The organism is Alistipes sp. HGB5 (genome assembly GCF_000183485.2).
GTDB classification, from domain to species: Bacteria; Bacteroidota; Bacteroidia; order Bacteroidales; family Rikenellaceae; genus Alistipes; species Alistipes finegoldii.
Genome location: NZ_AENZ01000009.1, coordinates 113,771 through 220,068, shown reverse-complemented (window position 1 = coordinate 220,068; position 106,298 = coordinate 113,771). Strand labels below are relative to the sequence as shown.

The following is a 106,298-nucleotide window of genomic DNA, read 5'->3' as shown; positions in this document are numbered from 1 at the left end:
AAAACCGTTCGCCGATTCTTCGGGGCGGGACGAAGCCGCTGTTTTTTATTTCTTACATCTTTTATGAAATCCGCACCGGCTGCATGTCAACTCGTAGGTATTCTTGTGGACGGAGAGCAGGTGCAATGAAATGTGATGGCATTTGGAGCAGCGCAGTGTCGATAATAACAGTTCATAGTGCCTGAACAGGGGGATATTTATGCTGCTTACCGCGATGCATGACAATCCGAACCACGGGTTTTGGCAGGCAAATGCAAGGAGTAACCCGCCTGCCATTATCAGAGAAAGTAGGGCCAGTCCGGATAAGCGGATGATTCTGTTCTGCATGTGTTTCGAGAACCAGAGCGGCAGTGTGGCGCAAATACTGACTGTAGCCGGGACGAAACTGATGCAGATTAGCAGTAGATAGCTATTCATAATATCAGTCAGCCGGTCCCTCGGCGTATGTAAGTGGGATTGTAGCATAAAAAACGTGGGACAAAACTCGTATATCTGCTTTTCGAGGTCTTAGGAAACCATGTAGTACAAATATAGAATGAAGCCCACGTTGGAAACGTGAGCGTCAAACTTCATTCCTCGTACTACTTCAGAAAGTTCCTAAGTTTCGAAAAGCAAGGTATAAAGCTAACGCTTTTTATATGTGTGCCCTGTTATTTTTGAATGCGAGGGCGTAATAATCTGAATTGGAGATCTTCTGTTGTTAATTCATAGGCAGCGGTATTTAATATTCGTCTCTGCAAATATATATAAAAAATCGGAATTGCCGAAATGGAGGCCGATCACCGGCATCGTATGGAAATTTGATTATCTTTGTTGCAACACCTGAAATTGAAAAAATGCTCGAAATTCCCGAATCTTACTCGTTTGCACGGCAAGCTGCCGATATGCTCTCCGGCCGCACGGTCACGGATGTATTCAATGCCACCCATCCCCACAAATTTACTTGGTACTTGGGTGATCCGGCCGATTACCGGGCACGACTCGTCGGTAAAACGGTTCGTGCTGCTGAAGGGCACGGAGCATTCATCGACCTGCTTCTGGACGATGAGGCGCATATCGCTCTTTCTGACGGCGTCAATCTGCGTTATCATGCGCCCGGAGCGGAGGTTCCGCCGAAATATCAGCTTCTGATCGCTTTCGACGACGATAGTTTTCTGGTTTTTACGGTCGCCATGTACGGCGGGATCATCGCATTCCGGAAGAATTTCGACAATCCGTATTATCTCGGCGCACTCTCGAAGCCCTCTCCGCTGGACGACGCTTTCGATGAAGCCTGTTTCGGCCGGCTTCTCTCCGATGCCAAGTCCAATTTGTCGGCAAAAGCGTTCTTGGCGACGGAACAGCGTATTCCCGGACTCGGAAACGGTGTTTTGCAGGATATTTTGTTCAAGTCGCATATTCACCCCAAGCGCAAGCTGGCGACGCTGGGTGATGCAGAACTGGGGCGGATGTATTCATCGGTGAAATCGACCCTGAGGGATATGGCGGATCGCGGCGGACGCGATACGGAGAAAGATTTGCTGGGCAAGCCCGGCGGGTACAAGACCCTGCTCTCTAAAAACACCTTCGCGGAGCCTTGTCCGGGCTGCGGCGGTGTGATTGTCAAGGAGGCTTATCTGGGCGGAGCCGTCTATTACTGTCCTGTCTGTCAGCCGCTGATAAAATAGCGAGACATGCAAAAAAGCCGCCCAAAAAGGGGCGGCTTTTCCGTTGCATGAGTGTGCCAATGCGAAGGCTGGCGTGCTGCGGCGGGTTTTATTCCGGACAACCGGTTTTATTCCGAGTATGCTGGTTGCCGGACTTTTCGGCCGTTGAACGCGGGGTATCCGCTGCGGCTTGACGGCCTACTGCTGGTGTGCGGCTACGTAGGCGTCGGCTTTCTCTTTCATGCGCGCAGCGCGTTTTTCGCTGTCGGGATGCGAAGAGAACATTTTCTGTACCGTCGAGGACTTCGCGCCCTTGGAAAGCTCGACCAGCTTGTTCAGCGAATTGCCCATGCCGTAGGGGCTGAAACCGTTCTTTACGGAGAATTCGAATCCGTATTCGTCGGCTTCGTATTCCTGCTTCTGCGAGAACTGGGCGCCGGTGAATGCCGTCACGACCTCGCCGAGCTACGAGTCGCTCAGCTTGGCCAGCGTGCTGCCCTCGGCGGCTCCTGCGGCATTGCGCGCCGCCGATGAGAGGTAGGCGTTTTTCATCGCGTGTTTTACGTCGGCATGTACCACATGGCCGATCTCATGGCCGATGATCGCCATCAGTTCGTCGTCGTCCATCAGGTCCATCAGGGCGCTGAATACGCGGATCGAACCGTCGCCGCAGGCGAAGGCATTGACGTCCACGACATGGTAGACCTTGAAGTTGAGCGGCAGTCCGTTGATCTCGGTGATCCCCTCGGTCAGCCGCTTGAGACGTGCGCCGTATTCGGTCGTTTCGTCGGCGATGGGGTTGTTGGCATCCATCCATTCGACCGCTTCGCGGCTCAGCTGGGCAATGTCCTTGTCGCTCAATGTCACGGCTTTGGCCACGTCCTTTCCCGCTTCGAGCAGTTTTCCGGTGTTGAGTTTCCTGCCGCCGATTTTCAGCTGGGCTGCGGCGTCGGCGGGCCACATGGCGCACAGAAGCAGGGCAAAGCCCATAAAGAAAAGTTTTTTCATTTCAAGTATGTTTTAATTAGCGTTTGTGGTTTTTTCGGGACAAATATAACGCAATTCTGCTGCGGATACAAAAACGGACCGGAATTTCCGGTCCGCTTTCGTTATTTGCTCCAGCGCTTGAGCGTCGGAAAATACTCCCGCATCAGCCTGACAGCCTCTTCACGGGTATAGCTTTTGCCGTTCTCGTCGCGGAATTCTTCGTGGAACTCGGCGCAGTGCCGGATCATCTCTTCCATCGTGTACGCTTCGGTAAAGGCGCCGTTTTTGTAGCAATAGACGCAGTAGTCCGCGCTCGCGCCGCCGTCGGCTTCCGTGCCGAAGTCGCCCGCCGTCTGCATCGGCATGCCGCAGCTCTGACAGAATTTCATCTCTTCGTTCATCGTTCAAAGGTTTTATATCCTGCCGGAACCGATGAGACGCGGTTCAGAGAGGATCGGTTTAGTCTGTTCCGGGAATAGGATCGAATCGCGCCGGCTGCCCCCCCCCGGAGAAATTATCGCCCGAACGGTTTTTTCGCGCTATCCGATTTTTTCATCGTGGACGAAATCCAGTATCGCCTGAGCCGCCGCTTCCGGCTCTTCGAGGAATCCCATGTGTCCCGAATTTTCCAGCCATACGACCTGCGCCTGCGGGTGCTCCGCAACCATCTTTTCGGCTGCTTCGGGCGGTATGTAACCGTCTTTTCGGCCGAGTATGAAAAGCTGCGGGACCTTCGACGTGCGCAGCATTTCGTTCTGGTCCCTGCGGGCTATCATGCCGCCCAGCAGGGCTACGATTCCCTCGTCTTCGGTGACGAAAACCTGCTCGGTAAGGTCTTCGATTTCGTCCCGCATGCGTGCGCGGTTCTCTTCGGCGAATCCTGCGGCGGGAGCTACCCGCGCCAGCATCTCTTTCTTCCCGGCCTCGACGAGCGCGATCTCCCGGCGGCGGTTCTCGGCCTTCTCCGGCGTGTCGGGATTGGGCGTGGAGCTGAGCAGCACCACGCCGTCGAGCATTTCGGGGTGGCGTTCGCAGAAAGCCAGCGCTACGTATCCGCCCATCGAATGTCCTACGAGCGTGCAGCGTCCGATGCCGAGGGCTTTGAGCGCGTCGGCGACCGTGTCGGCCAGAAAATCCATTGTATGGACCGCGCCCGTCACCACCGAAATGCCGTGGCCCGGCAGATCGAGTGTCACCACGCGCACCTCCTTATATATATAAGGTACGAAATCCTCCCAGACGAGCAGCGATTCGAGATAGCCGTGCAGCAGCACGACGCATTTGTCTCCGGCCTGCGAATCGCAGACGTGCAGGGCCGTGGAGCCGGCCATAATGAATTTTTCAGTCATGATTACAAGGGTTGCTCCTCGTCCTGATCGTCGAGGTAGTCGAGTACGGATTCGCGCCGGGGCATGAGTTCTTCCTCCTCCTCTTCGTCGATCGAACGGTAGAGCGAATGGCGCTCCTTGCCGCTTTTGCGCATCGGTTCGAGACGTTTGGCTTTCCGAAGTTCGTCCGCTTCATGTTCGCGAATTCCCTTTTGTGTTTTCATGGATGGGAAAAGATGAGTGGTTTAGAAATTGTCGGTTTCGAATACCCCTTTGAAGACGCGCCGCGCAGGGCCCGTAAGCCGGATATCCGTATAGGTCTGCGTGCCGGGTTCATGCGAGAAGCGTACGTGCAGTTCGCCTCCGGGCACCGTGATTCGGTATTTGGTCGTTTCGTGCTGCAAAGCGTAATTGGTTATGATCGCCGCGGCGGTAGCTCCCGTGCCGCAGGCCAGCGTTTCGTTTTCGACGCCCCGTTCGTAGGTCCGCATCCGGATTTCGCCCTCGCCTGCGATCTCTGCGAAATTGACATTCGTCCCCTGCGGAAAACGCGCCGTGTCGTGACGGATCATCCGTCCCAGACCCTTTACGTCCACGCCGTCCAGCTCCTCCGTGAATTCCACATAGTGGGGAACGCCCGTATTGAGGAACCACCAGCCTTTGCCGCTGCGGATTTCCGATACATTTATCATGCCCAGCTCGATCTCGCCCGTCCGGTTCTTCGCGCGGCATATGCGCGCGGTGTGCATGCCGTCCGTGGCGTCGAAATACTTGGTTTCGCCGCCGATGCCCAGATGCTCGGCGAAAAGCGCGAAACACCGTGCGCCGTTGCCGCACATTTCGCCCGGCGAACCGTCGGCGTTGTAGTAGCGCATCGAGCAGTCCATCTCGACGCTGCGCCGCAGGGTCATCAGCCCGTCGGCTCCGATGCCGAAGTGGCGGTCGCACAAGGCCGCGATCAGCCGTGCGTCGGCGCTGAACAGCTCTTCGCGGTCGTCGATGAGGATGAAATCGTTGCCTGCGCCCTCGTATTTTACGAATGATACCAGCATTTCGGATAGTGGTTATATCATCGCAAAAATAATAAAACTTCTAAAAGTTTTACTATTTTTGTGGAAAATAAGCGCATTCGCCCGGACCGGCGGACGCTTGTATTGTTTTTATACAGAACCGATAAAAGAAAAAATCCATGAAAAGTGTGCTTTTCAAGCATCGTTCGATACGTAAATTCTGTTCCACACCCGTTCCCGAAGAGCTGCTGCAGGAGATACTGGCAGCGGCTTCGCGGGCTTCGACCTGCGGCAACATGCAGCTCTATTCGCTGGTCGTGACGCGCGATGCGGCCCTGCGCGCGAAACTCGCCCCGTGCCATTTCAACCAGCCGATGGTGACGCAGGCGCCTTGCGTGGTGACGGTCTGCGCCGACGTGCACCGCTTCTCGATGTGGTGCGAGCAGCGCGACGCCGATCCCGCATACGACAACTTCGCATGGTTCCTGAACGCTTCGACGGACGCCCTGCTTGCGGCCCAGAACCTCTGCGTCGAGGCCGAAATGAACGGGCTGGGCATCTGTTACCTCGGTACGACGATCTATACGGCCGGGATGATCGCCGAGATACTCGAACTTCCGAAGGGGGTGATTCCCGTGACGACCATCGTGCTGGGCTATCCCGACGAATCGCCCGAACTGACCGACCGTCTGCCGCTGGAAGCCGTCGTGCATTACGAGAAATACACCGACTATACGGCCGCCGAGATCGACGAATTGTGGGCCGAGCGCGAAGAGTCGGAGCTGACCAAGCGTCTGCTGGAGGAGAACGGGCTGCCTAATCTGGCGCAGATTTTCACGCAGCGCCGTTATGTGCGTGAGGACAACCTCTCCATCTCGAATTCCTACTTCGCTCTGCTGAAAGAGAAGGGGTTCTTTAACAACTGATCGGGGGCGTGCGGGGCTTGAGTCGTATATTAGCTGTCGCCGTGCTGGGCTTTTTGTGCTCCGCGTGCAGCGTTACGCGCAAGATTCCCGAAGGGCAGTACCTGCTGCAGAAGGTGACGATCGAGTCCGACAAATCGACGCCCCGCAAGGAGCGCATCACGGCTGCCGACCTCGAAAAATACGTGCGCCAGACCCCCAACAAGCGTTTTCTGGGGACGAATTTCTATGTCTGGCTCTACGAGCAGGCCAATCCGGGCAAGCAGAACTGGTGGAACAACTGGAAACGCAAGATCGGGCAGGAACCCGTGCTGCTCGACATGAGCCTGACCGAGCGGAGCGCGCAGAACCTGAAGGTCTATATGGACACGCGCGGGTTCTTCTCTTCCCAAGCGACGTTCGAAGTCGATACCACCTCGCGCCGCAGGCGCGCCAAGGTCGTCTACCGCACCCGGCAGGGCGAGCCTTACCGCATCGACAGCATTTCGTACGATTTTCAGGACAAGTTCCTCGAACAGATCATCCTGCCCGACACCGCCAATACGCTGATCCGTCCGGGGCGGGTTTTCGACATCGCGGTGCTCGACCGCGAGCGGGAGCGCGTCACGGCTTTCCTCAAGGAGCGCGGCTACTACAACTTTACGGTCAACAACATCGACTATGTCGCCGACACGCTCGGCGGAAACCATCAGGTCGATGTGCAGGTCAATATCAAGCAGTATCTTACGGGTTACAACGAACGCGGACAGGCCGTGATGGACAACAACATGGTCTACCGCATCGACCGGATCAACGTCTTTCCGGCGTACGATCCGACCGTCGCGCGGACCGATTCGACCTTTCTTTCGCGGCTCGATACGCTCTATTACCGCGGTCTGAATATCATCTACGAGAAGCGTCCGAACCTGCGTCCGGCCATTCTGCGTCAGTCGGTGCCGCTCTATCCCAACTACGTCTACAATTCGGCGCAGGTGAACCGCGCCTATACCGACCTGATGTCGCTCGGCTATTTCAAGAGCGCCAAGATCGCCTTCGTCGAGCAGCCCCGGAGCGTCGATGTCACCAATTACGTCTCCTTCATCGGCGCCTCGGCGGATTCCACGCAGACCCGCTTTACGAAGGAGGGCTATCTGGAGTGCAATATTTTGTGCACCCCGGCGCTCAAGCAGAGTTTCAAGGTCGATCTCGAAGGCAGTACGACGTCGAGTTTCTACGGACTGAAGGCTACCGTCGGTTACCAGAACCGCAACATCTTCCGGGGAGCGGAGGCGCTGGACGTTTCGTTTACGGCGGGATACGAGTTTATGAAGGCGCCCGACGCCAAGAAAAAGCGCGCCACGGAATTCGGCGTTACCACCGGACTCACCTTCCCGCGTTTTCTGGTGCCGTGGCGTACGCGGCGGTTCCGTTCGGTGAACCAGCCGAAGACCAAGGTGGAGCTTTCGGTCAATTTTCAGGACCGCCCCTATTATCGGCGTACGCTTTCGAGTGCGGGAATCACCTACCAGTGGACCAACAACCGTTACTCTTCGTTCTCGCTGCGGCCCGTCGATATCAATGTCGTCGATGTGAATCGGCTGGACTCGACCTTCCTCGGCAAGACGACGAATAAATACCTGAAAAACAGTTTCCGCACCCAGTTTATCGGCGGCCTTTCGTTCGGCTACAGCTATAACAACCAGCGTAAGAATCTGGGCGGCAACGCCACCAATATCCGCTTCAATCTGGAGACGGCGGGCAACCTGATCGACGCGGTGGACCGGCTGTTCTATGCGCGGCCGAAGGAGGGCGAGCCCGCCAAAATCTTCGGCATCGAATATTCGCAGTATTTCCGTACAGACCTGAGCGTCAGCCGCAAGATAATGCTTGGCGAGGTATCGGCTCTCGTGGGGCGTCTCTACGGTGGCGTGGCGATGGCCTACGGCAACTCGTCGGCCGTGCCCTTCGACCGGCAGTTCTATGCCGGCGGCAGCAACGGCATGCGCGGCTGGACGCCCCGCACGCTCGGTCAGGGGTCGGTGCCCAATCCGCACGACTCTTTCCCGATACAGACGGGCGACGTCAAGCTGGAGGCCAACCTCGAACTGCGCTTTCCGATCTGGGGTATGGTGCACGGCGCGACTTTCTTCGATCTGGGCAATATCTGGTATATCCGGCGGAATCCTTCGGAGTACTCCGACGACGCCGTCTTCTTTTTCGACAAGTTTTATAAGCAGTTGGGATTCAACACCGGACTGGGTCTGCGTTTCGACATCAAGTTCGCCGTGCTCCGGCTCGACTGGGGTGTGCAGCTCCACAATCCCAACAATCCGGCGGGCGAACGGTGGATCCACAACCTCCGCTGGAAGAATACCGCGCTCAACTTCGGCGTCGGATATCCCTTCTGACGAGGCTTCGCGACGACAAACCCCGGCGCAGTGCTGCGGCCGGGGTTTCGTATGCAGGAGGGTGTGCATACTGCCGGATATGCGCTGTCAGACGTGCTCCGTCGGATATTCACTGCCGGATATGCCTCTCCTCGACATGCACCGCCGGATGCGTATTGCCGGACGTGTTCCGCCGGATGCTGGCCCTTGTCAGTTCTGCGCCTTGTACTGCGAGGGCGACATGCCCGTGTTGCGCTTGAAGTAGCTGCCGAAGAACGACTGGTTCGGGAAGTTCAGGTAGTAGGCGATCTCCTGTATGCTCATCGTCGAGTATTTGAGCAGGGTTTTGGCCTCCAGAATCACATAGTTGTCGATCCACTCCGAAACCGACTGCCCGCTGATGCGCTTGATGAGCGTGGTGAGGTATTTGGGCGTGATGCAGAGCTGGCGGGCGTAGAACCCGACGCTGCGCTCTTCGCGGAAGTGTTCGCCCAGCAGGTGGGTGAATTGCTTGAAGTACTCTTCGGCGCGGTTGTGCGAATTGTTCTGCCCTTCGGGATGCTCCGCGAGGTAGTGGTACATGATATCCCCGACCTTGTAAATCGTTGCGGCGATCAGTCCGCTGACGATATCGAACGAGAAATGGGTCTCCGGCCCGCGGGTTTCGCGTTCGATCTGGGCGATCATGCCGCGCATGGAGCGGCTCTCTTCGGGTGTCAGCGCCAATGTGGGATTTTCGACGAATTTGAGGAACAGCGGCATCATGTTTTTGATGTCGATGTTGATGCGGCGCATGAAGTCGGGCGATATGGCGATGACGTCGGCCTTGAAATACTGCTGCGAATTTACCTGCAGGATATTTTTCGGGGTGAAGATGAACATCGAATCCTTCTTCAGCCGGAATTCATGCAGGTTGAACGATACGGAGGTCTCCCCTTCGGTGCCGACTCCGATTATGAAGGCGTCGATGCGGCACGGGAACCGGAAGACCTGCATCTGGGAGTCGCTGCTGGCCGTAATGCATTCGCGCATCAGGCCCTGACGTTGTTCGCCGGCCAAGTCTATAAGTTCGGCCAGCGTAAATGAGTTGATCGGTGTTTGGCTCTCTGTATTGTTCATTTCGTCTCTGGATTTTGGATGAAATATAGCGATAAAAACTCATATTCAGTTCATATAGTTTTATATTCGGACCAAATGAACAGCTTTGTGCCTCTTTTGATCGCCGCTTGCGGCAGGGGCATGAAAAAGGCGCCGGAATCGCCGGCGCCTTTTTCATGCCCCATCGGGAAATCCCGGAGTGACTTATTTCGAAGCAGCGGGTGCGGCCGCAGCGGCGGGAGCATCCGTAATGCCGAGTTCTTTCTTCACTGCGGGGGCGATGTCGGTGAGGGAAGCCTCGTCGAAATAGGCGAGCGAACCCGTCGAAGTGTCGAATACTGCCAGATAGCCGCCTGCGGCAGCCACTTTGTCGATCGCGTTCTTGGCCTTCTCGATAATCGGGGCCAGCAACTCGTTCTGACGCTTCTGGAAGTCCTGCTGGGCTGCCTGCTCGAACTCGTTGCGGCGCTGAATCAGGGCGTTGAGATCGTTCTCCTTGAGCTGGCGTACCGATTCCGAAAGGGTGTTGAAATTCTTCTGGAACTCCTGCAGTTTCTGGTTGTATTCGACGGTCATGGACTCCAGATTGTCCTGAAGATCCTTGGCATAAGCCTCCATGTTGGTCTGCATCTCCTTCGTTTCGGGCATCCCCACGATGATCTCCTGCGTGTTGATGCGTCCGAATTTCTGTTGTGCGAAGAGCGATGTCGCGCCCATCACGAATACAACCGCAAGGGTTAGTTTGATTGCTTTTTTCATAAAAGATTATTAGTTAATTGTTTGATGTTTCTACTTCTTCAGTATGTCGATCAACTGCTGCGTGCGCTCCACACTGGGATTCGTATAGAGCAGCGTGGGATTGTTCGCCGAGTCGAGCACCACGTCGGCGCCGGCCTGCTTGGCGTAGGCTTCGATGGCCGCGAAGACCTTCTTCTGGATCGGCTCGATCATTTCGATCCGCTTTTTCATCAGCGCGCCGTCGTTGCCGAAGAGGCTCTCCTGAAAGGTCTGCGCCTCTTTTTCGCGGGCGAGAATGGCGTTTTCGCGGGTCTGGCGGGTTGTCGCCGAGAGCGAAGCCTTCTGATTCATATAGGCGTTGTAAAGCGCTTCCACTTCAGCGAATTTGGCGTCCACCTGTTCCTGATATTGCTTGGCGAGTTCGTCCAGATCGGAGATCGCCTTGTTGTAGGCCGCGACGGATTTGAAAACCTTTTCGCTGTTGACGATTATGTAATTCTGCGCTGCCAGCGTGCCGGCCGTGAGAATGAATGCCGCGATTAAAATCAGACGTTTCATAATCTTATGTTTTTAAGTTAATATTCAGCCGGTTTCCCGGAACCATACCATAAATATAACTATTTTCTTTCAAATTTATTGCCAGCCTCTCTTTTTTTGCAAACGCCTCCGCCGGAATTCCGGGTCCCCCTTTTCAAAGGGAGATTCGAATACGTGGGGATTGTCCGCGGAATCGTGCGCCGGTTAGAACTGCTGGCCCATTACGAAGTGGAACTGGCTTCCGCTCTTGCCGCTCTGACCTGCCGGCGAGTCGAAGCCGTAACCCCAGTCGATACCCAGCATACCCACCACGGGCAGGTAGAGACGTACGCCGAAACCGGCCGAACGCTTGATCTTGAAGGGCGAGAACTTCTTCCACGAATCGAATGCGTTACCGCCTTCGAGGAATCCCAGCACATAGATCTGCGACGAAGGTTTCAGGATGACGGGGTAGCGGATCTCGGCGGTGTATTTGTTGTATGCCACCGAATAGTCGTTCGTGGGATCGAGGGCGCCGTCTTCGTAACCGCGCATCGAGATGATGTCGATACCGTAGATGTTGTATCCCGACATGCCGTCGCCGCCGACTTCGAAGCGTTCGAAAGGCGAAACCTTATATTTGTTGTAGTTGCCGAGGTAACCCATTTCGGCCTTGAGCATCAGCACGAGATTCGAGTTCTTGGTCAGCGCTTGGAACCACTGCGCCTTGAACTGCCACTTGTGGAACTCGACCCAGCGGTAACGCTCCTGATTTGCTTTGTCCGCCACCTTGCTGTCCGTGCTGTTGGCAAGCTCCGCCAGCTTCTTGTAGTCTTTGCCGTCCCAGAGCGAGTAGGGGGGCGTGAACTGCACCGATGCGCTGAACTCCGAACCGCGGCGCGGATAGATCGGCTGGTCCACCGAGTTGCGTGCGAAGACGAATTTGAGCGAGAGCAGGTTGGCGGCGCCGTTGGTCATGCCGAACGTATTCCAGTTTTTGAGCGAGAAGCGTTCGTAGCTCGCCTCGCCGTAAAGCGTGAAGTAGGGGTCGGGCCAGTTGAGACGCTTGCCCAGACCTGCCGCCAGACCGTACGTGCGGAAGTACTGCGTACTCTTCTGCCATACGTAATAGGCGTTGTTCTGCTCGGAGAAGTGGGCCGATATGGTGAACGAATTGGGCTTCTTGCCGCCCAGCCACGGGTCGGTGAAACTCAGGGCGAACGCCTTGTAGTAGGTGCCGTTGGTCTGCGCCGACAGCGACAGCCGCTGGTTCTGGCCCATCGGGTAGGGGCGCCATGCGCCCTTCTTGAAGAAGTTCTTGATCGAAAGGTTGTTGAGCGTGATGCCCACCGAACCGACGAACGTTCCCGAACCCCAGCCGCCGGCGATGTTGAACTGGTCGGAGGCCTGCTCTTCGAGCGGCCAGTTGACGTTCACCAGCTCGTTCGAAACGGGTTTGATGTCGGGCATGATCGCTTCGGGGTTGAAGTGTCCCAGCGAGCCGAGCGTGCGGATGGTCTGCATGAGCAGCGAACGGTCGTAAAGCTCACCCGGACGGGTGTAAAGCTCGCGGCGGATCACCTCGTCGTCCACGCGCTGGTTGCCCGTGATGCCGACTTCGTTGATGGTGAACTGCTTGCCTTCGAATACCTTGACCTCGATGTCGATCGAATCCGGCCCGATGATGGTTTCGGCGGGTTCGATCTGCGACATCAGGTAGCCCTTGTTCTGGTAGAGCGACGATACGGACATCGCTTCGGGATCGGTCTCCTTGCCGATGCCCAGACGCTTGTGCATCGACTTCTTGTCGTACGTGTCGCCCTTGTTGACGCCGAACATGCGCTGCAGGTCGTCGGTTTCGTACACCGAGTTGCCGACCCACGACACGTTGCGGATGTAGTATTTGTTGCCTTCCGAAATGTCGAGGTCGATGGCCAGCCGCTTGTCGCTGATCGGATAGATCGAGTCGCTGACGATCGTGGCGTTGCGGTAGCCTTTCGAGTTGTAGAAGTCGATCAGCAGGTCCTTGTCGTTCTCGTAGTCGCTCTCGTTGAGTTTGGTGCCGCGGAAGAAGTTGATGCTCTTCTGGTGCGTCTTCTTGAAGGTCCGGCGCAGGCGCTTGTCCTTGAACTGCTCGTTGCCCGTGAAGTTGATCTTGCCGATCTTGACTTTGTGTTTGCGGTCGATCAGGAAGGTTACGTTGACCATCTGCGGGCGCAGCGTGTCGTTGGTAATGCGCGTCGAGACCTCCGTGTTGCGGAAGCCCTTCTCGGACCAGTAGGCCTTGATGAGTTTCTGGTTCTTGTCGATGACGTAATCCGAAAGCTCGCTGCCCCGTTTGAGCTTGAGCTTTTCGAGCAGGTCTTTCTTCTTGCCCTTCGAGATGCCTTCGAAGTCCCAGTTGTTGACGCGCGGCCGCTCTTTGAGGAACACCGCCAGATCGAGGCTGTCGCCCTCGATCTCGGCTCCGATCTTCACGTCCGAGAAAAACCGCTGGCTCCACAGACGCGAAATGGCGTTTGCGATGAAGTTGCTCGGCAGGTAAATCGAATCGCCGGGGATCAGCCCGGCCGAAGACTTGAGAATGTCGGGGTTGAGGTACTGCACGCCGTGAATGTTGACGTCGCGGATGTAATAGAGTTTCTGCGCGCCGTCCTGCCGCAATATGGGTGCGTCTACCGGGAATGCGGGCTTGGCCGAAGCCGCGGTGTCAGCAGGATTCTGCTCTTGGGCGAATATATTCGTGCAGCACAGCACGAGGGCAGCGGCTGCCGTGAATATCTTACCGAAATAATTCATCTATTTAAATCTAATCTTAACTTCATCTATTTTACCAGCCCGAAACGGCGGTCGCGCCGGGCGTATTCCTCCATTGCACGGTCGAACTCCTCCTCGGTGAAATCGGGCCACAGCACCTCCGGGAAGTAGAGTTCGGCGTAGGATGCCTGCCAGAGCAGGAAGTTGCTGAGCCGGTGTTCGCCGCTCGTGCGGACGATCAGGTCCGGGTTGGGGTAGGGCGCCGTGTCGAGCGCCGCGCTGATCGTGCCTTCCGAAATCTCCTCCGGCGCCAGCTCTCCCGATGCGGCCCGTGCGGCGATTTGGCGTACGGCGCGGGTGATCTCGCTGCGCGAGGAGTAGTTGAGCGCCAGTATCAGCGTCAGGGTCTTGCCCCCGGCGGTCCGCTGCTCGGCTTCGGCCAGATAACGCTGCACCTTTTCCGAAAAACGCGTGCGGTCGCCGATCATCCGGATCTCCACCCCCTGACGGATCAGTTCGGGCGTTTCGTTGACCACGCTTTTGCAGAAAAGTTCCATCAGCGCATCGACCTCCTGCGCGGGACGTCCCCAGTTTTCGGTCGAGAAGGCATAGAGCGTCAGGTACTTCACACCCCAGCGCGCGGCGGCGCGCAGCGACGCCCGTACGGGTTCGACGCCGGCGACATGGCCTTCGTAACGCTCTTTGCCGCGCAACTCGGCCCAGCGGCCGTTGCCGTCCATGATGATGGCGACGTGTTGCGGTATGCGATTCTGCTCGCTCATATTAGGGCACAAATATAGGGAATAAAAATGAAAAATACCTATTAAATGAACAACTTTACACCGTTTTTGTGCGGGGCCTTAACTGCGGATGTCGATGCCCCACATCATTTTATTCCGTAACGTGTCGTAAAATGATATATTGTGCGGTACGGCCAAAAAAATCTTCTGTTCGGCGCGTTTGACGGTGAATGTCGCCTCCTGCCCGACGGCATAGACGCGGTTGTCCAGAGTGACGAATGCGTCCGAGCGGCGCGTGTGTACGTGAAGCGTGATGACGGCGGTGTCGGGAATGACCACGGGACGCATCGTCAGGTTGTGCGGCGCCAGCGGCGAGATCACCAGACAGGCGCACGTCGGGGCTACGACCGGGCCGCCCGCGCTGAGCGAGTAGGCCGTCGAGCCGGTCGGCGTCGAGAAGATGACGCCGTCGCCGTGGTAGGTGGCGACCATCTGGTCGTCCACGTAGGTTTCGACCGAGATCATGCCTGCGCCGTGGCGCTGAACGGTGAATTCGTTGAGCGCCAGCGTGGTGTCGGGCTGCTCGGCGTAATCGCCCGTGACTTCGATCATCGAGCGGGCCTCGGTGGTGAGACGCCCCTCCGCGATCTCCTTGAAGATCAGGTTCAGGCCGGCGGACGGGGCGCTGGTCAGGAAGCCCAGATGCCCGGCGTTGATGCCCATGACGGGAATCGGTGCGCCGCAGAGACGGTGCACGCCTTCGAGCAGCGTGCCGTCGCCGCCGTAGCAGACCATCACCGAATTGGCAGGCTGTTTGCCCGTGCATTGTCCGTAGATCTTTTCCGGCGGAATGCGGATGCCCGTAAGCTCTTCGGCCAGAGGCGCGAACTCCTCGTTGACGGCGTAGTCGAATCCGAAAATGCGGAAGGCTTCGAACAGCTGGCAGATCTCCCCGGCGGTGTGAGGCAGCTGGCGGCGGGAAAAAAGTATGATTTTCATCGGCGGAGTTTCGAAAAAATAAGTAACTTTACCACGCCAAGACGATACAGGAAGCCGGTTCGTGCCTCGTCCGGATCGCCCGGCGCAACTTGGTTCAACATCGGGGACGGCGCAGTCCGCATTCCGGCTTCGGCCGGCAGCGGCCGCAGGCGGCTCCCGAATGCAAATATAGCGAATTTTATGACAAAGTTGAGTGTAAACATCAATAAGATTGCCGTGGTGCGCAATTCGCGCGGCGGAAATCTTCCCGACGTGGTCCGTGCGGCCCTCGATATCGAGCGTTTCGGCGCGGAAGGCATCACGGTCCATCCGCGTCCCGACGCCCGCCACATCCGCTACGACGACGTGCGGAACCTGAAACGGGTCCTCGCCACCGAATTCAATATCGAGGGCAATCCGATTCCGAGTTTCGTCGATCTGGTGCTGGAGGTCGTGCCGACGCAGGTGACCCTCGTGCCCGACGCCCACGACGCCATTACGTCGAACGCCGGGTGGGACACGCTCGCCAACCGCGGATTCCTGACCGAAGTCACGGCGCGGTTCCATGAGAAAGGCATCCGGGTCTCGGTTTTCGTCGATCCCGATCCGGCGATGGTCGCCGGGGCGAAGGCGTGCGGCGCCGACCGGGTGGAGCTTTATACCGAGGCCTACGCCCGCGAATACCCCGCCGGCGCCGAAGCCGCGCTGGCGCCCTATCTCGCGGCGGCCGAGGAGGCCCGCCGTCAGGGACTCGGCCTGAATGCCGGACACGACCTCAATCTCGAAAACCTGCGCTTTTTCGTCAGCCGCATCCCGTGGACCGACGAAGTCTCGATCGGCCACGCGCTGATCTGCGACGCGCTCTATTACGGGCTGGAAAACACGGTCCAGCTTTACAAACGCGAACTCCGATAAATAGAAAATGATAAAAAGAAGCCGACCATGAAAAAAATCGTTCTCCTTGCCGCGGCGCTTCTCCTTGCTGCCGCATCGTTCGCCCAGAGCGAATACAACTACCAGAAACGCAGTCTTTTCGAGCAGTTGCCGATTCGCGGCAACGACATCGTTTTCCTCGGCAACAGCATCACCGACGGCGGCGAGTGGGCCGAGTTGTTCAACAACCGCCATGTCAAGAACCGCGGCATCAGCGCCGACCGTTCCGGCTGGCTGCTCGACCGGCTCGATCCGATCATCAACGGCCATCCCAAAAAGCTGTTCCTGATGATCGGCACCAACGATCTGGCCGTCGGCATCACGCCCGAAGAGGTCGCCGCCAATGTCGAAAAACTGCTCGACCGTTTCGCCGAGGAGTCGCCGTGGACGAAGATCTACGTGCAGAGCATCCTTCCCGTAAACGGCGTGGATACGAAGGCCAAGCCGAAGAACCACTGGAAGAAGGGCGCCGAGATCATCGAGACCAACAAGCTGCTCGAAACGCTTTGCGAAGGGCGCAAGAACGTGATGTATGTCGACGTCTATTCCGCGTTGGTCGATGAGAAGGGCATGCTCGACAAGCAGTACACCAACGACGGCCTGCACCTGATGGGCGAGGGCTATCTGGCGTGGAAGACGGTGATCGAAAAATTCGTGAGGTAGCCGCGTGCCGCTGACGAATCCCATATTCCGGCGAATCTCGCGTCTGGCCGAAGAGCAGGGCGTGAGGGCTTTCGTCGTAGGCGGTTACGTGCGCGACCATTTCCTGCGCCGTCCCTCGACCGACATTGACGTGGTGGTCGTGGGCAGCGGTATCGCGCTGGCCGAAGCGCTGGGCCGCGAACTGCACGCCAAGGTCTCGGTATTCAAGACCTTCGGCACGGCCATGCTCCGCCACAAGGGCGTCGAGGTCGAGTTCGTGGGCGCCCGCCGTGAGTCCTATACGCAGGATTCGCGCAAACCGCAGGTCGAGGCGGGCACGCTCGAAGACGACCAGCGCCGCCGCGACTTCACGATCAACGCCATGGCGTGGTCGCTCAACGCCGGTTCGTTCGGCGAGCTGGTAGACCCGTTCGACGGCATGGACGACCTCGAAGAGTGCGTCATCCGCACGCCGTGCGATCCCGACGTTACCTTCTCGGACGACCCGCTGCGCATGATGCGGGCCGTGCGCTTCGCGTCGCAGTTGGGGTTCACGATCGAAGGCGAGACCTTCGACGCCATCCGCCGCAATGCGCACCGCATCCGGATCGTGTCGCGCGAACGCATCGCTGCGGAACTCAACAAGATCGTCCTTTCGCCCGTACCCTCGATGGGCTTCGAACTGCTGGAGCTGACGGGGCTTCTGGAGCTGATTTTCCCGGAGATGCACAACCTCAAGGGCGTCGAGAAGCGGGGCGCGCATGCCCATAAGGACAATTTTATCCATACGCTCAAGGTGCTGGACAACGTCGCCCGCCGCAGCGGCGATCTGTGGCTGCGCTGGGCCGCCGTGCTGCACGACATCGCCAAGCCGCTGACGAAGGCTTACGATCCCAAGGTCGGCTGGACGTTCCACGGCCACGAGGTGCTCGGCTCGAAGATGGTGCCGGCGATCTTCCGGCAGTTGAAGCTGCCGCTCAACGAGCATATGAAATTCGTGCAGAAGCTGGTTTTCCTCCACCTGCGGCCGATCATCCTCTCCGAAGATCTGGTCACGGACTCGGCCGTGCGGCGTCTGCTGTTCGAGGCGGGCGACGACGTGGAGCAGCTGATGATCCTGTGCGAAGCCGACATCACTTCGGGCATCGACGCCAAGGTCAAACGCTATCTGGCCAATTTCGAGCTGGTGCGCCGCAAGATGAAGGATTTGGAGGAGCGTGACCGCATACGCAACTTCCAGCCTCCGATCACGGGCGAGATCATCATGCAGACCTACGGCATCGGCCCCTGCCGTGCTATCGGCGACATCAAGGAGGTGATCAAGAACGCCATTCTCGACGGCGAAATCCCCAACGATTACGACGCGGCCTACGCCCTGATGGAGCGGCTGGCGGCGGAGAAGGGGCTGACGAAGGCCGGGGGGCAGAACCCGTAGAATGGGGCCCGGCCGTCCGGGGCGTATTCGTGAATCGAAAGGTTGGGCCGCTGCGGCTCAACCTTTTTTCATGCCCGCTTCCGCCTCCACCTGCGCCCGCGATTTGGATTTGGTCACCAGCCAGACCCCGGCGAAGACGCACAGGGCCGCCGCGGCCTTGGTGAACCCGAAGGAGTCGAGACCGATTGCAACCGAGAAAAGCACCGCCACGACGGGTTGTACGTAGTTGTACATCGACACCACCGTGGGCCGCAGGTAACGCTGTCCGATCGGCACCATGAAGTAGGAGAGGAAGGTCGAGCAGACGACCACGTAGCCTATTCCGGCCCATGTCCGGGGCGCGAGCGCGGCGTAGTCCACGGCCGCGAGCGGCCGGTAATAGACCGCGGCAGCGACGACGGCCGCGAAGAGGAACATCCACTTCATGGTCGTTACGGGCGAATATTTGACGATTACGTTGCGGAAAGCGGTGAGGAAGGTGGCGTAGCTGACCGCGCTGACGAGACACAATACGTCGCCCTTGACGCTGCTCGTGTGCCCCGTCCCGTGCCGGCTGACCAGAATCAGCAGCAGCGCCCCGGCGCAGCCGAGGAACACGCCGCCCGCCTTGAGCCATGTGATCGGCTCGCGCAGGAACAGCGTCGCCAGCACCATCGTCAGTACGGGGACCACCGTGGCGATGATCGACGAGTCGATGGGCGAGGTGAGCGACAGCCCCCAGAGGAAAAGCATCTGGTTGAGCTGGATGCCGAACACCGACGCGAAGAGCAGCAGCACGATGTCGCGCCGTGCGACTCTCTCGCGGGGCAGGAAAAGCGAGACGCTCCAGAACAGCAGGCAGGCTCCCAGCATGCGGTAGACGCTCAGCGCGAACGGACTGACCCCGCCGGGGTTGTGCTCCGACCAGAGCACGCTCTTGCCGATGGGCGCGTTGAGGCCCCAGACGAGATTTGCGACCCAGAGGGCCGCGTGGCCTTTCAGTTTTCCTTTGTCCATGTCATTGCGGGATTGACGCGGCAAATATAGGTAAAATTTGGTGTAATAATTGCCCCTCGGAATTCCCGTGAGCAAAACGCGTTACAATATCGATCTGGTATTTGCCAACCTCTTTTTCGGAGCGAACTTTTCGTTCTATGTCTCCCTTACGCGCAATTATCTGGACTTCCAGCAGATATTCATGCTTCAGGTCCTTTCGGCGGCGGTGTTCTTCATTCCCTTCGCGCTCTTCTCGAAGCAGTCGTTCCGCATCCGCTGGCGCGACGCGGGCAATATCCTGATCGTCACGATGCTGATTGTCTACGGCTGGATGTACATGCTGTTGTGGGGATCGTCCTACACCTCGCCCATCGACGCTTCGATCATCTCGACCCTCGGTCCCGCCGTGACGCTGATCACGGACCACCTGATGCACCCGCACAAATACATCAGGGCGCGGGTCGTGGGCGTCGTCTGCGCCCTGATCGGCGCCGCCGTCCTGCTCTTCGACCACGGGTTCGTGCTCACCCACGGCAGCCGCGCCTACGGCAACGCACTGGTGCTGGTGGCCGTGGTGGCGATCGCCATCAATACGGTGATTATCAAACCCCAGCTCGAACGGCTGGGAACGCTGGTGGTGATGGGGTGGTACTACATCATCGGACTGGCCGTGACGGCGCCATTCTTCTGGAAATACATCGCCCATACGCAGTTCCTGAAACTGCCCCTTCAGGCGCAGGCCGAACTGGCCTATATCCTGATTCTGGGCACGGTCCTGCCCATGTACCTGCTGTACCGGGGTACGGAGAAACTCACCTCGGTACATACGGCCCTCTACCGCTATATCCAGCCGGTGACCGCCGGAATTCTGGCCGTCGTCCGCGGGCAGGCCGTCTTCGACACGGCCAACGTCGTGGCCCTTGTCTTCATCTTCGCAGGCGTGGTGCTGGTGGTGATCGGCTATAAGTATTACGTCCGCCACGGACTGCCGCCCGTGGGCAGCGACGGGAAGCTGCGGGCCTAGTCCGCCAGCAGGCGTTCGCGCCACGCGTCGGGCACGGGCATGCTTTGCTGCCGCGAGAAGTCGAATGCGACCATCACCGAGCGGCTCTCGCTGCACACCCGGTCGCCGGCGAGCAGCCGCTGGAAGAGCGTGAGGCTTTTGTTGCCGATCTTCTCGCAGGTGGTCGTGACACGCACCCTGTCGTGCAGGCGGATCTGATCCATGTACGAGGTCGAAGTGGAGACGGTGACGATGCGCAGATCGCCGAGCAGCACCTCGTCGCCGAGTATCTTTTCGTAATACTCCATTTTTCCCACGTCGAAATACATCTGCTGCGAGACGTTGTTCACATGCTGGAACGGATCGACGTCCGAGAAGCGCTTCTGGATGGAGGTTTCCAACGTTTTTGCCATGTGTGTTATTCGCGTATGATTTTCACTTCGCCGCCCTCGCCGAAGGCGATGATCGACGACGCCTTTTTCGTGGGCTTGCCCTCGAAGCGGGGATTGACGACGAAATCGACGCCGTCGATGATCTCGCGCGACACTTCGGCGAGTCCTGCGGGCGTCGCCTCGCCCGAAATGTTGGCCGAGGTCGAGACCACGGGCCGCCCCAGCCCCCGCAGTATCCGGCGGCAGAATTCGTGGTCGGGAATCCGCACGCCGAGCGTCCGCTCTTCGGGAATCAGGTTCTCGGCGACGCCGGCCGCTCCCGGAAGGATCGCCGTCAGCGGGCTGGTCGCCAGCTCCATGACCTCGAACGCGATGCCGGGAGCCTTGTTTACGTAGCGCACGACCATGTCGGCCGACGCGCACAGCACGAGCATCGACTTCTTGTTTTCGCTCCGTTTGAGTTTGTAGATGCGCTCCACGGCTTCGGCGTTGGTCGCGTCGCAGCCCAGCCCCCAGACCGTGTCGGTGGGGTAGAGGATGATGCCTCCCGCTTTCATCACGCGGACCGCCTCGTCGGCCTCCCGCTGCAATTCGGTGTTGTTTTGCATAGGTGTTTGTTTTGACGCGCCGCCGCCTTTCGGGCCGCATGCGCCGCGGTTTTGCGCCGTTTCGCACGCCGCAGCTTCGGCCGGCGGCGCGGAATGACGCCGTATGGGTATTCCGCTTATTTTACGGGCAGCACCTCGATCCAGTAGTCGTCGGGATCGCTGATGAAATAAAGCCCCATGTCGTGATTCTCGTAACAGATGCAGCCCATGGCGCGGTGGTATTCGCGGACGGCGTCGTAGTCGCCCGCCACGCGCATGCAGAGATGGCTCTCGTTTTCGCCCAGTTCATAGGCTCCGGCGTGGTCGCGCAGCCATGTCAGTTCGAGGCGGAATCCCGTCTGCCCGTCGCCCAGATAAACCAGTATGAAGCTTCCGTCGCCCGCTTCCTTGCGGTCTGTTTCTTTCAGGCCCAGCGCCTTGTCGTAAAATTCGAGACTGCGTCCGAGGTCGGTGACGTTGATGTTGAAATGGTCGAATCTGCTTTTGATTTCCATAATTACCGGATTTAGTGCTGCGCAAAATTACACAAATATCCCAAAATCCGCATACGCGCCGCGCATAATAAATTTTGGCCGTAATTCTTAATTTTTAATTCTTAATTTTATACCTTTGCACCACGAACGAAAAATAATAACGAAAAATTCATATGGGAAGAGCTTTTGAGTATCGCAAAGCGCGTAAAATGAAGCGTTGGGGACATATGGCCCGCACGTTCACCAAACTGGGAAAAGAGATCGAGATCGCGGTCAAGGCCGCCGGACCCGATCCTTCGGGCAACACCCGTCTGCGTATTCTGATGCAGAATGCCAAGGCCGAGAACATGCCCAAGGAGAACGTCGAACGCGCCATCAAGCGCGCCACCGAGAAAGATGCCGCCGATTACAAAGAGGTCATCTACGAAGGATACGGCTCGCACGGCATCGCATTCCTCGTGGAGACCGCGACCGACAACACCAACCGCACCGTGGCCAACGTGCGCATGTATTTCAACAAATGCGGCGGTACGCTGGGCAACAGCGGCAGCGTGGCGTTCATGTTCGACCACAAGTGCGTCTTCAAGTTCCGCCCGGCCGAAGGCGTCGATATGGAGGAGCTCGAACTGGAGATGATCGATCTGGGTGTGGACGAGTTCTATCCCGAAGAGGACGGCGTTACGGTTTACGCCCCCTACGAGTCGTTCGGCGCCATTCAGAAATGGCTTGACGACAAGGGGTACGAGATCGTGTCGGGAGAGTCGGTTTACCTGCCCACCGATACGAAGGAACTGGACGCCGAAGGCCGCGAGTCGATCGAGAAACTCGTCGAGAAACTCGAAGAGGACGACGACGTGACCAACGTTTACCACAACATGAAGGAGGTCGAGGAGGAGTAGTTTCCCGCCTCAGGACGATACGCTCCGCCCCGAACGGCAAGCCCGTCCGGGGCGGATTTTGTTTTGCGGCCGTTTGTCCTTATCTTTATATTCCTGAAAGGGGCGCCCGTAATAATTGTAGCTTATGATTCGTGCCGATTTACATATTCATTCGCAATACAGCAGCGACGGAGAGTTCCGTCCCGCCGACATCGTCGGCAAATGCGCCGCCGGGGGCGTTGACCTCTTCGCCTTGACGGACCATAACACCGTGCGGGGGCTGGACGAAGCCTGCGACGGGGCTTTGCAGGCCGGATTGGAGTTCGTGCCGGGTATCGAGATCGATTGCAGCTTCGAGGGTACGGACCTGCATCTGCTGGGCTATGGCATCGACTGGAAGTCTCCCGATTTCCGTGCGCTGGAAGAGACCGTCGCCGCCAAGGTCATGGCGTCGTTCGGCGAGACGGTCGGGAAGCTCCGTCGGCTGGGCTTCGCCGTCGATGAGCAGGCCGTGCTGGCCGCCGCGGCGGGCAAACTGCCGACGATGGAGCTGATCGCCGAAGTGATGCTCTCCGACGCCGCGTGCGATACGCCGCTGCTGGCTCCCTACCGGGAGGGCGGCGTGCGCGGAGATATGCCCTATATCAACTTTTACCTCGACTTCGGCGCGCAGGGCAGGCCCGCTTTCGTCCCGATGGAATATATGAACTTCCGCGACGCCGTCGAGCTGGTTCGCGACAACGGGGGCGTGCCGGTGGTCGCGCATCCCGGACTCAATCTGCGGGGCCGGGAGCGTATCGTCGAGAAGTTGCTGGAGCGCGGGGCCGAGGGATTGGAAGTTTTCAATAATTACCACGATGATCGGCAGATCGCCTATTTCGCGCCGCTGGTCCGGCGCCGTGGGGCCTTGATGACCTGCGGCAGCGATTTCCACGGCAAAACCAAGCCCCTGATCCATGTCGGGCGGTTCGGATGCGACGCGCGCTGGGAATCCTCTCTTGCCGATTCGGTCGCGCGGCTCGCGAAAGGCGTGTGAAAATCCGGATTCGGTGGCGCGTCAATCTTCGAACGCGACGAACCTCCGCCCGTCGGTCAGGCAGCAGGGGCAGTAGGAATCGCTGCACCCCGCCGGATAGATGTTGCCGCAGGTCGGACAGACCAGATAGCCTTTCGGGGCGTTGTCTGCCGTAGCGTCCGGCCGACTGTTTTCCGAACCTTCTGCTGTTCCGCGTCCTGAAGCGCGGGCCGTCCCGTTCGCCGGGGCGCCTGCCGTGCCATTATTTGCCCTCCTGCCGGCGATGTTGCCCTGTGTGCCCGCAGGTCTGTTGGCCGCCAGCCGGCGGCGGCAGGTCTCCATCAGCGCCAGATGCCGCATGTCCCCGGACCTCGCCCAGATCAGCACGCGGGCCGCATAGCGGTTGCCGCTTTGCAGGGCGCGCTCGATGTCGTCTGCATGCAGCCCCTCCGGCGGACGGCGTGCGAAGTCGATGCTCCGGCGCAGGTTGTCGTCGGTCGTGCCGTGGAAGACGGTGACTCGCTCCGGCGGTGCGTAGCGGCCGCCGAGCCGGACGATGGCGTTGGCGCAGTTGTACTCCTGAAGTCGCTCGGCGTGGGCCATGGCCCGGAACAGCCGTTCGGCGTCGTGCTCCCGCTCTTGCCGGGCGATGCCCGCGAAATGGTCGTACTGTGCCGATTTGACGTGCTTGCGGCGGCTGCATGCGTCGAGGTCCGACAGCACGCCGGCCCATTTGTCCTGCCGTGTCGTCGTTCCCTCGCGCGTCGCGGCGTAGTACATCCCTGCGAGGATGACTGCCGATGCCGCGAACAGCAGCAGAACCAATAACGGACGTCCTTTCATAATCATATCGACGGTGGAATAAATTTCCGGAAGCATTTTTTGTGCCAACGGGAAGCTGTTTTTCATGGACGGCCCCGGTAGATTCGGGCAAAATAAAAAGGCGGAGTCCGGAGACTCCGCCTTCTTGCCTTATGTGCGACTGTTACAGCCGTGCCTTGATGGCTTTCGAAGCCTCTTCGTAGCCGGGTTTGTCCAGCAGGGCGAACATATTCTTCTTGTACGCCTCCACGCCGGGCTGGTCGAACGGATTGACGCCGAGGATGTAGCCGCTGATGCCGCAGGCGCGCTCGAAGAAGTAGAGCAGCGAGCCGACGGCATGCGCGTCGATCTGCGGAATCTCGATGCGGATGTTCGGGACGCCGCCGTCCACGTGGGCCAGCTGCACGCCCAGCTCGGCCATGCGGTTTATCTCCGAAATGCGCTTGCCTGCGAGGAAGTTGAGGCCATCGAGATTCTCTCCGTCGGCTTCGACGACTACCTTGCCGGCGGGTTCGGCGACCGAAATGATCGTCTCGAACAGCGTGCGTTCGCCGTCCTGAATATACTGTCCCATCGAGTGCAGGTCGGCCGTCAGCGTCACGCTGGCCGGGAAGATGCCCTTGCCGTCCTTGCCTTCGCTCTCGCCGTAGAGCTGTTTCCACCACTCGTTGATGTATTGGAGCTTGGGCTCGTAGGAGCCGAGAATCTCGATCTTCTTGCCGCCTTCGTACAGCTCGTTGCGCACGGCTGCGTAAACTGCCGCCGGGTTCTTTTCGAACGGCGTGCCGTCGGCCGTCGCGCGCTCCATCTCCTGCGCGCCGCGCACCAGTGCGGCGATGTCCACGCCGGCGGCCGCCAGCGGCAGCAGGCCCACGGGAGTCAGCACCGAGAAGCGTCCGCCCACGTCGTCGGGAATGACGAACGTCGGGTAGCCCTCGTTGTCGGCGAGCGTCTTCAGCGCGCCGCGCGCCTTGTCGGTGATGGCCACGATGCGCTCGGCGGCTTCCTGCTTGCCGTAACGCTTTTCGATCTCGGCTTTGATCAGGCGGAAGGCGATGGCCGGTTCGGTCGTGGTTCCCGACTTGGAGATGACGATCGTGGCGATCGAGTACTCCTTCACGGCTTCGAGCAGTTCGTGGGTGTAATCCTCCGAGATGTTCTGGCCTGCGAACACCACGACGGGTTCCGTCCGCTTCTTGTGCAGGAACTTGAACGAATCGCTCATGGCTTCGAGCACGGCCTTGGCGCCCAGATACGAGCCGCCGATGCCGATGCAGATGATCACTTCGGCCTTCTCGCGGAGCTTCGCGGCCTGCTTCTCGATGGCTTCGATCCGGTCGGGCGTGATCGACGAGGGCAGGTGCACCCAGCCGAGGAAGTCGCTGCCGGCGCCCTTGCCCGATTCGAGCAGGGCGTTGGCCGCCTGCGCCTTGGCCTGCATTGCGGCCGAAACCGCAACGCCCGTTTTGGAGATGTCTAATTTCAGAGTTTCCATGTTATTGTCAAATTAATTTGGATGTCAGTTCTTTCATGCACTTGCGCGCCGAAGCCCCTTGGTAGAGCACGTTGTAAACCATTTCGGCGATCGGCATTTCGATCTTGTGGCGGGCGTTGATGTGACGGATGCAGTCGGCGGCGAAGTAGCCTTCGGCGACCATCGTCATTTCGTTGAGGGCGCTTTTGACCGTGCAGCCGTGGCCGATGAGCAGTCCCAGCCGCCGGTTGCGGCTGTAGACCGAGTAGCAGGTCACCAGCAGGTCGCCCAGATAGCCCGACACCAGCGTGTCGCGCTCGGCCGGGTAGCTCTCTTCCAGAAAACGGCGCATCTCTCCGGCGCTGTTGGCGATCAGCACCGCGAGGAAGTTGTCGCCGTAACCCAGCCCGACGGCGATGCCGACCGAGAGGGCGTAGATGTTTTTCAGGATGGCGGCGTACTCGATGCCGTACAGGTCGGTCGAGTAGCTCAGGTGAATGTAGTCCGTGGCGAATTTCTCGCCCAGCATCTGGGCGTTCTCCGGGTCGGTGCAGACCACCGTGAGGTAGGAGAGCTTGCCGCGCGAGACCTCCTCGGCGTGCGACGGGCCGGTGATGATGCCGATCTGTTTGTACGACAGGTCGTAGCGGTCGTGAACGTATTCGACGATGGTCTTGTAGTCGCCGGGAACGATGCCCTTGATGGCCGAGACGACGAATTTGTCCTGCAGCGAGACCGTCAGCGGTTCGAGGAACGTCTTGAGGTAGGCCGACGGAGTGGCCAGAATGACGATGTCGGCTTCGCGGACCACCTCGTCGAGGTCGTCGGAGGGGGCGATGCGCCGGCGGTCGAACTCCACGTCGCTCAGATAGCGGGGGTTGCGGCCTTCGGCGAGCAGTCCTTCTAGCACTTCGGGATTGCGGACGTACCAGCCTACGCGGGCTTCGTTCGCGGCGAGCAGCCCCACGATAGCCGTCGCCCAGCTGCCGTAGCCGATCACGGCGCAGCGGGCCTCTTTTCCGATTTTGTATTCCATGTAAGGATCGATTGTTTCGGTCTACAAATGTAATCAAAAAAAATAATAAAAAAATGTAAAAATATCCCTCGCTTTTTGTTACCTTTGTCCGGATATGTCGCCTTACGGCGGCGGCCCCGGCGGGAGGTTAGGCCGGGCGAGATACAGAACGTTGATTATAAAATAATTAAGGAAATATAACAGTTGGGTGTAGCACTATGGGAATTTTTTCACTGACACAGGAGCTGGCCATCGACCTCGGTACGGCCAACACGCTGATAATCTACAACGGCAAGGTCGTGGTCGATGAACCGTCGATCGTGGCGCTCGACGTGCATACGGGCAAGGTCGTGGCCATCGGCCATCAGGCGCGCCAGATGCACGAGAAGACCAACCCTAACATCAAGACGATCCGGCCGCTGAAGGACGGCGTGATCGCCGATTTCAACGCCACGGAGCTGATGCTGCGCGGCATGATCAAGAAAGTCAAGACTTCGGGCAGTCTCTTCGCCCCCTCGCTGCGTATGGTGATCTGCATTCCGTCGGGTTCGACCAACGTCGAAATCCGCGCCGTGCGCGACTCCGCCGAGCATGCCGGCGGCCGCGAGGTCTACATGATCTACGAGCCGATGGCCGCGGCGCTGGGCGCCGGTCTCGACGTCGAGGCTCCGGAAGGCAACATGGTCATCGACATCGGCGGCGGCACGTCGGAGATCGCCTGCATCTCGCTGGGCGGCATCGTCTGCTCCGAGTCGATCAACACCGCCGGCGACGTCTTCACCAACGACATTCAGAGTTACGTGCGCCAGCAGCACAATATCCGTATCGGCGAACGTACGGCCGAAGCCATCAAGTGTTCGATCGGTGCGGCCGTCTCCGATCTGGACGAGGAGCCCGAAGACTTCGTGGTGACGGGTCCCAACATGCTGACGGCCCTGCCCCAGACCGTGTCGCTCAGCTACAGCGAGATCGCCTATGCGCTCGAAAAGTCGCTCACGAAGATCGATGCCGCGCTGATGAAGGTGCTCGAATCGATGCCGCCCGAACTGTATGCCGACATCGTGAAGAACGGCATCTATCTGGCCGGCGGCGGCGCCCTGATCAAGGGGCTGGACCGGCGTCTGAACGAGAAAACCGGCATTCCGTTCCACATCGCCGAAGACCCCCTGCGCGCCATTGCGCGCGGTACGGGCATCGCGCTGAAGAACATCAACCGCTTCTCGTTCTTAATGAAATAGTTGTAACGCACTCCGGCCGGACCGGAGGTGAGAGGTGAATAAATGAATACGGATTGCGGGCATAGTGTCCGCAATCTTAAATTAACGAGAAACCGTGCGCAAGCTCTTAGAGTTTATCCGAAGCATCTATGTCATGGTGCTGTTCGTCGTGCTCGAAGTGATAGCCGTCAGCTATTACGCCCACTCGACCTACTACACGCAGGCCCGGCTGCTGGCGCGTTCGAATCAGGTGGTCGGCGGCGTGCACGGCATGTTCGCGGACATCCGGCATTACTTTTCGCTCGGACGCGAGAACCGCGACCTGCTCGCGCACATGGCCGAGATGAAAGAGCGGCTGGCCGTGTACGAGGAGGCCGAGACCGCCGCGCGGCTGGACAGCTACATGCAGGACGTCGGAATCTCGAAATACCGCGTCATCACCGCCTCGGTGGCTTCGAATACGGTCAACCGTGCGCAGAACCTCGTCGTTCTCAACCGCGGCCGCCGCGACGGAGTGGCCGAGGAGATGGCGCTGCTGGCGTCCGACGGCTCGATGGCGGGCTATGTGGTCGACTGCACGGAGCGCTATTCGGTGGCGATGTCGGTGCTCAACACTTCGTTCCGCGCCAGCGGCAAGTTGGTGGGCTCCGATTATTTCGGTTCGATCTACTGGGACGGCGCCGACCCTCACACCGTGGTGCTGGACGAACTGTCGAAGTACGCCGATCCGCAGCCCGGACAAGAGGTCGTGACCACGGGCTTCTCGCAGTATTTTCCCGCCGACGTGCTGATCGGCTGGGTTGAAAGCGCCGAGCTGAACGAAACCCGCACGGCTTTCAAGGTGCGCGTGCGGCTGGCGGCCGAAATGTCGCGCCTGACGGATGTGATTCTGGTCGAGAACCGCGACCTGACCGAAATCCGCGATTTGCAGAACAGTGAAAAAGTAGAACAACATACCCGGCTGAACTAAATGCACAGAACGCTTCCATACATTTCGCTCTTCGTCGTGACGGTGCTTTTGCAGGTCTTTCTGTTCGACAACCTGTCGATCAGCATCTACCTCAATCCGCTCGTCTACGTGGCGTTCGTCGCCCTGCTGCCGCTGGATACGCCGCCCGTGGTGCTGCTCGCATCGGGACTGGCCATGGGCGTGACGATGGATTTCGCCATGGGAGCCGCGGGCGTGAACACCATTGCCACGCTGCTTGTCGCCTTCGTGCGTCCGGCGCTCCTGCGGACGCTGTATACCCGTGACGATCTCCGCGAAGGCGGCGTCCCCTGCGCCGGGCGGCTCGGACGGCGCGTATTCCTGAATTACCTGATCGTGCTGGTGCTCCTGCACCATGCCGTATTCTTCTCGCTTGAGGCCCTTTCGTGGATGCACCTCGTGCGTACATTGGTGCGTATCGTCGTCAGCGGCGCCGTGTCGGTGGCCTTTATCTGGATTATCGCCCGTATTTTCACCGCAAAACTTCCCGTGCGCGTATGAGAGACTCCGAAGGATTCGTCCGGATGCGCACCCTGCAGTGCGTGGTGCTCTTCGTCTTCCTGCTGATCGGCGGCCGTCTGGCCTATATCCAGCTTGTCGACTCGCGCTACAACGAACTGGCCAAAGCCAACGTGCTGCGCCATGTGGTGCAGTATCCGCCGCGCGGCGAAGTCTTCGACCGCAACGGGGAGTATCTGGTCCAGAGCCGCGAGTGCTATGACCTGATGGTGATCTACAGCGAGATCGACAAGAAGGGCTTCGACACCCTGCGCATGTGCGAGGTGCTGGGCCTTTCGCGCGAAAAGCTCGAAAAGGAGCTTGCCAATGCCCGGATGCGCCCCCGTGCGCCCCGCGTGGTGACGAGCTATATCTCCAAGGAAGACAAGCTGCGTTTCGACGAATGCAACTTCCGGGGATTCTATGCCGTCTACCGTACGGTCCGCCGTTATCCCCGCAAGGTGGGCGGCAACCTGCTGGGATTCGTGGGCGAGGTGAACGCCGATTTCCTGAAGCGCCACCCGGACTACAAGTCCGGCGATTATGTGGGTATGAGCGGCGTGGAGTCGGCTTACGAACCCCTGCTGAAAGGCCGGAAAGGCGTGAAGATTCAGGAGATCGACACCCACGGGGCGATCAAGGGTTCCTATATGAACGGCGTTTACGACTCGCTGCCCGAACCGGGGCGCTACCTCGTCAGCACGATCGACGCCCGCCTGCAGCTGCTGGGCGAGGAGCTGATGCGCGGCAAGGTCGGGGCGGCCGTGGCGATCGAACCTTCGACGGGCGAGATACTGATGATGGTCTCCTCGCCGACGTACGATCCCGACGAACTGGTCGGCCGGGAGCGCGGCAACAACTACATGAAGATGATCTACAACAAGCGGCATCCGCTTTTCAGCCGTGCCGTGAAGGCCAAATACCCGCCGGGATCGACCTTCAAGCTCGTGCAGGGCCTGATCGGGCTGCAGGAGGGCGTGCTCAGGCCCTCGGACCTGCACGTCTGCCACGAAGGCTATCAGGTCGGCCGCCGGCGCATGAAATGCCACGCCCACGCTTCGCCGCTGGACCTGCGCTTCGCCGTGGCGACCTCGTGCAACGCCTATTTCTGCTATGTCTTCCGCGACATTCTCGACAACCGCAAATACGAGAGCGTGAAAGACGGCTACGACGTCTGGAAAGAGTATGTCGAGAGTTTCGGTTTCGGCCGCAAACTCGGCTCCGACTTCCTCGACGAGGGCAACGGCTACGTGCCCGACCGCTCGTACTACGACCGCCAGTACAGGGGTTCGTGGAATTCGCTGACGGTCATTTCGCTGGCCATCGGTCAGGATGCGCTGGGCTGTACGCCCTTGCAGCTGGCCAATCTCGCGGCCATCGTCGCCAACCGGGGCTACTACTACATTCCGCATATCGTCAAGAAGATCGAGGGGCAGGATTCGCTCGACCGCCGTTTTTACGAACGCCACTATACCAAGGTCGATCCCAAGCACTTCGAACCGATCGTCGACGGCATGTGGCGGGGCGTCAACGTCGGCGGCACCTCCACGGCGGCGCGTCTGGAAGGACTCGACGTCTGCGGCAAGACCGGTACGGCCGAGAATCCCCGCGGCCGCGACCACTCGACCTTCCTCTCGTTCGCGCCCAAGGACAATCCGAAGATCGCCATTTCGGTCTATGTCGAAAACGGCGGTTTCGGCGCTTCGGCGGCCCTGCCGATCGCCAGTCTGCTGGAGGAGTACTACCTGACCGACACGATCCGCCGTCCGGCCCTGCTGGAGCATATCAAGAATATGAACATCTATTACCCTTCGTATGACCGCTAACCGCCATAGTATCTTTTACGGAGTGGACCTCTGGACGGTCCTGCTGTACGTGCTGATCGTGCTGGCGGGGTGGGTGTCGATCACCTCGGCGTCGTACGACGAGGGCACGGCCGATATCTTCTCCTTCTCGCACTTCTACATGAAGCAGCTGATGTGGATCGGCGTGGCGTGGACCACGGCGCTCGTGGTGCTGCTGCTCGACGAACGGTTCTACCATATGTTCGCCTATCCGGCCTATTTCGCGGGATTGGCGCTGTTGCTGGGCGCGCTGTTGTTCGGCCGCGAGGTGAATGGCGCCAAGGCGTGGTTCGAATTCGGTTCGTTCCGCCTGCAGCCCGTCGAATTCGTGAAGATCGCCACGGCTCTCGCGCTGGCCCGCGTGATGAGCGCCTACTCCTTCTCGATCAACCGTCCGGGCGACCTCTTCAAGGTGGGCGTGGTGATCTGCATCCCGCTTTTCATCATCATCCTGCAGAACGACACCGGTTCGGGCATCGTGCTCGGCTCGTTCCTCTTCGTGCTTTACCGCGAGGGACTCAACAAGTGGCTCTGCATTCCGGTGCTGCTGATCGCCGCGCTGTTCATCGTGTCGTTCCTGCTTTCGCCCATGACGCTGCTCGTGTCGATCATTCTGGTCTGCACGCTCTCCGAAGCGATGATGACCGGGGAGTGGTGCTCGCGCCTGATCTATCTGGCGTCGCTGGCGCTGGCGAGCATCCTGCTCTGCATGACGATGGCGCTCGTCGCGCCCGGCGTGATGGACCTGCACGCCTGCCTGCTGACCGTGACGCTGCTGTCGCTGGTCGGCGTGCTCGTCTATGCCTTCCGCATGAACCTGAGCAGCACCCTGATTACCGTGGGGCTTTTTCTCTGCACGATGATCTTCCTCCCCACCACCGACTATATCTTCAATTCGATTCTCAAACAGCACCAGCGCGACCGCATCCTGAGTTTTCTGGGCATCATCAGCGATCCCCTCGGCACGGACTACAACGTCAATCAGTCGAAAATCGCCATCGGTTCGGGCGGGTTCTGGGGCAAGGGATTCCTCGAAGGCACGCAGATCAAGTACGGCTTCGTGCCCGAACGGCATACCGACTTCATCTTCTGTACGGTCGGCGAAGAGTGGGGCTTTCTGGGGACGATGGTCGTGCTGGCCCTGCTCTGCATGCTGATCCTGCGCCTGATGCGCATGGGCGAACGGCAGCAGGAGCCTTTCGGCCGGATTTACTGCTACTGCGTGGCCGCGATCCTGTTGTTCCACGTGCTGGTGAACGTGGGCATGACCATCGGCCTGATGCCCGTGATGGGCATTCCGTTGCCGTTCATGAGCTATGGCGGTTCGTCGCTTATTGCGTTTACCATTTTGTTGTTCATCGCCGTGCGGCTCGACGCTTCGACGCGGCAGTTTTCCCTGAATTAAATACTGCATACCAATGATCCGTTACAATCCCAAAGGTTTATCCTCGCAAGAGGCCGCAGACAGCCGGCGGACGCATGGCGACAACGTCATCACGCCGCCCAAAGACGATTCGGCATGGAAGCTTTTCGTCGAGAAGTTCAAGGACCCGATCATCCGCATTCTGCTGCTGGCCGCGGTGCTGTCGCTTGCCATCGGGTCCGTTCACAAGGATTTCACCGAGTCGATCGGCATCATATGCGCCATTATTCTGGCGACCTGCGTCGGGTTCTGGTTCGAGTGGGACGCCATGCGGCGTTTCCGCCGGCTGAATCAGGTCAACGACGATATTCCGGTCAAGGTGATGCGCGACGGCTCGATCCGCGAGATTCCCCGCCGCGACGTGGTCGTGGGCGACGTGGTCTATATCGAAAGCGGCGAAACCGTGCCCGCGGACGGCGAGCTGGTCGAAGCTGTGTCGCTGCGCATCAACGAATCGACCCTCACGGGCGAACTGGAGGTGGATAAAACCGTCGACGAGGCGCATTTCGATTCCGAAGCGACCTATCCTTCGAACGTCGCACTGCGCGGTACGACCGTGGCGGACGGTTACGGCGTTCTGGTTGCTACGGCCGTGGGCGATGCGACCGAAGCGGGCCGCGTCACGGAGCAGGCGACCGTCCAGAGCGACGAGCAGACGCCGCTCAACCGCCAGTTGACGCGCCTCTCGAAACTCATCGGCCGGGCCGGCATTGCGCTTGCGGTCGCTATTTTCTGCGTCATGCTCGGCAAGGCGGTCTTCGTCGGTGGGTTGTTCGAGCGCGACTGGCTCGAAATATCGCAGCAGGTGCTGCACATTTTCATGGTCTCGGTGGCCATCATCGTGATGGCCGTTCCCGAAGGACTTCCGATGAGCATTACGCTGTCGCTGGCGATGTCCATGCGGCGCATGCTCAAGACCAACAACCTCGTGCGGCGCATGCACGCCTGCGAAACGATGGGCGCCGTGACGGTCATCTGCACCGACAAGACCGGCACGTTGACCCAGAACCGGATGCACGTGCAGGAACTGGTGCGTTACGATGCGCTTCCGGCGCATGATTTCGCCGAGATCGTGGCCGCCAACTCCACGGCTTTCCTCGACGCTTCGGGCGCCGTTATAGGCAACCCGACCGAGGGCGCCCTGCTGGAGTGGATGCGCTCGCAGGGCGAGGATTACGAACCCCTGCGCTCGGAGGCGAAGATCGTCGACCGGCTTACCTTCTCGACCGAACGCAAATATATGGCGACGATCATCGAAAGCGGCGTTTCGGGCCGCCGGATCGTCTGCGTCAAGGGTGCGCCCGAAATCGTGCGCGCCATGTGCGCCCCCGACGGCAAGGATACGCAGGTCGCCGAGCAGCTGGCCGGGTTTCAGGGCCGCGCGATGCGTACGCTCGCCGTGGCGTGGGCCGAAACCGCCGAGGACGACTGTCTGCGTGCCGTAGCGGCGTCGCAGCTGCATTTTTCGGGTGTGGCGGCTATCTCCGATCCGGTGCGCGAGGATGTCCCCGACGCCGTGCGGCGCTGCTTGAACGCCGGGATAGACGTCAAGATCGTCACGGGCGACACTCCCGCTACGGCGCGCGAGATCGCCCGCCAGATCGGCTTGTGGGACGACGCCCGCGACAACGACCGCAACTACATGACCGGTACGGAGTTCGCGGCGATGAGCGACGATGAGCTGCTCGGACGCGTGCGGGAACTGAAGATCATGTCGCGCGCCCGGCCGCTCGACAAACAGCGGCTCGTGCGTCTGTTGCAGCAGTGCGGCGAGGTGGTGGCCGTGACGGGCGACGGTACGAACGACGCCCCGGCGCTCAACTTCGCCAACGTGGGGCTTTCGATGGGATCGGGCACCTCCGTTGCCAAGGACGCCAGCGACATCACGCTGCTCGACGATTCGTTCGCTTCGATCGCGACGGCCGTCATGTGGGGCCGCTCGCTTTACCGCAACATCCAGCGTTTCGTACTTTTCCAGCTGACGATCAACTTCGCGGCGATCGTGATCTGCTTCGTCGGCGCGGTTTTCGGCACCGACATGCCGCTGACGGTGGTGCAGATTCTCTGGGTCAATATCATCATGGACACCTTTGCGGCGATGGCGATGGCCTCGCTGCCGCCCAATCCCGAAGTGATGCTCGAAAAACCCCGTCCGCGCGACGAGTTCATCATTACGCCCGGCATGGCCCGCACGCTCTTCATCTGCGGCGGCATCATGGTCGCCGTCCTGCTGGGCATGCTCTTCTGGTGGACGATCACCGCAGGCGGACTCACCGTGCGCCAGCTGACGCTTTTCTTCTCGACGTTCGTTTTCCTGCAGTTCTGGAACATGTTCAACGCCAAAGGCTTCGAGACGTGCCATTCGGTCTTTACCTGCCTGCGCGGGTGCCGTGAGTTTTTCCTCATCCTGCTGGCCATCGCCGCGGGACAGGTGCTCATCGTCGAGTTCGGCGGCGAGGTGTTCCGCACCGAGCCGCTTGCGTGGCGCGAATGGGCGGCCGTCATCGGCTGCACCTCGCTGCTGGCTATCGGCGGCGAAGCGATTCGTGCCCTGCGGCGAAAACGTTGAACGACTGGCTCTGGATGAAGAGATCTTTTTTGCTTTGTCTGTCGGCGGTGTTCCTGATTTCCGGTCCTGTCTCGGCGCAGATTAAAGACAGTCTGGGCAACGAGTGTCTGATCCCTGCGGCGGAAAGTTCTTTCTCGCAGTATGTGGACCGCCGGACTTCGACCAAAGGTTACCGCATGACCTTCGTCGCCGTGCCGCTGATTCTGGGCGGAGCCGTGGTGTCGCTTTACGATACCGACTTCCGCCGTCTGCGCAACGGTTACGTCAGGTCGTTCCACCACGATTACGACGATTACCTGCAATATGCGCCCGCAGCCCTGCTGGTCGGGATGAAGGTCTGCGGCGTCGAAAGCCGCAGCTCGTGGGGACGCATGCTGGTCTCCGACGCTTTCTCCGCCGGGCTGATGGCCGCGGCGGTCAATTCGCTGAAGTACTCCTTCCGCGTGATGCGTCCCGATGGCTCCACGCGCAATTCGTTCCCTTCCGGCCATACGGCGACCGCCTTTATGACGGCGACGATGCTGCATAAGGAATACGGGCACCGCAGTCCGTGGTACAGCATCGGCGGCTATACGCTGGCGACCCTCACGGGCGTTACGCGGCAACTGAACAACCGCCACTGGATGAGCGACGTCATGGTAGGCGCGGGTATCGGCATCCTCGCCACCGAATTCGGCTATTTCCTCGCCGATCTGATATTCAAGGAGAAGGGGCTTAAGGTCCGCGAAACATACGTCGTTTTCGACCGCTACCGGCATCCGTCGTTCGTCGGGTTTTCCGTCGGGCTGACGGTCATTCCCGGCTCCTATACGCCTTATGCGGGGATGCACACCGATTTCAAAGTCGGACCGACGGTCGGCGTGCAGGGTGCATGGTTCGCCTCGCCCTATGTCGGCGTGGGTGGGCGGTTTGCGGTGACGAATCTGGAAATGAACGTAAACGGCGTCCCGCAGAACGATGAATTCGAGTGCTGTTCCGTGACGGCAGGTCCCTATTTTTCCTATCCGCTCTCGACGCGCTGGCGCATCGGCTCGAAGCTTCTCTGCGGTTATGAGCATTATAAACCTTACACTACTTCCGGCTACAGGATCGAAGGCCGGGGCGGATTTACGGTCGGAACGGGCTTTTCGTCCACCTATCTGGTCAATCGCAATCTGAGCGTGCGCTTTACAGCCGACTACGACGTCGCTCCGCCGCTCGTTTCCTCTTCCTGCGTAGCGATGCACAAACTGACGCTGGGCATGGCCGTAAGTGCGATGTTCTGAGATCTTGAATCCCCTAAAATATGGACGCGAATCACGGCTGGGGATTCGCTTTTGTGTTCCGGATATTTTTGCGTTTCGCCGAAAAAACAGCCCTGTAATCCGTCAGGATTGTATATGACATACCCCTTTCTCCCGGGCCAGTGTGATAAGGGGTATATTTCATGGACATTGACCGGGGCGAAAACCGGGCTTGAATGTGAAAACTGCGGTGCGGAATATTTGGGAGGCAGGAGCGTGAAGTGACGGGAGGGGGAAAATAAAGAGACCGAAAATGATTTTCATTTTCGGTCTCTTTTATTAGGCAGTTAATTTACAGCACACCCTGCTCGACCATCGACTTGGCGACTTTCATGAAGCCCGCGATGTTGGCGCCCTTCATGTAGTTGATGAAGCCGTCCTTCTCGGTGCCGTATTCCAGACATGCGTGGTGGATCGACGACATGATCTGATGCAGCTTGGCATCGACCTCCTCGGCCGTCCAGTTGTATTTCTGCGAGTTCTGGCTCATTTCGAGTCCCGACGTCGCTACGCCGCCCGCATTGACGGCCTTGCCCGGTCCGTAGGGGATTTTCGCCGCGATGAAGGCGTCGATCGCTTCGGGGCGGCAGCCCATGTTCGAGACTTCGGCCACGATCTTCACGCCGTTGGCCAGCAGTTTCTTGGCGTCCTCGCCGTCCAGCTCGTTCTGCGTGGCGCAGGGCATGGCGATGTCCACCTTGACCTCCCACGGTTTCTTGCCGGCGAAGAATTGCGCGTTCGGGAACTTATGGACGTAAGGCTCGACCACGTCGTTGTTCGAAGCGCGCAGTTCGAGCATGTAGGCGATCTTTTCGGCGTCGAGACCTTCGGGATCGTAGATGTAGCCGTCCGGACCGGAAATCGTCACGACCTTGGCGCCCAGCTCGGTCGCCTTCGTCGCCGCACCCCACGCCACGTTGCCGAAGCCCGATATGGCGATGGTCTGGCCCTTGATGTCCATGCCGGCCTTTTCGAGCATCTGGCGCAGGAAGTACACCGCGCCGAATCCCGTGGCTTCGGGACGTATCAGCGAACCGCCGTAGGTCATGCCCTTGCCGGTCAGCACGCCCGTGTTCTCGCGCGCCAGCTTGCGGTACATGCCGTACAGATAGCCGATTTCGCGGCCGCCCACGCCGATGTCACCGGCCGGAACGTCGGTTTCGGGACCGATATGACGCCACAGTTCGACCATGAAGGCTTGGCAGAAGCGCATCACCTCGCGGTCCGACTTGCCTTTGGGGTTGAAGTCCGAGCCGCCCTTGGCGCCGCCCATCGGAAGCGTCGTCAGCGCATTCTTGAAAATCTGCTCGAAACCGAGGAATTTCAGGATCGAAGGATTCACCGAGGGGTGGAAACGCAGACCGCCCTTGTAGGGACCGATCGCGTTGTTGAACTGCATGCGGTAACCGGTATTGACCTGCACCTCGCCCTTGTCGTCTACCCAGACCACCTTGAAGGTAAAACTGCGGTCAGGCTCCACGATGCGCTCTGCGATACGGTTGGCCTCGAATTCCGGATGCTGGTTGTAGGTTTCCTCTACCGTCATGAGAACTTCGCGCACGGCCTGCAGGTATTCGCTTTCGCCGGGATGCTTGCGCTCAAGTTCCGCCATTAATTTGTTTACGTTCATATTGCCTGAAGTTTTAAAGGTTGTTTCTTTATTACAAATATAAAACTATTTCTTATAAATTGTAACTGCAACATGATTTTTTCCGAAAATTCGTTATTTATTTCTCCTTTTCTCCGGAAAATGTCGTATCGGTGCGCTGCGGGCTATTCCTCCCGCGCTTCGTCCGGCGTCTCTTTGACGATGCCTTTGTTCGAGCGGCCGTCGATGCAGACCCACAGCGGACGCTCGAAACGCACCTGCCGCAGGAAGCTGCCTTCGTAGATCGCGGCGCATTTGTCGAGCGTCTCTTCGCGGAATACGCCGTCGCCGCGGAAGGGGCTGATCGTCAGGTAACCCACGCCCAGCGAGGTGACGTTCTGGAAGAAGTGCGTGCCCTGCGACGGCTCGACGTCGAATTTCTCGATGCCGCATTCGACGATCACCTTGGCTTCGGAGATGTGGTTCCACTTGACGGGCACGCCGAGGAACGGGTCCGACGAACCCCAGCGGCCGGGACCGACGAGGATGTAGGAGCGTTTTTCGTCGCGCATGCGGCGGTTCAGCTCCAGCAGTTCGTCGGCGATCTTCTCGGTCGAAAGCGAACTGAACGTGCCGCTTTTGATGTAGATGACGTCCGAGATGTCGCTCATCATGCCGATGCCGAGGGCGTTCTCGCCGTAGACCAGCGCATCGGAGGTGTCCACTTCGCTCCAGTCGATCGGCCGGTTGTCCTGATTGTCGATGATCGGGCGGATCTGCAGCAGGTTGAAAATCTGCTGTTCCCCCGGCGCCACGTCCATATTGACGGCGAATTCGACCTCCACGGGGCAGCGCATCTCCTCGGCGCCCATGTGTAGGATGTCGGTGACGATCTCCGCCAGCGGGAAGGTGTTGTATTTCAGTATGTTGTTGAATGTTATGACTTTGCGGCCCCGGTCGAAGGGGCTGTCCGAGATGCGCTCGTTCTCGCGGTCCCACACCGAGCAGACGAAGCGCGAATTGCGCAGCTCGGCGATCTGGGCGATGTCGAGCCGCCGCAGGTTCACCGCGTCGTCGATCGACGTGCGGAACTCTTCGGGCTGCAGGCTCAGGGCCAGCACTTCGTTCTGCGTGTCGCGCAGCGCCAGTTCGGGCATCGAGGTCTGGAGCACCTTCTGCGGATAGCGGGGCGAGAAGCGCAGCGTGCGCCCTCCGTCCACGACCAGCTTGCCCAGTCCCATGGCGACGTTGCACACGCCGTCTTCGGGGGCTTCGTCGCCGATGGGGTAGTAGTTGATCGAACGCGCCACGCCCGAAAAGGTCGGGAAGAAAAGTCCGTTCTGCTCCGTGCCGCACACCTCCTGTATGATGACGGCCATTTTCTCCTCCGAGATCAGGTTCTGCGACGAAGAGAGATAGGCCCTCGACGATGCGAAGTAGACCGAGGCGTATACGCTCTTGACCGCCTTGAGCAGCAGACGCAGCATCTGGTCCTCGTTGTCCACATAGGGGATCATGTAGGTCGAGTAGATGCCGGCGAACGGCTGGTAATGCGAATCCTCCAGCTTCGACGACGACCGCACGGCCAGCGGCGTACTGACGGTCTTGATGTAGGCTTTCAGCTCGCGCTGCAGTTTGACGGGAATCGTCGAACTGACGAACTCCGAGAGAATCTCCTCGTCCGAAAACTCCTGCGAAATGATGTATTTGAGTCCGTTGTTGCGGATGAATTCGTCGAAATAGTCCGTTGCGATCACCACCGAGCGGGGAATCATGATGCGCAGGTTGTCGTGCTTGTCGTACTGGCGGTGCTTGAGCAGCATCGAGTTCATGAACGCCAGACCGCGGGCCTTGCCGCCGAGCGACCCTTCGCCGATGCGGGCGAAAGCCACCGCGTCGCTGTAGGTCTCGGTGTCGAAGCGCGCCACCACGCCCTGTCCGAGCAGGATGCGGTAGTCCTTGATGAGGTTCACGATGCGCTGGCGGTGCTCTTCGGTGGTGGCGAACTGGCTCTTGTTGCCCCGGCGGATGGCCGCGGCCAGCGGGAAGAGGCCCCGCGAGTAGAGCCATTTCGAGAGGTGGTTCTGCGAGGTGTGGTATTCGAACGCCTTGTCGGGAATCGTGGCGATCATCTCCTGCATCTGCGCCAGATCCTTGGCGCGGCCGATGACGGCTCCCGTATCGGGGTCCTTGAAGAGGAAGTCGCCGAATGCGAACTCCTTGGCGATATACTCGTGCAGCTGCGAGAGCAGCGTTTTCGAATTCTTGGCGATGAATCCGGCTCCCAGCCCGCGGGCCTGAGCCTCGAATTCGGTCTGCGACGACTGCAGCAGTACGGGCATCAGCGGGTTGTCCTCCTTGATGCGGCGGCAGAGGTCGATGCCGGCGTCGCGCTTCTCGCTTTCGGGCGGGTCGTTGCGGTGGAGTACGAACCCCACGTCGGAAATCACGCCCAGCATGTTCTTCTTGTAACGGTCGTAAAGCTCCACAGCCTCCTCGTAGTTGGTGGCGAGCAGGATCTTGGGGCGTGCGCGTTTGCGCAGGATCTGCTGCTGTTCGTTGAGGGCGTCCTTCAGGAATTCGGTGTTCTGCAGCAGGATCAGCTTGTAGAGTTCGGGCAGGTAGGTCGAGTAGAAGCGGATCGAGTCCTCGACCAGCAGAATGGCCTGCACGCCGCCCTCGACGATATCCTCCTCGGCGTTCATCTTGTCCTCGACCAGCTTGATGATCGCCATGATCAGGTCGGTGTTGCCGTGCCAGCCGAAGATGTAGTCGAGTCCCGAACGGTCCTGCTCCTCGATGCGGCGGTAGATGTCCTTCGAGAAGGAGGTGAGCAGCGCCACGGGAATCTGCGGATGGCGCTCCTTGACGATCTTGGCGAACGTGAAGACGTCCAGTTCCCCCACGTTGTACATCGTCAGGATGAAGTCGAACGAATCGTCGCGTCCGAGCAGGTCCAGCGCCTCGCGCGTCGAGCTGACGCGCGTGAACGACGGCGGGTTCGACATGTTCAGGTCGAGGTACTCCTGATTGATCTGCGACTCGATATGTCCGTCTTCTTCGAGAATGTACCCGTCGTAGCTGCAGCAGACCAGCAGGATTTTGTGGATGCGGTATTTCATGAAGCGGTACTGGGGCCTGTTCCCGTCCGAAAGGGATTGTTCGAGATTCTTGTTCATCGTGTCGCCTGATTTGTTTTAACAAAAATAGAAAAAAATCCGCGAAATGAGAAACCGTGCGTTTTTACCTCCGTGCCGCCGCCCTGCCGTCTCCGTGCCGCCGCCCTGCCGTCTCCGTGCCGCCGCTCTGCCGTCTCCGTGCCGTACCCCGTGCTGCTTCCGTGCCGTACCCCGTACTGCTTCCGCACCATACCCTGTGCTGCCTCTGTGCCGTTTCCGTACCGTCTCCGCGCTGTTTCGGCGGCATCTGTTTCCATACGGCTCCGCCGGCCGGAACGGCGGCGGGGTTTTCACGGTTCCGCAGCCGGGTCGCAGGCCCGGACTTCCGCGGCCGCCGGCGTTTCGGCGCTGAACACCATGTGCCGCCACAGGTACGGGATGCGCCCCGCGCCGGTGAAGGCCATGTTGCGGAACCCGGCTTCCCGCAGCAGGATGGCGAGCGTCCTGCGGGACCAGAATTTGATATGGCCGCCCTCCCACAATGCGCTGTAGTGGCGGTCCGCTTTGCCGGCGAGGGCTATCGAGAGGTTTTTCAGGTACCCGTGGTAAGGCGTGGTGAGTATGAAACGTCCGCCGCCGTTGGCTTCGAGGATGCTGCGGACGAAGGCGGCGAATGTCCGCGGGCTGTAAAGGTGCTCGATGACCTCCATCGAGATCACGGTCCTGAAGGGGATTTTCCGCAGTTCGGGCGGCAGCTCGCCCGTCGTCACGTCGCAGACGAAGAAACGGCCGGGATTCCCCCCCCCGTCCGATTGGCGATGGCTATGCCCTGCCGCGATGCGTCGATGCCGTAAACGTCGTAGCCCTTGCCGGCCAGATAATTTGCAGTGAAGCCGTTGCCGCAGCCCACGTCCAGAATCGGGGAGCCGTCGGCCGGAAGCAGCCGCTCGATGTATTTGCAGAGAAGTTCGTGGTAGAATGCGGGCTGAGCATCGCTCCAGCCGAATTCGCTGTAGTCTGTTGTCATGGGGATCGGGGGATTGTGCGGACGCAGTTTCCACAAAGATAAACAATTTTTCCTTGCGGACAAGCGAACCGGCCGCCGCGTACGGGGCTGCGGCTTTGCGACTTTCCCGCCCGTTTCATTCCATTTTCGTTTTTTATTTCTATCTTTGTTCTGGTCTATAAAAAACATGCATGAATGAACAGTGACAAATACGTGCTTCAGGAGGTCGTCACGCCCGCGCTCGAACGCGAGTGGCTCGACCTCCCCAAGAAGATTTACAAGGGCAACCGCAACTGGGTCTGCCCGCTGGATACCGATATCCGCAAGGTTTTCGATCCGGCCCGCAACGAGCAGTTCGCCGACGGCGAAGCCGTCCGCTGGGTGGTGCGCAACCGTGCCGGCGAGGTTGTGGGGCGCATCGCGGCGTTCTACAACCGCGAGAAGGCCGCACTCGAAGAGCAGCCCACGGGCGGCTGCGGATTTTTCGAGTCGATCGACGATCAGCAGGTCGCCGACCTGATGTTCGACGCTTCGCGCATGTGGCTGGCCAGCCGCGGCATGGAGGCGATGGACGGCCCGATCAATTTCGGACAGCGCGACGCGTGGTGGGGCCTGCTGGTCGAGGGCTACGAGTTCCAGCCGCTGTACGAGAACCCCTACAACCCGCCTTATTACAAGGAGCTGTTCGAGAACTACGGATTCCGGAACTACTTCAACCAGAACACCTACATCTGGAAAATCTACGACGACGACGTGAACGCCATGGTCCACGACCGGGCCAAGCGTCTCTTCTCGACGCCGGGCTACGGTTTCCGCCAGATCGACATGTCGCGCATCGAGGAGGAGGCCGAGAACTTCCGCATCATATATAATAAGGCGTGGTCGCTCTTTTCGGGCGTGAAGCCCATGACGCAGGAGGAGGCGATGAAGATCATGGAGACGATGAAGCCGATCATCGACCCGGAGATCATCTTCTTCGCCTATTTCAACGACGAGCCGATCGGTTTCTTCATCATGGTTCCCGACCTGAACCGCATCATCGGCAAGTTCAACGGCAAATTCGGACTCATTCAGAAGCTGCGGATGCTTTGGGACCTGAAGGTCCGCAAGGCCAGCGACCGCATTTTCGGCATCATCTTCGGCATCGCCCCCGAATTCCACGGCAAGGGCGTCGAATCGGGCATGATGCGCTTCATCCTCGAAAAATACATGCGCACGCCGCGCAACCACTACAAGACCATCGAATTCGCATGGGTGGGCGACTTCAATCCGGTGATGAACCGCATGATCGAAAGCTACGTCTGCGCCACGCGCCACAAGATGCACACCACCTACCGCTACCTGTTCGACCGGACGAAGGAGTTCCATCGCTGTCCGCGTCTGGGTGTCAAACGCCGCGAATAAAACCTTAAAATCCTGATATGAAAACCACTGCATTCACCAAGTACCACATTGCCGCGGGGGCTAAAATGGCCGAATTCGCGGGATACAATATGCCCATCGAGTTCTCGGGCATCAACGACGAGCACATGGCCGTCCGCGGCGGCGCCGGCGTCTTCGACGTGAGCCACATGGGCGAAATCTGGGTCAAGGGACCTAAGGCCCTCGGCCTGCTGCAGCGCATCACGACCAACGACGTGTCGAAACTCTACGACGGCAAGGTGCAGTATACCTGCATGCCCAACGGCCGGGGCGGTATCGTGGACGACATCCTCGTCTACCGGGTCGATGCCGAGACCTACATGCTCTGCGTCAATGCCGCCAACATCGAAAAGGACTGGAACCACATCTGCGAACAGGGCCGGGCGTTCGGCATGGAGGCAGGCCACGGCAAGGAGCTTTACAACGCTTCGGACGAAATCTGCCAGCTCGCCGTGCAGGGACCTCTGGCCATGAAGATCGTGCAGAAGATGTGCGACGAGCCGGTCGAGGAGATGGAGTACTATACCTTCAAAAAGATGAAGGTCGCAGGCTGCGACGCCATCCTTTCGATCACGGGCTATACGGGATCGGGCGGCTGCGAGATTTACGCGGCCAATGAAGACGGCGACAAACTCTGGAAAGCGCTCTGGGAGGCCGGCGAAGAGTTCGGACTCAAGAATATCGGTCTGGGCGCGCGCGATACGCTGCGTCTGGAGAAGGGCTTCTGCCTCTACGGCAACGACATCGACGACACCACCTCGCCGCTCGAAGGCGGACTGGGCTGGATCACCAAATTCGCCGAGGGCAAGGAGTTCATCGACCGCCCCCTGCTGGAGAAGCAGAAGGCCGAGGGCGTGACCCGCAGGCTGGTGGGATTCAAGATGATCGACCGCGGCATTCCGCGCCACGGCTACGAGATCGCCGCGCCCGACGGCACGCGGATCGGCCATGTCACTTCGGGTACGATGTCGCCCTGCATGAAGGTCGGTTTCGGACTGGGCTACGTGACGCCCGAATACGCCAAGGCGGGTACGGAAATCGCCGTCGTCGTGCGCGAGAAACCCCTCCGCGCCGAAGTGGTGAAGATTCCGTTCGTTTAATCCGCTGCGGCGGGGCTGTGCCGAACAGCCGCCTGAGCCGGGCCATTCCCGGCCGTGAAAGCGATTAGTAACTATAAAAAGCTCGTTTTATGAAAGCAAAATACCTCGGACTCGACCTTTCGAGTCCCGTCGTGGTCAGCAGTTCGCCCTATACGGCCACGGTGTCCAACATCGAACAGTGCGTGCGCAACGGTGCGGGCGCCGTGGTCCTCAAGTCGATCTTCGAGGAGCAGATCATCCGCCATGCCGCGGCCCTCGACTATGCGTCGCAGCAGGGCATGGGCGATTCGGGCGAGTACCTCGAACGTTATATCGGCGATGCCTACAAGGGTGAATTCCTCAAACTCGTCGCCGATGCGCGCACGACGGGCGTGCCCGTCATCGCCAGCATCAACTGCATCGCTTCGGCCGAAGCGTGGACCGACTATGCCGTCTCGATGGAGCAGGCCGGCGCCGCGGCGCTGGAGCTGAACATCTTCCTGCAGCCGACCGACCGTCACCGTTCGGCGCAGGAGCTGGAACAGGAGTACGCCGACGTCGTCCGCCGCGTGGCCGAGGCCGTGAAGATTCCCGTGTCGGTGAAGCTTCCCATGCGCCTGACCAACGTGCTGGCCGTGGCCGATTCGCTGCTGGCGCGCGGCGCCCGCGGCGTGGTGATGTTCAACCGCTTCTTCGAACCCGATATCGACGTGGAGCGCATGACCTTCGTGAACGGCGATCCGTTCAGCGAGCCGGCCGAACTGCGCAACGTACTGCGCAGCGTGGCGCTCTGCACGACGGCCGTGCCGCAGCTCGACGTCTCCGTATCGACGGGCGTGCACGACGGCGAAGCGGCCGTGAAGGCGCTGTTGTGCGGCGCGAACGCCGTGCAGATCTGCTCGGCGATCCACGAGAAGGGCTACGGCGTGATCGTGGACATCAACCGCTTCATCGACCTGTGGGCCGAACGCCACGGCTTCGGGTCGCTGGCCGAGTTCCGCGGGAAGATGAATTACGGCAATGCCGAAAGCGACGTCTACCAGCGCGTTCAATACATGAAATATTTCCCGCACGACGCCGAATAGCGGCGCGCGGAACCGATCTGAGGAGGTGCGTCCCGGAGACCGTTGCGGTCTCCGGGACGTCTCTTTTCGGGCCGTTCCCGCCGCCGGGGCATGCGGAGCGGATTTTTTCATTCGTCAGGCAAAAACATCTTTTGCGGGTTACGTATTCGGAGCCGGATATGTGTTCTTAATATAGGCGTCGTTACGGCGGCGCCTCTGAACCGACCGAAACTCAACAAACCTTAAAATTAAAACGAATGAAAAGAATCTTGACTCTGATGTTCGCCGCTGCGACCGTTTTCGCTTACGGATGCAGCGACAACTTCGACGATTCGGCCCTGTGGAAGGACATCGACGGGATGTACAAGAGCCTCAACGAACTCAAGGCTCAGGTCACGACGATGCAGCAGCAGCTCGACGCGCTGGCCGCAGTCGTCAGCGGCGGTGCCGTCACCTCGATCACGCAGGATGCCGACGGGCACTATGTCCTCAGCTACAAGGATGCCGACAACGTGGAGCACACGATCGACATCGCGACCATGGACGACGCCAATACCCAGCCGATCATCGGCATGAAGGCCGACGGCGAAATCTACTATTGGACCGTCACCACGGGCGGCAAGACCTCGTGGCTGCTCGATACCGACGGCGCCAAAATTCCCGTTACGGGCCGTACGCCCGAAATCGGCGTAGACGATCAGGGCTACTGGACGCTCTTCGGCAAGCGGATAACCGATGCGTCGGGCAATCCGGTGAAGGCCGAGGGCAAGAGCGCTTCGGTGATCACCAAGGTCGAAATGAAGGACGACGGCACGGTGGTCTTCACGCTGGGCGACGGCGTGCAGGTCACGGCGCAGGTGCAGAACGGCTTCAACGTGCTGCTGAGCGTCGAACCCCGGACCGTAGTGCCCGACGTCGCGCAGCCGCTCGTGATCACCTATACGCTCGTGGGCGAGACCGAAACTTCGGTGCTGACCGTCGAGAAGGCCGAAGGACTCGCGGCCAAACTCGATGAGCAGGCCAAAACCATTACCGTGACCTTCCCCGACGGCTTCGAGGAGGGCCGTTTGGTCGTGATGTTCTACGACGGCGCGGACAACGTGATTATCAAGCCGCTGATTTTTACGACGATGGAAGGCGCGCCGACGGGCATCCGCAACGCCGACGATCTCAAGGCTTTCGCCTCGGCGGTCAATGCCGGCAAGAGTCTGGCCAAATATACGATCGACGGCGAAGTCTGCCTGATGAACGACATCGACATGGCAGGCACGGACTGGAGCGATTATGTGATCGGCGGAGTCGTAACTCCCAGCACCGCCGATGCGAACAAGGCAGTCACCTATGCAATGGGTGAAAATGTCTTCGATAAAGTGTTCAACGGCAAGAATTTCGCGCTGAAGAACGTCGATTGGACCTTCGACCTTGCGGACGGCAACGTCGCCCACGGCCTCTTCTCGGCCCTCGGCGCCGAAGGCGAAATCAAGAACCTCACCATCGAAGGCGTCATCCGTCTGACTGGCGCGGCTCCGCAGGGTGCGGCGATCGGCGCTTTCGCCGGCTATGCCGAAGGCAAAATCACCTCCTGCACCAATAAGGCCGCGATCGCATTCGCGGGCAGCGACGCCGCCAACATCTCGGTATGTCTGGGCGGCATCGCCGGATATCTCCAGAACGCGACGCTGACGCAGTGCGTCAACGACGGCGCGCTGACCTGCGGCACGATCGCCAACACGGGCAACGGCTCCAATTCGGGATTCCATCAGGGCGGTATCGTCGGTTACATGAAGACTTCGTCGCTGACCGAATGCACCAATAACGGCGCTCTGAGCGCTCCGTCGGGACGCAGCGGCGGCATCGTGGCCGTGGCTACCAGCGGTCAAGTGACCGCATGCGTCAACAACGGGAAGGTGCAGGACGACGTGAACGGTATTTTCGGCGCCAATCCGGGCTATAAGCGCATGGGCGGACTCGCCGGCGGCGCTTCGGCCGACGCCGCGTTCACTTCGTGCGTCAACAACGGCGACGTCTTCTCGCAGCTGGGCTGCCGCACGGGCGGCTTCGTCGGCCATAACGAGGCCAAGATCACCAAGTGCGAGAACAAGGGCGTCATCCTTTCGGACCACACGCTGTCGGGGACCAATTACCACGGTTCGGGTTGGGCGGCAGGCTACAACAAGAGCGCCGACCTGATTACCGAATGTGTGGTCGGCGGCCGCGTGGGCGACTATACCGCATACAAGGACAATCCGCAGTCGGCTCCCGAAGCGACCTATGCCATGGCGATCGTACACGGAAAATTCGATCCGACGCTCAACGGCCTGAGCGACCAGTACGAGGAGTTCTACGACTGGGAGGTGAAGGCGGAGACGCAGCTGGCCGAGGGTGTGAAGTTCTACCACTACGCGATGAAGAATTTCGCCCAGAACGTCTACGTCGTCGAGGCCGACCTGACCAATCCCAACGTGGTGCTCGAAACGGTCATGGCCGACGAACTCTGTCTCAACCCCAATGCCAACAACAACTCGAACAACGGCAAGAAACTGCGCGAAACGCTCTCCGAGACCTGTACGCGCCGCCGCGCCGAGGGCCGCAACATCGTTGCCGGCATCAACACGGGCTTCTTCAATTCGCACGACGGTTTCCCGCGCGGATTCCACATCGAATACGGCGAACCGGTCTTCATCAACAACCCGACCGTGCGCCAGTCGCTTTCGAACCACCGTCCCGGCTTCACCTTCTTCGAGGACCGTACCGTCAGCTTCGACAACCGCAGCTTCACGGGCTATCTCAAGGTGAACGATACGGACTACGAATACTACTCGGTGAACGATACGATCGTCCGGCTCAATAATACCGACGGTTACGACGCCAATCTCTATACTTCGCGCTTCCGAAAGGAGCCGCATCCGGGCATCTACAATCCGGTGGGCAGCGATGCGCTCTTCGTCGTGGGCCGCTGCTCGCAGCAGATGACCGTCAACGACGGCTGGTTCGACGCGACGGTCACGGCGATCGTGGACGGCCGCAACGGAGCCTCGGTCGAGGTGCCGTTCGTGAGCGAAAAGACCGACTGGGTGCTTCAGGTGACGGGCGAAAAGGCTGCGGCGCTGGCTGCGGCACTCAAGGTGGGCGACGCTGTCCGGATCAACGCCAACGTGTCTATCGGCAGCGTCTCCAAACAGATTATCATGCACAACTCCAGCATGTACCGCTTCCTGAACGGCGGCAACTGGAATGCGGTGAACGACGCGACGCTCATGCCGGCCACCTGCATCGGAGCCGATCAGGCCGGCACGACCGTCAAGCTGGTCTGCGTGGACGGCCGCACGAGCATCGACACCGGCATGAACTACTGGCAGCTTTACATGACCATGAAGAAACTGGGGCTTCACAATGCGATCCGTTTCGACGGCGGCGGCTCCACGACGTTGTGGAAATGGGAGAACGGCGCCGGCGCGATCGCCAACAGGCCCTGCGACTCGAAGGGCGAGCGCAGCTGCATGAACTACATGCATGTCAGGATCAAGTAGCAAGGAACCCATAAACGACTAAATGAACAGAACGATGAAAAAGATATTGAATACGATCTTCCTCGCTACATTCCTGTTTGCAGCGGCATGCAGCGACGGATACGACGATACCCGTATCAAGAAGGACCTCGACGACGTGGGACAGATTCTCGATGAACTGGAACAGGCCGTGGACGGACTCCGTACGCAGATGGACGCGCTCACGCAGCTGATAAACAGCTCGTTCGTGTCGCTCATCTCGACCGATGCCGAAGGCAACTACGTCATCACCTACATCGACCGCGGCGGGGAGAGCCGCACGCTTACCCTCGCCACCCAGAAAGAGGTCGTCACCCTGCCGATCGTCGGCATCGCCAAGGACGAGGACGGCGTGTGGTACTGGCGCCAGACCTCCGACAACGGCGAGACCTACGAATGGATACTCGTGGATGGCGAGAAGGTTCCCGCAGGCGGTGAGAAACCCGAAGTGGGCATTGACGCCGAGGGCTTCTGGACGGTGAACGGCAAGCCGATCACCGACGCCAAGGGCAACAAGGTGCTGGCCGACGACGTCAGCAACATCCTCTTCAAAGAGGCTTACGTGGACGAAAAGACCGGCGAAGCCGTCTTCATTCTCGCCGACGGCACCGAACTGCGCCTGCAGATGTTCGAGGCGCTGTCCGTTTCGTTCGACTCGCCGACCTACACGGCCGTTCCGGACTATGCCTCGAAAGTGAAGATCAGATACACCGTCGGCGGTTCGCAGGCGGAAGGCGCGCTGGTGGATATCTTCACCGCCTACAACGTCGACGCCGAGATCGACGAATCCATATCGACGATCACCGTCTCGCTCAAGGAGGGCGCCCAAGAGGGCAATATCCTCGTCATGGCGCACGCCGGGGGCAATACGATTCTCAAACCGCTTTTCTTCACCTACGGCACGGCCGAGATTCAGGACCCGGTTTACAACGGTTCGACGGCCGATATCGTGCTCGAAGGCGACATGACGCAGTTCGAAGTCAAGGTTTCGGCCAGCATCGACTATGAAGTGACGGTCGAGGAGTCGGCGTCCAAGTGGCTCATATACAACTCGACCCGCGCGATGACGATCCTTACGCACGTCTTCACGGCCGATTACTACGAGGATGCGAGCGGCGCGCTCCGCACGGGCGAAATCCGCTTCTCGAATGCGCTTTACGACATCTCGGCGGCAATCGTCGTCAAGCAGTCGCCCAAGATTCCCGAAGGCGGCGGAGGCGGCATCTCGACCGCGGCCGACCTCATGGGCTTCGCCGCGGCGGTCAATGCCGGAGCCAGCACCGCACGCTGGGAGAACGAGGCGGGCGAAGTCGTGCTGCTGAACGATATCGACATGGCGGCCGTCGAGTCGTGGACGCCGATCGGCGGCGTGGATGCCAGCGAGTACAATACGACGACTCCCTACAAGACGGTCAATCCCTTCAAGGGCATCTTCGACGGTCAGGGCTTCGCCGTCAAGAACCTGAACTATACGGCCGACATGTCCACCGGCAAGTGGGGCTACGCGTTCTTCGGCTCGCTCGACGGGGCTACGGTCCGCAACCTGACGCTGGGCGATCCCGACACCGACATCACGTGGACCTTCACGGGCGACGCCCCGAAGGCGACGAGCGTCGCGTCGCTGGCCGTCTATGCGGTCAACTCGACGATCGAATCGTGCACCAACTACTACAACATCGACTTCGCCGGAGACAGCGGTTCCGAAGTGCTCTGCGTGGCTTCGGGTCTGGTCGGCGTGATGAAGAACTCGACCATCGGCGGCCGCGCCAAGTCGCTGGGATGCGCGAATTACGGGTTCGTACGCACGGGCAAGATCACCAACAACGGCAACGGCGGCAACGGCATGCAGACGGCCGGTATCTGCGGCTTCATGGCCAAGGACCAAGGCAACCTGATTCAGTTCTGCGTCAATTACGGACACATCAGCTGCCCGACGGGCCGCACGGGCGGTCTGGTCGCTACGCTGATGAACGGCAACGTGAAGAATTCGGACAACCGCGGTACGGTCGAGGACGACATCGTCGGCAAGTTCGAGGGAGCGGCTGCGCAGAATTCCTACAACAGCAAGCGTATGGGCGGCCTGATCGGCGGTACGGACGACCTGAAGAAGGTGCTGACGGCGACCGTGGAGAGCTGTACCAACTACGGCAACGTGTTCACCCATATCGGATGCCGCACGGGCGGATTCATCGGCCACTCCAACATCCGGATCATCGGCTGCGCGAATCAGGGCGCCATTCTGGGCGACGTCTACAATTCCGACCACGGTCCGGCATGGGCCTGCGGATATTCGGGCCAGTCGAGCGGCGAGTGGGTCAACGTCAGCAGCTGTACGATGGGCGGATACGTGGGCAGTTACACCACCTACAAGGACAATCCGACTTCGGCGCCTGCCGCGACCGTTCACAATGCGTTCTCGTACAAGAACGACGAGTACTACGATCCGACGATAAACAACTAAAAGGCTGTAATCCAGAAAAACGGAACGACAATGAAAAAGATACTGAATATCATCATACTATTTGCGGCCGTGGTCTTCTGCGGTTGCAGCGACTTCGACGATTCGGAGCTGCGCGGCCGGATCGACGGCTACAAAAACCGGATCGAAGCCCTGAAAGCCAAGGCCGAGACGCTCGGCAAGCAGCTCGCGGACCTGAGCTATCTGACCAACGGCAACGTCATCACCACCGTGTCGCAGGACGCCGACGGGAAATACGTCGTCACCTACAAGGACAACAAGGACGTCGAACATACGGTCGTGCTGGCGACGATGGACGACATCGTCGACGTGCCGATCATCGGCGTGAAGCTCGACGAGAACGGCGTCTATTACTGGACCAAGTGCATCGACGGCGAAATCACGTGGCTGACCGACGACGACGGGGAGAAGTTCCCCGTGAGCGGCTACACGCCGACGATTTCGGTCGATGCCGACGGCTGCTGGACCGTGGACGGCGTGCAGATACTCGACGCTTCGGGCAACCCGATCAAGGCCACGACCGACGCCACGTCGGTATTCCGCTCTGCGGAGCTGGACGGCGACGGCAATTTCAGCCTGACGCTCGGCGACGGAAGCACGATCACCCTGCGGGTTTTCAACTCGCTCAACCTCAAGCTGGACGCGATGCCGGTTACCACCGTCGCAGACCCTTCGAAGAGCATTACGGTATCCTACGAGCTTTCGGGCGAGGCTAAGGAGACGGCCATCGTGGCCGTCGCCAAGGCCGAGGGGCTTGACGCCGTGATAGACCGCGACGCGAAGACGGTGACGGTTTCGTTCGACGCTTCGTTCTCGCGCGGTACGGTTATCGTCATGGCCTACGATCTGGCCGACAACGTGATCGTGAAGCCGCTCTTCTACAAGGCCGCGACGCTCGGTACGGTCGCCATTTCGACGCCCGACCAGCTGGTCGCTTTCGCCGCGGCGGTCAATGCCGGCGGCGAGGAGGCGGCCGCCAAAGCCGTGCTGACGCAGGATATCGACATGAAGGACGTGGCGTGGACCCCGATCGGAAACGGCGCCTATACGACGGCCAACGCGATGATGGGACCGGCGTTTCAGGGCACCTTCGACGGACAGGGCCATGCGGTCAGGAATCTGAAGATCGTCGTTCCGGCCGACGCTGCGGCGGGTTCGGCTTGGGGACTCTTCGGCGTGCTGAAGGGCGCCACGGTCAGGAACCTTGCCATCGGCGAAGGCTCGTCGGTCGTTTCGACCGCGGCCGCGATGACGGCCGTGGGAGCCGTGGCCGGATATGCCTATGAAGCCACGATCGAGAATTGCGAGAACCGTGCGGCGATCGACATTCAGGGCGGCGGGGACAATGTACGCGAATCGGCTGGCGGCATCGTCGGCGCGATCTGCGCCAACGAAAATGACAGTCATATCCTCTCCTGCACCAATTACGGCAAGATTACGTCGAAGAACAGTGTGAACACCAAGAACGGAGCCACGGGCTTCTCGATCGGCGGCATCGTCGGTTTCGCCGACGCTTCGACGACCACCGAACGCTACAACAACGTCGTGGGGTGTGTCAACGAAGGGGCGATAGATGCGCAGGCGACCCGTACGGCGGGTGTCGTCGCCACGATGAACAAATACACGAAGCTCGAAAACTGCGCGAACAATGCGGCGGTGACCTGCAGCGACGTGACGGCTTCGAACAGCCGCGTGGCAGGCATCGTGTCGGCCATGGGCGGCCACACCTACCTCACATCGTGCGTCAATAACGGCACGGTCGCTTTTGCCGTTGCGGGCGATACGACGCACGGCTATGCCGCGGGCATCGCCGGCCAGACCAACGACAACAATACGGCCATCGACGGCTGCGAGAACTACGGCGCCGTACTCTCCGACATCATCAATGCCGCGGCGAACAAGTACATCGGCATCGTCTGCGCCAACACCAACAAGAAGACCATCGCGATCCGCAACTGCAAGATCGGCGGCCGGATAGGTCCCTTCTCGGACGGCCAGCAGGGCGCGACGGAGATTACGGAGCAGAATTTCGAACAGTATATCTATTTCACGCTCACGGGCGGCGGCGTGCCGACGCTGGAGAACAACAGCTTTTCGGGCGGACCCGCCAAGCCGGGCATTGCGACGGTCGAGGACCTGACGGCTTTCCGCGACGCGGTCAATGCGGGCGAAAGTACGGCGCAGTGGGAGGATGCCGGCGGCGTGGTGTCGCTGCTCGGCGATATCGACATGAAGGACGTCGCCGGCTGGACGCCGATCGGCAACGCCTCCTATAAATGGGAAAAGAACCTGCTGACTATCGAGGGCAACGCCTTCAAGGGCACCTTCGACGGGCAGGGATATGCGCTGAAAAACCTGAAACTCGCCTACGGGGGCAGTGCGGCCAATACGGCTTACGGACTGTTCGGCGTGCTGGACGGCGCGACGGTGCGCAACCTGACGGTCGGCGCGGCCTTGGGCGATGCGAGCGCATTGAAAGTCACCGCTTCGGGCGGCACGGCCGAGGTGGGCGTGATCGCCGGCGTATGCCGCGATGCGAACGTCTCCGACTGCGTCAATTATGCGAAGATCGAATACGACGGCACCAGCGCCGCGCGTGTTTCGGCGGCGATGGTGGGCTTCATCTTCAGCGAAACGGAGGGCACGAAGCTCGAACGCCTGCAGAATTACGGCGCGGTGGAGGCCGATACCCACGGCAATTCGGCCAACGGAGCCGGCGCGGCGATCCACATGGCGGGCATCTGCGGCTTTGCGACGGGCAACGCGACCAACAAGATCTGCAACGACATCGCTTACTGCGACAATTACGGCAATATCACCTCTAACTCGGCGCGCTCTTCGGGCATCGTCGCCGCGGCGAATAACTACACGCGGATCAACTCCTGCGTGAACCACGGCAACCAGCTCAATTCGTGCGGTACGACGGGCCGTCTGGGCAACATCACCTGCATCACGGGTACGGGATGCTCGATGACCGACTGCATCAACAACGGCAATCTCGTCTCGACGGGCGGCGCCCGCTGCGGCGGTCTGCTCAGTCTGGCCAACCATGCGACCAACTCGTTCAGCGGGTGCGCCAATTACGGCGAGATCCTCACCGACGACGCCAACCGCGGCGTGTTCTTCGGCTACAGCGCCTATGCGACCAGCTGGATCAACTGCATCGCGGGCGGCAAGGTCGGGGTTTACAACGGCGGAACTGCGGTTTACGATTCGTACGGCGAAAACGAGCAGGTGCGTTATCTGGGCGTGCAGAAATCTACCGATCCGATCAACGCGGACAACATTACCTACATGATCGGTTCGAGTTCGGGCGGTTCGGGCGGCGGCGACGATGTAGAGCCGACGCTGCGCATCCTCTTCATCGGCAACAGCTTTACCAAGGACGCCGTCGAACACCTCCCGAAGATGGTCTCAGCCGCCGACATCCCGACGCTGAAGATGGTCCATCTCTATTACGGCGGTCGTACGATTCCCGAATATGCCGACGGCTATGCGACCAAGTCCGACTATACCTGCTACAAGTACAACCCCGGCACTTCGCTCTGGCTCTCCTACACCGGATACAACATTCAGCAGATCGTCAAGTCGGATACGTGGGACATCGTCTGCCTGCAGGAACATACGGGCAACAGCTGCGGCTGGATATGGAACGATACCGAGAAAAACGCCATTCAGGGGTTGATCGCCGACATCAGGGCCGACCAGAACGGACATACGCCCAAGTTCGTCTATATCATGTCGCAGGCCTATTTCAACATGGACAAGATCGGTACAGCGCAGCGGCCCTACAAGAATTTCACGACGCAGGACGAGATGTTCGACGTGATCGTGGCGCAGGCCCGCAAGGTGCTCGACCAGACCGACGTGGAGCAGATCATACCCACCGGAACGGTGCTGCAGAACCTGCGCACCTCGTCGCTCAACAACGACATGGACCTCACGCGCGACGGCTATCACATGGATTACGGCCTGAGCCGCTATGCCGCGGCCTGCGCCGTCTTCGAGTCGATCATCTCGCCTTCGTTCGGCGGCAAGAAACTCGACGGCAACAGCTTCCGCTACAACGTGTCGAGTACGACGGACGGCACTTATACGACGCCCGTGACCGACGACAATCAGCCGGTTGCGCTGCAGGCGGCGCGCTACGCCCTTGCAACGCCCTTTGCCGTGACCGACATGTCGTCCGGCACCCAGACGCCCGGCAACGGGATCGAGGACACCGATTTTGAAAACGATTCGAACAAAGAGTAAAGCAGTAATCCAATGAAACAGATATTTGCATGGTTATTCGCCGCGATTTTCTTCGCGGCGGGGTGCGCGCACTCTCCCGAACTGGCGGAGCCGGTGCGTGGAACCGGGTATGAGGATGCCGACGGGTTGGTCATCGTGGCCGCCTGCCCGCCCGCGACCCGCACGGACATCGAAGAGGGTAAATCGACTTGGGAGGCGGGCGACCGCATCACGGTCGTTTACGACGGCGCGGCCTATGAATACACGGCCGCGGAAGCGGGACCGACGACCGCTTTCACGAGCGAAGCCGGCATCGCCGACTACGACGCTTCGAAGCCTTTGACGGCCTACTATCCCGCAACGACTGCCGAAGGGGTGGTCGCCGTGGAGGCCGAGCGGACGATTGCGCTCGATGCGGAGTCGCAGAGCAATCCGGCGCGGGCGCCGCTCGTGGGGCTGCCCACTTCGGGGAATCTTGCCGAAGGCGCGCTGGAGGTGACTTTCCGCAATATCTTCTCGGTCATCGAACTGCGTATCGACGCAGGGGAGCTGGCGAGCGCGGCGCAGTCGCTGACCGTCGAGCCGGCCGATGAGGGGGCTTTCGAAGGGTTTCTGTCGTTCGAAGGGACGGTAGACCCCGAAACGCTGGCGCTGACACCCGCCGAGAACGGTACGGGCAACAGCTTGATTTTCAACTTCGCCGAGGGCGTGGATCTGACCAAGCCCCAGACGATCAAATTCCCCGTCGGGCGTTTCAAGTCCGAAGCGGGGCTGCGGCTTACGCTCAATACGGCCGACGGGAAGAGCTATTCGAAGAATATCTACAAGACCGGCATCACCTCCTATGCCGAGCAGGGCGGCGTATTCCGCGCCAAGCATATGGCCAAGGCGCTTTACGCCTTCGCGCCGCAGGGCGGCATCAGCACGGCCGACGACCTGATCGAGTTCGCGGCGGCCGTGAATGCGGGCGGGACGCTCGCTCCGTGGCAGGATGACAAGGGCGTCGTGGTGCTGCTGGACGACATTGATCTGGCCGAGGTGACGGAGTGGACGCCGATCGGCGCGGCTACGTCCAAGCTGGCGAGCAATGCGCTTTCGATCACTTCGGGAAGACCTTTTACGGGTTATTTCGACGGACAGGGCCATACGATCCGCAACCTGAAGATGGTCTGCAAGGCCGCGCAGGCGACCTCGGCATGGGGATTCTTCGGGGCCGTGGCCAACGGGGCCGTGGTGGAGAACCTAATTTTCGACGCGAGCTGCTCGCTCGAAGACAAGGCGACGGCGGGCACCGACTGCGGTGTGGTGGCCGGTCTGGTTTACGAAGCAACCGTGCGCAACGTAGTCAATAAGGCTTCGATCGCCTTCGACGGGGCGGCTCCCGACGAAACTCGCATGACCATCGGCATGGTGGGACTCGCCTTTGCCGACAAAAACGGGGCGCGGCTCGAAAAACTGGTCAACCACGGCGCTCTGACGGCCACGTCGGGCGGCAACACCAAGAACGGCGCGACGGGCATTCACGTGGGCGGTATCGTCGGCTTCAGCTCGAACAAGAGCAACACGACGGCCGTGGTGACGATCGCCGAGTGCGCCAATTACGGAGACCTCGACACGCAGGTAGCCCGCGCTTCGGGTATCGTGGCCGCTGCGAACCGCTACACCGAGATCGAGAACTGCGTGAACGAAGGCGACAACGTCAATGCCTTTGCCACGGTAAATAGCGCCCGCATCGGCAACATTACCTGCATTACGGCAGTCGGGAGCAAGATCACCAATACCGTCAATCGCGGCAATGTGATCTGCAAGACGAGCGGCGCGGCGGGCGGCATCATCTGTCTGGTCAATGACGACGGCAACGCATTCGTCGGCTGCGAGAATTACGGACTGGTGATCACCGACCGCGCCAATTACAAGGGCACGCTCTTCGGACAGTGCAACAAGGCGGCCAGATTCAGCGATTGCATCGCGCAGGGCGATCTGGGCGCTTACGAGGACGGCTCCTATGCGCTGGTCGGCGTGAACTACACGAATTACATGTCCTACATCGGCGACCACAATGCGACGGCCGTGCATGTGAACAGCCAGAACATCCTCTATTATCCCAACGGTTCGCAGGTGCCCGCCGAGCCGGAATTCGGCGTGAACCTTTCGTCGGTCGAGCTGAATGCTCAGGGCAGCAATGCCGCCGTGGTACAGCTTTCGTCGGTCGATTACGACTGGACGGTGAGCGCCGACGGGGATTGGGCGCATATTACGGACCTCTCGGACGTACCCGTCGTTTCGGGCGTCAGGGACTCCGGCGTGCAGTATATCAAGATCGGGGCCGGCGCCAACACGAAGACCGCGCCGCGGTCGGCGGTCGTCACGTTCGCTTCGACCGACGGCTCGAAAAGCGCGACGGTGAGGGTCGATCAGCAGGCGCGGGGCGAAGCGTTCCCCAGCAAGTGGGTGTTCCAAGCTTCGACGCTGCCGCTTTACGGCTCGTCGTGGACCGACGACAACGTCATTCCTGCGACATCGGGCGCGGCGGGCTTCATTTCGGTCGTGCGCGGCGATGCGAATGCTTCGGCCGCTTTCAAGCGGAGCGTCGTTACGAACCGTCCTGCGGTTTCGACGATGGTCGAAGGCGACTACTGGCTCTATACCTTCCCGGTGGAGAATCTCGCCGCCGGATCGGTCGTCGATTTCAACGCCACGATGGCGGGCGAAGCCAATTCGCCCAAATACTTCATCGTCGAATACCTCGACGGCGGAGTCTGGAAGAGCGTCGAGGCCGATCTGCTCACGGCTCCGGAAAACCCGGCTGTCCGCTATACCTACAAGTGTTCGGGCACTGCCACCGGGTCCTCGTATCAGCACGCGACCGTCATGCAGACGATGCGCTTCGAAAACGCCGTGACCGACGGCGAAGTGAAAATCCGCTGCCGCGCCGTGGGACCCTATACCTGCGCGGGCGGTACGCAGAACATCACGGCGACCAACGCCGCCAGTTCCATTCCTCCCTACGGATTTACGGGCAGCTACGTGCAGAACTTCGGCACGGCGACGCCCCGTGACACCAAGAAAGTGCTGTGTCTGGGCAACTCGTTCTCCTACTACAGCAACCCTGCGTGGATGCTCAAGGAGATCGCATGGCGCGAAGGGCATGCTCTCAACATCAAGGCTCACTTCAAAGGGTCGCAGACGCTGACCCAGCATCTGTCGCTGGGGTTCTCGACCGACGTCATCGAACAGGGCGGTTACGATTTCGCTTTCCTGCAGGACCAGAGCCAGAATCCCGCCAACTATGGCCGCGACGCCACGGCGTCGATCCTCACGGGCCTTACGACCTTGGCCGACAAGGTGCGCGCCGCGTCGCCTTCGTGCAAGGTGATTCTGGAGGAGACGTGGACCTTCTCGTCGGCGTCCTACGGCGGCTTTACCGATTTCCCGACCTTCGAGACCTATAACGACGCCGGAGCCAAAGCCATGGCAAAGGCCGCCGGGACTTGGGTGTCGCCGATCGGCCCCGCCTTCAGGCAGGTGCGCGAGGGCGGTTCGGGCATCAACCTCTACTACTCGGACAGCAAGCATCAGTCGGAGTACGGCGCATACCTGAAGGCCTGCGTCAATTATCTGGTGCTTTTCGGCGAGCGGTTCGGCGCAGATCCGGCCGACTGCGGATTGAATCCCGACAAGGCGGCCTACCTGCGTTCGGTGGCCGAGCAGATCGTGCTGGGTAACGAGGGCGACTATTTTATCGAACGATAAACCAAATTGCATAAACTTTTATGAAGAGACTTGTCAGCTGTATTCTGGCCATCCCCGCATTGTTGTGGGGATGCGCCGGACCTAAAACCGCCGCTCCGGAATACCCGACGCATGCGGCGAAAATCGTGGCCGAGATTCACGATCCCGCGTCGAAATACGTCGTGGTGGCTTCGCACCGCGGAGACTGGCGCAACTATCCGGAGAATTCGATTCCCGCCATCGAGTCGGTGATCCGCATGGGCGTCGATATCATGGAGCTGGACCTCAAACTGACGAAGGACAGCGTGTTGGTGCTCTGCCACGACCATACCATCGACCGGACCACTACCGGGCGGGGACGTGTGTGCGACATCACCTATGATTCGATTCAGCGCTGCTTCCTGCGTACGGCGCACGGCGTGCGTACGCCCCGGAAGATGCCGACCCTGCGCGAAGCGCTGGAGGTCTGCAAGGACCGTATCGTGGTGAATATCGACCAAGGATATGAGTTTTACGACATGGCGCTGAAGATCAGCGAGGAGCTTGGCGTGACGGAGCAGATGCTCATCAAGGGCAAGCGTCCGGCGGAGGCCGTCGCCGCCAAATTCGGCGAATACGAGCACAACATGATGTATATGCCGATCATCGACATCCTCAAACCGCAGGGACAGAAGCTTTTCGGTGAATACATGTCGAAGGGTATCGTGCCGCTGGCCTACGAGGTGTGCTGGGACGAGTATACGCCCGAAGTGAAGGATTGCATGGAAAAGGTGGTGGAGAGCGGCTCGAAACTCTGGGTCAATTCGTTGTGGGAGTCGCTCTGCGGCGGCTTGTGCGACGATGCGGCGTGGGAGAGCGGCGATCCCGGTTCGGTTTACGGCAAGCTGCTCGACATGGGCGCGACGATGATTCAGACCGACCGTCCGGAGCTGCTGATCTCCTACCTGCGTTCGCAGGGGCGGCACGACTGACGCCGCACCGGCGAGGGGTCTCGGAAGAGGGATCGCCCCGTTATGAAAAGAGCCGTCACTCGCTGCGAGTGACGGCTCTTTTATTCGCTGCTCCGGCCGCGTCAGTCGAAAAGCTCGTTCAGGACGGCCGCCAGCCGGTAACCGGCGTTGCGGATCTGGTGTTCGACCAGCGGCAGGGCCTTGTTCAGGAAGTCCTGTCCCAGCCGCTCGTCGGGCTTGGCCCACTCGAACTGCACTTCGCAGGTCACGGCGCTGTCGTGCAGCCAGTCGCGCGGCGTGCCGGCCTGCACGGCGGCCTTCTCCCGCTTCGATGCGCGGTCCAGCTCGCCGGCCCACTCGGTGACGGACCAGATACGGGTCGTGGTGATGATCTCGTTGTCCCAGACATGGTGGACGTAATACTTGTGCGGCTTGTGGTACTTGTCTTCGAACAGCACGTCGTACTTGGTGTTGTGAGTCGTGTATTTGATATGCGCAGGGCAGTGCATGTCGCCGACCAGATGGATGACGTATTTCAGATTGACCGCTACGGCCGAGTCGGTCAGGTTGCGGTAATCCCTGAGGTTGCGGATCGCCAGCTCAAGCCCGTAAACGGCGTTGCCCTTTCCCGGCTTGAGCAGTTCGTCGCCGTAGCGCAGGTCCGCGCCCACGGGCGCCGTGTGCCAGTCGTTGGTGAAGGCGTATTCGGGCGTCTGGCGGTATTCGTCCATCCATTTGGCGTAGTAGACGACGGAGTGCCCGCCGAGATACTTCTCGATCCGTTTCTTGGCCCGTTTGGTGAGGTTGCGTTCGGCGATCTTGGCGATCGTTTCGTGGCCTTCGCGGCCCCACGCCCGCGCAGGTTCGGAAGCGGAGAGGGAGAGAGCCGCCGCAAAGAGCAGCAAAAGCAGTTTTTTCATGGTCTTGATGGTTTTGGTGAGTCTGTTTTTTCGAAGAAGAGGTATCCCGGTCACCGGAATACCTCTTCTTTGTGTCGCGGAGCAAAGGGGCGTCAGAAGCTCAGTCCGTCTTCGTAGCCCGGATTCTGGCTCAGTGCGCCGCCCGTGGCCACGCGCTGGTCGGTCGGGATCGGCCACAGATAGTCGCGGCCCTCCTCCCATTTGTAGGTGCGGCCCCGGAAGCAGACGATATAGCCGCTCGTGCCTTCGGTCAGCTGGGCGTCCTTGCCTTCGCCGATTTCGAGCATCGCGTCGCAGGTCGTGGCGGGCTTGGTGCCGCTCCAGAGGCAGAGGTCCATCTTGCCGTCGCCGTTCATGTCGTATTCGCCCAGCGAGGGGAAGTAGCAGCCGAGGAAGCCGTCGAGTCCGTTCGACGAGGGAACCAGCTGGGCGCCCTCCTTCCAGCGGAGCATATCCCACTGGCGCAGGCCTTCGCAGGGAAGTTCGACGGTGCGTTCGCGGCGTATTTCGAGGATCACGCCTTTGTTCGCTCCGGAATTGACGTTGGGGTAGTAGCTGGCCATCAGGGGATCGGGATTGTTGTTGGCGGCCGTCATGTCGAGGGCCGGCATGCCCACGCGGTCGCGGACGACGTCCACGGTCAGGGCGATGTCTTCCGGGGTCAGCGTACCCAGCTCGGCCTTGGCCTCGGCGTAGGTGAGCAGGATTTCCGGATAACGGAATACCGGCCAGTCGGTAGTCGAGGTGGTGGCGCCGTTATGCGTGTCGTCACTCACGAACTTGATGAAGCGGTAACCCGTCATGTCGTAGCTCTTGCAGTCTTCGATCACCTCGTCGATGCCGTTCAGATCGACATATCCCGGAGCCATGAGCGTCTGCGCCATGCGCGGGTCGCGGTTCTGGAACTGCTGGTTGTAGGTCATGGTCTCGTATCCGGGCTGGTCCTGAATCTTCGAGCCGTCGGCCATCAGGTAGTGGTTCACCAGCCGCTGGGTGGCGCTGTGGCGCATGTTGCGGAACGTGAACTGGATGCCGTGGCGCACGAGGATGTCGGCGTTGAAGCGCATCGAGAGGATTGTCTCCTTGGCGTCGCCGTCTTCGAGGATGAAATATTCGCGGTAGGGGGCGTCGAGTTTGAGCGTATTGCCTTTGTAGAGCGAATATTTGTTTTGCTCCATGACGGCCCATGCGGCGTCGGCGGCCAGTTGGAGGAAATAGTCGGCCGAGATGGTCACCCCGTCGATCGTCTCGTCGGCGATGCCGTGGTATTTGCGGAAGGTGCCTTCGTAGAGCGCGGCGCGGGCCTTCATGGCGCGGGCGGCGTTTTTGCTCAGGCGGTAGAGCGCGTCGCTCGGCCAGTTGTCGGGCAGGTCCGTGATGGCGCGGTCGAGGTCCTCCATGACCTTCTTCATCACGAATCCGCGGCTGTCGCGCGGCCGTTTGAGCGAAGCCCAGTCGTTCGACGGAATCACGAAGTCGTAATAGGGGATGTCGCCGTATTTGCGCACCTTTTCGAAGTAGAACAGCGCGCGGAAGAAATAGGCCACGCCGTCGTAGCGCTGGCGGACAGTCTCGTCAGAGCAGTTGCCCGAACGTTCGAGGTAGTAGTTGATGTAACGCAGGTAGGCCCATGCGCTTGTGCCCCAGTTTTCGGTGGCCGGGGAGCGCGTGCCCTGCTGTACGGAGCTGAGGTTCTTGGCGATCTGGATGTCGGAGACCTGAATGGCATCGGTGTCGGGACCTGCGAATAGACTGTAGAAGCGGTTGGTCCAAAGCTCCAGCTCCGCTTCGCTCGAAAAGAACGTATTGGGCGAAAGGTTCGTTTCCGGCTCCTTGGTCAGGAAGTCGTCGCAGCCCGACAGCGCCAGACTCATCGAAACGAATATCAATATTTTGCTGATAGTTTTCATGGTTGATCGAAATAATGCTTTCCGGTTAGTTTAGAAGGTGATGTCCACGCCTACGGAGAAGGTCCGCGAATAGGGATACAGACAGTCGTTGGTGGCGCTGGTCGTGGCTACTTCGGGATCGACCGTCTTGCTGTAGCGCTTCAGGGGCGACCAGTAGGCGAGGTTCTCGCCCGATACGTATACGCGGACCTTTTCGAGGATGCGCTTGTTGATCGGGATGGTGTAACCCAGCGTGATGTTCTTCAGGCGGATGTACGAGGCGTCCTGCAGGTAGCGGTCGGTTTTGACGTTCATCGAACCTGCGCTCGAAGTCTGGTAGCTGCGCCGGCGGGGGAAGTAGGTGTTGCGGTTGTCCTCGCTCCACGCCAGCCGCTCGAAGTCCTTGGCGATGAACGTGGTGGTCGGGAAGCTGTAGGGTCCCCAGAAGTAGTAGCAGTTGGCGCTGGGCATCCAGTCGATCTTGCCGACGCCTTGGAAGAAGACCGCGAAGTCGAAGCCGTTCCAGTTCAAGTCGCCGCGGATCGAGTAGGTGTAACGCGGCAGGCTGTTGCCGATGACGCGCATGTCGCCCGGATTCTTGACCGTACCGTCGCCGTTGTTGATGATGTTGTTGCCGTCGAGGTCGCGGAAACGGACGTCGCCCGCCATGAGGTGCGCCGCCGAAGCGTCGGAGCTGGTGTAGACGCGGTTGTTGACCGCCTTGTCGTTGATCTGCGCCTGATAGCGTGCCGCCTCCTCGTCGGTCTTGAACAGTCCGTCGGTGCGGTAGCCCCAGAGTTCGCCGAGCGTCTCGCCCACGTAATGGTCGGTGAGCAGCATGTCGTCGTTCTTATACTTGGTGATCTTGGACTTGTAGTCGCCCAGCGATGCCGAAATGCCGTAGGAGAAGGGTTTGCCGGCCACCATGTGGCGGTCGCGCCAGCTGACGGTGATTTCGTAGCCCTTGGTGCGCAGGTCGGCGCAGTTCTCCTTGGGCGAGGGCGCTCCGAAGACGTCGGGCAGCGTGAGCGACGTGGTGAGCATGTCCTTGGTGTCGCGGATGTAGAGGTCGGCCGTGACGTTGAGGCGGTTTTTGAGGAAGCCCAGATCGAAACCGAGGTTGTAGGTTACGACCGTCTCCCACGTAAGTCCGTCGCTGATGGGGTTCGACGCCGAGGCGTAATTGGCCTTTTCCGTGCCGTTGAAGGTGTAGCCCAGCTGGCCGGTCGAGATCGTTTCGATGTAGTAGTAGTTCGACACCTGCTGGTTGCCGAGCGAGCCGTACGAGAAGCGCACCTTGGCGTTGTCCCACCAGTTGCGCATCGGCTCCCAGAATTTCTCCTCCGAGATGCGCCATCCGGCCGATGCCGAGGGGAAGAAGCCCCAGCGGTCGTTGGCGGCGAAGCGCGACGAACCGTCGTAGCGTGCCGACACTTCGAAAAGGTACTTGCCGGCGTAGTCGTAGTTCGCACGGGCGAAATAACCCAGCGTCCGGTAGGCCGTATTCGACTCGACGCAGCGTTCGATCTCGCCCTGCGCCATGTTGATGAAGCTCAGCTTCTCGCTCAGCGACCCTTTCTGGCGGACGCTCAGTTTCGACGAGCGGAAGTCCTCGAAGTTGCCGCCGGCTACGGCCGAGAAGTTGTGCTTGCCCCACGAGTGGCCGTAATCGAGGTAGGCGTTGACCACATGGCCGTTATAGTAGTAGCGGTCCTCCTGATAGAAGTCGTAGATCGAACCGTTGGTGAAATCGACCACGGCGGTCTGCGTCGCGTTCCATGTGTTGGCCGTCGGATAGGAGCGGTAGGCTCCGAGGTTGTCGCGGCGGCGGTAGGTGTAGTCGGCGTTGAGTTTCAGATCCTTGTTGCGCGTGAGGTCGAACGTCACCCGGTTGGTGATGATGTAGTAGTTGTTCTTGCGCGAGTTCTTGTTGCGTCCGTCGGCGAATACGCCGCCGCGTCCGCTGGCGATCGGCGAGTTGGCGAACTGGATGCCGTTGGAATAAACGAACGTGGTGCCGTCGGGGTTGACCGGAACGAACGTCGGGCTGATGTTGTTGGCCACGTTGAAGAGGATGCCGTTGGAGTTGAGCTCTTCGGAACCGTCCTGCTCCCAGTAACCGCCGTATTTGTAGTCGGTCACCTCCATGCTGATGTTGTTCGAGTAGTGCATCCACGGCGTTACTTCGGCGGCGATCTTCGTGCGGAACGAGTAGCCGTTGTAGATATCCTCGGCGCCATGGTTGAACAGGCCTTCACGGTAGAGGTAGCGGCCGCTGACGTAGTAGTTGATCTTGTCGTTGCCGCCCGTGAGCGAAATGTTGTGCTCGGTTTCGGGACGGCTGCGCTTGAACATGTAGTCGTACCAGTCGAAGTTGCCCAGATAGCGGTATTTGCCGTTGCTGTCGGTGATGACCCACGGGCGGTCGGGATGCTCGGTCTTGTCGTTGCGGCGGTCGTAGAGCATCTGCATCTCCTCGTCCGTGTAGTTCCAGCCCACATAGCCTTTCGATGGGTAGCAGAATTCGTTGGTGAGTTTCACGTAGTCGTATCCCGACGTGATGAAGTCGGTCGAGGTGGTGTTCCACGACACGCCGTAGCGGCCGTTGTAATTGACTTTCAGCGTGCCGGCCTTACCGCTCTTGGTGGTGATGAGCACCACGCCGGCCGAAGCCTTGGCGCCGTAGATCGAGCAGGCCGAAGCGTCCTTGAGCACCGATACCGATTCGATGTCGTTGGGGTTGACCTGCGCCAGCGACGCTTCGATGCCGTCGACGAGCACCAGCGGGCTGCCACTGTTGAGCGATACTGCGCCGCGGATCTTGACGTCGTAGTTCTTGCCTTCGATCGAGCCGCTGCCGAGCGTCAGCAGCAGCGACGGATCGGCGCCCTGCAGGGCTGCGGCCGTATTGGTCACGGGACGGTTGTTGAGGTCCTTGCCGCTGATGGTGCCCACGGCGCCCGTGACGTTCACGCGCTTCTGCTGGCCGTAGCCGACCACGACCACCTCGTCGATGGCCGCCGAGCTTTCCACGAGGGTAATGTCGATGGCGGCGTAGGAGTTGACTTCGACCGTCCGGGGCTGGTAGCCGATGAACGAGATGACGAGCTTCGCCGGAAGCTTGACGTTCTCCAGCGAGAAGTCGCCGTTGCTCATCGTGGTGGTGCCGTTGTTGGTGCCGTCCACGATGATCGTGGCACCCGGAACGGGCAGCCCCAGATTGTCTTTCACCACGCCTTTGAGCTGGTTCTTATCCGCGGCGAGGCTCTTCGGAGCTGCCTTGGTTACGGAGATGCTTTTGCCCGTAATCGTGTAGGTGATGTCCTGATCGGCGAAGATCTGGGCCAGAACCTCGTCGATCGACGCGTTCTGCGCCGAGATGCTGACGCGGCGCTGCATGTCGACGCCGGCCGATTTGATGGCCACGGAGTAGTTCTCCCGCTGATTGAGGGCTTCGATGGCCTCCTTGACCGTTACATTCGTGAGTTTGAGGTCGATCGCCTGCGCCAGAGCCGGGCTGGGAAGCGCCAGCAGGCAGAGTGCGAACAAACCCACGATCGCACGCGCATGGAAAAGTGCGGTTCGATTGTAAAGTTTTTTCATAGGTTGAAGTTTTAATGTTGTAGTTTTTTGTTGCTGTTTCGCGGTTATTTCTTTCGGGATATGTAGATCACGTCGTTGCGTTCGCGGATGGACATCGATTTGTCGGTGTTGAGCGTGCCGAGGATCTTGAGCAGCGACTCGTTGTTGGTGAAGAAGGCGTAGAAGCGCACGCCGGCCAGTTCGGGATCGGTGATGATGATTTTCTGGTCGAAGCAGCGGGCCAGCTGTGCGGTGATGCCGTCGAGCGACTCGTTGAAGAAGTAGAAGCCGCCGCCCGTGGCGCGCGATTTATAGTTTTCGCTCTGGAAAGAGGTCATTTCCAGCGCTCCCGTCAGGCGGTCGTACTGCGCGACGTCGTTGCGGACCATGACGACCTCGTCGTCGCATTTGTCGCTGTTCACGTCGAAACGCACGCTGCCCTCGACCAGCGCCACTTCGACCAGCTGGTCGCTGTTGTAGGCCCGCATGTTGAATTTGGTGCCGAGGACTTCGACCTCGACGTCGCCGGCCGAGATGACGAAGGGATGCCGCTTGTCGTGCATGACTTCGGCGTAGACCTCGCCGTCCACGAAGATTTTGCGCTGGCGGCCGTTGAAGTGGGTCGGATAGGTTACGCGGGTGCCCGAATTGAGCCACAGGAGCGTTCCGTCGGCAAGGCGCAGCTCGCTGCGCTGGCCCGCCGGCACGAGCACCTCCTCCCATTCGGGAGTGTGCGCGGTCTTGGTGTAGAGGAGCGAGACGGCGATCAGCAGCGGGACGATCAGCACGGCGGCGATCCGCTGCGTCCACCGGACGACGGTCGTCAGACGGCGCGGTGCGGTGCGCGCCGGAACGGAATGGCCGATGCGGCGGCAGAACTCTTCGAACGCAGCCTGCGCCAGCGCGGGGTTTTCGCTCCGCACCTCGTCGAGCAGGGCGCCGAGCAGCCGGTCGGCTTCGGACGAATTGCCGTTGTCGGCGAACCATTGCTGGATGCGGACCTCCTCGCCGTCGTTGCAGCGGCCGTAGAAGTAGTCCCGGACTTTATCTAATGTCGGTTTGTTCATCTCTTCATGCGTTTTATCGGCAGCCCGATGCTGCCGGTTACTACATAAAGAACAAACGAAAGCCCCGCACTACGTAACGGGGCCGGAAGATTTTATCGGGGAAAATTTCAGGGCAGGATGTCCAGAAAGACGATGATGGCCGGAATGATGTTGAGGTATTTGCGCAGCTCCTTCAGCGCCAGCTCAAGATGCTTGTCCACGGTGCGTACCGACAGGTTCAGTTGTTCGGCGATCTCCCTGCTCGGCATGTGCTCGAAACGCGACATGCGGAAAATCTGCTGCCGCTGCGGGGGCATCTTTCCGACGATGGTCTCGACCTGCTCGGCAGTCTCCGCCAGATCGAGCTTCTCCTCGATCTCGTTCCGCGAAGGCAGGTTTCCCCCCCCCTTGCTTTCGGTCTGCGCGATAGCCTCCTTTAGGGTCGTGAACGTGCGGCTCTTGGTGCGGAAGTAGTTGTATATCTCGTGTTTGGCCAGCACGAAAAGGTAGTTGCGGATGGATTTGGCCGCATCCAGCTTTTCGCGGTTCAGCCAAACTTTCATGAAGATATTCTGCGCGATGTCCTCCGCAACGGCGGTCTCTTTGGTCATGCCCTTGATGAAGGCGAAGAACGTCGGGTAGTATTTGTGGAACAGCACCTCGTAACCCGCGATGTCGCCGCGGATGAGCTGCCTGAGCAGGTCCTGCTCTTGCGGATCGCAATTGACGAAGGTGTTATAAACGGATTCTTTCATTATCGGGACTACGTTCCGGAAACAGCATGCCTTTCCCTGCAGCACTCGGATCTGCTCTGAAAAAAGAGGGTGGGTGCGGAAGATGCTATGACGAAGATAAGCATAATCTTGCGAAAAACAAGCGGCAATCCGGGGAATTAACACCCCGGTCGCCGAATTTTAACGGGGTTGCAACAATTCCCCGAAGATACCTATTTTTATAATAAAAGGGCCGCGGGAGTGCGCAGTGCGGGGCGGTTTATCGGGCGGTCTCTTGGTCGAAGACCGCATCGAAGGCCGCGCGCAGACGGGCTTCGTCGCGGATCAGCGCCCGCAGCTCCTCCTGTTTGCGGGCGTTGTCCGATTCGGGAATCCAGAGCCGGAGGTAACCGCCTTCGGCGTACTTTTTCCGCAGGTGCGCAAGACAGCGTTCGAAGTGTCCCTCGCGGTCGAGTGCGGGGCAGTGGGACAGACCGTACTGCACCGTACGGCGGAGCACGGTCGCGGGGTCGATGCAGCGGTCGGCCTCGGCGACGATGCGTCCGTAGATCGTGCGGGGTGCATGGTCGGACGAGGCCCGGTGGTCCTCGACGGCGTCGCGCATGACGGCCAGCTGCTCTGCGGTGAACCAGCGCCGCAGCTCCGTGTCGGCGAGCAGGATTTCGCCCGAATGGATGTGGTGCAACTTCCGGCCGCGGGCCAGCCCCGTGTCGTGATAGGCGGCGACGGCGTAGATCATGTCCGCATCGACGTCGTAATGCCGCGCCAGATCGAGACTCTGGGCGATGACCGTGCGGACGTGGTCCGTGCCGTGCGCCGCGTCGAAGGATTCGTAACGGGGGATGATCTCCGTTTCGATATAGATTCTCAGCTCTTCGGATGGTTGCATGGTGCAAAAATAAGCATTTGGCGGGAAGTGCGGCATCGGAAAGATATTAAAAATTTTTAGTTTTGTTCGGGCTTTTCACTATCTTTGCACCGGTAAAGTTAGGGAAAATGAAGTCGGAAGCGGAATTGAAGGCTGTCACGCAGTTCGTTGCGGAGTATGCCACCCGGCTGATGGGGTCCGGAGTGCATACCTCGCGCGTGGTGCGCAATACGAAACGTCTGGGCGAGGCGCTCGGCGTGCGCGTCATGGTGTCGGCCTTTCAGAAAGTGGTTACTTTCTCGGTTTATGACGACGAGAGCGGACGGGTTTACAGCGAGGTGGCGGACATTCCGCCGCTGCCGATCAGCTTCGAGCTGAACTCGGAGCTAAGCGCCCTGAGCTGGGACGCCTGCGACCTCAGCCTGCCCCTTGCCGAGATTCGGCGCCGCTATGACGAGATCGTCGCCCGGCCTCGTCTGGACCCGATTTTCACACTGATTCTCGTCGGACTGGCCAACGCATCCTTCTGCCGGCTTTTCGGCGGGGAGTGGTGTGCGGTAGGCATCGTCTTTACCGCCACGCTGCTCGGATTCTACCTCAAGCAGCGGATGCAGGCCAAGGGATTCAATCACTATGTCATCTTTATCGCGTCGGCCTTCGCGGCTTCGATGTACGCTTCGGTGGCGATGATTTTCGATACGACTTCGGAGGTCGCCATCGCCACGAGCGTGCTTTACCTGATTCCGGGGGTGCCGCTTATCAACGGCGTGATCGACATCGTCGAGGGGCATGTGCTGAACGGTATCGCCCGCCTGACGTCGGCGCTGATGCTGATCGTATGCATCGCCGTCGGATTGTCATGTACCCTGATGATCGTTAAAAACGGATTGCTATGACGCTGCTCGCCATTCTTTCGGACGGATTTTTCGCCGCGGTGGCGGCTGTCGGATTCGGAGCCGTGTCCGATCCTCCGATGCGGGCCTTTCCGGCGATCGCCCTGCTGGCCGCCATGGGGCACGCCTTGCGTTTCTGCCTGATGGACACAGGCGTGGATATCGCTTCGGCGTCGCTGTGCGCTTCGGTGGCGATCGGTATCGGAAGCCTGCTGCTGGGAGGCCGCATCCACTGCCCAATGACGGTGCTGTTCATCCCCGCGCTGCTGCCGATGATCCCCGGCATGTATGCCTACAAGACGGTCTTTTCGATGATTATGTTCATGCAGAATCTCGACGATCCCTCTGCCGCGGGGTATCTGGCGGCCATCGTCCGCAACGGATTCGTTACTTTCAGCGTGATTTTCATGCTGGCTGCGGGAGCCGCCGCGCCGATTTTCCTCTTCAACAAACGCGCACATTCGCTGACACGCAATAAAAAACAGATTCACAGCTGATTATGGAACTCTTTTGGCAAACTATCGCAGACTACAATACGATGACTTGGCCCGTGCAGGCGCTCATCGTGCTGGCGGCCGTCGTCCTGACGGCGCGTCTCTATCTGCGCCCGACTCTCCGGGTGAAAACCGCAATGAAATGTTTTCTGGCGTTTCTCAATGCGTGGATCACCGTCGCCTATTACCTCGTGTCGTGCGATGCGCGGGCTTACAGCGGAGTCATGGCGTTTTTCTGGGGCGTCATGGCCGCCGTGTGGATTTATGACGCGGTCGTCGGTTACACGACGTTCGAACGGACGTACAAACACGACAAATTCGCTTTTGCGCTCTACCTGATGCCGTTCCTCTATCCGCTGATATCCCATCTGCGGGGACTGGATTTCCCGATGACCACCTCGCCCGTCATGCCCTGCACGGTGGCGATCTTCACCATCGGACTGATGCTCTCGTTCTCGAAGCGGATCAATCTGTTCGTCGTGCTGTTTCTGTGCCATTGGTCGCTGATCGGCTTTTCGAAGGTTTACTTTTTCGGCATTCCCGAAGACCTGCTTTTGGCGAGCGCGCTGGTGCCGGCGCTCTATCTCTTTTTCAAGGAGTATATCGACGTCAATTTCCGCCGCAACACCAAACCCGATCTGCGGGTGATGAATATGCTGCTTCTGGCGATGTGTTCGGGACTCGGCGTCTTTTTCGCCGCGATCATCTGGCAGCAGCTCGTCGGAATGGCCGGATAATGCCGGCCGCCCGGACGTCTTCACCGGACCGGGGATAAAAAAATCCCTCCTTTGGTAAGGAGGGATTTGGGGAGGAGTGTCGGAATGGCCGGTAGGAGCTGTCCCGCCGACATCCGGTTATTTCGCGTACGAGACGGCGCGGGTTTCGCGGATGACGGTGATCTTCACCTGACCGGGATAGGTCATTTCGTCCTGAATCTTCTTGGCGATATCGTGCGAGAGCCCTTCCGATTCCTGATCCGAAAGCTTGTCGGCGCCGACGATCACGCGCAGTTCGCGGCCGGCCTGAATGGCATAGGTCTTGACGACGCCGGGGTACGACAGGGCGATGTCCTCCATCTCTTTCAGACGCTTGATGTAGCTCTCGACTACCTCGCGGCGTGCGCCGGGGCGTGCGCCCGAAATGGCGTCGCAGACCTGAATGATCGGTGCGATCAGCGAGGTCATCTCCACCTCGTCGTGGTGGGCGCCGATGGCGTTGCAGACTTCGGGTTTCTCCTTGTATTTCTCGGCGAGTTTCATGCCGATGATTGCGTGCGGCAGTTCCGGTTCGTCGTCGGGCACCTTGCCGATGTCGTGCAGCAGACCTGCGCGGCGCGCCGTCTTGGGATTCAGACCCAGCTCGGCGGCCATGATGCCTGCGAGGTTCGCCGTTTCGCGGGCGTGCTGCAGCAGGTTCTGGCCGTAGGACGAGCGGTATTTCATTTTGCCGATCATGCGGATCAGTTCGGGATGCAGGCCGTGGATGCCCAAGTCGATCGTGGTGCGTTTGCCGACTTCGACGATCTCCTCCTCGATCTGTTTCTGGACTTTGGCCACCACCTCTTCGATACGGGCAGGGTGGATGCGACCGTCGGTCACCAGCTGATGGAGCGCCAGACGTGCGATTTCGCGGCGCACGGGGTCGAAACCGCTCAGGATAATGGCTTCGGGCGTGTCGTCCACGATGATTTCGATGCCGGTTGCGGCTTCCAGCGCACGGATGTTGCGCCCTTCGCGGCCGATGATGCGGCCCTTGACCTCGTCGCTTTCGATGTTGAATACCGTCACGGCGTTTTCGATCGCCGTCTCGGTCGCCACGCGCTGGATCGACGCTACGATGATGCGCTTGGCCTCTTTGGTGGCGGTCATCTTCGCCTCTTCGATGGTCTCGTTTATGTAGCCGGCGGCTTCGGTCTTGGCCTCGGCCTTCATGTTTTCGATCAGGATGTTCTTGGCCTCCTCCGAGCTCAGGCCCGAAATCTGCTCCAGACGGACGTTCTGCTCGCGCATCATCTGATCGACCTCCTCTTTCTTGTGTTCGAGGATTTGCAGCTGGTTCTGCATCTGCTCCTTCAGCCGGTCGTTTTCGCGGAGTTTGTTCTCCAGATCGCGCTGCTGGTTCTGCAGGTTGTTCTCGATCTGCTTGGCCCGCTGTTCGCTCTGCGCGATTTTCTGGTTGCGTTCGTTGACCTGCCGGTCGTATTCGCTCTTAAGCTGTATGAACTTCTCTTTTGCCTGCAGGATCCGCTCCTTCTTGATCATCTCGCCTTCGGCCTCAGCCTCCTTCAGGGCGGCTTCGCGGCGCTTGCGGATCGAGTTCTTGGTCACGAGGTTCGTAACGGCCATGTAGATCCCGATCGCCGCAATGGCTGAGATGCAGGCAACTAAAATAGTGGTATACATGATTTTGTTGCTGTTTTGAGTTGTTATTATAAAGGGTTTGTTGTTGCATAAAAAAACCGCATAGGATTCCTTAGTCTTGTTTGACGAATCTGCAAGATAAGTCACGTGTGGGGGCTCCGACAATCGCAATCGTCCAACGGTACGCCGCAGCATACACCCCGAAGGGTCAAGGCCTGATTTTGAAGCGCCGTGAGTTGCCCCAATTTAAAAAGTGTTCAGTTTCGCAAAGCTGTAAGGAATCTATGCGGGTAGATTTTTTCCTTCGTATGTTAAAGAACGCTGTTCCGGTTTCAGGGCGCCGTTACGCGCTCCTGCATGTCGTTTATCCTTTCAGGGCGTTGAGGTAGGCGTCTATCTCTTCCCCTAAGTGTCCCAGCCGTTTCAGGTCTTCGTCGCCCAGTTCGCGGCTCTGCCGCATATCGACGTTCGCAATGGCGAATTTCAGCGCCGTCATAGACAGATAGTCCTGATCCGTCCAGTTCTTGAAGTTGTTTTGCTTTATCGCGGCGAGGTAACTGTTCACCTCCCGTTCGGCCAGACGGTACATCTCCTCTTTTTCGCTGTCGATATTGAGCGAATAGCTTTTGCCTGCCAGTTTGAGTGTTATCGCCTGTTGTGCCATTGTTCTCGTTTCGTTTTTCTTGCTGCCTCCTGTGCGTCCTGCGGCCTTCCGTAGCTACTGCCGTAACGGTGGTGTTTCTTCCGCTGCGGCCTTTGCCTATTCGGGCCTTCCGAGCAGCGCGATGCACTTGTCCACCTCCCGCATAAGACGGTTGACGCGGGCCCGCGCTTTGTCCCGGTTACGGCTTCCGCCCGCCAGCCCTTCTGTCAGTTGCATGCGTGACAATTCTCCGTCGAGTTCGCGGATCCGCTCCTGCAGGGTGCGGTTTTCGGCTTTCAGGCTGTCGCGCTGCGCCGTCAGTTCCGCACATTGATCCGACAACCGTTTGTGGTCGTCCATGAGCTGCCGGATGCGGTTCTCGATATTTGTTATCACACTTTTTTCGGCCATCGGGTCACGGGTAAAGTCCGTTTTACATCTCAAAGGTATGAAAAGGAACGCTAAAAAGCAAATTTTATTTCCCGGCGGCCCGGCCGTAGAGGTCGTAGTCGGCGGCGGAATCGATGCGAACGTCGTAGAAACGACCGCGCAGAAGCCGCTTTTCCGATGCCGGAATCAGGATCTCCTGATCCACTTCGGGCGAGTCGTACTGCGTGCGTCCCACGTAGTAATCGCCCTGCCGCGAGTCGATCAGTACCCGCTCGGTCCGGCCGACGCGACGCAGGTTGTTTTCGAGCGATATTTCGTTCTGAAGCGCCATGATCCGTTCGACGCGCTGCTGTTTGACCTCTTCCGGAACGTTGTCTTGCAATTTCTGTGCCGAATAGGTGCCTTCCTCCTCCGAATAGGCGAAGACCCCCAGCCGCTCGAAGCGTACGTCGCGCACGAACTCTTCCAGCTCGGCGAAATCGGCCTGCGTCTCGCCGGGATAGCCGACCAAGAGCGTGGTGCGCAGCGCCAGATCGGGGATGGCTTCGCGCAGGCGTCCGATCAGCGCATAGGCGTCGGCTTTGGTGTGGCGCCGCTGCATGGCCGAAAGCTGGGCGTCGGAGATGTGCTGGAACGGAATGTCGAGGTACTTGCAGATTTTGGGTTCCGAGGCCATGACTTCGATCACCTCGTCGGGGAATGCCGTGGGATAGGCGTAGTGCAGGCGTATCCACTCGATGCCTCCGATGCGGCAGAGCCGGCGAAGCAGTTCGGCCAGCATCCGCCGGCCGTAGAGGTCGAGTCCGTAGTAGGTCGTATCCTGCGCGATCACGATCAGCTCCTTCACGCCGCCGGCCGCGAGTTTGCGGGCCTCCTCTTCGAGCCTCTCCATCGGGACGGAGACATGTCCTCCGCGGATGAGCGGAATGGCGCAGTAGCCGCATTTCCAGTTGCAGCCCTCGGAGATTTTCAGGTAGGCGTAATGCTTCGGCGTGGTCAGGTGCCGCTCGGTCTCCAGCGCCGGGTCTTCGGCCGCGCCCAGCGCCCGGACGATGCCGTCCCACGTGCGGGCGCCGAAGAATTCGTCCACTTCGGGCAGTTCGGCACGCAGCTCGTCGGCATAGCGTTCCGAGAGACAGCCGACGACGAACAGCCGTTCGATCTTTCCGGCGTTTTTGGCCGCGGCCGCCCGCAGGATCATGTCGATCGACTCCTGCTTGGCGTCGCCGATGAAACCGCAGGTGTTGATCACGACGACCTTGGCGTCGGTGCGGTCGCTGTCGAAGAGCACCTCGTAACCCGCCGCGGCGAGCCGGGCCATCAGGTGCTCGCTGTCCACGGTGTTTTTCGAACAGCCCAGCGTTATGACGTTGATTTTTTTCATGCGTTTCGTGTTTCCTCCGCAAAGGTATGGATTATTCCCGGATTTATCGCAAAAACAGCGGCGCACTTTCGGTGCGCCGCTGCTGCAGGGAGTCGGTGGGGTACTACCACATCACATGGATGCCGTAGGCTTCGATGCCGTTGCCGAGCGAGGTCGAAGCGACGTCGACATAGCCCCAGAAGCGCGAGTCGGCCAGCATGAAGATCGTATAGGCCGGGCCTTTCACGATTTCGCGGACCTGAATCGCCTCGTTCGTATTCGCGGCTGCGGACTGCAGCGCGCCGAGCAGGTCGTTTTTCACGGTGCCGATCATCAGCAGGTTCTGCTTCTTGTAGTGCAGTCCGCTCAGTACGCCGTTCTTGCCGCCGAAAGCGTTGATCTGGTCGGCATTTTCGAAACGCGCCGTGTTGAAGCTGATGGCGAACGATACGTTGGTCGTGCCCGTGACGTTGCCGTCCTCGTCCTTGTCGGTGCGGGTGCCGTTGAGTGTCGGTGCGAAACCGGTGACGTAGCATCCCGAACCGGAGGGAGTGCCCTTGACCTCGGTCGTGGGACCGTTGAAATAGAGCATGCTGCCCTGATAGGAGCTCTTGTTGGCGATACGGTTGAATGCGAACGCCGTCCAGCGCTTGGTGTTGAGGGCCGTCTGCATCGTTTTGGGCAGGTTGGCGCCGTCGGCGCGGTCCAGCACCGTCAGCCACGACTTGCCGCGGCCTTCGAGCGTATTGACCATGTAGTTGTCGATGGCGGCGTAATCCGCATCGCTGCCGGCCAGCGCTCCGTCGGTCAGGCGGGTTACGAACTGAATCTCGGCATTGAACTTGTCCGAAGGGGGAGCGATCGTCTCTCCCGACTTGTACTCGTCCAGACCGTTGTCGCAGCCCGTGAAAACCGGGGCGGCAAGGGCGAGCGCCAGAAAAATGGATAAATATCTCTTCGTGTTTTTCATCTCTGTACTTTTTTAGCTGTTTGATACGCGCTTAATTCTTCAGTACGGCCGTGCCTGCGATGGGGTAGTGGTCCGAAATGACATTGAGCCGGTCGCCCTTGACGACTTTGTAGTCGCTGCAGCTCCATTTGCCCTGCGGGAAGCTGATGAAGTAGTCCAACTTGCTGTAACCGCCGAACGTGCCGTCGTTGTTGCAGAGCCGGGTGCCCGTCTTCTCATACTCGCGGATTGCGCTGGAGCTGGGACCGCAGTTCATATCGCCCATGATCAGCACGGGGATGTTTTCGGCAACGGCCGGAGCGATCGCGTGTTCGATGACCTCTTTGGCCTGACCCAAGCAGGTCTCGTCGCCGCCGAAAGCGTCGAGGTGGGTGCAGACGATGCGCACCTTCACCCCTTCGGGTTTGGAGTCGGTCGGAACCAGAATGTCTGCCCAGCCCGCCGAACGCTGGTCGGCGCCGGTGTACATGCCCAGCAGTACCGAAGCCGAATTGACGATCGGGTATTTCGACAGAATGCCGTTGCCGTAGGCGCCGTTGTCCTTGTTGTAGGAGAAGACGAAGAACGGGAACATGCCGAGCGACTGTGCGCATTCGGTCAGCTTCTCGACCGAACTCATGCGTCCGGTCGCGGTTTCGAACTCGTTGAAGCAGACGATGTCGGGGTTTTCAGCCTTGATCTTTTCCATGGCCTCGGCGATTTCGAAATAGACTGCATTGGAGTTGTCGTCGTATTCGAACGACTTGATGTTCCACTCCATGCACTTCAGCTTGACGTCCTGTGCCTGTGCCGACGCGGCCGGGAGCATCATGCAGAGCAGTGCGCCTGCTCCGAGGATATATTTGTTGATTTTCATAATCGTTTCTGTTCTTAAATATGGTTTAATAACCCTTGTTCTGCTTCAGGTAGACCGTGCCGGTGAATGCCCGCTGCGGAATGGGGAACACCTTGTTGTAAGTCGGATTGAAGGTGCGGCCCGGATAAACTTCCACCTCTTCGGCAACGATCTGGCCGTTGACCTTCTTCGAAATGACGCTGTACAGCGGCTTGGCGTAGGTCGTCGTGGCGATGCCCCAGCGGACTACGTCGATGTGGCGGCTGGGCTGGAACTCGAAGGCCAGCTCGCAGCGGCGCTCGTTCATCAGCTGGGCCTTGGTGGCCTGACTGTTCTGCGGCAGACCTGCGCGGTCGCGGATCTGGTTGAGCAGCTGCTTGGCCTCGGCGTCGCCCTCGCCTTTGGTCCAGATCAGGGCTTCGGCCTTCATCAGCATCACGTCGGCATAGCGCAGCAGGCAGCAGTTGAGCGAGTTCCAGAGTTTGTCGCGCAGCGCGGACACCTCTTTGCCCTTGCAGTCGGCGCCTTCCCACGGGGAGATGAACTTGCGGCAGATCAGACCTGCCGATACGTGGCCGGTCGTGTAGTCCGAGACGCTTCCGTCGGTGTTGTAACCGCCGAAGGTGATGTCACGGCCTACGAATTTGACGTGCTGGCCCGGATAGAGGATCGTTACGTCGCGGCGCTGGTCGCCCTCTTCGAACGCATCCCACAAATTCTTGCTAGGCGTGAAATACCCCCACGTGTTGTAGAGGCCCCAGCCAGCGTTGACGAAAGTTACGCCGTGGTAGCGGGCGCCGTTGGTATAGTCGCCTTCCAGCGAGAAGATGTACTCCTTGGAGTGGTTCTGCTCCTTGCGCCAGAGGTTGGCGTACGAGTTGAGCTTGTTCGACGGATCGATGTAGAGTTCGCGTTTGTCCGAACCGGTAAGCGCCATGATCTTGTTGCACATCTCCAGTACGATGTCGTAGTATTTCGCGTCGTACTGCGCTGCATAGAGGGCTGCGCGGGCTGCGTATCCCCAAGCTGCGGCCTTGTGCGGAAGTCCGATCTGCGAGGCGTCGAGCTGCGAAAGGTAGGGAAGCATCTCGCCTGCCGTGCGCATGTCGGAGATGATCTGGTCGTAGTTCTGCAGTACGTGCGCCGGGCGCGGGGAGTCGATTTCGGCGGCGGGAGTCGTGTCGAGGATAATCGGAATACCGCCGTTGGTGTCGTCGCCGTAATAGGGAACCATCCAGAGCATCGAGAAACCGCGGAAGAAATAGGCGGTGCCTACAGCCTGGTTTTTGTATCCCTGGTCCAGCTTCATGTCGGGGACCATCTTGATGATGTTGTTGGCCTTGGCGACATTCTGGTACATCACCTCCCAAACACGCGAGACGTCGTTGTCGTTGGACGGCGACATGCGGAATTCGCGGATTTCATCGACCGACGGACGGGCGCGGCCGATCAGTATGTTGTCGCTGGCGCATTCGAGCCACATATGGCCGCGGCCGCAGATCTCCTCGCTCCAATAGGGCGAGACGAAGTGGTAAAGGGCGTAGATAGCTTGGTCTACATCCTCTTTGGTCTTCCAAGTAGCGTCTTTGCCGTAAGGCTCCCTGTCGAGGAAATCGGAACAACCCGAAAGGCAGAAAGCGCTTATGGCCAGACAGAGGCTGAATATGGTTTTTTTCATGGTCGTAGTTGTTAGAAGTTGATGTTTACACCGAAGTTAAAGAAGCGCGACGTGGGATAGATACCGCTGTCCAGACCGTAGTTGCCTACTTCGGGGTCGGTGCCGGAGTAGCCGGTGATGGTGGCCACGTTGTCGATGCTCAGATAGACGCGGACCGAACCCTTCTCCATGCCGATGTGGCGGCTGATATGCTTGGGCAGCGTGTAACCCAGCGTGATGTTCTTCAGACGCAGGTAGTCGCCCTTTTCGAGGAAGATGTCCGAAACCTTGAGGTAGTTGCCGTTCATGTCGTCACTGAGGCCGAGTCGCGGATATTTGCTGGTCATGGGTTTGAAATCCCATGTGTTGTAAACATCGGTTGTTAGGTTACCCAAGTCTTGACGACCGTTCATTCCCAACTGTTTCGTGCCGTTGTAGACATAATTGCCTGCGACGCCCTGAAACATAAAACTGAAGTCAAAACCTTTCCAATCGAGCGATCCTCCAAAAGAGTAGGTTTGTTTCGGAGTATAGGAGCGGGATAATACGCGGTCGTTGTCGTTGATTACGCCGTCGCCGTTGGTGTCGATGAAACGCAGGTCGCCGACCTTGGCATCGGGCTGCAGCATCTTGACCTCGCCGGTGTCGGGATCCTTACTGATATGACGGTCGATCTCGTCCTGCGAGCGGAAGATACCGTCCGTGCGGTAGATATAGTAAGAGTACCATGGGTGTCCTGCTCCTGAAGCAAAAAGCTGAATGCCGTTGAATGTGGGGTATTTGTGCATTACAATGGGCTGGGGGCCGTAGTCCTCTACATAACCTTTGTTGGTCGAGAAAGTGCCCCAGACATTGTAGTTGAACTTGCCTTGTGCGGCGCTGTTCCGATAGGATACGGAGAACTCCCATCCCTTGTTGATTACGTGGCCCATATTACCCAGCGGCGCATTCTCTACACCCATCTGCGGCGGAATCGTGAGGTAATCGACGAGGTCCTTCGTTTCCTTGTTGTAATAATCGACGCTGACTTCGAGCGTGTTGTGGAGCATTGTCAGGTCCAGACCGGCACTGGTCTGGACGGTGGTCTCCCAGCGTGCGTCCGTATTGGGGATGGTCGCCAGATAGGTTCCGTAATGGGTCGTGCCGCCGATAAGCGAACCGTCCGGGTAGATGGAGAGCGGAATGCTGGTCGGGTTGGGCAGGTTGTAGAGGTCTACGTTGCCGACCTTACCCCAGCCTGCACGGAATTTCACGAGGTCGAAGACCTTGTTGAGACCTGCATTCTGGAAGAATTTCTCCGAGGAGAGTTTCCACGATCCCGAAATGGCCGGGAACCAGTCGTAGTTCTTTGCTGCGGGCAGTTTCGACGATGCGTCGCGGCGGATGCTGCCGGTGAGGAAATAGCGGTCGTCGAACGAATAGCCGAGACGGGCAAGGAACGAGACCATCGAGTAGTCTACTATATCTTCGTTCGGGTTCTTGGTCCATGAGCCTGCGGCGCCCCATACCAGATTGTGGTCTTCGTTGGAGCCGTAGCCCTGCGTGCGGAAGTCGCGGAAATGTAGTTTCTTGTAGTCGGTGGTGAAACCCGCCATGGCGCTGATGTGGTGGCGTCCGAAGACTTGCGCGTAGGTAGCCGTCGTTTCCCAAAGATAGTGGAAGTTGTTGTAGTTGAACTGCTCGCGGCTCGAAGTGCTCGATCCGCCCGGCACGTCGATGACGGGCGAGAATTCGTCCTCCTCGCGCATGTCGAGGTCGGCCGTGAACTCCGATTTCAGGGTCAGCGACGTGATCGGCTTGATTTCCAGCGAGGTGGTCGAGAATATCTTGGTGCGCGGGTAGCGGCGGTGCATGGTTTCGAGCTGGGCGACGGGATTCACGATGTTGGGACCCTCGACGCCGCTGGCCATGTCGGCCGACGAAGCGATACCGCCCCATTTCGGTTTGCCGTCGTTTCCGTAGACGATGTTGCCGTTTGCGTCGCGGTCATAAACCGATGCGGAAGCGGGGAACCACATGGCGCCGTAGATGGGGCCCGTGTGCGAGGTGCTGATGTTGCCCTGTCCGTTGGAGTATTCGAAGTTTACGCGCTCCGACAATTTCAGCCATTTGACCGGCTTGAATTCCGTATGGAGTTTCGCACCCAGCGCTTGGCTCCATGTGTTGAGCAGGGTGCCTTCCTTTTTGTCGTAGGTTACCGAGAGGATCGACGAGAGCGTCTCGCTGCCGCCGGTAATCGACACGGCATAGTGCTGCGTCAGACCCGTGCGGAAGATTTCGTCGAGCCAGTCGGTGCGGGTGACGTTGGCGCCTGCATAGACCTGCGGGTTGGCCAGATTGGGCAGCGAGCTGCCCGGCGAGTTCTCGACGGCCTTGCCCCAGACGTCGCAGAACTGCTGCGCGTTGAGCATCGTCGGGAGGTTCATGGCGCGTTCGAAGCCGACCGATACGTTGACGTTGACGCGGGTTTTACCTGCCTGCGCCTGACGTGTGGTGATCAGAATTACACCGCTCGAACCTACCGAAGCACCGTAGATGGCGGCCGAGGCGGCGTCTTTCAGGATGGTGATCGTCTCGATATCTTCGGCCATGTAGGGAGCGCCGGGGACACCGTCCACAACGACCAGCACGCCGTCGCCCGAAGTCGGGCCGATATTGTCGCGGCTGTATGCGGCGCTCTTGTCCGTGCCGTCGTCGTTGCCCTTCGAGCCGCGGCCGCGGACGGTGAACGACGCTTTCTGCAGCGGGTCGCCCGACTGCTGGATCGTAACGCCCGGCATGCGGCCCTGCAGGAGGGTTCCGAGGTCGGCGGCGCGGCTGCGGGCCGCGTCGTCCACTTTGACGGTGGAGACGGCCATCGAGAGGTCCTCTTTACGCTGCGAGCCGTAACCGATGGCAACGACTTCGCCGATCATCGTGGCGTCTTCTTCCATCGTGACGTTGATTTCCGTGCGGTTCATGACGGCCAGCGACTGCGGTTTGTAGCCGATGAACGAAAAGTCGATCACGCCGTCCGGTTTCACGGAAATCTGGTAGCGGCCGTCGGCATCGGTGGTGACGCCGTTGGTCGTGCCCTTTTCTATGACCGAAGCGCCGATGAGCGGAGTCTGGCTGCTGTCGGTCAGCTGTCCGGACACCGTGACCCGATCCTGCGCATGGGCCGGAAGAATGAGTATGCTCAGCAGCAGACTCATCAGAAGAAAGCGGACGAGGCCCCTGTTCTTCTCCGAAGTTGTCAAATTCATTTTCATAGAGTTAAGGTTAATATTAATAGTAATTGTGTAGAGAGGCTCGGTAATTCTCGGTTTTGGCAGATATTTATTTAAATATTTTAAAAATAGGCGCGGTTTTGGTGTCGATTTGCAGTATGTGCAAAATCGATATTCAAAATTATGTATCTGTAAATTGTTGGTGGGCGTGGTTTGCGTATTTGAATCCTCAAATTGCGTATAATTGACTGCCGCGCCGGAAAAAACCGGACGATACATATATACAAAAAAGCTCCGGACTCTGTCGGGGAGTCCGGAGCGCGATGTTTGTGCTTTTAATATATAGGTGTCGTTCCGATATGGCCGTCCGCCTATTGTGCGGAACCGCCGGCGGCCCGTCAGCTTTGGCCGGAGCCGTCGCCGAAGAGCGCCTTGACGAACTCTTTGCGGTCGAATATGCGCAGCTGGTCGATGCCTTCTCCAATGCCGATGTAACGGACCGGGATGTGGAACTGGTCGCTGATGCCGATTACCACGCCGCCTTTGGCCGTGCCGTCGAGTTTGGTGATGGTGAGCGAAGTGACCTGCGTCGCCTGCGTGAACTGCCGGGCCTGCTCGAAAGCGTTCTGTCCGGTCGAGCCGTCCAGCACGAGCATCACCTCGTGCGGCGCGCCGGGGATCACCTTGCCCATGACGTTGCGGATTTTGGTCAGCTCGTTCATCAGGTTGATCTTGTTGTGCAGACGGCCCGCCGTGTCGATCAGCACCACGTCGGCGCCGTTGGCCTTGGCCGAGGTCAGCGTGTCGAACGCCACCGATGCCGGGTCAGAACCCATCTCCTGACGGATCATCGTGGCTCCCGCACGGTCGGCCCAGACCTTGAGCTGGTCGATGGCGGCGGCGCGGAACGTGTCGGCGGCGCCGATCCAGACCTTTTGTCCGGCTTTGGTGAGCTGGGCCGCGAGTTTGCCGATGGTCGTGGTCTTTCCGGCGCCGTTGACGCCCACGACCATCACCACGTAAGGTTCGCCCTCTTTGGCGTCGAGTCCGAAATGCTTTTCGGAGCCGTGCGACTCCTCCATCAGCGCGGTTACCTCTTCGCGCAGAATGGACTGCAGCTCGGAGGTGCCCATATACTTGTCGCGCGCCACGCGCTCTTCGATGCCCCGGATGATTTTGACGGTGGTTTCCACGCCTACGTCCGACGAGATCAGCACCTCTTCCAAGTCGTCCAGTACGTCGGCATCGACCGTCGAACGGCCTGCAACGGCGCGGGCGAGCTTCGAGAAAAGTCCCGTCTTGGTCTTTTCCAGCCCGGCGTTAAGCTCTTCCTGCTGCTGTTTGCGCTCTTCGGAAGCCTGCGCGGCGGAGTTGTCCTGCTTCTTTTTGAAAATATCGAAAAATGCCATGTCTAATATCTCTATATCCGTACAAAGATAATAAGAATGTTTGGAAAAAAATGTTATATTTGCACTATATACATTTTCAACGATGATGAAAAAAACGATTCTGCTGCTTGTGGCAGCGCTTTGCGGCGTATTGACGGCCGCGGCTCAGGACCTGATCGTCAAGACCGATGCGACGAAGGTCGAGGCCAAAGTAACCGAAATAACACCCGATGCAGTACGGTATAAGCGTTTCTCCAATCCCGACGGACCGACCTATGTGCTGCCTGTCGCCGATATCGACTACATTCAGTATGCCAACGGCGAAAAGGAGCGCTTCCGGGCTGCCGAAACTGTGCCTGCGACGCCGCTGACCCCTGCGACGCCGGTCGGTGAGGCTCCGGTCGCAGCGGCTCCCGCTGCGCAGGCGCCTGTACAGCAGGCTGCGCCGGTGCAGTATGTCGCCAAAGAGTATCAGATCGGCGAGTTCTACGACCAGAACGGCGTCAAGGGCGTGGTCTGCATGCTGACGGAGGACCGCCGGCACGGACTGATTATTTCGCTCGATGAAATATACCTGCCGTGGAGCGAATTCCGGAAGCCCGACCTGCGGGTTGCGGGCGCCGACGACCGGATCGACGGCATGGGAAATATGGAGAAGGTAGCCGCCTATATCGCCGAAAACAACCTTGCGTGGGATGATTTTCCGGCTTTCAAGTGGTGCCGCGACAAGGGCGAGGGCTGGTACCTGCCGGCCATCGACGAACTGCTGACCATCGGACACAACTACAACGGCGGCACGCGCATACATTCCAACCGTCAGGCCCGCAACCGTTTCAACGACGCGCTCAAGGATAACGGCGGCAAGCGCATGGACCGTCTGGTCTACTATTTCTCCTCGACCGAGAAGGACGAGAAGGAAGCCTATACGACCCATACGGGCATCGAACCTCCCTATGTGATCGAGATTCCCAAGTACAACAAATTCCTCGTGCGGGCGGTGCGGAAGTTCTGAAGCAGGAGTGTTGAGCATACGACAAACGGTGCGTCCCCCAAGGACGCACCGTTTGTCGTATCCGAAGAATTTGCAATCGGCTATTTGTGGGCCAGATCGTGAATCAGTTTTCTCATGTGCTTTTGGAATTTATGTACCGGGTGGATTTCCCGGATGTATTCGACAGCCTTGCAGGATAGTTCTTTGCGCAGTCCCTCGTTTTCTATCAGCTCTTCGATTGCGCTGGTGAAGAGCGGCACTTTGTCGAAGCCGTCGCCGAGTACGGGACCGGTGTAGCGTCCGAATTTCGAAGTCAGATCTTCCGGATTGCGGCAGCTGACCAGCAGTGTGCCGTAGGCCAAAGCTTCCAGAAACGTGATCGGCAGCGCTTCGTGGATGGAGGTGTTGACCAGTATCTTGGCTTCGCGGATATATTTCATTTTCTCTTCGCCTTCGACGTGTCCGACGAAATGAAGGTTCGGTATGTCTCGGTAGCCGGCCATGATACTTTCGTTCTGGGATTTTTCCCGGAAAGTCTGACCCAGCATGAAGAATTCGTATTGCGGAAGTTGCTTCGCGATTTCGCAGAAAAGCCAACCCCGCTTGATGGATTCGATGCGTCCGATGAAGAGGATATGGTTCTTTTTGGGGTAGCTCTCCGGATCGAATCCGTAGTCGATGTCGATGGGGTTGGGCATATAGGCAATAGGAGCGTCTCCCGGAAGCCGGTACAGCTCTATCGCCTTGTCGTTGAGAAAATATCCCTGAGAAACGAATGTAACCAGTCCTTTGCCGTAAAGTTTGTTCACGCTGTCGTAGAGGCTCGAACTCCAGTAGGAATTTTCGGGAAACAGTTTTACGGTCTGTATTTCCAGCCATTCGCTCCACGGCCGAGGATCCTGTATCCAGTGGATGATCGGTTTGCTGCGACGTTCGTATTTGAGAATATTGTGTGTCAGTTCGACTGTAAGATAGATGTCGTATTTTTTCTTTTTCAGCCACTGCCGGGCAAAAAAGCGTCCGGGAGGGATAATTACCTTGCGGTTGTCGACTTTTTCTGTCAACGCATTGGGGGCGAACTTCCACCGGTGTTTGTTCGAGAGTAAAACTTCCACCGAGATGTTCGTATCGGGCAGGTATCGGGCGATATAATTGCGTGCCAGAAACCCGTAACCTCCGTATGCCGTGCCGCAGGCTCCGAAATATTCATCGACGATCAGGGCGACTTTGACTCTGCTGGGGTATACGTCGATGCCCGCCGCTTTTTTTAATGTTCGCAATATTCGGCTCCGGACGAACTCCGAGCGGAATTTTTTGTAGGGCGTGAGCCGCAGGTACGTAAAATAGCGGGAAGCCATGGAGTTGGGGCATCTGCGTTCGGTGGACCATGGTTTGACGTCCCCGTTGTAGTGGATGATGACCGGATCTTTTACCGTATGGAATTTGTCGTCGGTGGCGGTGTAGTTGTAAATGCCGGGAAGCTCTTTGATTTTGCCGCCTCTGAACGTCGTATTTATCACATCCTGATCCTGATATTCGAACTGCGTTCCTTTCTGGGTCGCAGTCTGCAGGAGCTGGTCCGCCGCCTGATCTTTGCGCATCTGCTCCAAATTCATCAGAATGACGCCTGCGTTTATGTAAAGTTCCGCTTGTGACATTCCGAGCCGATATTTGTAACTGATTTGCTCGATCCAGCTGTCTTTGACGCCCGCGCAGTAGTATCCGTCGAGAGAAGTCTCCCACAACGGGCGCAGAGGACCGTTTACGACCAAATCCGAATCGAGGTACAATATCCGGTCGAGTTCCGGCAGCAGTTCCGGCAGCAGGAACCTGTAATAGGTGTGGTGTGTGATATAGCTGATGTTGAGCCGCAGCTTTTTCAAGGCGCTGTCTTCGACGATTATGAACGAGAGCCGGTTGCCGTCGCCGTAACGCCGGACCGTTTGTTCAAATAATTGTCTGTTCCGATCGGAAAAATAATCGGTAAATATGTAGATGTCCAGAAATTCCGATTTGTTGTTTTCCAGAGCCGAGGCCATTGCTACACAGCAATGTTGGGCGTAAGAGTCGTTGACCGTAAAAGCTATGGCGATCCGTTGAGATTCCTGCATTGTTTTTAGTCGAGAATATTGTTGTTTCAAAGGTAGGAATTTTTCAGCGGATAACAAGCGGTCTTTCCTATAATTGATTTTGCGCACTTGCGGAAGGGGTGTTTCCCTTGATGCAGGATTCGCGGTCTGATCGTGCGCCGACCGCTCTGACCGGGCGATGGTCGCGCTTGCGCGTCTCTTCTGAGACACACAAAGGGCACCCTGTCGGATGCCCTTTGTATTTAAGATCGCTCTTAAAATACTTATTTCTTCTCCTCGAAGAATTCTTTGACTTGGTCGTTGGGGATGATGCCTTCCTTGAACATGTAAGCACCGGTTTTGTCCGACTTGACCATCTTGATGCACTTCGTAAAGTTCTTACCCGTGCCGGTTTTCAGTGTTGCGACTACTTTCTTTGCCATAGAGCTTCAAAACTATTTAATTTCACGGTGAACGGTGACCTTTTTCAGAAACGGGTTGTACTTTTTGCGCTCCAGACGGTCGGGGGTGTTCTTCTTGTTTTTTGTCGTGATGTAACGGGACATTCCCGGAACTCCGCTCTCTTTCTGTTCGGTGCATTCGAGGATGACCTGAACTCTGTTGCCTTTCTTTGCCATTTGTTACTTCGGTGTTTTAGTAAACGGACTTAGGTGCGGCAGCCTCGCGCAGAGCGACTGCAAGACCCTTCTTGTTGATTGTTTTCATGCCGGCAGCCGATACCTTCAGGGTAATCCAGCGGCCCTCCTGCTCAGACCAGAAACGCTTGGTTTTCAGATTGGGACTGAATTTGCGTTTGGTCTTGTGGTGCGAGTGCGAGACGTTGTTGCCCACGATCGCCACCTTGCCTGTGATTTCGCAAACTTTCATTTTTGTTTTCGATAATATTAATATTATTCCCGTAAGGGAGTGCAAATATAAGGAAAAAATGAGAACTAAAGATTAAGTTGCCCGATTAATTTTTAATGTTGAATGTTATTGTATTGATAGTCAGTGTTTAAACGATTGGAATCGTGAGCGTGAAACGCGCCCCTTCCGTGTAGGAAGTGTCGAGTTCGACCCCGCCGCCCAATGCGTCCGCGATCAGCCGGCAGACGGCCAAGCCCAGTCCCATGCCCTGCGAGAACGGGTCGAGTTTGACGAAACGGTCGAAGATGCGGTCCGCTTCTGCGGCGGGGATGCCCGGTCCGCGGTCCGTAACCGTGAAGGCGATCCGCTTTTTGTGCGAGATCAGGGTGTAGGCGAGCGTGATCCGGCCGTCGGGGGCGAAGCGTGCTGCGTTGCGCAGCAGTTCGGTCAGGGCCTTGGAGAGCAGCAGGCAGGAGGTGTTGACCGGAAGTTGTGCGCATTCGGGTTCGAAGCGGATGTCGAGTTTGCGGAGACTGTAGTCCCTGACGGTCTGAATGCACTGCATGCAGCAGACGTTGATGTCCACCGGACCCAATGCGGGCGGGGTGTCGGAGGATTCGAGGCCCGCGATATAGAGCACATCGTCCACGAGCTTCTGGAGGTAGCCGCTGTTTTCCCGGATGATTTCGATGTAGGACTGACGCTCTTCGTCGTCCGCGTCCGGGGCCGCGGCCAGCTCGGCGAAACCTACGATGGAATTGAGCGGGGTGTTGATCTCGTGCGTGATGTTGCGGATGAAGACGCCCTTCATCCGGCTGCTCGCCTCCGCGGCCCGTTTGGCGTGCGCCAGACGGCGGTTCATGCGCGCCGTGAAGAGGAGGAAGAGAACCGTCAGCAGCAGGATGACGCTCAGCGCCGCGATGCCCAGCTGCGTGCGGTGCAGGCGCACTTCCTGCGTCTGCCGCTGCAGCTCCGCCTTTTCGACGTCGAGACGGCTGACGTCGAGCAGCGTGGCGAATTCGCCGAGGTTTCTTTCGTTGTCGTCGCCGACCTTTTTCCGGTAGAGGTCGAGGTAGTGTTTCTGACTTTTGTAGGCGGCTTCGTAATTGCCGGTTTCGGCATAGGTTTCCGCACGGGTTTGGAACAGTTCGTAGAAATAGGTTTCGCTGTGCCCGGTCTCTTTGAACAGGCCGATCAGTTTGTCGAGTGTGGTCAGCGCCCTGCCGAATTCGTGCTCGGCGAGGTTGATGGCAAGCTGCGCTTCGGTGAGGCTGGCCGTCGTAAGGTATCCGTCGTGTCCCTGCCGGATCTGGTCGAACAGCGTGCGGGCTTCGGCGCTCCGGCCGGTCCGGCTGTAGAGGATCACCTGTTTGAGTTTCAGCGGCCAGATGTATTCGGGCAGGGTGAGCCGCGCCTTGCCTTTTTCGAGCTCTTCGGCGGCTTCTTCGTACCGTCCGGTGTCGATGAGGACGGTGGCCAGCTCGGAATAGAGAATAGGCAGCGAGAATTTGTTGAGGTTGTTCTCTTCGATGAAGCCGATCGCCTTGCGGTAGTAGTCGGCGGCGGTCTCTTTGAGTCCGCGGGTTCGGTAGATGTGGCCTAACTGCTTGTAGGCTTCGGCGATGGCGGGCTTGTAGTCGTCCTGTCGGCCTGCGCCATGTAGCGTTCCAGCTCGTACTGCGCCAGCGTGTATTGCCCGTGTTTCGTGTAGTAGAGAATAAGCCGCGACCAAGTGAAAAAATAGTAGGTCGGCTGCTCGTTTGCGCGTGCGAAGGCCTGCACGCGGGGAATCCACGCCTTGAGAGAGTCCGGTTCGTTGTTGAAGTAATAGTGGTCGGCCTTGAACGAGAGGGCGACGGCCTGCATGCGGATGTCGTTTTTTTCGCCCGCCAGCCGGAACAGCGGGTCGGCCTTGAGCAGGACGACCGAATCGCGGATGTTGTTGTTGCACCAGCGGTAATAGGCGTAAAGCGTGCTGTCTACGTTTTGTAGGTTTCGGTCTGCGCGTGGCCGGACGGAATCCGGATAAACAGCATCAATAAAAGCAGAGCTTTTTTCATTAGTTTTTGGACTGAATAGTTGCAAAGATAAGTAAATATCTGCTGTAAAACAAACTATTCAGTCTTTTGAGAGGGCTATTCGGCTTTATTCGATGCCTGCAGTTCCTTTTCGAGCAGTTCGATGGCCGCCGTTCCGGCTTTTCGGATGACGGCGTTGCGGCTGCCGCCGGCACGGATCAGGCGGGTTGTGGTGCGTAGCGGGGAGCTGACGGCGATCCATACCGAGCCGACGGGATATTCGGGCGTTCCGCCCGTAGGGCCTGCGATGCCGGTAGTGGCGACGGCATAGTGCGAATTCGAAGCCCGGCGTACGCCTTCGGCCATCTGACGGACGACCTGCTCGCTGACGGCGCCGTAGCGGGCGATCGTGTCGCAGCTGATTTGCAGGATCTCCTGCTTGGTGTCGAGGCTGTATGCCACGACGCCGCATTTGAAGTAGGCCGAAGCGCCGGGCAGGGCCGTGAAGCGCGCGGCGATCGTGCCGCCCGTACAACTCTCGGCGACGGCCAGCGTCTGGATGCGGTCGGTCAGGATGCGGTGCACCCGTTTTTCCGGAGCGTGGCTGCTGCAGGCGGTCAGCGAGAGAATGAATGCGGTTGCGGTTGAGAGCAGGATTTTATTCATCGGGGCGTCGTTTTATTTTCCGTTGAGTTCGTCGCGCAACAGGCCGAGGGCGAAGGCGCCGGCGCGGTCGATGATCTGTCCGCGGTCGGAGCCGCACTGTTTGAGCAGGGCGACCGTGCGGCGGGGGCCTGCGACGGCGATCCATACCGTGCCGACGGGCTTTTCGGCCGTACCGCCCGCGGGGCCTGCGATGCCGGTGGTCGAGACGGCGTAGTCGGCGCCGCTGATGCGTCGCGCCCCTTCGGCCATCTGTCGGGCGACCTGTTCGCTGACGGCGCCGTAACGGGCGATCGTGTCGGGATCGACGCCCAGCACAGCCTGCTTCGACGCGTTGCTGTACGAAACCACGCCGCAGAGGAAGTAGGCTGAAGCGCCCGGCATGGCCGTAAAGCGCGCGGCGATGGTGCCGCCCGTGCAGCTCTCGGCTGTGGCGAGGGTCTGTCGCCGTTCGGTGAGCAGCTTGTGTATCAACTCCTGCATGGTGGCCGTTTCGTAGCCGATGATGTTGTGGGGAATGATCCTGCGCAGCGCTTCGAACTGCCGTTCGATCTCCTTCGATACGCTTTCTCCCTCGACCTCGTAGGCTGACAGCCGGAGCCGCACGGCGCCCGGATTGGGCAGGTAGGCCAGCTTCAGGTAGGGCGGCAGGGCGTTTTCCCACGTTTCGATCGCTTTGGCGAGCATCGATTCGGGCAGTCCGGCGGTGATCATCGTGCGGTGTACGATCTGGCGCAGTTCGAAGTGCGCCTTGAGCCGCGGCATGACCTCGTCCTGCATCAGATGCTCCATTTCGTAGGGTACGCCCGGCAGCGAGACGACCACTTTGCCGCCGCGTTCGAACCACATGCCCGGCGCCGTGCCGTGCGCGTTGAACAACACCGTGCAGCAGGCCGGAACCAGAGCCTGTCCGCGGTTGAGTTCGTTGAATTCGATGCCCCGCTCTTCGAGCATCCGTTTTACATGGTCGGAGACGGTTTGGTTCAGGATGAGTTCGCTGCCGAACATTTCGGCCAGCGTCTTTTTGGTGATGTCGTCCTTGGTGGGGCCGAGTCCGCCGGTGATGATTGCGATGTCCGACTGGCCGAGGGCGCGTTTCACGCACCCGACGATCTGCGCGCTGTCATCGCCGATCGAGACTTTTTCATGCACGACGATGCCTGCGGCGTTGAGGTGGCGGGCGATGGATACGGAATTGGTATCCACGATCTGACCGATGAGGATTTCATCGCCGATAGTGATGATCGTTGCTTTCATAAGCGGTGTTTTTGACTCAGGACTCCGGCTGTTCGGAGTCGGGACCGGATTGCGCCGGAGTTCGGGATTCCGCAGGCGCCGGTTCGGCGTTTTCGGCGTTTTCGGGAGCCGGAGCCGTTGCGGCGGGCTGGGGCGTGTGTTTTGCGGGGAGTTGCTGCGCTGCGGGTTTTGCTGTTGTTTTTTCCGCTGCCGCCCTTTCCGCTGCCGCCCTTTCCGTTGCCGCCCTTTCCGTTGCCGCCCGCTCCGCCGCGGCTTTCGCTTCGGCGTCGGCGACGAGGGCGCGGCAGATGTCGCGCACCAGTCCGGGACCGTTGTAGATATAGCCGGTGTAGAGCTGCAGCAGGTCGGCTCCGGCGTCGAGCATCGCTTTCGCGTCGTCGGGGGTCATGATGCCGCCCACGCCGATGATCGGAAAATTGCCGCCCGAACGGGTGTGGATGCGGCGCACGACCTCCACGGCCCGCTGCGTGAGCGGTGCGCCGCTCAGCCGGCCGCTGCCGATCTTGTCGAGCGTCGTGCGGCTGGTGTGCAGCCCTTCGCGGTTGTGCGTGCCGTTGGTCGCCACGATGCCGTCGAGGGGCGTTTCGAGCAGAATGTCGCTGATTTCGTCGATCACGGCGTCCGGCATGTCGGGCGATACCTTGAGCATGATCGGGCGGTATTGGTTCTGTCCCCGGCGGAAGTCGAACAACGGGTCGAGAATCCGCAAGATATGTTCGCGCGTATGCGTCGCGCCTTCGCGGCACGAGTTGTCGCAGCTGATGTTCACAGTGAAGTAATCCGCGTACTGGTAGAGGTTGCGGAAGAGTTTGAGGTAGTCGGCCGCGGCGTTTTCGGCGAGGGTCGCGGTGTTGCGGCCGATGTTGCAGCCGACGATGAATCCTTCGTGGGGCCGGCGCAGGTGCTGGATGGTCTTTTCGAGACCGCGGTTCGAAAGCCCGATGCGGTTGATGATCGCCTCGTCCTTCGGGAGCCGGAAGACGCGGGGGCGGGGGTTGCCCGCCTGCGGGCGCGGCGTCACGGTGCCGACTTCGACGAATCCGAAACCGAGGGCCGCCAGTTCGCGGAACGCCTCGCCGTTGCGGTCGAAACCTGCGGCCAGCCCGACGGGGTTGGCGAATTTGATGCCGAAGACCTCGCGTTCGAGCGCGGGGTGTTTCACGGCGTAACACTTGCGGAGCAGCCACCGTCCGCCGGGAATCAGCCCGATGGCGCGCAGCAGTATCAGTACGGCGCGGTGCGCCCGCTCGATGGTGAGCGAGAAGAGGATGGGCTTTATGATGCTACGGTACATGGTCTCAAGTGGCGGTTTCGCTTATGGCCGCAAAGGTACTAAAAAAGAATTGATTTCGCTAAAAGTATTCGCGGCGGTAGCGGTAATGGTCGCGCATCGGCTCGAAATCCTCCGGCCGGGCCTTCAGGCTGCGGCTCTGGGCCTCGATGTCGAACGCGCCCCCGATGGTGGTGCAAAGCTCCTGCCACGAGATCGGCCGGGGCGTCGAAGGGGCGGCCTGAGGCGGGTACCATCCGGCGAGGGGCAGGCCGAAGAAACGGGCCAGCGTATCGACCGACATGGCCGTGGCATTGGCTTTGCCCTGCTCGGAATAGCCCGCGATGTGCGGCGTGGCGAGCAGTGTGCGGGCGAGCAGCCGGCGGTCGATGGCGGGTTCGTGCTCCCAGACGTCGAGTACGCAGGCAAGGCCGCTGCGCAGCAGGGCCGCGCCGTCCACGACCTCGCCGCGCGAGGAGTTCAGGATTACGGCGCCGGGTTTCATCCGTGCAAAAAGGGCGTCGCCGGCCATGCGGCGCGTCGTGTCGTCGAGCGGCGTGTGGAACGTCAGGATGTCGGCTTGGCGGGCGACCTCCTCCAGCGGCAGGAAGCCGCAGTGTTCGCGCGCCTCGCGCGGCGGGTCGCAGCAGAGGACCCGGAAGCCCCATGTTTCGGCATACTCCTTCACGAGCGATCCGACGTGTCCCACGCCGACGACGCCCAGCGTACGCCCGGCGGGCTGCCAGCCCTGCGTGCGGGCGAGGTGGGCCAGCACCGCCCCCGCCCATTGGAGTACGCCTCTGGCGTTGCAGCCGGCGGCCGTGCAGACGCGGATGCCGTGCGCCGCGCACCACGCCGTGTCGATGTGGTCGAAACCGATGGTCGCCGTGGCGATCAGACGGACGCGGGAGCCGCCGAGCAGCCGCTCGTCGCAACGGGTGCGCGTGCGGATAAGGAGGGCGTCGGCATCGCGCACCTCCTCCGGCGCGATTTCCGCCCCCGGAAGATAACGCACCTCGGCCCAAGGTTCGAGGACCCCCTGCAAAAAGGGTATGGCGCTGTCGGCGATGATTTTCATGGCTGATGGCTTTTTCCTGATTTCTACTCTTTACGGGAAGCAAATATAGGGAAAAATTAAAATTTTTGTATCTTTGACATTTAAAACGGATCTTATGGAACAGAAAACGTTCGATCCCGACGGGGTCGGTGTGGATAACGGGACCTATTTCGGGCTGCCTTTCGAACCGGAGACGGCCGAGCTGGTGATCGTCTCGGCGCCTTGGGACGTGACGGTGTCCTACGGAGCGGGGACGGCTTACGCTCCCGATGCCATTATCGAGGCCTCGACGCAGCTCGATTTCCACGAACCGCTGGCTCCCGGCGCATGGCGCCGCGGCATCGCCACGGCCGACGTGGACTATTCGCTGCTGGACGAGTCGCAGCGCCTGCGCGGCGATGCGGCGAAGGTGATCGACCACCTCGAAGGGGGCGGCAGTCCTGAGGACGACTATGTGGTGCGCAAAATCTGCCGCGTGAACGAAGGGTGTGCGGCCATGAACGCCAACATCGGGGCGCAGGCCGCGCGCTGGCTCGATGCGGGAAAACTCGTCGGGCTGGTCGGCGGCGACCATTCGACGCCTTACGGCCTGATCCGCGCGCTCGGCGAACGGCATGCGGAGTTCGGAATCCTGCATATCGACGCCCACTGCGACCTGCGGGACGCCTACGAGGGGTTCGAGTTTTCGCACGCTTCGATCATGTTCAACGTGCTGCGCGACGTGCCTGCGGTGACGAAGATCGCCCAAGTCGCCGTGCGCGACTTCAGCGAGCGGGAGGCGGCGCTGGCCGCGTCGTCCGGCCGCGTCGTCCTGTTCGACGATCTGTCGCTGGCGGCCGCCGGGTTTCGCGGCGAAACGTGGGATACGCAGTGTCTGCGTATCGTCGAAACGCTTCCGCAGGAGGTCTACGTGAGTTTCGACATCGACGGACTCTCCTACGAGAACTGTCCCCACACGGGGACTCCCGTTGCGGGCGGACTGGGTTTCAACCAAGCCGTCTGGCTGCTGGACACCCTCGTGCGTTCGGGCCGCCGCATCGTCGGGTTCGACGTGGTGGAGGTCACTCCGGCCCGCGAGGAGCGGATCGACGCCATAACGGGCGCACGGGTATTGTGGAAGTTGTGTAATTTAACTTTAAAATCAAACGTTCGATAAATGCGACTATTTTCGATGTACCGCTGGGTGCGCGAGCGCCACATGATCGGTATACGCGGCCGTAATTTCATGGAGGCCCCTTGGGCCGGGGGCATCGTGCTGCTCGGATGCGTGATCATCGCCATGCTGCTGGCCAATCTGCCTGCGACTTCGCTCTATTACCGTCATCTGCTGGAGACCGACCTCTCGCTGATGGTGCATAGCCCCGACGGGCTGATCGACTGGGTGTTCCCGCGCGGGATGACCGTCGAGAAACTGATCAACGACGGCCTGATGGTGATTTTCTTCTTCGCCGTGGGGCTTGAGATAAAACGCGAGATCGTCTGCGGACAGCTTTCGTCGGCCAAAAAGGCCCTCCTCCCGGTGCTGGCCGCGGCGGGCGGCATGCTCTTCCCGGCGATCATCTTCACCGCCTTCAACCACGGTACGATGGCCGCCAACGGCTGGGGTATTCCGACCGCCACCGACATCGCCTTCGCCATCGGCATCCTCTCGATGCTCGGCGACCGGGTCCCCGTGTCGCTCAAGATATTCCTCACGGCGCTGGCTATCGCCGACGACCTCGGAGCCATTCTGGTCATCGCGCTCTTCTACGGCGGGCAGGTGCAGATCGGATGTCTGCTGGCGGCGCTGGTCATCATGCTCGGCGTCTACTTCATGAAGGAGATGGGCGAGAAGCGCATGTTCTTCTATCTGGTGCCGGCCGTGGTGGTGTGGGGGCTGTTCTACTATTCGGGCGTCCACTCGACCATTTCGGGCGTGGCGATGGCCATGCTGATTCCGATGACGCCCCGTTACAGCAAGGAGTATTTCGTGCACAAGATGCGCCATCTGAAGGCGCTGATGCTCGCCGCCGGCACTTCGGGCGAGGATTTTCCCAACGAAAACCACCGGTTCTACCTGCGCCGCATGCGTAATCTCGCGGCCGACTCGGTGGGCATGAGCTACCGGCTGGAGCATGCGCTGGCGCCCTCGGTGACCTTCCTCGTGATGCCGATTTTCGCGCTGGCGAATGCCGGGGTCGAGATCACGTCGCTCGAATACCTCAATATTTTCCATATGTCGCCCGATATCGGATCGGTGGGGATGGGCGTCTTCTTCGGACTGCTCGTGGGAAAGCCGCTGGGCATATTTCTTGCGAGCTGGGGCGCCGTGAAGTCGGGGCTGGCCGAGCTGCCCGAAGGGGCGACGTGGCGCATGCTCTTCGCCGTGGGGTGTCTGGGCGGTATCGGGTTCACGATGTCGCTGTTCGTCGATGCGCTGGCCTACACCGAACCCGACCTGATCGACCGGGGTAAAATCGCGATCCTGATGGGCTCGACGGCCGCCGCCGTCGCGGGCAGCCTGCTGATACTGATTTTTTCGAAAAAACGAACCTGATATGCGTAAGACATTAGTTGTCCTGACGGCCGCGGCGCTGCTGGCCGGGGCCTGCTCCAAAAAGACGGGCGGGGGCGTGAAGCTCAAGACCGACACCGATTCGGTGGCCTATGTGATCGGTATGAACGTGGGCATGAACCTGATGAAGATGGATTCGACGATCAACGTGAACGCCGTATGCGAAGGCATCCGCGACGTGTTCCGCCAAGGGACCAAATTCTCGGCGGCCGACGCCGAGGTTTTCTACCTGCGCTATATGAATTATGCGCTGCCGGAGAAAGCCCGCGCCTACGAGGAGCAGTTCCTGCAGGATATCCTCAAGGCGAACCGCAACTACGCCCGCACCGCATCGGGCGTGACCTATACGGTCGAGGTGCTGGGCGATCAGGAGCAGATACCCGCTTCGGACCGTGACAGCATTGCGCTCCGCTACCTGATCCGCACGGCCGACGGCCGGGACGTCTACTCCTCCTATGAGCGGGGCGATACGCTGCGCACGACGCTCGGCGGCCTGCTCAAGGGCATGAAGGAGAGCGTCAAACTGGTCGGCAGGGGCGGAAAGATCAACGCGTGGATTCCCTCCTCGGCGGCTTACGGTACGGAGGGCGACAAAGAGCTGGGAATTCAGCCGAATACCACGCTGTATTACGAAATCGAGCTTGTCGATGTCGATAAATATGCGAATTGGTCGCGGCGCAGCAATTTACGCCGTTAATTTTAAACCATTATTCCAAATATTTTATAACTTTGCGCGGGTAAACCCCTAACAGGCACAAACGATTAAACATATTTGAAAAACAAAACAATGAAAAAAATTCTTTTTGCAGCGGCACTTGCAGGTGCTGCGTTCATGACCGCCTGCGGCGGCAAGGACGGCGGCGTTCGTATGGGCAGCCTTTCGGATTTCGACTCGCTTTCGTATTCGCTGGGCGCCAATATCGGCTACGGCATGAATCACGAGATGAAGGACATTCCCTTCGATTTCAAGGCCATCGACAAAGGTATCAAGGAAGGTGCCATGGGTAAGGCCGCGCAGGAGCACGACAAGTCGCTCGACATGCTGCGCGAATATTTCATGAGCAAGCGCGGCGAGCGTGCGCAGGAGATCGCGGCCAAGCGTGCCGAGCAGGACAGCATCCGTCTGGCCGGCGGCGACACGACCAAGGTCGAGTATCCCGCAGCCGATCCCGCCATGTTCGAGAGCGAGGAGGAGCGTGCCGAGATTTCGTATGCGTTCGGTAACGACATCGGTTACAACATCAGCCAGAGCGGCATGCCCATTCAGCTCGTATGGATCGGTCAGGCCATGCAGGACGTGCGCGACGGCAAGGCGAAGATGGCCGAGGATGCCGTGAACCAGTATCTGCAGTACTACTTCATGGTGAAGCGTCCGGCCGAGAACGCCGAGGCTTCGAAGGCGTGGCTGGAGAAGATCGAGAAGAAGTCGGGCGTGAAGAAGACCGAGTCGGGCCTGCTTTACAAGGTTACCAAGCAGGGCGACGCTTCGATGATGCCGAAGGATCCGCGCGACGTGGTGAAGGTGCATTACACGGGCCGCACGCGTGAAGGCAAGGTGTTCGACACTTCGAAATTCGCAAACCGCCCGAAAGAGCAGCAGGAGATGATCCGCAAGCAGAATCCCGACGGCTTCAACGAGGACGGCACGCCCAAGGAGGCCGATACGGAGGCCGAATTCCCGCTTAACCGCGTGATCAAGGGTTGGACCGAGGGCCTGCAGCTGGTCGGCAAGGGCGGCACGATTACGCTCTGGATTCCCGCCGATCTGGCTTACGGCGCACGCGGCGCCGGCCGTGACATCGGTCCCAACGAGGCGCTTGAGTTCGAGGTGGAGCTGATCGACGTCGTTCCTTTCGAGGAACCCGCTCCGGCGGATTCGACGGCGACGGCCGAGACTCCGGAGGTGGCCCCCGCAAAATAGGCGGCTGAGATTCCGAATATGACAGGGCGGACCCCGTGCGGGGTCCGCCCTGTTTGTCATTGTGCCGGCATCGGGAGGGGGCGTCCGCTGCGGCCGCTGTTATAATAGGTATGTCATCGGAGTAAAACGGATTCCGTCCGTGACGCGTTCGGCGTCGGTTGCGGTGAATCCCAGTCTGCGGTATATTTCGACGGCATAGGGCGACGAGTTGACGGTGATGCGGGAAACCGCCGGATCGGTGCTGCAGAAGTCGCGTACTGCGCTGAACAAGGCGCGTGCGATGCCCTGCCGGTGACAGGATGCGTCCACGAAGAGCAGGCTGATGTGGCTATGGTTTCTGACCGCGGCGACGCCGGCCAGCGTATCCTGCCGGAATGCTCCCCATAGCATCAGCGCGCCGGTGCGAAACTGTTCCGTCATGGCTTCCGGGGCAATGAACCGGTGAAAGACGTCGATGCCTTCCTGCGCGTAATCGGGGGCTTCGAATTCTGCGAAAACGCGGCGGACGAGCGCGGAAGCCGCCGGGATTTCCGCTTTGCGGAGCGGTCGGATGTCGGTTGCAGGCGGGGGTGTCGTGTCGGGAACGATCGGTTGCATGGCGGTGATTTTGAAATGAAAAAGGCGGCTGGAGATCCCAGCCGCCTTGTATGTTTTCCGTCCGCTTTAGAACGGCAGGTCGTCCACCTCGGCGGGCGACGATGCATAAGAGGGCTCCTCGGCGATGGGCGGCATGTCGGGCATCGGGCCTGCGCCGGGAACTTCGGCCTGTTTGGGCTGGAGACGCCATGCGCGGATGTCGGTATACCAGCGGCCGTTGTATTCGCGCGACTCGATATTGACCGAGACGGTGTAGGCCGCACCCTCTTTCAGACGGGCCACGTCGTCGGGCTTGTTGAAAAACGTGACGCAGATCTTGCGGGCGAACGAACCTTCGTTCATCTCGAAGACCACGTCCTGACGCTGCCATTCGCCGCGTGCCGACGTTCCTTTTGTCACGGGCATTATTTTGTAAACTGTTCCTTCGAATTCCATGGTGATGCTGTGAATGGATTAATAATCTTATTTTTCCGCAAAGGTAACAAAAAATCGGGAGAATCCCTGCACCCGCCGGCAAAATTCCCGCGCAAATTTCTCGGCCGGGGAGCTTCGGGGCGCCGCGATTTTTTTTGTGTTTTGCGTCGCCGGACGGGAAAAACTGCGCAGGCGTGTGCCCGGAGAATTCTATGGATGCCGAAATCGGGGATTCCACACGTGCCGATTGGCTGTTCGGTCGGATGTGCCCTGCAAATAAGAAAAAAAGACCTGCATTTCTGCAGATCTTTGATTTTCAGTGGACCCAGAGGGGCATGATCCCACGACCTTCGGATTATGAGTCCGCTGCTCTAACCGACTGAGCTATGGGTCCGTCCGGCGGCTGTGTGCCCAAACCGCGGGCACAAATATAGCAAAACAAATCCGAATTCCCAATATGACGCGGAGATTTTTTAGGTCCGGGCAGGTCGCGGCGGGGGATTACTGACGGTCGAAAATGTCGTTGAGGACCTTGGCCAGCCGGTAGCCGGCTTTGGCGAGCTGCTCTTCGGCCAGCGGTTTGTATTTCAGGATGAAGTCGTGTCCCAGTTTGTCGCCCGGCTTCACGTCGTAGATGCATTTCGAGTTTGCGGCCGACTCGCGGCCCCAGTCGTAGATGTCGCCGGCGATCGCCGCCCGCTGCTGTTCTTCGGTGTAGCGGTCGAGCTGGAAGGCCAGATCGGAGAAGCTCCACGGGTGGGTCGTCGCTACGATCGGGGTGTCCCAGATCGTGTGGTAGCGGATTTCGCTGCCTTTGAGGACGACGTTGAAGTAACCGATTTCCTGATTGTCCGGCCAGCGGACGTGTCCGGGGCAGTGCATGTCCCCCAGACAGTGGACGATGACCTGAATGCAGGCCAGCCGCGTGGAGTCGTTCATCTCGTGCATGCGGTTTTTCAGCCGGTCGGCAGCCCGCTCGACGTAATAGAGGCAGTTGGCCAGATATTTGTCGCCGGGCAGCCGGTTGCCGCGGATTACCTCGCCGTTTTCGTCCACCGAGAAGGTGTGGGGCAGCATGTGCATGCGGGGACCGTTGGTGGGCGTATAGCCCAGATCGACGAGCATTTGGGGCTTGTAATCGTCCATCCACGAAGCGTAATAGACGATCGAGCGGCCGTCGAGCAGTTTGTCCAGATTGGCTTTGGCCTTTTTCGTCAGGTGTTGCTCGGCCAGACGGGCGACGGCGGCGTGTCCCAGCCTGCCCCATGCGAAGGCGCCCTGAGCGGACGTCAGTGCGGCGAAGGCCGCGATGAGAAGGAGTCTCTTCATGTTTTAAGGTGTTTTGTTGTTTTTTCTTTCCGGCCCATGCGCGGCGCGGACGTTTGTCATAATATAATACCGTGCTGCGGGACGAAACACCTATCCGGCGGCGGGAAATTTTCGGGATATTTTGTCGCGGGCCTTTGGGAGCCTTTCTGCGGGCTGTTTTTATCCGTCCGGCGCGGTTTTCGGCGCGGGGCGTTTTCGCTGCGGAAGCAGTGCGGAGATAAAAAGTTTCGCGGAAAATCGGGCGGAGTATTGTTTGTTGCAAATAAATTCGTACCTTTGTCCCGCTTAAGCAATCAATTAAAACAAAAACAACGAAATGAAAAAGGGTATTCATCCGGAGAATTATCGTTTGGTGGCGTTCAAGGACATGTCCAACGACCACGTGTTTTTGTGTCGGTCCGCCGTTTCGACAAAAGAGACCATCGAAGTGAACGGCGAAACCTATCCCGTGTATAAGATGGAAATTTCCAACACGTCGCACCCGTTTTACACCGGTAAGATGAAGTTGGTAGACACCGCCGGTCGCGTCGATAAGTTTATGAGCCGTTACGCAAAACGCTACGATAAGAAAGGCGCGAAATAGGCGCTTTCCGCATTGAGAGACAACGGGCTGCACTTGTGTGCGGCCCGTTTGTTTTTGGTGCGTTTTGTTGCAGAGAGAGCTATTTTGCGGTCGAGGGAGTGTCTGCGTGGAGGAACGGTCCTGCGGTCGAGGGCGTGTTTGGCGGTTGTAGGAACGTTTCTGCGGCCGGGGTGCGGATATGCCGGGGAAGGACCGGCGGTGCGGCCGGAATTTTCGTTCTGGGGCCGATTTTTTTGTACACGATATCGTTTTTATGTATATATTTGCCGCCGTAAGGCAAACAATGACTTAAACGTTAGAAAGTTATGAAGCATGTAATTGTCATGGCGCTGGGGGCTGCGCTGGCTCTGGCGTCGTGTGTGAGCAAAGGGACGGTCGTCAAGGTCGAGGAGCAGCGCGATTCGCTTTCGGTGGTCGTCAGCGCGAAGGATTCGCTGATCAGTGCTGTTTTCGAGGACATCAGTTCTATTTCCGAGAATCTTGCGCTGATCAGGACGCGTGAGAATCTGCTCTCGGTGGCGGGCGACGCCGAAGGCGGCCGCCGTCCCGTGGAGGAGATCAACAACGATATCGCCGCCATCGACCGGCTGCTGCGGGAAAACAAAGTCAAGATCGCTTCGCTGCAAAGCGCTGTCGCGCAGTTGCGCAAAGCCAATCTGCGCCTCGACGGACTGGAGAAGATGATTCGGGACATGAGCGCGCAGCTTGCCGAGAAGAAAAACGAAATTGCCCGGCTGCGGGAGAATCTCACCCAGATGGGGGTCGAGGTGGAGACCCTGACCGAGCAGGTGGCTGTGCGGAGCGAGCAGGTCGAAACCCTGAATACCGAGAAGGTCGAGCTGGAGAACCAGCTGAATACGGTGTATTACATCGTCGGGACCGAGAAAGAGCTGCGTGAGGCGCAGATCATCAACAAGCAGGGTTTCATCGGGCGTACGCTGACGGTCAATAAGACCAATAATCTGGACAGCTTCACCAAGACCGATTCGCGGCTGCTGTCGGAGGTGCCGATCGGGCAGAAAAAGGTTTCGGTCGTGACGACGCATCCCGAAGAGTCGTACGAGTTGGTGACGGATGCCGACAAGGTCGTGTTGAAACTGCTCATCACCGATCCCGTCCGTTTTTGGGAGTCGTCGAAGATTCTGATCATAAGCTATAAATAACGGGCGGCGGGCCGGATGATCCGGCGCCGCGCGGCAATGAGAGAGGCATCCCGGAATATTCCGGGATGCCTCTCTCGTTTGGCGAGCGAGTGAGTTCAGCAAGGAAACCGAGATGGGGCGGATAATGGATGTATTTTGTCAGAGACGGGCGGTGTATGGCATGCCGGACACGTTTTTTGATTCGGATCGGAATGGAGACGAACCGTTATTTGCGATGCGCGGTGTTCTGTTTTGTCATTTTTATTTTTTTTACGTACATTTGGACAATAAAAAATATACATAGTTGTAATATGGATTATCAAATCAAACCGCAGTTTGTGGAGGCCGGTTTGAAAGAGAATTGCCCTGCGGATTGTAGTAGTTGTCCTACGTTTCCTGCGCCGTTTCGCCGCATAGGCGATTCGAATTACTGCCGTTTCGCGCAAATTTCTTTTTCAGCAGGAGAAGGGGTGACTTTTCCCGCAGACCGCATGGTGCGCATTCTTTTCGTGATGTCGGGTTCGCTGATGATGGAGCATGGGGATACGGTGCGGCTTGTGACGTCGAAACAATACGTATGTCTGGCGAGGGGCGAACGTTTCGTCACCACGGCGCAGGACGACGCCCATGTCGTCGTGCTATCGCTGATTCACCGCATCGAGTTCTGCGAACAGGATATCTTCGATAAGGTGATGCCCTACGATACGGTCATCCCGACCGAAGCAGTGCCGCGGCTTTCGATGCATCCTACGATCGAACGCCTGCTCTGCGATCTGTTCGCCGTTCCGGAGCTGAGCGAGTGCGCCCGTTACCACAAAATGAAGGCTACGGAGCTTTTCATGATGATCAAGGTGCTGTATACCCCGACGGAGCATGCTTATTTCTTCCAGTCGATGATTCAGCCGCAGGATAACTTCCGCGTGTTCGTGTGCAACAATTACGACAAGGCGCAGGGCGTGGCGGAGCTGGCCGCGCTTGCGGGCATGAGCCTTTCGGTCTTCAAGCGCCGCTTCGCCGAGCACTTCAACGACAGCGTCTATCATTGGATGATGCGCCAGAAGGCGCTGAAGATCTTTACGGATATCCGCGACGGCGAGGACAGCACGAAGGTGCTGATGAACAAGTATGGATTCCGCCATTATACGCAGTTCAGCCGGTTCTGCAAGAATTACCTGCAGGCGACGCCCGCGCAGCTGATCGCATCCATAAAGGAGGGGTAGTAGGGGATTTGTCCCGTACCGTCCGCAGACGGAGAGCATATGCCGGCAGCTTGGGTTTGTTGTCGGATTGTGGAAACGGAGAGGCTGTGGGCTTCTCCGCTTCTTTTTCAGCGCTCCAGCAGGTAGACGTTCAGATCGACGAACTCCCCGTCGGCAAGTCGTTCTCCCCGGACTTCCACCCGGTCGAGCGCGAATCCGAGCCGCTGGGGAATGCGGTTGCTACGGTAGTTGCCCAGTGCGCAGCGTATTTCGATGCGTTCCATGCCCATCTCTTCGAAAGCGAGCCGGCAGAGCGCCTGCACGGCGGACGTCATGATCCCCCGGCCCTGAAACTCGCTGCGGAGCCAGTAGCCGATTTCGATGGTGCGCGTCGTGCTGTCCGCCGATTTGAAGCCGATCAGTCCTGCGAACGCATCTCCGCTCCGGATCGTGAAGACCGGGTTTGCCGTGTCGTTCAGCATCCCTGCGACGACCTCCTGTGTTTGCTCCACGCGGTGCGTCGCCGCCACGAACGGGAGCCAGCGTCCGAGGTGTTCGCGCTGGGTGTCTATGGCGCCGAAAATCGCAGGGGCGTCCCCGCTGCGCAGCGAACGCAGCGAGAAGTCGTCGAACAGTGGAATCGTTTTCATGGTATATGCCGGTTTTGGCTGCAAAGGTAGTGAAAAATCGGGGAAGCTGTTTTTTTATATATTAAATAGGTGTCGGAGCGTTTTGCACCCGCAGGAACTGCGGTTTCGGAGCGTGCAGGGGCGGAACGGTAATAACCTTGGGTGCGGAGGGTGATATTTTTTGCAGAAGCTGTTGTAAAATATAAAACTTTTCCTATCTTTGCACCCGATTTCACCCCTGTAAAAAAGGCGGTAGACCGACGTTCTTTGAGAAGAGTAAAAAAGTGAAAAATTTATTGGAAATAATTTGGCCGGTAAATTTTTTATGCCTACTTTTGCAATCCAAAACGGTTGATTTTGCCGATGTAGCTCAGTTGGCCAGAGCAGCTGATTTGTAATCAGCTGGTCGGGGGTTCGAATCCCTCCATCGGCTCGGACAGCCGATGCAAGAGAAGCGGAAAGACGAAGGTCTTCCGGAACACGAGCAGCGGCGCAACGAAAGCCTCACGGGGAAGACCCGCGCAAAAAGCGAGCCGATCTTTCAGGGGCAGACAACTTGGGAAGTTACCAGAGTGGCCAAATGGGGCAGACTGTAAATCTGCTGGCTTACGCCTTCGGTGGTTCGAATCCATCACTTCCCACTAAGAAAGAGTGCCGGTTGGAGTTGCAAGATCTTCGGCGGTGTCCGATCGACGGACGGCGCGGAGGAAAGGGTAGACTCTGATACGGTATATTTTTGCGGAAGTAGCTCAGTTGATAGAGCATCAGCCTTCCAAGCTGAGGGTCGCGAGTTTGAGCCTCGTCTTCCGCTCAAGACGCAGAAGCGTGTGATACGGACGTCTCCTATCGGTTGATAGGGGAGTTTGTGTCGCCCGCTCGTTCTGCGAAATGAATTTTTAAAACTTTAAAGCAATTTTTAACAATACTTTAAATACTTAATACTATGGCAAAAGAAAAATTCGACCGTTCGAAACCGCATGTGAACATCGGTACCATCGGACACGTTGACCACGGTAAGACCACCCTTACCGCTGCTATCACGACCGTTCTGGCTAAGAAAGGTCTGTCGGAGCTTCGTTCGTTCGACTCCATCGACAACGCTCCTGAGGAGAAAGAGCGTGGTATCACGATCAACACCTCGCACGTTGAGTACCAGACGGCCAACCGCCACTATGCTCACGTAGACTGCCCCGGACACGCCGACTATGTGAAGAACATGGTTACCGGTGCCGCTCAGATGGACGGTGCCATTCTGGTAGTTGCCGCAACGGACGGCCCGATGCCCCAGACCAACGAGCACGTGCTGCTCGCCCGTCAGGTGAACGTTCCCCGCATCGTTGTTTTCCTGAACAAGTGCGACATGGTGGACGACCCCGAAATGCTCGACCTCGTCGAGATGGAGGTTCGCGACCTGCTTTCGAAATACGAATATGACGGCGACAACGCTCCCGTTATCCGCGGTTCCGCACTCGGCGGCCTGAACGGCGAGCCGGCATGGGAGGACAAGATCATGGAGCTGATGAACGCTGTTGACGAGTATATTCCGATCCCGCAGCGTGAGAACGAGAAGCCGTTCCTGATGCCTGTCGAGGACGTGTTCTCGATCACCGGCCGCGGTACCGTTGTAACGGGCCGTATCGAGACCGGTATCATCCACGTAGGCGATCCCGTCGAGATCGTAGGTCTTGAGGAGAAGACCCTGA

The 106,298-nt window shown here is 59.2% G+C and carries 86 protein-coding genes, 4 tRNA genes and 1 pseudogene (1 of these 91 cut by a window edge); 39 read left to right on the top strand and 52 right to left on the bottom strand.

All coding sequences use genetic code 11. The annotated features are described in order from the left end of the window. Window positions 1-836 precede the first annotated feature (836 nt). Window positions 837-1,667 carry a DNA-formamidopyrimidine glycosylase family protein gene (locus HMPREF9720_RS02150; RefSeq protein WP_009596328.1) on the top strand — a complete coding sequence of 277 codons (831 nt, stop codon included), beginning with the start codon at window positions 837-839 and terminating at the stop codon, window positions 1,665-1,667. Window positions 1,668-1,844: 177 nt separating this feature from the next. Here HMPREF9720_RS02150 and HMPREF9720_RS02145 read toward each other — a convergent pair. The 5 genes and pseudogenes from HMPREF9720_RS02145 to dapF all read right to left on the bottom strand — a co-directional run bounded on the left by HMPREF9720_RS02145 (window position 1,845) and on the right by dapF (window position 5,013). Beyond that, window positions 1,845-2,654: pseudogene (locus HMPREF9720_RS02145) on the bottom strand (M48 family metallopeptidase). A 101-nt stretch (window positions 2,655-2,755) separates the two neighbouring features. After that, window positions 2,756-3,034: a zinc ribbon domain-containing protein gene (locus tag HMPREF9720_RS02140; RefSeq protein WP_009596436.1), complete on the bottom strand. Its 279-nt coding sequence runs from the start codon at window positions 3,032-3,034 to the stop codon at window positions 2,756-2,758. A gap of 138 nt (window positions 3,035-3,172) precedes the next feature. After that, window positions 3,173-3,982 (bottom strand): alpha/beta fold hydrolase, encoded by an 810-nt coding sequence (locus HMPREF9720_RS02135; protein WP_039939583.1) that lies wholly within the window; start codon window positions 3,980-3,982, stop codon window positions 3,173-3,175. A 2-nt stretch (window positions 3,983-3,984) separates the two neighbouring features. Further along, window positions 3,985-4,185, bottom strand: coding sequence for a hypothetical protein (locus HMPREF9720_RS02130; RefSeq protein WP_009596384.1), 201 nt, complete (start codon window positions 4,183-4,185; stop codon window positions 3,985-3,987). Window positions 4,186-4,206: 21 nt separating this feature from the next. Further along, the gene (gene dapF / locus HMPREF9720_RS02125) at window positions 4,207-5,013 is read right to left on the bottom strand and encodes a diaminopimelate epimerase (protein ID WP_009596469.1); all 807 of its coding nucleotides are present in this window, start codon (window positions 5,011-5,013) and stop codon (window positions 4,207-4,209) included. 137 nt (window positions 5,014-5,150) lie between these two features. On the opposite strand from dapF, the gene HMPREF9720_RS02120 reads away from it, so the two are divergent. Continuing rightward, window positions 5,151-5,897: a nitroreductase family protein gene (locus tag HMPREF9720_RS02120; protein WP_009596451.1), complete on the top strand. Its 747-nt coding sequence runs from the start codon at window positions 5,151-5,153 to the stop codon at window positions 5,895-5,897. Window positions 5,898-5,905: 8 nt separating this feature from the next. After that, window positions 5,906-8,281, top strand: coding sequence for a translocation and assembly module lipoprotein TamL (gene tamL / locus HMPREF9720_RS02115; RefSeq protein WP_009596337.1), 2,376 nt, complete (start codon window positions 5,906-5,908; stop codon window positions 8,279-8,281). A 189-nt stretch (window positions 8,282-8,470) separates the two neighbouring features. Here the strand turns inward: tamL and HMPREF9720_RS02110 are convergent, their stop codons facing one another. The 6 genes from HMPREF9720_RS02110 to HMPREF9720_RS02085 all read right to left on the bottom strand — a co-directional run bounded on the left by HMPREF9720_RS02110 (window position 8,471) and on the right by HMPREF9720_RS02085 (window position 15,108). Beyond that, complete coding sequence (locus HMPREF9720_RS02110; RefSeq protein ID WP_009596434.1) at window positions 8,471-9,379, bottom strand: helix-turn-helix domain-containing protein; 909 nt, start codon at window positions 9,377-9,379, stop codon at window positions 8,471-8,473. A gap of 183 nt (window positions 9,380-9,562) precedes the next feature. Then, window positions 9,563-10,117 carry an OmpH family outer membrane protein gene (locus HMPREF9720_RS02105; protein ID WP_009596382.1) on the bottom strand — a complete coding sequence of 185 codons (555 nt, stop codon included), beginning with the start codon at window positions 10,115-10,117 and terminating at the stop codon, window positions 9,563-9,565. Window positions 10,118-10,147: 30 nt separating this feature from the next. Further along, on the bottom strand, window positions 10,148-10,654 hold the full coding sequence (locus HMPREF9720_RS02100; RefSeq protein ID WP_009596385.1) for an OmpH family outer membrane protein: 507 nt from the start codon (window positions 10,652-10,654) through the stop codon (window positions 10,148-10,150). Window positions 10,655-10,837: 183 nt separating this feature from the next. Then, window positions 10,838-13,411, bottom strand: coding sequence for a BamA/OMP85 family outer membrane protein (locus HMPREF9720_RS02095; RefSeq protein WP_009596475.1), 2,574 nt, complete (start codon window positions 13,409-13,411; stop codon window positions 10,838-10,840). 26 nt (window positions 13,412-13,437) lie between these two features. Beyond that, window positions 13,438-14,151 carry an isoprenyl transferase gene (locus HMPREF9720_RS02090; RefSeq protein WP_014775663.1) on the bottom strand — a complete coding sequence of 238 codons (714 nt, stop codon included), beginning with the start codon at window positions 14,149-14,151 and terminating at the stop codon, window positions 13,438-13,440. Window positions 14,152-14,229: 78 nt separating this feature from the next. Beyond that, window positions 14,230-15,108 (bottom strand): NAD(+)/NADH kinase, encoded by an 879-nt coding sequence (locus HMPREF9720_RS02085; protein ID WP_009596378.1) that lies wholly within the window; start codon window positions 15,106-15,108, stop codon window positions 14,230-14,232. A gap of 180 nt (window positions 15,109-15,288) precedes the next feature. Here HMPREF9720_RS02085 and HMPREF9720_RS02080 point away from each other — a divergent pair, with 180 nt between their 5' ends. The 3 genes from HMPREF9720_RS02080 to HMPREF9720_RS02070 are packed head-to-tail and all read left to right on the top strand — an operon-like array spanning window position 15,289 to window position 18,097. Beyond that, a complete protein-coding gene (locus HMPREF9720_RS02080; protein WP_009596470.1) occupies window positions 15,289-16,002 on the top strand; it encodes a pyridoxine 5'-phosphate synthase in 714 nt (237 codons plus the stop codon). 27 nt (window positions 16,003-16,029) lie between these two features. After that, window positions 16,030-16,683, top strand: a complete 654-nt coding sequence (locus HMPREF9720_RS02075; protein ID WP_009596340.1) for a GDSL-type esterase/lipase family protein — start codon at window positions 16,030-16,032, stop codon at window positions 16,681-16,683. Between the two features lie 4 nt (window positions 16,684-16,687). Beyond that, a complete protein-coding gene (locus HMPREF9720_RS02070) occupies window positions 16,688-18,097 on the top strand; it encodes a CCA tRNA nucleotidyltransferase (RefSeq protein ID WP_009596426.1) in 1,410 nt (469 codons plus the stop codon). A 57-nt stretch (window positions 18,098-18,154) separates the two neighbouring features. On the opposite strand, the gene HMPREF9720_RS02065 is transcribed toward HMPREF9720_RS02070, so the two are convergent. Beyond that, window positions 18,155-19,093, bottom strand: coding sequence for a DMT family transporter (locus tag HMPREF9720_RS02065; protein WP_009596346.1), 939 nt, complete (start codon window positions 19,091-19,093; stop codon window positions 18,155-18,157). Between the two features lie 49 nt (window positions 19,094-19,142). On the opposite strand from HMPREF9720_RS02065, the gene HMPREF9720_RS02060 reads away from it, so the two are divergent. Further along, window positions 19,143-20,096 carry a DMT family transporter gene (locus tag HMPREF9720_RS02060; RefSeq protein WP_009596447.1) on the top strand — a complete coding sequence of 318 codons (954 nt, stop codon included), beginning with the start codon at window positions 19,143-19,145 and terminating at the stop codon, window positions 20,094-20,096. Here HMPREF9720_RS02060 and HMPREF9720_RS02055 read toward each other — a convergent pair. The 3 genes from HMPREF9720_RS02055 to HMPREF9720_RS02045 all read right to left on the bottom strand — a co-directional run bounded on the left by HMPREF9720_RS02055 (window position 20,093) and on the right by HMPREF9720_RS02045 (window position 21,569). After that, entirely contained in the window at window positions 20,093-20,488 is a 396-nt protein-coding gene (locus HMPREF9720_RS02055; RefSeq protein ID WP_009596370.1) for an acyl-CoA thioesterase, read from the bottom strand. The genes HMPREF9720_RS02060 and HMPREF9720_RS02055 overlap by 4 nt on opposite strands. A 5-nt stretch (window positions 20,489-20,493) precedes the next feature. Beyond that, window positions 20,494-21,075 carry an L-threonylcarbamoyladenylate synthase gene (locus tag HMPREF9720_RS02050; RefSeq protein WP_009596392.1) on the bottom strand — a complete coding sequence of 194 codons (582 nt, stop codon included), beginning with the start codon at window positions 21,073-21,075 and terminating at the stop codon, window positions 20,494-20,496. A 116-nt stretch (window positions 21,076-21,191) separates the two neighbouring features. After that, complete coding sequence (locus tag HMPREF9720_RS02045; RefSeq protein WP_009596440.1) at window positions 21,192-21,569, bottom strand: VOC family protein; 378 nt, start codon at window positions 21,567-21,569, stop codon at window positions 21,192-21,194. 152 nt (window positions 21,570-21,721) lie between these two features. Here HMPREF9720_RS02045 and HMPREF9720_RS02040 point away from each other — a divergent pair, with 152 nt between their 5' ends. Beyond that, window positions 21,722-22,447, top strand: coding sequence for a YebC/PmpR family DNA-binding transcriptional regulator (locus HMPREF9720_RS02040; RefSeq protein WP_009596327.1), 726 nt, complete (start codon window positions 21,722-21,724; stop codon window positions 22,445-22,447). Window positions 22,448-22,571: 124 nt separating this feature from the next. Continuing rightward, the gene (locus HMPREF9720_RS02035) at window positions 22,572-23,462 is read left to right on the top strand and encodes a PHP domain-containing protein (RefSeq protein ID WP_009596410.1); all 891 of its coding nucleotides are present in this window, start codon (window positions 22,572-22,574) and stop codon (window positions 23,460-23,462) included. Window positions 23,463-23,483: 21 nt separating this feature from the next. Here HMPREF9720_RS02035 and HMPREF9720_RS02030 read toward each other — a convergent pair whose 3' ends face one another. The 3 genes from HMPREF9720_RS02030 to HMPREF9720_RS02020 all read right to left on the bottom strand — a co-directional run bounded on the left by HMPREF9720_RS02030 (window position 23,484) and on the right by HMPREF9720_RS02020 (window position 26,773). Then, on the bottom strand, window positions 23,484-24,290 hold the full coding sequence (locus HMPREF9720_RS02030) for a rubrerythrin family protein (RefSeq protein ID WP_244264960.1): 807 nt from the start codon (window positions 24,288-24,290) through the stop codon (window positions 23,484-23,486). Window positions 24,291-24,426: 136 nt separating this feature from the next. Beyond that, window positions 24,427-25,758: a glucose-6-phosphate isomerase gene (locus HMPREF9720_RS02025; RefSeq protein WP_009596512.1), complete on the bottom strand. Its 1,332-nt coding sequence runs from the start codon at window positions 25,756-25,758 to the stop codon at window positions 24,427-24,429. Between the two features lie 7 nt (window positions 25,759-25,765). Beyond that, entirely contained in the window at window positions 25,766-26,773 is a 1,008-nt protein-coding gene (locus tag HMPREF9720_RS02020; RefSeq protein ID WP_009596366.1) for an NAD(P)H-dependent glycerol-3-phosphate dehydrogenase, read from the bottom strand. Window positions 26,774-26,970: 197 nt separating this feature from the next. Here HMPREF9720_RS02020 and HMPREF9720_RS02015 point away from each other — a divergent pair, with 197 nt between their 5' ends. The 7 genes from HMPREF9720_RS02015 (at window position 26,971) to HMPREF9720_RS01985 (ending at window position 36,556) form a co-directional block, all read left to right on the top strand. Beyond that, entirely contained in the window at window positions 26,971-27,990 is a 1,020-nt protein-coding gene (locus HMPREF9720_RS02015; protein WP_009596510.1) for a rod shape-determining protein, read from the top strand. A gap of 94 nt (window positions 27,991-28,084) precedes the next feature. Next, on the top strand, window positions 28,085-28,939 hold the full coding sequence (mreC, locus tag HMPREF9720_RS02010) for a rod shape-determining protein MreC (RefSeq protein ID WP_009596338.1): 855 nt from the start codon (window positions 28,085-28,087) through the stop codon (window positions 28,937-28,939). Continuing rightward, on the top strand, window positions 28,940-29,458 hold the full coding sequence (locus HMPREF9720_RS02005) for a hypothetical protein (RefSeq protein WP_009596503.1): 519 nt from the start codon (window positions 28,940-28,942) through the stop codon (window positions 29,456-29,458). Then, complete coding sequence (locus HMPREF9720_RS02000; RefSeq protein WP_009596417.1) at window positions 29,455-31,281, top strand: peptidoglycan D,D-transpeptidase FtsI family protein; 1,827 nt, start codon at window positions 29,455-29,457, stop codon at window positions 31,279-31,281. The genes HMPREF9720_RS02005 and HMPREF9720_RS02000 overlap by 4 nt, the downstream gene beginning before the upstream one ends. Further along, window positions 31,271-32,704: a rod shape-determining protein RodA gene (gene rodA / locus HMPREF9720_RS01995; protein ID WP_039939574.1), complete on the top strand. Its 1,434-nt coding sequence runs from the start codon at window positions 31,271-31,273 to the stop codon at window positions 32,702-32,704. Before HMPREF9720_RS02000 ends, rodA begins: the two co-directional genes overlap by 11 nt. A gap of 13 nt (window positions 32,705-32,717) precedes the next feature. Continuing rightward, on the top strand, window positions 32,718-35,291 hold the full coding sequence (locus HMPREF9720_RS01990) for a calcium-translocating P-type ATPase, PMCA-type (RefSeq protein ID WP_009596514.1): 2,574 nt from the start codon (window positions 32,718-32,720) through the stop codon (window positions 35,289-35,291). Window positions 35,292-35,305: 14 nt separating this feature from the next. After that, window positions 35,306-36,556, top strand: a complete 1,251-nt coding sequence (locus HMPREF9720_RS01985) for a phosphatase PAP2 family protein (protein WP_039939601.1) — start codon at window positions 35,306-35,308, stop codon at window positions 36,554-36,556. A 310-nt stretch (window positions 36,557-36,866) separates the two neighbouring features. On the opposite strand, the gene gdhA is transcribed toward HMPREF9720_RS01985, so the two are convergent. The 4 genes from gdhA to HMPREF9720_RS15565 all read right to left on the bottom strand — a co-directional run bounded on the left by gdhA (window position 36,867) and on the right by HMPREF9720_RS15565 (window position 42,308). Beyond that, on the bottom strand, window positions 36,867-38,204 hold the full coding sequence (gdhA, locus tag HMPREF9720_RS01980) for an NADP-specific glutamate dehydrogenase (protein WP_009596334.1): 1,338 nt from the start codon (window positions 38,202-38,204) through the stop codon (window positions 36,867-36,869). Between the two features lie 143 nt (window positions 38,205-38,347). Next, entirely contained in the window at window positions 38,348-41,341 is a 2,994-nt protein-coding gene (locus tag HMPREF9720_RS01975) for a PEP/pyruvate-binding domain-containing protein (RefSeq protein WP_009596507.1), read from the bottom strand. A 290-nt stretch (window positions 41,342-41,631) separates the two neighbouring features. Continuing rightward, window positions 41,632-42,051 carry a methyltransferase domain-containing protein gene (locus HMPREF9720_RS15570; RefSeq protein WP_009596360.1) on the bottom strand — a complete coding sequence of 140 codons (420 nt, stop codon included), beginning with the start codon at window positions 42,049-42,051 and terminating at the stop codon, window positions 41,632-41,634. After that, on the bottom strand, window positions 42,048-42,308 hold the full coding sequence (locus tag HMPREF9720_RS15565; protein ID WP_009596431.1) for a class I SAM-dependent methyltransferase: 261 nt from the start codon (window positions 42,306-42,308) through the stop codon (window positions 42,048-42,050). The genes HMPREF9720_RS15570 and HMPREF9720_RS15565 overlap by 4 nt, the downstream gene beginning before the upstream one ends. Before the next feature lie 174 nt (window positions 42,309-42,482). On the opposite strand from HMPREF9720_RS15565, the gene HMPREF9720_RS01960 reads away from it, so the two are divergent. From HMPREF9720_RS01960 to HMPREF9720_RS01925, 8 genes are all read left to right on the top strand, one after another. Beyond that, window positions 42,483-43,691: a hypothetical protein gene (locus tag HMPREF9720_RS01960; RefSeq protein WP_009596516.1), complete on the top strand. Its 1,209-nt coding sequence runs from the start codon at window positions 42,483-42,485 to the stop codon at window positions 43,689-43,691. 17 nt (window positions 43,692-43,708) lie between these two features. Further along, complete coding sequence (gcvT, locus tag HMPREF9720_RS01955) at window positions 43,709-44,809, top strand: glycine cleavage system aminomethyltransferase GcvT (protein WP_009596371.1); 1,101 nt, start codon at window positions 43,709-43,711, stop codon at window positions 44,807-44,809. An 89-nt stretch (window positions 44,810-44,898) separates the two neighbouring features. Beyond that, window positions 44,899-45,873 carry a dihydroorotate dehydrogenase-like protein gene (locus HMPREF9720_RS01950; RefSeq protein ID WP_009596518.1) on the top strand — a complete coding sequence of 325 codons (975 nt, stop codon included), beginning with the start codon at window positions 44,899-44,901 and terminating at the stop codon, window positions 45,871-45,873. 236 nt (window positions 45,874-46,109) lie between these two features. Further along, a complete protein-coding gene (locus tag HMPREF9720_RS01945) occupies window positions 46,110-49,382 on the top strand; it encodes a PL29 family lyase N-terminal domain-containing protein (RefSeq protein ID WP_009596388.1) in 3,273 nt (1,090 codons plus the stop codon). A 34-nt stretch (window positions 49,383-49,416) separates the two neighbouring features. Beyond that, a complete protein-coding gene (locus HMPREF9720_RS01940; RefSeq protein ID WP_139022441.1) occupies window positions 49,417-51,861 on the top strand; it encodes a PL29 family lyase N-terminal domain-containing protein in 2,445 nt (814 codons plus the stop codon). Window positions 51,862-51,891: 30 nt separating this feature from the next. After that, complete coding sequence (locus tag HMPREF9720_RS01935) at window positions 51,892-56,133, top strand: DUF4886 domain-containing protein (RefSeq protein WP_009596404.1); 4,242 nt, start codon at window positions 51,892-51,894, stop codon at window positions 56,131-56,133. Window positions 56,134-56,145: 12 nt separating this feature from the next. Continuing rightward, entirely contained in the window at window positions 56,146-59,865 is a 3,720-nt protein-coding gene (locus HMPREF9720_RS01930; RefSeq protein ID WP_009596500.1) for a BACON domain-containing protein, read from the top strand. A gap of 20 nt (window positions 59,866-59,885) precedes the next feature. Next, window positions 59,886-60,815 carry a glycerophosphodiester phosphodiesterase family protein gene (locus HMPREF9720_RS01925; RefSeq protein WP_009596348.1) on the top strand — a complete coding sequence of 310 codons (930 nt, stop codon included), beginning with the start codon at window positions 59,886-59,888 and terminating at the stop codon, window positions 60,813-60,815. Between the two features lie 101 nt (window positions 60,816-60,916). On the opposite strand, the gene HMPREF9720_RS01920 is transcribed toward HMPREF9720_RS01925, so the two are convergent. The 6 genes from HMPREF9720_RS01920 to HMPREF9720_RS01895 form a co-directional block, all read right to left on the bottom strand. Continuing rightward, window positions 60,917-61,714, bottom strand: coding sequence for a S1/P1 nuclease (locus tag HMPREF9720_RS01920; RefSeq protein ID WP_009596457.1), 798 nt, complete (start codon window positions 61,712-61,714; stop codon window positions 60,917-60,919). A 92-nt stretch (window positions 61,715-61,806) separates the two neighbouring features. Further along, window positions 61,807-63,624: a RagB/SusD family nutrient uptake outer membrane protein gene (locus HMPREF9720_RS01915; protein ID WP_009596443.1), complete on the bottom strand. Its 1,818-nt coding sequence runs from the start codon at window positions 63,622-63,624 to the stop codon at window positions 61,807-61,809. 30 nt (window positions 63,625-63,654) lie between these two features. Beyond that, window positions 63,655-67,206 (bottom strand): TonB-dependent receptor, encoded by a 3,552-nt coding sequence (locus HMPREF9720_RS01910; RefSeq protein ID WP_009596383.1) that lies wholly within the window; start codon window positions 67,204-67,206, stop codon window positions 63,655-63,657. Between the two features lie 44 nt (window positions 67,207-67,250). Continuing rightward, window positions 67,251-68,252, bottom strand: coding sequence for a FecR family protein (locus HMPREF9720_RS01905; protein WP_009596439.1), 1,002 nt, complete (start codon window positions 68,250-68,252; stop codon window positions 67,251-67,253). Window positions 68,253-68,359: 107 nt separating this feature from the next. After that, window positions 68,360-68,986: an RNA polymerase sigma-70 factor gene (locus HMPREF9720_RS01900; protein ID WP_014775693.1), complete on the bottom strand. Its 627-nt coding sequence runs from the start codon at window positions 68,984-68,986 to the stop codon at window positions 68,360-68,362. A 238-nt stretch (window positions 68,987-69,224) separates the two neighbouring features. After that, the gene (locus tag HMPREF9720_RS01895; protein ID WP_009596438.1) at window positions 69,225-69,890 is read right to left on the bottom strand and encodes an HD domain-containing protein; all 666 of its coding nucleotides are present in this window, start codon (window positions 69,888-69,890) and stop codon (window positions 69,225-69,227) included. Window positions 69,891-69,961: 71 nt separating this feature from the next. Between HMPREF9720_RS01895 and HMPREF9720_RS01890 the strand changes: the two genes are divergently transcribed. The 3 genes from HMPREF9720_RS01890 to HMPREF9720_RS01880 are packed head-to-tail and all read left to right on the top strand — an operon-like array spanning window position 69,962 to window position 71,957. Continuing rightward, complete coding sequence (locus tag HMPREF9720_RS01890) at window positions 69,962-70,729, top strand: threonine/serine ThrE exporter family protein (RefSeq protein ID WP_039939570.1); 768 nt, start codon at window positions 69,962-69,964, stop codon at window positions 70,727-70,729. Continuing rightward, the gene (locus HMPREF9720_RS01885; RefSeq protein WP_009596352.1) at window positions 70,726-71,223 is read left to right on the top strand and encodes a threonine/serine exporter family protein; all 498 of its coding nucleotides are present in this window, start codon (window positions 70,726-70,728) and stop codon (window positions 71,221-71,223) included. The genes HMPREF9720_RS01890 and HMPREF9720_RS01885 overlap by 4 nt, the downstream gene beginning before the upstream one ends. Before the next feature lie 2 nt (window positions 71,224-71,225). Beyond that, window positions 71,226-71,957, top strand: coding sequence for a DUF6064 family protein (locus HMPREF9720_RS01880; RefSeq protein WP_009596351.1), 732 nt, complete (start codon window positions 71,226-71,228; stop codon window positions 71,955-71,957). 117 nt (window positions 71,958-72,074) lie between these two features. On the opposite strand, the gene rny is transcribed toward HMPREF9720_RS01880, so the two are convergent. The 9 genes from rny to ftsY all read right to left on the bottom strand — a co-directional run bounded on the left by rny (window position 72,075) and on the right by ftsY (window position 84,056). Next, window positions 72,075-73,622, bottom strand: coding sequence for a ribonuclease Y (gene rny / locus HMPREF9720_RS01875; protein ID WP_014775697.1), 1,548 nt, complete (start codon window positions 73,620-73,622; stop codon window positions 72,075-72,077). Between the two features lie 322 nt (window positions 73,623-73,944). Beyond that, window positions 73,945-74,244 (bottom strand): cell division protein ZapA, encoded by a 300-nt coding sequence (locus HMPREF9720_RS01870; protein ID WP_009596419.1) that lies wholly within the window; start codon window positions 74,242-74,244, stop codon window positions 73,945-73,947. A gap of 96 nt (window positions 74,245-74,340) precedes the next feature. After that, window positions 74,341-74,634, bottom strand: a complete 294-nt coding sequence (locus HMPREF9720_RS01865; RefSeq protein WP_022043871.1) for a hypothetical protein — start codon at window positions 74,632-74,634, stop codon at window positions 74,341-74,343. A gap of 64 nt (window positions 74,635-74,698) precedes the next feature. Then, window positions 74,699-75,997, bottom strand: coding sequence for a 30S ribosomal protein S12 methylthiotransferase RimO (gene rimO / locus HMPREF9720_RS01860; RefSeq protein ID WP_009596464.1), 1,299 nt, complete (start codon window positions 75,995-75,997; stop codon window positions 74,699-74,701). Window positions 75,998-76,100: 103 nt separating this feature from the next. Beyond that, window positions 76,101-76,946: a hypothetical protein gene (locus tag HMPREF9720_RS01855; RefSeq protein ID WP_009596339.1), complete on the bottom strand. Its 846-nt coding sequence runs from the start codon at window positions 76,944-76,946 to the stop codon at window positions 76,101-76,103. Between the two features lie 31 nt (window positions 76,947-76,977). Beyond that, entirely contained in the window at window positions 76,978-77,802 is an 825-nt protein-coding gene (locus tag HMPREF9720_RS01850; RefSeq protein ID WP_009596465.1) for an endonuclease/exonuclease/phosphatase family protein, read from the bottom strand. Between the two features lie 25 nt (window positions 77,803-77,827). Further along, a complete protein-coding gene (locus HMPREF9720_RS01845; RefSeq protein WP_009596415.1) occupies window positions 77,828-79,459 on the bottom strand; it encodes a RagB/SusD family nutrient uptake outer membrane protein in 1,632 nt (543 codons plus the stop codon). A gap of 11 nt (window positions 79,460-79,470) precedes the next feature. Beyond that, window positions 79,471-82,689 carry a SusC/RagA family TonB-linked outer membrane protein gene (locus HMPREF9720_RS01840; RefSeq protein WP_039939568.1) on the bottom strand — a complete coding sequence of 1,073 codons (3,219 nt, stop codon included), beginning with the start codon at window positions 82,687-82,689 and terminating at the stop codon, window positions 79,471-79,473. Between the two features lie 356 nt (window positions 82,690-83,045). Beyond that, window positions 83,046-84,056, bottom strand: coding sequence for a signal recognition particle-docking protein FtsY (ftsY, locus tag HMPREF9720_RS01835; RefSeq protein ID WP_009596472.1), 1,011 nt, complete (start codon window positions 84,054-84,056; stop codon window positions 83,046-83,048). Between the two features lie 82 nt (window positions 84,057-84,138). On the opposite strand from ftsY, the gene HMPREF9720_RS01830 reads away from it, so the two are divergent. Then, a complete protein-coding gene (locus HMPREF9720_RS01830) occupies window positions 84,139-85,047 on the top strand; it encodes a hypothetical protein (protein WP_039939566.1) in 909 nt (302 codons plus the stop codon). 80 nt (window positions 85,048-85,127) lie between these two features. Here HMPREF9720_RS01830 and HMPREF9720_RS14930 read toward each other — a convergent pair whose 3' ends face one another. The 10 genes from HMPREF9720_RS14930 to HMPREF9720_RS01790 form a co-directional block, all read right to left on the bottom strand. Further along, window positions 85,128-87,137, bottom strand: a complete 2,010-nt coding sequence (locus tag HMPREF9720_RS14930; RefSeq protein ID WP_083817594.1) for a glycosyltransferase — start codon at window positions 87,135-87,137, stop codon at window positions 85,128-85,130. Between the two features lie 242 nt (window positions 87,138-87,379). Next, a complete protein-coding gene (locus HMPREF9720_RS14925; RefSeq protein ID WP_009596369.1) occupies window positions 87,380-87,538 on the bottom strand; it encodes a DUF4295 domain-containing protein in 159 nt (52 codons plus the stop codon). Window positions 87,539-87,550: 12 nt separating this feature from the next. Next, the gene (rpmG, locus tag HMPREF9720_RS01820) at window positions 87,551-87,733 is read right to left on the bottom strand and encodes a 50S ribosomal protein L33 (RefSeq protein ID WP_009596501.1); all 183 of its coding nucleotides are present in this window, start codon (window positions 87,731-87,733) and stop codon (window positions 87,551-87,553) included. Window positions 87,734-87,749: 16 nt separating this feature from the next. After that, a complete protein-coding gene (gene rpmB / locus HMPREF9720_RS01815; RefSeq protein WP_009596398.1) occupies window positions 87,750-87,983 on the bottom strand; it encodes a 50S ribosomal protein L28 in 234 nt (77 codons plus the stop codon). A 127-nt stretch (window positions 87,984-88,110) separates the two neighbouring features. Next, window positions 88,111-89,556 carry a sensor histidine kinase gene (locus HMPREF9720_RS01810; RefSeq protein WP_412894469.1) on the bottom strand — a complete coding sequence of 482 codons (1,446 nt, stop codon included), beginning with the start codon at window positions 89,554-89,556 and terminating at the stop codon, window positions 88,111-88,113. 5 nt (window positions 89,557-89,561) lie between these two features. Further along, the gene (locus HMPREF9720_RS15760) at window positions 89,562-90,047 is read right to left on the bottom strand and encodes a hypothetical protein (RefSeq protein WP_009596499.1); all 486 of its coding nucleotides are present in this window, start codon (window positions 90,045-90,047) and stop codon (window positions 89,562-89,564) included. Window positions 90,048-90,097: 50 nt separating this feature from the next. Beyond that, window positions 90,098-90,646 (bottom strand): CinA family protein, encoded by a 549-nt coding sequence (locus HMPREF9720_RS01805; RefSeq protein ID WP_009596515.1) that lies wholly within the window; start codon window positions 90,644-90,646, stop codon window positions 90,098-90,100. Window positions 90,647-90,658: 12 nt separating this feature from the next. Next, a complete protein-coding gene (locus tag HMPREF9720_RS01800) occupies window positions 90,659-91,900 on the bottom strand; it encodes a competence/damage-inducible protein A (protein ID WP_009596373.1) in 1,242 nt (413 codons plus the stop codon). A gap of 16 nt (window positions 91,901-91,916) precedes the next feature. Continuing rightward, the gene (locus HMPREF9720_RS01795) at window positions 91,917-93,194 is read right to left on the bottom strand and encodes a quinone-dependent dihydroorotate dehydrogenase (RefSeq protein WP_009596333.1); all 1,278 of its coding nucleotides are present in this window, start codon (window positions 93,192-93,194) and stop codon (window positions 91,917-91,919) included. A gap of 58 nt (window positions 93,195-93,252) precedes the next feature. Further along, on the bottom strand, window positions 93,253-94,248 hold the full coding sequence (locus HMPREF9720_RS01790) for a 4-phosphoerythronate dehydrogenase (protein ID WP_009596394.1): 996 nt from the start codon (window positions 94,246-94,248) through the stop codon (window positions 93,253-93,255). Between the two features lie 94 nt (window positions 94,249-94,342). On the opposite strand from HMPREF9720_RS01790, the gene HMPREF9720_RS01785 reads away from it, so the two are divergent. The 4 genes from HMPREF9720_RS01785 (at window position 94,343) to HMPREF9720_RS01770 (ending at window position 98,702) form a co-directional block, all read left to right on the top strand. Continuing rightward, on the top strand, window positions 94,343-95,383 hold the full coding sequence (locus HMPREF9720_RS01785) for an agmatinase family protein (protein WP_009596315.1): 1,041 nt from the start codon (window positions 94,343-94,345) through the stop codon (window positions 95,381-95,383). Next, window positions 95,384-96,763, top strand: coding sequence for a Na+/H+ antiporter NhaA (nhaA, locus tag HMPREF9720_RS01780; RefSeq protein ID WP_022043860.1), 1,380 nt, complete (start codon window positions 95,384-95,386; stop codon window positions 96,761-96,763). It begins immediately after the preceding gene. A 1-nt stretch (window position 96,764) separates the two neighbouring features. Next, entirely contained in the window at window positions 96,765-97,478 is a 714-nt protein-coding gene (locus HMPREF9720_RS01775) for an FKBP-type peptidyl-prolyl cis-trans isomerase (RefSeq protein ID WP_009596522.1), read from the top strand. A 90-nt stretch (window positions 97,479-97,568) separates the two neighbouring features. Continuing rightward, window positions 97,569-98,702 carry an FKBP-type peptidyl-prolyl cis-trans isomerase N-terminal domain-containing protein gene (locus tag HMPREF9720_RS01770; RefSeq protein ID WP_039939564.1) on the top strand — a complete coding sequence of 378 codons (1,134 nt, stop codon included), beginning with the start codon at window positions 97,569-97,571 and terminating at the stop codon, window positions 98,700-98,702. A gap of 99 nt (window positions 98,703-98,801) precedes the next feature. Here HMPREF9720_RS01770 and HMPREF9720_RS01765 read toward each other — a convergent pair whose 3' ends face one another. The 4 genes from HMPREF9720_RS01765 to HMPREF9720_RS01750 form a co-directional block, all read right to left on the bottom strand. Beyond that, window positions 98,802-99,299, bottom strand: coding sequence for a GNAT family N-acetyltransferase (locus HMPREF9720_RS01765; protein WP_009596505.1), 498 nt, complete (start codon window positions 99,297-99,299; stop codon window positions 98,802-98,804). A 66-nt stretch (window positions 99,300-99,365) separates the two neighbouring features. After that, on the bottom strand, window positions 99,366-99,734 hold the full coding sequence (locus tag HMPREF9720_RS01760) for a DUF3127 domain-containing protein (protein WP_009596520.1): 369 nt from the start codon (window positions 99,732-99,734) through the stop codon (window positions 99,366-99,368). 299 nt (window positions 99,735-100,033) lie between these two features. Further along, window positions 100,034-100,107, bottom strand: a tRNA-Ile gene (locus HMPREF9720_RS01755). Between the two features lie 107 nt (window positions 100,108-100,214). Next, the gene (locus HMPREF9720_RS01750; protein ID WP_009596494.1) at window positions 100,215-101,042 is read right to left on the bottom strand and encodes a S1/P1 nuclease; all 828 of its coding nucleotides are present in this window, start codon (window positions 101,040-101,042) and stop codon (window positions 100,215-100,217) included. 316 nt (window positions 101,043-101,358) lie between these two features. On the opposite strand from HMPREF9720_RS01750, the gene HMPREF9720_RS01745 reads away from it, so the two are divergent. The 3 genes from HMPREF9720_RS01745 to HMPREF9720_RS01735 all read left to right on the top strand — a co-directional run bounded on the left by HMPREF9720_RS01745 (window position 101,359) and on the right by HMPREF9720_RS01735 (window position 103,987). Further along, complete coding sequence (locus HMPREF9720_RS01745) at window positions 101,359-101,625, top strand: type B 50S ribosomal protein L31 (RefSeq protein WP_009596455.1); 267 nt, start codon at window positions 101,359-101,361, stop codon at window positions 101,623-101,625. A 305-nt stretch (window positions 101,626-101,930) separates the two neighbouring features. Beyond that, a complete protein-coding gene (locus HMPREF9720_RS01740) occupies window positions 101,931-102,788 on the top strand; it encodes a hypothetical protein (RefSeq protein WP_009596463.1) in 858 nt (285 codons plus the stop codon). A 470-nt stretch (window positions 102,789-103,258) separates the two neighbouring features. Continuing rightward, window positions 103,259-103,987, top strand: coding sequence for a helix-turn-helix domain-containing protein (locus HMPREF9720_RS01735; RefSeq protein WP_039939562.1), 729 nt, complete (start codon window positions 103,259-103,261; stop codon window positions 103,985-103,987). Window positions 103,988-104,094: 107 nt separating this feature from the next. On the opposite strand, the gene HMPREF9720_RS01730 is transcribed toward HMPREF9720_RS01735, so the two are convergent. After that, complete coding sequence (locus tag HMPREF9720_RS01730) at window positions 104,095-104,616, bottom strand: GNAT family N-acetyltransferase (protein ID WP_009596318.1); 522 nt, start codon at window positions 104,614-104,616, stop codon at window positions 104,095-104,097. A gap of 338 nt (window positions 104,617-104,954) precedes the next feature. On the opposite strand from HMPREF9720_RS01730, the gene HMPREF9720_RS01725 reads away from it, so the two are divergent. The 4 genes from HMPREF9720_RS01725 to tuf form a co-directional block, all read left to right on the top strand. Further along, window positions 104,955-105,028: transfer RNA gene (locus HMPREF9720_RS01725), tRNA-Thr, on the top strand. 125 nt (window positions 105,029-105,153) lie between these two features. Next, window positions 105,154-105,236, top strand: a tRNA-Tyr gene (locus HMPREF9720_RS01720). Window positions 105,237-105,333: 97 nt separating this feature from the next. Beyond that, a tRNA-Gly gene (locus HMPREF9720_RS01715) sits at window positions 105,334-105,406 on the top strand. 132 nt (window positions 105,407-105,538) lie between these two features. Then, window positions 105,539-106,298, top strand: the 5' portion of a protein-coding gene (gene tuf / locus HMPREF9720_RS01710; RefSeq protein WP_009596396.1) for an elongation factor Tu. The gene runs 428 nt beyond the window's last position; the window shows 760 of its 1,188 coding nt (coding positions 1-760); it begins with the start codon at window positions 105,539-105,541; the stop codon falls past the right edge of the window.

Bases quoted from the DNA above. Each gene is read 5' to 3' on its own strand.
- HMPREF9720_RS02150 (WP_009596328.1), top strand. From the start codon at position 837: ATGCTCGAAATTCCCGAATCTTACTCGTTTGCACGGCAAGCTGCCGAT.
- HMPREF9720_RS02140 (WP_009596436.1), bottom strand. From the start codon at position 3,034: ATGAACGAAGAGATGAAATTCTGTCAGAGCTGCGGCATGCCGATGCAG.
- HMPREF9720_RS02135 (WP_039939583.1), bottom strand. From the start codon at position 3,982: ATGACTGAAAAATTCATTATGGCCGGCTCCACGGCCCTGCACGTCTGC.
- HMPREF9720_RS02130 (WP_009596384.1), bottom strand. From the start codon at position 4,185: ATGAAAACACAAAAGGGAATTCGCGAACATGAAGCGGACGAACTTCGG.
- dapF (WP_009596469.1), bottom strand. From the start codon at position 5,013: ATGCTGGTATCATTCGTAAAATACGAGGGCGCAGGCAACGATTTCATC.
- HMPREF9720_RS02120 (WP_009596451.1), top strand. From the start codon at position 5,151: ATGAAAAGTGTGCTTTTCAAGCATCGTTCGATACGTAAATTCTGTTCC.
- HMPREF9720_RS02110 (WP_009596434.1), bottom strand. From the start codon at position 9,379: ATGAACAATACAGAGAGCCAAACACCGATCAACTCATTTACGCTGGCC.
- HMPREF9720_RS02105 (WP_009596382.1), bottom strand. From the start codon at position 10,117: ATGAAAAAAGCAATCAAACTAACCCTTGCGGTTGTATTCGTGATGGGC.
- HMPREF9720_RS02100 (WP_009596385.1), bottom strand. From the start codon at position 10,654: ATGAAACGTCTGATTTTAATCGCGGCATTCATTCTCACGGCCGGCACG.
- HMPREF9720_RS02095 (WP_009596475.1), bottom strand. From the start codon at position 13,411: ATGAATTATTTCGGTAAGATATTCACGGCAGCCGCTGCCCTCGTGCTG.
- HMPREF9720_RS02090 (WP_014775663.1), bottom strand. From the start codon at position 14,151: ATGAGCGAGCAGAATCGCATACCGCAACACGTCGCCATCATCATGGAC.
- HMPREF9720_RS02085 (WP_009596378.1), bottom strand. From the start codon at position 15,108: ATGAAAATCATACTTTTTTCCCGCCGCCAGCTGCCTCACACCGCCGGG.
- HMPREF9720_RS02080 (WP_009596470.1), top strand. From the start codon at position 15,289: ATGACAAAGTTGAGTGTAAACATCAATAAGATTGCCGTGGTGCGCAAT.
- HMPREF9720_RS02075 (WP_009596340.1), top strand. From the start codon at position 16,030: ATGAAAAAAATCGTTCTCCTTGCCGCGGCGCTTCTCCTTGCTGCCGCA.
- HMPREF9720_RS02065 (WP_009596346.1), bottom strand. From the start codon at position 19,093: ATGGACAAAGGAAAACTGAAAGGCCACGCGGCCCTCTGGGTCGCAAAT.
- HMPREF9720_RS02055 (WP_009596370.1), bottom strand. From the start codon at position 20,488: ATGGCAAAAACGTTGGAAACCTCCATCCAGAAGCGCTTCTCGGACGTC.
- HMPREF9720_RS02050 (WP_009596392.1), bottom strand. From the start codon at position 21,075: ATGCAAAACAACACCGAATTGCAGCGGGAGGCCGACGAGGCGGTCCGC.
- HMPREF9720_RS02045 (WP_009596440.1), bottom strand. From the start codon at position 21,569: ATGGAAATCAAAAGCAGATTCGACCATTTCAACATCAACGTCACCGAC.
- HMPREF9720_RS02040 (WP_009596327.1), top strand. From the start codon at position 21,722: ATGGGAAGAGCTTTTGAGTATCGCAAAGCGCGTAAAATGAAGCGTTGG.
- HMPREF9720_RS02035 (WP_009596410.1), top strand. From the start codon at position 22,572: ATGATTCGTGCCGATTTACATATTCATTCGCAATACAGCAGCGACGGA.
- HMPREF9720_RS02030 (WP_244264960.1), bottom strand. From the start codon at position 24,290: ATGATTATGAAAGGACGTCCGTTATTGGTTCTGCTGCTGTTCGCGGCA.
- HMPREF9720_RS02025 (WP_009596512.1), bottom strand. From the start codon at position 25,758: ATGGAAACTCTGAAATTAGACATCTCCAAAACGGGCGTTGCGGTTTCG.
- HMPREF9720_RS02020 (WP_009596366.1), bottom strand. From the start codon at position 26,773: ATGGAATACAAAATCGGAAAAGAGGCCCGCTGCGCCGTGATCGGCTAC.
- HMPREF9720_RS02015 (WP_009596510.1), top strand. From the start codon at position 26,971: ATGGGAATTTTTTCACTGACACAGGAGCTGGCCATCGACCTCGGTACG.
- HMPREF9720_RS02005 (WP_009596503.1), top strand. From the start codon at position 28,940: ATGCACAGAACGCTTCCATACATTTCGCTCTTCGTCGTGACGGTGCTT.
- HMPREF9720_RS02000 (WP_009596417.1), top strand. From the start codon at position 29,455: ATGAGAGACTCCGAAGGATTCGTCCGGATGCGCACCCTGCAGTGCGTG.
- rodA (WP_039939574.1), top strand. From the start codon at position 31,271: ATGACCGCTAACCGCCATAGTATCTTTTACGGAGTGGACCTCTGGACG.
- HMPREF9720_RS01990 (WP_009596514.1), top strand. From the start codon at position 32,718: ATGATCCGTTACAATCCCAAAGGTTTATCCTCGCAAGAGGCCGCAGAC.
- HMPREF9720_RS01985 (WP_039939601.1), top strand. From the start codon at position 35,306: ATGAAGAGATCTTTTTTGCTTTGTCTGTCGGCGGTGTTCCTGATTTCC.
- gdhA (WP_009596334.1), bottom strand. From the start codon at position 38,204: ATGAACGTAAACAAATTAATGGCGGAACTTGAGCGCAAGCATCCCGGC.
- HMPREF9720_RS01975 (WP_009596507.1), bottom strand. From the start codon at position 41,341: ATGAACAAGAATCTCGAACAATCCCTTTCGGACGGGAACAGGCCCCAG.
- HMPREF9720_RS15565 (WP_009596431.1), bottom strand. From the start codon at position 42,308: ATGACAACAGACTACAGCGAATTCGGCTGGAGCGATGCTCAGCCCGCA.
- HMPREF9720_RS01960 (WP_009596516.1), top strand. From the start codon at position 42,483: ATGAACAGTGACAAATACGTGCTTCAGGAGGTCGTCACGCCCGCGCTC.
- gcvT (WP_009596371.1), top strand. From the start codon at position 43,709: ATGAAAACCACTGCATTCACCAAGTACCACATTGCCGCGGGGGCTAAA.
- HMPREF9720_RS01950 (WP_009596518.1), top strand. From the start codon at position 44,899: ATGAAAGCAAAATACCTCGGACTCGACCTTTCGAGTCCCGTCGTGGTC.
- HMPREF9720_RS01945 (WP_009596388.1), top strand. From the start codon at position 46,110: ATGAAAAGAATCTTGACTCTGATGTTCGCCGCTGCGACCGTTTTCGCT.
- HMPREF9720_RS01940 (WP_139022441.1), top strand. From the start codon at position 49,417: ATGAAAAAGATATTGAATACGATCTTCCTCGCTACATTCCTGTTTGCA.
- HMPREF9720_RS01935 (WP_009596404.1), top strand. From the start codon at position 51,892: ATGAAAAAGATACTGAATATCATCATACTATTTGCGGCCGTGGTCTTC.
- HMPREF9720_RS01930 (WP_009596500.1), top strand. From the start codon at position 56,146: ATGAAACAGATATTTGCATGGTTATTCGCCGCGATTTTCTTCGCGGCG.
- HMPREF9720_RS01925 (WP_009596348.1), top strand. From the start codon at position 59,886: ATGAAGAGACTTGTCAGCTGTATTCTGGCCATCCCCGCATTGTTGTGG.
- HMPREF9720_RS01920 (WP_009596457.1), bottom strand. From the start codon at position 61,714: ATGAAAAAACTGCTTTTGCTGCTCTTTGCGGCGGCTCTCTCCCTCTCC.
- HMPREF9720_RS01915 (WP_009596443.1), bottom strand. From the start codon at position 63,624: ATGAAAACTATCAGCAAAATATTGATATTCGTTTCGATGAGTCTGGCG.
- HMPREF9720_RS01910 (WP_009596383.1), bottom strand. From the start codon at position 67,206: ATGAAAAAACTTTACAATCGAACCGCACTTTTCCATGCGCGTGCGATC.
- HMPREF9720_RS01905 (WP_009596439.1), bottom strand. From the start codon at position 68,252: ATGAACAAACCGACATTAGATAAAGTCCGGGACTACTTCTACGGCCGC.
- HMPREF9720_RS01900 (WP_014775693.1), bottom strand. From the start codon at position 68,986: ATGAAAGAATCCGTTTATAACACCTTCGTCAATTGCGATCCGCAAGAG.
- HMPREF9720_RS01895 (WP_009596438.1), bottom strand. From the start codon at position 69,890: ATGCCGCACTTCCCGCCAAATGCTTATTTTTGCACCATGCAACCATCC.
- HMPREF9720_RS01890 (WP_039939570.1), top strand. From the start codon at position 69,962: ATGAAGTCGGAAGCGGAATTGAAGGCTGTCACGCAGTTCGTTGCGGAG.
- HMPREF9720_RS01885 (WP_009596352.1), top strand. From the start codon at position 70,726: ATGACGCTGCTCGCCATTCTTTCGGACGGATTTTTCGCCGCGGTGGCG.
- HMPREF9720_RS01880 (WP_009596351.1), top strand. From the start codon at position 71,226: ATGGAACTCTTTTGGCAAACTATCGCAGACTACAATACGATGACTTGG.
- rny (WP_014775697.1), bottom strand. From the start codon at position 73,622: ATGTATACCACTATTTTAGTTGCCTGCATCTCAGCCATTGCGGCGATC.
- HMPREF9720_RS01870 (WP_009596419.1), bottom strand. From the start codon at position 74,244: ATGGCACAACAGGCGATAACACTCAAACTGGCAGGCAAAAGCTATTCG.
- HMPREF9720_RS01865 (WP_022043871.1), bottom strand. From the start codon at position 74,634: ATGGCCGAAAAAAGTGTGATAACAAATATCGAGAACCGCATCCGGCAG.
- rimO (WP_009596464.1), bottom strand. From the start codon at position 75,997: ATGAAAAAAATCAACGTCATAACGCTGGGCTGTTCGAAAAACACCGTG.
- HMPREF9720_RS01855 (WP_009596339.1), bottom strand. From the start codon at position 76,946: ATGAAAAACACGAAGAGATATTTATCCATTTTTCTGGCGCTCGCCCTT.
- HMPREF9720_RS01850 (WP_009596465.1), bottom strand. From the start codon at position 77,802: ATGAAAATCAACAAATATATCCTCGGAGCAGGCGCACTGCTCTGCATG.
- HMPREF9720_RS01845 (WP_009596415.1), bottom strand. From the start codon at position 79,459: ATGAAAAAAACCATATTCAGCCTCTGTCTGGCCATAAGCGCTTTCTGC.
- HMPREF9720_RS01840 (WP_039939568.1), bottom strand. From the start codon at position 82,689: ATGAAAATGAATTTGACAACTTCGGAGAAGAACAGGGGCCTCGTCCGC.
- ftsY (WP_009596472.1), bottom strand. From the start codon at position 84,056: ATGGCATTTTTCGATATTTTCAAAAAGAAGCAGGACAACTCCGCCGCG.
- HMPREF9720_RS01830 (WP_039939566.1), top strand. From the start codon at position 84,139: ATGATGAAAAAAACGATTCTGCTGCTTGTGGCAGCGCTTTGCGGCGTA.
- HMPREF9720_RS14930 (WP_083817594.1), bottom strand. From the start codon at position 87,137: ATGCAGGAATCTCAACGGATCGCCATAGCTTTTACGGTCAACGACTCT.
- HMPREF9720_RS14925 (WP_009596369.1), bottom strand. From the start codon at position 87,538: ATGGCAAAGAAAGTAGTCGCAACACTGAAAACCGGCACGGGTAAGAAC.
- rpmG (WP_009596501.1), bottom strand. From the start codon at position 87,733: ATGGCAAAGAAAGGCAACAGAGTTCAGGTCATCCTCGAATGCACCGAA.
- rpmB (WP_009596398.1), bottom strand. From the start codon at position 87,983: ATGAAAGTTTGCGAAATCACAGGCAAGGTGGCGATCGTGGGCAACAAC.
- HMPREF9720_RS01805 (WP_009596515.1), bottom strand. From the start codon at position 90,646: ATGAATAAAATCCTGCTCTCAACCGCAACCGCATTCATTCTCTCGCTG.
- HMPREF9720_RS01800 (WP_009596373.1), bottom strand. From the start codon at position 91,900: ATGAAAGCAACGATCATCACTATCGGCGATGAAATCCTCATCGGTCAG.
- HMPREF9720_RS01795 (WP_009596333.1), bottom strand. From the start codon at position 93,194: ATGTACCGTAGCATCATAAAGCCCATCCTCTTCTCGCTCACCATCGAG.
- HMPREF9720_RS01790 (WP_009596394.1), bottom strand. From the start codon at position 94,248: ATGAAAATCATCGCCGACAGCGCCATACCCTTTTTGCAGGGGGTCCTC.
- HMPREF9720_RS01785 (WP_009596315.1), top strand. From the start codon at position 94,343: ATGGAACAGAAAACGTTCGATCCCGACGGGGTCGGTGTGGATAACGGG.
- nhaA (WP_022043860.1), top strand. From the start codon at position 95,384: ATGCGACTATTTTCGATGTACCGCTGGGTGCGCGAGCGCCACATGATC.
- HMPREF9720_RS01775 (WP_009596522.1), top strand. From the start codon at position 96,765: ATGCGTAAGACATTAGTTGTCCTGACGGCCGCGGCGCTGCTGGCCGGG.
- HMPREF9720_RS01770 (WP_039939564.1), top strand. From the start codon at position 97,569: ATGAAAAAAATTCTTTTTGCAGCGGCACTTGCAGGTGCTGCGTTCATG.
- HMPREF9720_RS01765 (WP_009596505.1), bottom strand. From the start codon at position 99,299: ATGCAACCGATCGTTCCCGACACGACACCCCCGCCTGCAACCGACATC.
- HMPREF9720_RS01760 (WP_009596520.1), bottom strand. From the start codon at position 99,734: ATGGAATTCGAAGGAACAGTTTACAAAATAATGCCCGTGACAAAAGGA.
- HMPREF9720_RS01750 (WP_009596494.1), bottom strand. From the start codon at position 101,042: ATGAAGAGACTCCTTCTCATCGCGGCCTTCGCCGCACTGACGTCCGCT.
- HMPREF9720_RS01745 (WP_009596455.1), top strand. From the start codon at position 101,359: ATGAAAAAGGGTATTCATCCGGAGAATTATCGTTTGGTGGCGTTCAAG.
- HMPREF9720_RS01740 (WP_009596463.1), top strand. From the start codon at position 101,931: ATGAAGCATGTAATTGTCATGGCGCTGGGGGCTGCGCTGGCTCTGGCG.
- HMPREF9720_RS01735 (WP_039939562.1), top strand. From the start codon at position 103,259: ATGGTGCGCATTCTTTTCGTGATGTCGGGTTCGCTGATGATGGAGCAT.
- HMPREF9720_RS01730 (WP_009596318.1), bottom strand. From the start codon at position 104,616: ATGAAAACGATTCCACTGTTCGACGACTTCTCGCTGCGTTCGCTGCGC.